At 51.3% G+C, this 115343-nt stretch carries 97 protein-coding genes and 1 pseudogene (1 of these 98 only partly in view); 61 read left to right on the top strand and 37 right to left on the bottom strand.

Translation table 11 applies throughout. The annotated features are described in order from the left end of the window. Positions 1–255 precede the first annotated feature (255 nt). Positions 256–507, top strand: coding sequence for a HigA family addiction module antitoxin (locus ACSTTO_RS12125; RefSeq protein ID WP_035268079.1), 252 nt, complete (start codon positions 256–258; stop codon positions 505–507). Between the two features lie 220 nt (positions 508–727). Here the strand turns inward: ACSTTO_RS12125 and ACSTTO_RS12120 are convergent, their stop codons facing one another. The 8 genes and pseudogenes from ACSTTO_RS12120 to mads1 all read right to left on the bottom strand — a co-directional run bounded on the left by ACSTTO_RS12120 (position 728) and on the right by mads1 (position 13321). Next, complete coding sequence (locus tag ACSTTO_RS12120) at positions 728–3790, bottom strand: type III restriction-modification system endonuclease (RefSeq protein ID WP_439273464.1); 3063 nt, start codon at positions 3788–3790, stop codon at positions 728–730. Next, a complete protein-coding gene (locus tag ACSTTO_RS12115; RefSeq protein ID WP_439273814.1) occupies positions 3787–4386 on the bottom strand; it encodes a PDDEXK nuclease domain-containing protein in 600 nt (199 codons plus the stop codon). The genes ACSTTO_RS12120 and ACSTTO_RS12115 overlap by 4 nt, the downstream gene beginning before the upstream one ends. A 30-nt stretch (positions 4387–4416) precedes the next feature. Next, positions 4417–4787, bottom strand: a pseudogene (locus ACSTTO_RS12110) (DUF1016 N-terminal domain-containing protein); the annotation flags it as partial. Between the two features lie 95 nt (positions 4788–4882). Beyond that, positions 4883–6859: a site-specific DNA-methyltransferase gene (locus ACSTTO_RS12105; protein WP_439273463.1), complete on the bottom strand. Its 1977-nt coding sequence runs from the start codon at positions 6857–6859 to the stop codon at positions 4883–4885. 32 nt (positions 6860–6891) lie between these two features. Further along, positions 6892–9093, bottom strand: coding sequence for an AAA family ATPase (locus ACSTTO_RS12100; protein ID WP_439273462.1), 2202 nt, complete (start codon positions 9091–9093; stop codon positions 6892–6894). 42 nt (positions 9094–9135) lie between these two features. Continuing rightward, positions 9136–9822, bottom strand: a complete 687-nt coding sequence (locus tag ACSTTO_RS12095) for a DUF4391 domain-containing protein (RefSeq protein ID WP_439273461.1) — start codon at positions 9820–9822, stop codon at positions 9136–9138. Then, on the bottom strand, positions 9819–13115 hold the full coding sequence (locus tag ACSTTO_RS12090) for a helicase-related protein (protein WP_439273460.1): 3297 nt from the start codon (positions 13113–13115) through the stop codon (positions 9819–9821). The genes ACSTTO_RS12095 and ACSTTO_RS12090 overlap by 4 nt, the downstream gene beginning before the upstream one ends. After that, entirely contained in the window at positions 13115–13321 is a 207-nt protein-coding gene (gene mads1 / locus ACSTTO_RS12085) for a methylation-associated defense system helix-turn-helix domain-containing protein MAD1 (RefSeq protein ID WP_321266027.1), read from the bottom strand. The genes ACSTTO_RS12090 and mads1 overlap by 1 nt, the downstream gene beginning before the upstream one ends. Before the next feature lie 87 nt (positions 13322–13408). Here mads1 and ACSTTO_RS12080 point away from each other — a divergent pair, with 87 nt between their 5' ends. After that, entirely contained in the window at positions 13409–13630 is a 222-nt protein-coding gene (locus tag ACSTTO_RS12080; protein WP_439273459.1) for a hypothetical protein, read from the top strand. 222 nt (positions 13631–13852) lie between these two features. Here the strand turns inward: ACSTTO_RS12080 and ACSTTO_RS12075 are convergent, their stop codons facing one another. Next, positions 13853–14761, bottom strand: coding sequence for a LysR family transcriptional regulator (locus tag ACSTTO_RS12075; protein WP_439273458.1), 909 nt, complete (start codon positions 14759–14761; stop codon positions 13853–13855). A 120-nt stretch (positions 14762–14881) separates the two neighbouring features. On the opposite strand from ACSTTO_RS12075, the gene ACSTTO_RS12070 reads away from it, so the two are divergent. The 5 genes from ACSTTO_RS12070 (at position 14882) to ACSTTO_RS12050 (ending at position 20591) form a co-directional block, all read left to right on the top strand. After that, positions 14882–16084: a M20 aminoacylase family protein gene (locus tag ACSTTO_RS12070; RefSeq protein ID WP_439273457.1), complete on the top strand. Its 1203-nt coding sequence runs from the start codon at positions 14882–14884 to the stop codon at positions 16082–16084. A 228-nt stretch (positions 16085–16312) separates the two neighbouring features. Continuing rightward, positions 16313–17623 carry an MFS transporter gene (locus ACSTTO_RS12065; protein WP_439273456.1) on the top strand — a complete coding sequence of 437 codons (1311 nt, stop codon included), beginning with the start codon at positions 16313–16315 and terminating at the stop codon, positions 17621–17623. 216 nt (positions 17624–17839) lie between these two features. Next, entirely contained in the window at positions 17840–18802 is a 963-nt protein-coding gene (locus tag ACSTTO_RS12060; protein WP_439273455.1) for a glutaminase, read from the top strand. A gap of 211 nt (positions 18803–19013) precedes the next feature. Further along, positions 19014–19769 (top strand): hypothetical protein, encoded by a 756-nt coding sequence (locus tag ACSTTO_RS12055; protein ID WP_439273454.1) that lies wholly within the window; start codon positions 19014–19016, stop codon positions 19767–19769. Between the two features lie 24 nt (positions 19770–19793). Then, positions 19794–20591, top strand: a complete 798-nt coding sequence (locus ACSTTO_RS12050; protein WP_439273453.1) for a glycosyltransferase family 25 protein — start codon at positions 19794–19796, stop codon at positions 20589–20591. A 44-nt stretch (positions 20592–20635) separates the two neighbouring features. On the opposite strand, the gene hutC is transcribed toward ACSTTO_RS12050, so the two are convergent. The 5 genes from hutC to ACSTTO_RS12025 all read right to left on the bottom strand — a co-directional run bounded on the left by hutC (position 20636) and on the right by ACSTTO_RS12025 (position 26243). After that, positions 20636–21376 (bottom strand): histidine utilization transcriptional repressor HutC, encoded by a 741-nt coding sequence (hutC, locus tag ACSTTO_RS12045; RefSeq protein ID WP_439273452.1) that lies wholly within the window; start codon positions 21374–21376, stop codon positions 20636–20638. A gap of 158 nt (positions 21377–21534) precedes the next feature. Further along, positions 21535–23070 (bottom strand): TolC family protein, encoded by a 1536-nt coding sequence (locus tag ACSTTO_RS12040; RefSeq protein WP_439273451.1) that lies wholly within the window; start codon positions 23068–23070, stop codon positions 21535–21537. Next, on the bottom strand, positions 23067–24995 hold the full coding sequence (locus ACSTTO_RS12035) for an FUSC family protein (protein WP_439273450.1): 1929 nt from the start codon (positions 24993–24995) through the stop codon (positions 23067–23069). Before ACSTTO_RS12035 ends, ACSTTO_RS12040 begins: the two co-directional genes overlap by 4 nt. Further along, positions 24979–26031: a multidrug transporter subunit MdtN gene (gene mdtN / locus ACSTTO_RS12030; protein ID WP_439273449.1), complete on the bottom strand. Its 1053-nt coding sequence runs from the start codon at positions 26029–26031 to the stop codon at positions 24979–24981. The genes ACSTTO_RS12035 and mdtN overlap by 17 nt, the downstream gene beginning before the upstream one ends. A gap of 2 nt (positions 26032–26033) precedes the next feature. Next, complete coding sequence (locus ACSTTO_RS12025; RefSeq protein WP_439273448.1) at positions 26034–26243, bottom strand: YtcA family lipoprotein; 210 nt, start codon at positions 26241–26243, stop codon at positions 26034–26036. Positions 26244–26703: 460 nt separating this feature from the next. Here ACSTTO_RS12025 and gad point away from each other — a divergent pair, with 460 nt between their 5' ends. The 3 genes from gad (at position 26704) to ACSTTO_RS12010 (ending at position 31376) form a co-directional block, all read left to right on the top strand. Beyond that, positions 26704–28104, top strand: a complete 1401-nt coding sequence (gad, locus tag ACSTTO_RS12020; protein WP_439273447.1) for a glutamate decarboxylase — start codon at positions 26704–26706, stop codon at positions 28102–28104. A 371-nt stretch (positions 28105–28475) separates the two neighbouring features. Further along, positions 28476–30023, top strand: a complete 1548-nt coding sequence (gadC, locus tag ACSTTO_RS12015; RefSeq protein ID WP_439273446.1) for a glutamate/gamma-aminobutyrate antiporter — start codon at positions 28476–28478, stop codon at positions 30021–30023. A 207-nt stretch (positions 30024–30230) separates the two neighbouring features. Beyond that, complete coding sequence (locus tag ACSTTO_RS12010) at positions 30231–31376, top strand: linear amide C-N hydrolase (RefSeq protein ID WP_439273445.1); 1146 nt, start codon at positions 30231–30233, stop codon at positions 31374–31376. A gap of 129 nt (positions 31377–31505) precedes the next feature. On the opposite strand, the gene ACSTTO_RS12005 is transcribed toward ACSTTO_RS12010, so the two are convergent. Next, the gene (locus ACSTTO_RS12005; RefSeq protein WP_439273444.1) at positions 31506–32963 is read right to left on the bottom strand and encodes a metal-dependent hydrolase family protein; all 1458 of its coding nucleotides are present in this window, start codon (positions 32961–32963) and stop codon (positions 31506–31508) included. A 427-nt stretch (positions 32964–33390) separates the two neighbouring features. On the opposite strand from ACSTTO_RS12005, the gene ACSTTO_RS12000 reads away from it, so the two are divergent. The 3 genes from ACSTTO_RS12000 (at position 33391) to ACSTTO_RS11990 (ending at position 37305) form a co-directional block, all read left to right on the top strand. Beyond that, positions 33391–34680: an NCS2 family permease gene (locus ACSTTO_RS12000; protein ID WP_439273443.1), complete on the top strand. Its 1290-nt coding sequence runs from the start codon at positions 33391–33393 to the stop codon at positions 34678–34680. A 295-nt stretch (positions 34681–34975) separates the two neighbouring features. Next, a complete protein-coding gene (locus ACSTTO_RS11995) occupies positions 34976–36367 on the top strand; it encodes an MATE family efflux transporter (RefSeq protein ID WP_439273442.1) in 1392 nt (463 codons plus the stop codon). A gap of 14 nt (positions 36368–36381) precedes the next feature. After that, a complete protein-coding gene (locus tag ACSTTO_RS11990; RefSeq protein WP_439273441.1) occupies positions 36382–37305 on the top strand; it encodes a LysR substrate-binding domain-containing protein in 924 nt (307 codons plus the stop codon). 59 nt (positions 37306–37364) lie between these two features. On the opposite strand, the gene ACSTTO_RS11985 is transcribed toward ACSTTO_RS11990, so the two are convergent. Next, positions 37365–39638: a heavy metal translocating P-type ATPase gene (locus ACSTTO_RS11985; RefSeq protein ID WP_439273440.1), complete on the bottom strand. Its 2274-nt coding sequence runs from the start codon at positions 39636–39638 to the stop codon at positions 37365–37367. Between the two features lie 75 nt (positions 39639–39713). On the opposite strand from ACSTTO_RS11985, the gene ACSTTO_RS11980 reads away from it, so the two are divergent. Beyond that, positions 39714–40163 carry a MerR family transcriptional regulator gene (locus ACSTTO_RS11980; RefSeq protein ID WP_439273439.1) on the top strand — a complete coding sequence of 150 codons (450 nt, stop codon included), beginning with the start codon at positions 39714–39716 and terminating at the stop codon, positions 40161–40163. A gap of 22 nt (positions 40164–40185) precedes the next feature. Beyond that, the gene (locus ACSTTO_RS11975; protein WP_439273438.1) at positions 40186–40533 is read left to right on the top strand and encodes an arsenate reductase; all 348 of its coding nucleotides are present in this window, start codon (positions 40186–40188) and stop codon (positions 40531–40533) included. A gap of 25 nt (positions 40534–40558) precedes the next feature. Here ACSTTO_RS11975 and ACSTTO_RS11970 read toward each other — a convergent pair whose 3' ends face one another. Next, positions 40559–41671: a polysaccharide deacetylase family protein gene (locus ACSTTO_RS11970; protein ID WP_439273437.1), complete on the bottom strand. Its 1113-nt coding sequence runs from the start codon at positions 41669–41671 to the stop codon at positions 40559–40561. Between the two features lie 262 nt (positions 41672–41933). Between ACSTTO_RS11970 and ACSTTO_RS11965 the strand changes: the two genes are divergently transcribed. The 6 genes from ACSTTO_RS11965 (at position 41934) to ACSTTO_RS11940 (ending at position 48555) form a co-directional block, all read left to right on the top strand. Continuing rightward, positions 41934–42605 (top strand): tetratricopeptide repeat protein, encoded by a 672-nt coding sequence (locus ACSTTO_RS11965; protein ID WP_439273436.1) that lies wholly within the window; start codon positions 41934–41936, stop codon positions 42603–42605. 76 nt (positions 42606–42681) lie between these two features. Then, the gene (gene der / locus ACSTTO_RS11960; protein WP_439273435.1) at positions 42682–44127 is read left to right on the top strand and encodes a ribosome biogenesis GTPase Der; all 1446 of its coding nucleotides are present in this window, start codon (positions 42682–42684) and stop codon (positions 44125–44127) included. Between the two features lie 67 nt (positions 44128–44194). Then, the gene (locus ACSTTO_RS11955) at positions 44195–44788 is read left to right on the top strand and encodes a histidine phosphatase family protein (protein WP_439273434.1); all 594 of its coding nucleotides are present in this window, start codon (positions 44195–44197) and stop codon (positions 44786–44788) included. A gap of 109 nt (positions 44789–44897) precedes the next feature. Then, entirely contained in the window at positions 44898–45860 is a 963-nt protein-coding gene (locus tag ACSTTO_RS11950; RefSeq protein WP_439273433.1) for an L-threonylcarbamoyladenylate synthase, read from the top strand. A 132-nt stretch (positions 45861–45992) separates the two neighbouring features. Then, the gene (locus ACSTTO_RS11945; RefSeq protein WP_439273813.1) at positions 45993–47402 is read left to right on the top strand and encodes an FAD-binding oxidoreductase; all 1410 of its coding nucleotides are present in this window, start codon (positions 45993–45995) and stop codon (positions 47400–47402) included. A gap of 586 nt (positions 47403–47988) precedes the next feature. Further along, entirely contained in the window at positions 47989–48555 is a 567-nt protein-coding gene (locus ACSTTO_RS11940) for a DUF6101 family protein (RefSeq protein WP_439273812.1), read from the top strand. A gap of 162 nt (positions 48556–48717) precedes the next feature. On the opposite strand, the gene ACSTTO_RS11935 is transcribed toward ACSTTO_RS11940, so the two are convergent. From ACSTTO_RS11935 to purD, 3 genes are all read right to left on the bottom strand, one after another. Then, positions 48718–49470: a crotonase/enoyl-CoA hydratase family protein gene (locus ACSTTO_RS11935; RefSeq protein WP_439273432.1), complete on the bottom strand. Its 753-nt coding sequence runs from the start codon at positions 49468–49470 to the stop codon at positions 48718–48720. Between the two features lie 2 nt (positions 49471–49472). After that, positions 49473–51239 carry an acyl-CoA dehydrogenase family protein gene (locus ACSTTO_RS11930; protein WP_439273431.1) on the bottom strand — a complete coding sequence of 589 codons (1767 nt, stop codon included), beginning with the start codon at positions 51237–51239 and terminating at the stop codon, positions 49473–49475. A gap of 148 nt (positions 51240–51387) precedes the next feature. Further along, positions 51388–52695 (bottom strand): phosphoribosylamine--glycine ligase, encoded by a 1308-nt coding sequence (purD, locus tag ACSTTO_RS11925; protein ID WP_439273430.1) that lies wholly within the window; start codon positions 52693–52695, stop codon positions 51388–51390. Between the two features lie 107 nt (positions 52696–52802). Here purD and ubiA point away from each other — a divergent pair, with 107 nt between their 5' ends. Continuing rightward, positions 52803–53798, top strand: coding sequence for a 4-hydroxybenzoate octaprenyltransferase (gene ubiA, locus ACSTTO_RS11920; protein ID WP_439273429.1), 996 nt, complete (start codon positions 52803–52805; stop codon positions 53796–53798). Between the two features lie 67 nt (positions 53799–53865). Here ubiA and pdxH read toward each other — a convergent pair whose 3' ends face one another. Then, on the bottom strand, positions 53866–54477 hold the full coding sequence (pdxH, locus tag ACSTTO_RS11915) for a pyridoxamine 5'-phosphate oxidase (RefSeq protein ID WP_439273428.1): 612 nt from the start codon (positions 54475–54477) through the stop codon (positions 53866–53868). A 639-nt stretch (positions 54478–55116) separates the two neighbouring features. On the opposite strand from pdxH, the gene ACSTTO_RS11910 reads away from it, so the two are divergent. The 4 genes from ACSTTO_RS11910 to ACSTTO_RS11895 all read left to right on the top strand — a co-directional run bounded on the left by ACSTTO_RS11910 (position 55117) and on the right by ACSTTO_RS11895 (position 58314). Continuing rightward, entirely contained in the window at positions 55117–55476 is a 360-nt protein-coding gene (locus ACSTTO_RS11910) for an RT0821/Lpp0805 family surface protein (RefSeq protein WP_439273427.1), read from the top strand. A gap of 245 nt (positions 55477–55721) precedes the next feature. Beyond that, positions 55722–56636, top strand: coding sequence for a DnaJ C-terminal domain-containing protein (locus tag ACSTTO_RS11905; RefSeq protein ID WP_439273426.1), 915 nt, complete (start codon positions 55722–55724; stop codon positions 56634–56636). A gap of 248 nt (positions 56637–56884) precedes the next feature. After that, complete coding sequence (fabI, locus tag ACSTTO_RS11900; protein ID WP_439273425.1) at positions 56885–57703, top strand: enoyl-ACP reductase FabI; 819 nt, start codon at positions 56885–56887, stop codon at positions 57701–57703. A gap of 11 nt (positions 57704–57714) precedes the next feature. After that, positions 57715–58314: a histidine phosphatase family protein gene (locus ACSTTO_RS11895; protein WP_439273424.1), complete on the top strand. Its 600-nt coding sequence runs from the start codon at positions 57715–57717 to the stop codon at positions 58312–58314. A gap of 112 nt (positions 58315–58426) precedes the next feature. On the opposite strand, the gene ACSTTO_RS11890 is transcribed toward ACSTTO_RS11895, so the two are convergent. Then, the gene (locus ACSTTO_RS11890) at positions 58427–58684 is read right to left on the bottom strand and encodes a DUF1344 domain-containing protein (protein WP_439273423.1); all 258 of its coding nucleotides are present in this window, start codon (positions 58682–58684) and stop codon (positions 58427–58429) included. Between the two features lie 262 nt (positions 58685–58946). Here ACSTTO_RS11890 and aroC point away from each other — a divergent pair, with 262 nt between their 5' ends. From aroC to ACSTTO_RS11870, 4 genes are all read left to right on the top strand, one after another. Beyond that, positions 58947–60038, top strand: a complete 1092-nt coding sequence (gene aroC / locus ACSTTO_RS11885) for a chorismate synthase (protein WP_439273422.1) — start codon at positions 58947–58949, stop codon at positions 60036–60038. Between the two features lie 114 nt (positions 60039–60152). Further along, positions 60153–61259, top strand: a complete 1107-nt coding sequence (gene ribB, locus ACSTTO_RS11880) for a 3,4-dihydroxy-2-butanone-4-phosphate synthase (RefSeq protein WP_439273421.1) — start codon at positions 60153–60155, stop codon at positions 61257–61259. 41 nt (positions 61260–61300) lie between these two features. Next, positions 61301–62263 (top strand): histone deacetylase family protein, encoded by a 963-nt coding sequence (locus ACSTTO_RS11875; RefSeq protein ID WP_439273420.1) that lies wholly within the window; start codon positions 61301–61303, stop codon positions 62261–62263. A gap of 3 nt (positions 62264–62266) precedes the next feature. Next, entirely contained in the window at positions 62267–62536 is a 270-nt protein-coding gene (locus tag ACSTTO_RS11870; protein ID WP_439273419.1) for an exodeoxyribonuclease VII small subunit, read from the top strand. A gap of 72 nt (positions 62537–62608) precedes the next feature. On the opposite strand, the gene ACSTTO_RS11865 is transcribed toward ACSTTO_RS11870, so the two are convergent. Together ACSTTO_RS11865 and ACSTTO_RS11860 are read right to left on the bottom strand one after the other, a co-directional pair. After that, entirely contained in the window at positions 62609–63106 is a 498-nt protein-coding gene (locus ACSTTO_RS11865; RefSeq protein ID WP_439273418.1) for a DedA family protein, read from the bottom strand. A 25-nt stretch (positions 63107–63131) separates the two neighbouring features. After that, the gene (locus ACSTTO_RS11860; RefSeq protein ID WP_439273417.1) at positions 63132–63392 is read right to left on the bottom strand and encodes a GlsB/YeaQ/YmgE family stress response membrane protein; all 261 of its coding nucleotides are present in this window, start codon (positions 63390–63392) and stop codon (positions 63132–63134) included. 271 nt (positions 63393–63663) lie between these two features. On the opposite strand from ACSTTO_RS11860, the gene ACSTTO_RS11855 reads away from it, so the two are divergent. The 5 genes from ACSTTO_RS11855 to ACSTTO_RS11835 all read left to right on the top strand — a co-directional run bounded on the left by ACSTTO_RS11855 (position 63664) and on the right by ACSTTO_RS11835 (position 72606). Further along, positions 63664–64293 (top strand): YidB family protein, encoded by a 630-nt coding sequence (locus ACSTTO_RS11855; protein WP_439273416.1) that lies wholly within the window; start codon positions 63664–63666, stop codon positions 64291–64293. 344 nt (positions 64294–64637) lie between these two features. Beyond that, on the top strand, positions 64638–66575 hold the full coding sequence (gene dxs / locus ACSTTO_RS11850; protein ID WP_439273415.1) for a 1-deoxy-D-xylulose-5-phosphate synthase: 1938 nt from the start codon (positions 64638–64640) through the stop codon (positions 66573–66575). An 81-nt stretch (positions 66576–66656) separates the two neighbouring features. Next, on the top strand, positions 66657–67436 hold the full coding sequence (locus ACSTTO_RS11845; protein WP_439273414.1) for a TlyA family RNA methyltransferase: 780 nt from the start codon (positions 66657–66659) through the stop codon (positions 67434–67436). Continuing rightward, complete coding sequence (locus ACSTTO_RS11840; protein WP_439273413.1) at positions 67436–68665, top strand: class I SAM-dependent RNA methyltransferase; 1230 nt, start codon at positions 67436–67438, stop codon at positions 68663–68665. The genes ACSTTO_RS11845 and ACSTTO_RS11840 overlap by 1 nt, the downstream gene beginning before the upstream one ends. Positions 68666–69822: 1157 nt before the next feature. Then, complete coding sequence (locus tag ACSTTO_RS11835; protein WP_439273412.1) at positions 69823–72606, top strand: type 2 lanthipeptide synthetase LanM family protein; 2784 nt, start codon at positions 69823–69825, stop codon at positions 72604–72606. An 88-nt stretch (positions 72607–72694) separates the two neighbouring features. Here ACSTTO_RS11835 and tldD read toward each other — a convergent pair whose 3' ends face one another. Together tldD and ACSTTO_RS11825 are read right to left on the bottom strand one after the other, a co-directional pair. Next, the gene (gene tldD, locus ACSTTO_RS11830) at positions 72695–74122 is read right to left on the bottom strand and encodes a metalloprotease TldD (protein ID WP_439273411.1); all 1428 of its coding nucleotides are present in this window, start codon (positions 74120–74122) and stop codon (positions 72695–72697) included. Between the two features lie 150 nt (positions 74123–74272). Beyond that, positions 74273–74869: an invasion associated locus B family protein gene (locus ACSTTO_RS11825; RefSeq protein WP_439273811.1), complete on the bottom strand. Its 597-nt coding sequence runs from the start codon at positions 74867–74869 to the stop codon at positions 74273–74275. Between the two features lie 725 nt (positions 74870–75594). On the opposite strand from ACSTTO_RS11825, the gene coxB reads away from it, so the two are divergent. Together coxB and ctaD are read left to right on the top strand one after the other, a co-directional pair. Continuing rightward, entirely contained in the window at positions 75595–76476 is an 882-nt protein-coding gene (gene coxB / locus ACSTTO_RS11820) for a cytochrome c oxidase subunit II (RefSeq protein WP_439273810.1), read from the top strand. A 192-nt stretch (positions 76477–76668) separates the two neighbouring features. After that, positions 76669–78354, top strand: coding sequence for a cytochrome c oxidase subunit I (gene ctaD, locus ACSTTO_RS11815; protein WP_439273410.1), 1686 nt, complete (start codon positions 76669–76671; stop codon positions 78352–78354). Here ctaD and ACSTTO_RS11810 read toward each other — a convergent pair. Further along, on the bottom strand, positions 78304–78663 hold the full coding sequence (locus ACSTTO_RS11810) for a hypothetical protein (RefSeq protein ID WP_439273409.1): 360 nt from the start codon (positions 78661–78663) through the stop codon (positions 78304–78306). The two genes, ctaD and ACSTTO_RS11810, sit on opposite strands and share 51 nt — an antisense overlap. A 107-nt stretch (positions 78664–78770) precedes the next feature. Here ACSTTO_RS11810 and ACSTTO_RS11805 point away from each other — a divergent pair, with 107 nt between their 5' ends. From ACSTTO_RS11805 to rnhA, 9 genes are all read left to right on the top strand, one after another. Then, complete coding sequence (locus tag ACSTTO_RS11805; RefSeq protein ID WP_439273408.1) at positions 78771–79724, top strand: heme o synthase; 954 nt, start codon at positions 78771–78773, stop codon at positions 79722–79724. A 2-nt stretch (positions 79725–79726) separates the two neighbouring features. Further along, on the top strand, positions 79727–79903 hold the full coding sequence (locus ACSTTO_RS11800) for a cytochrome c oxidase system small membrane protein (protein WP_439273407.1): 177 nt from the start codon (positions 79727–79729) through the stop codon (positions 79901–79903). 37 nt (positions 79904–79940) lie between these two features. After that, the gene (locus ACSTTO_RS11795) at positions 79941–80621 is read left to right on the top strand and encodes a cytochrome c oxidase assembly protein (RefSeq protein WP_439273406.1); all 681 of its coding nucleotides are present in this window, start codon (positions 79941–79943) and stop codon (positions 80619–80621) included. Positions 80622–80806: 185 nt separating this feature from the next. After that, a complete protein-coding gene (locus tag ACSTTO_RS11790) occupies positions 80807–81685 on the top strand; it encodes a cytochrome c oxidase subunit 3 (protein ID WP_439273405.1) in 879 nt (292 codons plus the stop codon). Positions 81686–81838: 153 nt separating this feature from the next. Continuing rightward, the gene (locus ACSTTO_RS11785; protein ID WP_439273404.1) at positions 81839–82231 is read left to right on the top strand and encodes a DUF983 domain-containing protein; all 393 of its coding nucleotides are present in this window, start codon (positions 81839–81841) and stop codon (positions 82229–82231) included. Beyond that, positions 82228–83004: an SURF1 family protein gene (locus ACSTTO_RS11780; protein WP_439273403.1), complete on the top strand. Its 777-nt coding sequence runs from the start codon at positions 82228–82230 to the stop codon at positions 83002–83004. The genes ACSTTO_RS11785 and ACSTTO_RS11780 overlap by 4 nt, the downstream gene beginning before the upstream one ends. 221 nt (positions 83005–83225) lie before the next feature. Continuing rightward, positions 83226–84227: a 4-hydroxy-3-methylbut-2-enyl diphosphate reductase gene (ispH, locus tag ACSTTO_RS11775; RefSeq protein WP_439273402.1), complete on the top strand. Its 1002-nt coding sequence runs from the start codon at positions 83226–83228 to the stop codon at positions 84225–84227. A 35-nt stretch (positions 84228–84262) separates the two neighbouring features. Continuing rightward, a complete protein-coding gene (locus ACSTTO_RS11770) occupies positions 84263–85222 on the top strand; it encodes a homoserine kinase (protein WP_439273401.1) in 960 nt (319 codons plus the stop codon). 67 nt (positions 85223–85289) lie between these two features. Then, positions 85290–85730, top strand: a complete 441-nt coding sequence (gene rnhA / locus ACSTTO_RS11765) for a ribonuclease HI (RefSeq protein ID WP_439273400.1) — start codon at positions 85290–85292, stop codon at positions 85728–85730. Between the two features lie 109 nt (positions 85731–85839). On the opposite strand, the gene ACSTTO_RS11760 is transcribed toward rnhA, so the two are convergent. Continuing rightward, positions 85840–86325: a peroxiredoxin gene (locus ACSTTO_RS11760; protein ID WP_439273399.1), complete on the bottom strand. Its 486-nt coding sequence runs from the start codon at positions 86323–86325 to the stop codon at positions 85840–85842. 506 nt (positions 86326–86831) lie between these two features. Here ACSTTO_RS11760 and ACSTTO_RS11755 point away from each other — a divergent pair. Further along, positions 86832–87413, top strand: coding sequence for a YqgE/AlgH family protein (locus tag ACSTTO_RS11755; protein ID WP_439273398.1), 582 nt, complete (start codon positions 86832–86834; stop codon positions 87411–87413). Positions 87414–87426: 13 nt separating this feature from the next. Here the strand turns inward: ACSTTO_RS11755 and ACSTTO_RS11750 are convergent, their stop codons facing one another. The 4 genes from ACSTTO_RS11750 to thrC all read right to left on the bottom strand — a co-directional run bounded on the left by ACSTTO_RS11750 (position 87427) and on the right by thrC (position 94021). Then, entirely contained in the window at positions 87427–90348 is a 2922-nt protein-coding gene (locus ACSTTO_RS11750; RefSeq protein WP_439273397.1) for an EAL domain-containing protein, read from the bottom strand. Next, a complete protein-coding gene (locus tag ACSTTO_RS11745) occupies positions 90349–90981 on the bottom strand; it encodes a GNAT family N-acetyltransferase (protein ID WP_439273396.1) in 633 nt (210 codons plus the stop codon). 86 nt (positions 90982–91067) lie between these two features. Beyond that, the gene (locus ACSTTO_RS11740) at positions 91068–92366 is read right to left on the bottom strand and encodes a M16 family metallopeptidase (protein WP_439273395.1); all 1299 of its coding nucleotides are present in this window, start codon (positions 92364–92366) and stop codon (positions 91068–91070) included. A 257-nt stretch (positions 92367–92623) separates the two neighbouring features. After that, positions 92624–94021: a threonine synthase gene (gene thrC / locus ACSTTO_RS11735; RefSeq protein ID WP_439273394.1), complete on the bottom strand. Its 1398-nt coding sequence runs from the start codon at positions 94019–94021 to the stop codon at positions 92624–92626. 355 nt (positions 94022–94376) lie between these two features. On the opposite strand from thrC, the gene ACSTTO_RS11730 reads away from it, so the two are divergent. Then, positions 94377–94880 carry a hypothetical protein gene (locus tag ACSTTO_RS11730; protein WP_439273809.1) on the top strand — a complete coding sequence of 168 codons (504 nt, stop codon included), beginning with the start codon at positions 94377–94379 and terminating at the stop codon, positions 94878–94880. Between the two features lie 377 nt (positions 94881–95257). Next, positions 95258–95458, top strand: coding sequence for a hypothetical protein (locus ACSTTO_RS11725; protein ID WP_439273393.1), 201 nt, complete (start codon positions 95258–95260; stop codon positions 95456–95458). Positions 95459–95574: 116 nt separating this feature from the next. Here ACSTTO_RS11725 and ACSTTO_RS11720 read toward each other — a convergent pair whose 3' ends face one another. Further along, positions 95575–96264 (bottom strand): HAD family hydrolase, encoded by a 690-nt coding sequence (locus ACSTTO_RS11720; protein WP_439273392.1) that lies wholly within the window; start codon positions 96262–96264, stop codon positions 95575–95577. A 472-nt stretch (positions 96265–96736) separates the two neighbouring features. Here ACSTTO_RS11720 and ACSTTO_RS11715 point away from each other — a divergent pair, with 472 nt between their 5' ends. After that, complete coding sequence (locus tag ACSTTO_RS11715; protein WP_439273391.1) at positions 96737–97870, top strand: site-specific DNA-methyltransferase; 1134 nt, start codon at positions 96737–96739, stop codon at positions 97868–97870. Positions 97871–97986: 116 nt separating this feature from the next. Here the strand turns inward: ACSTTO_RS11715 and mutY are convergent, their stop codons facing one another. Continuing rightward, entirely contained in the window at positions 97987–99114 is a 1128-nt protein-coding gene (gene mutY, locus ACSTTO_RS11710) for an A/G-specific adenine glycosylase (protein WP_439273390.1), read from the bottom strand. A 173-nt stretch (positions 99115–99287) separates the two neighbouring features. On the opposite strand from mutY, the gene ACSTTO_RS11705 reads away from it, so the two are divergent. The 5 genes from ACSTTO_RS11705 to smc all read left to right on the top strand — a co-directional run bounded on the left by ACSTTO_RS11705 (position 99288) and on the right by smc (position 106386). After that, on the top strand, positions 99288–100061 hold the full coding sequence (locus tag ACSTTO_RS11705) for a glycosyltransferase family 25 protein (RefSeq protein WP_439273389.1): 774 nt from the start codon (positions 99288–99290) through the stop codon (positions 100059–100061). 1 nt (position 100062) lies between these two features. Further along, a complete protein-coding gene (locus tag ACSTTO_RS11700) occupies positions 100063–101358 on the top strand; it encodes an O-antigen ligase family protein (RefSeq protein WP_439273388.1) in 1296 nt (431 codons plus the stop codon). A 4-nt stretch (positions 101359–101362) separates the two neighbouring features. Then, positions 101363–101869: a DUF721 domain-containing protein gene (locus ACSTTO_RS11695; RefSeq protein ID WP_439273387.1), complete on the top strand. Its 507-nt coding sequence runs from the start codon at positions 101363–101365 to the stop codon at positions 101867–101869. A gap of 257 nt (positions 101870–102126) precedes the next feature. Beyond that, complete coding sequence (locus ACSTTO_RS11690) at positions 102127–102786, top strand: DsbA family protein (protein WP_439273386.1); 660 nt, start codon at positions 102127–102129, stop codon at positions 102784–102786. 135 nt (positions 102787–102921) lie between these two features. Continuing rightward, the gene (gene smc / locus ACSTTO_RS11685; RefSeq protein ID WP_439273385.1) at positions 102922–106386 is read left to right on the top strand and encodes a chromosome segregation protein SMC; all 3465 of its coding nucleotides are present in this window, start codon (positions 102922–102924) and stop codon (positions 106384–106386) included. A 151-nt stretch (positions 106387–106537) separates the two neighbouring features. On the opposite strand, the gene ACSTTO_RS11680 is transcribed toward smc, so the two are convergent. Continuing rightward, positions 106538–106882 (bottom strand): VOC family protein, encoded by a 345-nt coding sequence (locus ACSTTO_RS11680; protein ID WP_439273384.1) that lies wholly within the window; start codon positions 106880–106882, stop codon positions 106538–106540. A 378-nt stretch (positions 106883–107260) separates the two neighbouring features. On the opposite strand from ACSTTO_RS11680, the gene ppdK reads away from it, so the two are divergent. Both ppdK and ACSTTO_RS11670 read left to right on the top strand, forming a co-directional pair. After that, on the top strand, positions 107261–109927 hold the full coding sequence (gene ppdK / locus ACSTTO_RS11675; RefSeq protein WP_439273383.1) for a pyruvate, phosphate dikinase: 2667 nt from the start codon (positions 107261–107263) through the stop codon (positions 109925–109927). A gap of 207 nt (positions 109928–110134) precedes the next feature. Next, a complete protein-coding gene (locus ACSTTO_RS11670) occupies positions 110135–110950 on the top strand; it encodes a polysaccharide deacetylase family protein (RefSeq protein ID WP_439273382.1) in 816 nt (271 codons plus the stop codon). A gap of 8 nt (positions 110951–110958) precedes the next feature. Here ACSTTO_RS11670 and ACSTTO_RS11665 read toward each other — a convergent pair whose 3' ends face one another. Further along, complete coding sequence (locus ACSTTO_RS11665; protein WP_439273381.1) at positions 110959–111339, bottom strand: hypothetical protein; 381 nt, start codon at positions 111337–111339, stop codon at positions 110959–110961. Between the two features lie 298 nt (positions 111340–111637). On the opposite strand from ACSTTO_RS11665, the gene ACSTTO_RS11660 reads away from it, so the two are divergent. Beyond that, positions 111638–112516 carry a DUF1499 domain-containing protein gene (locus ACSTTO_RS11660; protein ID WP_439273380.1) on the top strand — a complete coding sequence of 293 codons (879 nt, stop codon included), beginning with the start codon at positions 111638–111640 and terminating at the stop codon, positions 112514–112516. 32 nt (positions 112517–112548) lie between these two features. Here ACSTTO_RS11660 and ACSTTO_RS11655 read toward each other — a convergent pair whose 3' ends face one another. Then, on the bottom strand, positions 112549–113454 hold the full coding sequence (locus ACSTTO_RS11655; RefSeq protein WP_439273379.1) for an MBL fold metallo-hydrolase: 906 nt from the start codon (positions 113452–113454) through the stop codon (positions 112549–112551). Positions 113455–113634: 180 nt separating this feature from the next. Between ACSTTO_RS11655 and puuE the strand changes: the two genes are divergently transcribed. The 3 genes from puuE to xdhA all read left to right on the top strand — a co-directional run. Continuing rightward, positions 113635–114552 carry an allantoinase PuuE gene (gene puuE, locus ACSTTO_RS11650; RefSeq protein ID WP_439273378.1) on the top strand — a complete coding sequence of 306 codons (918 nt, stop codon included), beginning with the start codon at positions 113635–113637 and terminating at the stop codon, positions 114550–114552. 1 nt (position 114553) lies between these two features. Then, on the top strand, positions 114554–115060 hold the full coding sequence (locus tag ACSTTO_RS11645; RefSeq protein WP_439273377.1) for an ureidoglycolate lyase: 507 nt from the start codon (positions 114554–114556) through the stop codon (positions 115058–115060). A gap of 147 nt (positions 115061–115207) precedes the next feature. Further along, on the top strand, positions 115208–115343 hold the 5' end (the start) of the coding sequence (gene xdhA, locus ACSTTO_RS11640) for a xanthine dehydrogenase small subunit (RefSeq protein ID WP_439273376.1). 1346 nt of this gene lie beyond the right edge of the window; 136 of the gene's 1482 nt are visible here — the first part of the coding sequence; the start codon lies at positions 115208–115210; its stop codon lies beyond the right edge, outside the window.

Genomic DNA, 115343 nt, shown 5'->3' with positions numbered 1-115343 from the left:
TGTGAGATTCCGCGTTTCAACAGCCGTGATCGCAAATAATCGCGTTCAAGCAAACGGCAAGATGTGTGTTGTAGGCCTACAAGCGTAGCTTGTTGACCTACAACACAGGTCTTACTCGCCAGTGGCTCGACATCAATCTTGCTCTGCGAGGCAGGTATTCGCTGCCGCGACTCAAGGGTTTTCCTGTCATCACGAGTGCTGTGATGAGCATGTGCCCCGAGTCTGTTGGTGGCATTCAGAATAGAGGACGAAAGTATGACGATGCATAACCCGCCCCATCCGGGGCAACTGATCAAATACGATGTGATGGCCCCACTAGGCCTCTCGTTGCCAGAAGCGGCCAGCAGATTTCACGTCGAGGCACAGTATCTTGATGATGTGCTATCTCAACGTGCAGGGTTGAACACAGCACTGGCAGAAGGGCTGGAAGGTGCTGGGTTCAGCACTGCGCGTGCTTGGCTAGCAATGCAGGTTGCGTTTGACCGCTCCAGGAGTGGTCTGGCATGAATGTGTACAGAAAACGGTGGTTTTCTGAACAGTTCAAAGTGGCACGCTTTACCGCCGCCAAGGCCGTCATCTGGTGTCAATATTGGCGTCAATGTTTCAATGTCCCGGGTGCGTCCATGAATCAAACGCATAGGATACGTCCGCGTTTTAACGGATGAGAGATGCCTTGATTAGCCAAGCAGCGGGCAAGTCAAATGACCAGCCCCGCTGCGTTGGTGAACTACTTCACCACCTCCATTAGCTTGCCGAAGCTGTCCACCACATCATACTTGACGTTTTCCGGGGCAAAGCGGCGATTCATTTCATCGAAGAATTTTCGGGCGCATTTGATCTTGGTTTTCTCGATCTCGCGCAGATCCATCGACGACATCGAGCCTTTGGTTTCCGCTACGAAATAGATGTGCTTGACCGCTCCTTCCTTGAAGCTGATGGCCCAGTCGGGGTTGTAGTCGCCAACTGGAGTGGGAATCAGGAAGCCGCGTGGCAACTTGGCGTAGACCACGACTTCATTGGCCGTATCCAGCTCTTTGACGAACTCCCGCTCGACCTTGGAATCGGTCACTACATAGTCGTAGATATGCCGCTGGAGCTTGTCACCGGCATTACTGAAATCCTGCTTGGATTGTCCAGCGGTGAAAATATCCAGATCAAACTTGTCCTCGACCGCATCGTAGGCCAGATGCTCGATGATGACGGTGGCTTTTTGTTCGTTGATCAGGCGTACCGCCTCGGCAATGAAGCTCTCGGGGTTGGTCTTGAACTGCGCAAAAATCGCAACATTAATCCCTTTGAGGATTTCCGTCACCGTCCGGCGCGTCAATTGCGTGCCCTCGGCCAACTTGCCGATCAGGTCGTATTTGACAGCTGAATGGATCGATTGCTTGTTGTACTCGGTCTCTGTTTCGGCAATCTTGAAACTGTCTCCACGCTTGAGCGCCTCACTAGTCACCTGATCAATCTGCTCGCCTGTCTGAATGGTGTACTGCAGCGGCGTGACGCGCAGGGCAGCGTCCAGCTCCTTGACCGCCTTTTGCACCAATTCATCCGAGTCAAAATCAACGCTATAGGCAGCCTTGCGGTTGATGCGACTCCACAGGGCCTTGAACTCCTGCTTATCGAAGTTGGCGTTGAGCGGATTTTGCTTCGGCTTGCGGTCGTCGCCGATGTCTGGCAGTTGGTCCTCGCTGAATACGCTGTCGATCAGCTTGAAGACCTGTTCTGTATACGGCGCCAATTCAGGTGGCAACTCAGCCAGGCCACCGTCCTTTTTGGCCTCGTGGTATGTGCTGGTGATGTGATCAGCGTCGTCGGTGTAGTCGTGTTTGAGCAGATATTTATAGATCTGCTTGGCGAGCTGCGGTGTGATCGCGACATCGCCAGATTCCGTCTTTAGCACCTTGCCGCTGAAGTAGGCCTCGTCCGCGACTCGTGGACGTGCCGACAGCGATTTACTGATGTCATCCTGCAGTGCCGCCACAAAGTTCTTATAGCTCTCACTGGCCACCACCGTCAGCACGTTTACATCATGCACCGTGGCCGGGTGATCCATCCGGTCACCATTCTGATTGACCGACAGACGCAGACCCCGGCCTACTTCCTGGCGGCGCGTGACTTCGTTGTTGTAATCCGGCTGCTTGAGGAAGCAAATCACAAACACGTTGGGGTTGTCCCAGCCTTCCCGCAGGGCCGAATGCGAAAAGATAAAACGCACCGGCTCGCCCATCGACAGCAGCCGTTCTTTATCCTTCAGGATCAGATCGTAGGCGTCCACATCGTCGGAGAGTCCAGCATTCTCACCGCGTTTGGCAACCGTGGGATCGGCAAGTCGCTTGGTCTTTTTGTCGATAGAAAAGTAGCCGCTGTGGGTCTTATCGGCCGCAATATCCTTCAGGTATTTGATGTAGGGCGTCTCATCCAGATCAAGCATCTCGTTGAGATACAGCTTGTACTCCTCTTCGAAGACACGGGCGTACTCGCCTTTCTCGTCGGAAGCGGAATAGTCCCGGTACTTGGCCACCTCATCAATGAAGAACAGAGTCAGCACCTTGATGCCTTGCTGGAACAGCACCTGTTCCTTGTCGAAGTGCGCCTTGATCGCTTCTCGAATCTGGATGCGACGCAATGCCCCTTCGGTCACGTCGCCGGTGGCGTCACCGACGGATAGCTCCACGCCATTGGTAAAGCTCAGCGTATCGGTATTGGCATTGATATCAGAGACGACGAAGCCATCGCGATACTGATCCAGCCCGTTGGAAAGCTCAAACAGGTTGTCGCCTTTGCCCAGCTTACGAACGACACGCTTGATATTGCCGCCCGTCAGCTTCTGCTCGAACTCCACCCGCGCCTCGGGCGGCTTCTTGCTCGAAATCTCGATGGATTGCAGGTAAAGGTAGCCCGCTGTCCCCGCCAGTCCCTTCACCGCGATACCGCGCACGGTGATCTTCTTCACCAGCTTCTGGTTGTAGGCGTCCAGCGCATCGAGCCGGTGAACCTTGTTGTGGGTGGTCTTGTGGGTGGCCGAGTAACGCAGCACCATCAGTGGCTTGAAGTTGACCAGAGAATCCAGAGTCTTGCCGCCTTCCATCTTCTGCGGCTCGTCCAGGATCAGGATCGGACGGTTGGCACTGATCACGTCGATGGGTCTGCGCGACTGGAAGTCGTCCAGTTCCTCGTAAATGCGCCGGTTGTCCTTGCCAGTAGCATTGAACGCCTGCACGTTGATTACCATCACGTTGATGCCCGCATCCGACGAAAAGCTCTCCAGGTGGTGCAACTGCTTGGAGTTGTAGATGAAAAAGCGCGCCTTCTTCTGATAGTTCTCCAGGAAGTGTTCAGCGGTAATCGCCAGCGACTTGGCCACGCCCTCGCGGATGGCAATGCTGGGCACCACGATGATGAACTTGCTCCAGCCATACAGCTTGTTCAGCTCGAAAATGGTCTTGATATAGCAGTAGGTCTTACCCGTGCCGGTTTCCATCTCCACGTCCAGATTCACGCGGGCGATCTTGGTTTTGGCCGGCGCGTCGGAAACGGGCAGGTTCTGCTGACGCTGTACCTGCTGGATATTGTCGAGCAGGGCTGCGTCTGACAGCACCAGATCGGCGTTCTTAAAACCTGCATCTTCGCCCAAAGTGCTGCCAATGGTTTTCCCTTTAGAAGCCTTACCGGGGTCGATACGGTAACTGATGGCCTCAGAGGAAGCGGGCGGCTGCCCCTTGAAGCAGTCCACCACCGCCTGCACGGCGGCAGTCTGGTAGGCCTGGGTCTTGAATTTGAGTTTCATGCCTCACCGCCTTTTAGTTCTTCTTCAATTTCTTCAATACTGGGCAAGCTGCTTTGCAGGGTTTGCGGCAATGCGCGGGTCAGCTCAAAACCAGATACCCCGATGGGCTTGGTCATATCACGCAACGCATATTCGGCCAGCACACGGTCGGGCTGCTGGCACAGGATCAAGCCAATGGTCTGACCATCGGTTTCGTGGCGCAGCAGATCATCGACCACGCTGCAATAGAAATTCACCTTCCCCGCATATTCCGGTTTGAAGTCGCCACGCTTGAGCTCGATCACCACATAGCGACGCAGCTTCAAGTGATAGAAGAGCAAATCGATATAAAAATCCTTACCGGCCACTTCCAGATGGTATTGACGGCCCACAAAGGCAAAGCCCTGACCCAGCTCCAGCAGGAATTTTTCCAGATGTGCGATCAGCCCGGTTTCCAGCTCCCGCTCATGGAAACCGGCTTGCAGCGTGAGAAAGTCAAACAGGTAAGGGTCTTTCAGCGTTTGCTGCGCCAAATCCGAGTCAGGCGATGGCAACAGCTGGGTGAAGTTGGTCACCGCGTTGCCAGAGCGCTCATGGGCAATCGACTCAATCTGCATCAACAAGATATTGCGGCTCCAACCGTGCTCGATGGCCGCCTGCATATACCAGCGCCGCGTGGGCAAATCCTTGACCTTGGCCATCAGCTCGGCCTGGTGCCCCCAGGGCAAGGCGCACAGCAGCTCAGCAGGGAGAAGTGCCACGGGCTGTGGCACTTCTCGATTCGCCGCCATTTGTGCCACAGGCTGTGGCACAAATTCCAGATGGGGATATTCCCGATAAAACGCCAGCATTCGCTTGATATTACGCTCGGAAAAACCCTTTTCCTCGGGCAATTCGTTGTGCAGGTCGCGGGCCAGTGTGGGGATCACGCCCGTCCCCAGCCTTCCTGTTGCTGCCGAGCGTCGATCAGTGCCCCAATCTCCCAGTAAAGGCGGATCAGCTCGGCATTGACGGCCATCACCGCCCGCGTCTGGGCATGGCGAATCCGCTGCTTGATGTCGGTCAGCACCTGCCGGTAGGAGGCATCGTGAGTAAGCTTTGTCATAGACAGCCTCAGATGCTCTTCACTTCAGTGCCGGGCGACAACAGCTTGAAGATCTGCTCCACATTGATCTTGACGGTGCTGTCCTTGAACCCCGCATCGCGGAACACCACGCGCAGGGGCTTGTGCGTGGCCAGTTCCTTGACAAAGGTTTCGTCGATGCCGCCATGCGCGTCAAAGCAGGCGGCCAGCGCGTTGCCATCAATGAAGTACACGTCCTTGCCCAGGATGGTCTTCTTCTGAATGGGCAGGGCAAGATCGACACCCCAGTCCAGCATCACCTGGAACAGCAGGTCTTCCGCCGTCCGGCCGGGTTTGATGTTGTCCACGAACAAGTCGAGGTTGGATTTGTCCAGTGCGTCGGGCGCGTAGTAGACGTCGGCCATGTTGGATGTGTCGATCTTGAGGCTCCGAAATCCGACGTCTTTGTTCCAGCCTTCGTGACAAGTTCCGCTAATGACGCTCTTGCCCGCCCGGCGAATGCGCTCACGACTGACTTCCGGAATGGACTTGAAGCCCGCCTTATATGCGGCTGAGTCTTCATTTGCCTTTTCGTCAAGCTGGGCCATCACGAAACGACGATTGCCGCCGTCGGTAGCATTTTGCAGCATGACCGAATGCGCCGTTGTTGAAGAGCCGGCGAAGAAATCGATCACGATGTCGTCGCCCTCGGTTAGCATTTCGACGATTTCCTGAAGCACAAGCTCGTCTTTCGGGAAATCAAATAGGTCGCCATCCATCAACGCGCGCAGCCGTTTCGAGGCTGCGCGTCCATCTTGATAGAACACGCTGTAGGGCGTTTGCTGCTCTTTGTCTTTCAAGTAGGACTTGATGCAGGGAACAGCGTTTTCATCGTCACCAAAATGCACACGGTTATCGTCGATCCATTCCTGCATACGCTTGGGATCGCTGGTCATCCAACCCCTGGAAGGAACCTTGACGGGCTTCTTGGTTACTGGATGAAGCACTTCGTATTTCGGCCCACCACCTCCGGGCCATGAAATATCCGCAGCGAAGTAGACACCGCGCTCATCTATGTTGTTGTAATGCTTGTGATCCTTCGATGGATTTCCATCGGCAAGAGAGCGATACCATTGCCTCAAACCTTCGGTCATTGCCTTGTAGTCTTTGCCGTACTGACGCTTCAGTCGTTCGTATTGCGCGTAGATTTCGTCGAGTCCCTTCTTGCGCTGCCGCCACGTGATTTGTTTCGTGCGAAGGTACTCGACATCGCGGGCATAGCAAACGATGTACTCGTGAGAGACCGACACCAGCCGGGAGTCATTCTTGCGCCCAGCGGCCCAAACCATATCGGCGACGAAGTTCGACTGACCAAAAACCTCATCCATCAGCAAGCGTAAACGGGGATGCTCCCCTTCATCGCAGGAGACAAAGATAGCTCCATCCTGTGCCAGCATGTTTTTGGCAAGACGAATGCGAGGTGCGATCATCGTCAGCCAATTGGAATGAAAACGCCCATTTCCTTCTGGATTGGCTACGAGACGCGTACCTTCTTCGTCGCGCTCGCCTGACGCGATCTGGTGAGCGGTTTCCCCTGAAGAAAAACTGTCTTTATAGATGAAATCCTTGCCCGTGTTATACGGCGGATCGATGTAGATCATCTTCACCTCGCCCAGATAGGTCTCCTGCAGCAGCTTCAACGCATCCAGGTTATCGCCCTCGATGAACAGGTTCTTCGTGGTATCGAAGTCCACGCTTTCCTCGCGCACCGGGCGCAGGGTTTTGGCAATCGGCGCATTGGCCGTCAGCAGTGCCTCGCGCTTGCCGGGCCAGTTGAGGTGATAGCGTTCCTGTGGGCCTTCCACGATAACGTCGGACAGCTCCTGCCGAAGCTGGTCGAAATCCACCGCCAGTTTCACACTGCCGTCTTCGCCCTTGGCTTCCGTCACGCAGCCGGGAAACATCTCGCGGATGCGGGCGATATTGTCTTCGGTCAGGTTGGGGGAGTGCATTTTCAATTTACCCATCGTATTTTCCACGTGTAATTCTTAATACTGTTTCAAGCAACACCCATACGGTTCTCGTAATGCTGCTGGAAGCCCGCTTCGTCGAACACGGCTTTAAATTTTTCCAAATAATACGCAAGATCATAATCTGCGTAGTCCATGATGCTGAAGTTGATGCCGTCCTTATGCGACCCTCTATCCAGGAATCGCGCCAACGCCACGAATCGGTTATCTTGCTGCTCCAGCTTTCCTAAAGCAGCTTTGAATTCTTCGTCCTTGTTGTTGAACGAGAAGAAGTGCTCAAGAATACAGCGCATGGTGTTTGGCACAACATGGGCTGGCAATTGCTGATCTCTCGCCTCACGGAGGATGAACCAAAGGGCATCATAATCATTCATCAGTTCACTCGACTTCATAGAACTGACTTGGGTGTGCGAATTCTTGGTCACTCTGAATAGCTGGCACTTCTTGTTCTTATCGGTCGCACCAAGCTGCTTCATCAGCTCGTGCAAGAAGAATAGGTTATGCGTCAGCACAATGACTTGGCGAACCTTTTGGCCGCCAGCCGGCGCGATCAATTCCTTGCAAATGACGGCTGCGATGTCAAAAACGTAGTTGACCGAAAGACTAGAAATTGGATCGTCTATAACAACAATGGTCTTGTCCAGTTGGAACGTCTCGTCTTCGTTCACTGACCCTTTCAGCAGCTCTATGTAATAGAGAAAGGAAATCAGCGTCTTCTCTCCCTCGCTTAATGACTTCAATTCGCCACCGTTTTGCCCTTGCCGCTTTAGGCAATACAGACTTTCTTGCTCTGACTTTCTGGCGATAGAAAAAGCTGAAATCCCCATACTGGATAGGCGCTGATTGATAGCAACCATCGCCGCATCCACACCTGTCTGCTTTTGGCGGAGCTCGGTCAGAGTTACGCTAAGCGGCCCTAACTTTGACTCTAGCTTACGGTCTTCTTTGTCGTATTCAGCCTTTTGGTCGAGAAGCGGCGCAGTCATGGCGTCGTATGTAGAAAATGCTGCAGCTCTGTCTCGGCGGAGAATTTTCCAAAATTCGGCCTTAATACGGCGTTTTTCCGCATCACGGTCAGAGATGCGCTGATTGAATCCGGAAATTCGCTGGTTGATGACGGCGAGCTTATCCAGTAAGTCTCCCAGACTGGATTCAGCAATACTGGCAAGCTCGCTTGGTTTTTCAATTTTCGCTTTCATTGCGACCAGATTGGTCTGCAAGACCAACTTGAGCGCAGACCATGCGCTTGCCAGCCCAGCATCTTCCTTGGCAAACGGGTCTTGTAGTGCTTGATTGACCGATGCCTCTAATTCAGAAATTGCGGCTTCATACCTCTGGGCGAGGCTTTGTATATGATCAATTTTTGTTTGCCTGCCACCATCCAGTAACTGGGAGAGCTCGGCGAGCAAATCATGCGGCATTGTCTGCTGGCAAAAAGGACACTCCGAGTCATGTGCAAACTCCCGTCCTTTGTTGATCCAGTCGCTATTTCCCCACTTTTCGATGAGCGGAGCCAACCTACTTTGCCCCGATACAACGATATGTTCCTGCCAGATTGCATCAAGCTCGATCGCTTGGAATCCCGGTTGGCTCAAACTTAGCTTGGACTTCTGGGGTTCAGTCCCTGATGCCTCTGCCAATCGTTTCTTTAAGTTTTCAATCGTATCCAGCTCTTCATCTTCGGCAACCTGGATAGCCTTCAGTGCGTCAAAAAATTTCTGTCGATTATTCCCATAGCCTTGTATCAACGGCTGCAGCTCTCCGTCGCTATAGGCGGAATGAGCTTTCCAAACCTCGGCCAAGGCCGTATTTTTCGCAGCAGTCAACGAACTCGCCGTTGATGCCGTTAGATCCTTTAACTCTTCGCGTCGCGCTTCAATAGCGGCAATCTCTGGTGTTATTTCTTCAATTTTCTTTTGCGACTGCGTATCCAGTTCGCCCAAGGTGAAGATGCCCGGTATTCCAGCCACACCACCAATCACACGATCAACGAAGTCACGGTTATAGACCACGGGGCGATATGCTCCCTGACCGGCAGTCTCAATAGCACAATGAGCGAAATCTGGATTTTTCTCGCCCCAACCATGGATTACCTCACCGATGGACGACTTGCCAGCACCGTTCAGACCGTAGAAGAACACGGGCTTCTGGGTGCTCGTATCGAGTTCGATTTCAACCGTTTCGGTAGGGTGAAAGCTCTTGTAGTTAGAAATCGCAATTTTCTTTAGCATCGTCGCCCCCAATATGAGTCAAATCATATAGCTCTAATTTTTTCAGCGTTTTAATATTTCAAGCTCGTTCTTCAACTGCCGCAATTGAGCATTGATCTCCACCTTGCGGTTGAATTGTTTTTCCTTGGCCAGCCGAGCTGAGGTTTTGTCCACCTCACGTTGTTTGGCCTGCGCTTGTTCAACGCGCGCGATCAGTTCGGCCAGCGTTTCTTGCGGCCGCGCTGGCAAAGGGATTAGCCGATGAAGCAGTTGTTCGTACAGGCCGCCCAGGTGCAGAGCGATAGGCATAGTGGTGCGCTCGCAGCCAGCCGGAAACCACTTCGATGCAAAGTAATCCGAGAGCACCCGGCGGCTAGCATCGGCTTCGTTCGGGCGCTTGTAGGCGGCGACCACCTGCGCTCTGCCATCGAAGTTCAGCTCGAACACAATGGGGAACGGGATGGCCCCGTCGATGCTGCGCAATACGTCCCTATGTAGTTCCGGTCCTTTGAGTTGGATACTGAATATCTGAATCTCTGGCACACCGGGCCGCTCGGGCAGATGGAGCGTTTCCGGCGCCAGCTTAAATGCCCAGACGATCTGTTCCACCTGCTCGACGAACAGTTCTTTCAGCCGGGTGTTGGCCCCGCCATGCTCGTATACCTTGCTTTTGGGCAGAACGCGGTCAACGGCGGCCTGCTTTGGGTAAGCGATCAGCGCGGACTGTTGTGTAGTTGCTGCCTGACTCATTCAGCCTCCTGAATCACGATAAAGCTGATGAGTTCGAAGTCGTCCAGCCCCGAGATGGTGTTGGTCAGCGCCGTGGTTTTGCCTCCGCTGAACAGGCTGTCCAGATCCTTTTCTTCCTTCACGTCGATCATTGACCGGATGGATTGGCTCAGAAGGTCGGAATAGGTCTGCATCTGGCGACCTTCGACCGTTTCCTGATTGAAGCGCTGGCAGGCTTCGACGATGGGTTTGTCCTGGCCCTTGCAGCAGCTACGCACCAGGTCGAGCAGGCGCTTGACCTCGGTGTGATCGTGAACGACCTCGCCCTCACGACTGATATAGACGAGGTAGTATGGGTGCAGGTGGTTGTGCTGGTTGAGATTGATGTCGCCTGTTTTGGAAGAAAGAGCGCGGTTACGCAAGGTGAAGATCGCCCCTGGCGGCAAGCCTATCTCGGGCCTGGCAGGAACCACGGCGTGCATACCATTGGGCGCATTGCTTAGTTCGCCGTGTGCCTTGACGTAGTTGAGCAGGTCCATGCGGAAGTCATTCAGCCCTAAGTCGGTGATGGAAACACCGGTTTTCAAATCTTCCAACTCGATGACTTCCTCCTGCAGGCGGCGCAGTTGCTCCTTGCGGTACGACACGTCGTTGGCCTGCGCGGACAGCACATTGTCGTCACCGGTGGCGGTAACGTCGGCGATCATCATCCGGCTTTCGACGCGCTCCTTGAGGTTGATGTATTCGTCAAGCGAAATGTCGGGCCAGTAGTTAACCAGCTGGATGCTGCTGTTGGGCGAGCCGATACGATCCACGCGGCCGAAGCGCTGAATGATGCGCACCGGGTTCCAGTGGATGTCGTAGTTGATCAGGTAATCGCAATCTTGCAGGTTCTGGCCTTCGGAAATGCAGTCGGTGCCGATCAGCAGGTCAATCTCGTGAGGCTCGTCTGGCAGCACTACTGCCTTCTCTTTCGAGCGCGGCGAAAACAGGGTGAGCAGTTCCTGAAAGACATAGCTGCGCTTGTGTGTGCCGCTCTTGATGGTGGACTGCGGCGCGCCCTTGCCGGTGACCTTAGCAGTGTGGATGGCGTGCCTGGCCAGCAGCTCCGGCGCAAGATTGGCGTACAGGTAATCGGCGGTATCGGCAAAGGCAGTGAAGATCAGTACCTTCCTATTACCGGGGTTGATGGGGTTGTCGATCTTGCCGAGCAGTTGCGCCTTGAGGTGCTGCAACTTAGCGTCGTCCTGCGGGGTGATCTTGTTCATTGAGGCCAGCAGGCCGCCGATAACCTGCAAGTCCGCGTTGAGTTCGTGCTCCCAGGATGGCAAGTCCATGTCAGCGAGGCTGATCTTGATCTTGCCGCCGATCTCGTCGCTGGGCATTGGCAGGTCGTCGTCCTCGGCATCCAGCCCCTCCAGCATTTCCGTAAGGTCACCCACTGTCGCCGCGCCACCGGATTTTTTGAACACGGCAATTTTGGCCAGCGTCGCTTCGTTGTTGGCGCGCAGCGATTGCAGCGTGAGCCGGAACGACTGCACCGAGCTTTCAAGCCGTTTGAGCAGGTTGGTCGTCATCAGGGCCTGCAGGCTCTTTTCCCGGTCAGCCTGACGCAGCGTGCCCTTGCTGCCGACCTTGGTGTCGTAGATTTCCTCGTACTTCTTCAGACGACTGGGCAGGATGTAGCTGATGGGCGCGTATACGGCCAGTTTGAGCAGGGAAAGCTGCTCGAAAATTTCGTTGAAGTCGAGCACATCCGGCTGCTCGGTCAATGGGCAGCGGAACGACAGCGGCTTGCGGCGCTCGGGAAACTGGCCGATGTCCTTGGTGTCGTAGAAGGTTTGGATGTGCTTGCGTGAGCGTGCAATAGTGACGCTGTCGAGCAGCTCGAAGAAGTCAAAATCCAGCGAATCAAGAATTGCTCGCGCGGTGCGTTCTTCCGGGGGCAGCTTTGACCACGTGTTGAAGGCTGCCTGGGCACTGCGAAAGACCTCTTCCACCGACTTGCTGGTGCGCAACTTCTTGCTAAGGTTCTCAGAGTCACCCTCGTAGGCCAGCGCAAGCTGATTGCGCAGGTCGTTGAAACGGTTGTTGACTGGTGTGGCCGACAGCATCAGCACCTTGGTCTTCACCCCTTCCTGAACGACCTTACGCATCAGCTTCTGGTAGCGCGTTTCCTTGTCCTTGTAGGCGTCGTTGTTACGGAAGTTGTGCGACTCGTCGATGACGACCAGATCGTAGTTGCCCCAGTTGATGCGGTTGAGCGGTGTGCCGAAGGATTCTCCGCTGGTGCGCGAAAGATCCGTATGGCACAGCACGTCGTAGCTGAACCGGTCGCGGGCGAAGATGTTGATCTTCAGGTTGCGGTTGTAGTTGAGCCAGTTGTCGGCCAGCTTCTTGGGGCAAAGTACCAACACGGATTTGTTCCGCAACTCGTAGTACTTGACCACGGCCAGCGCAGTGAAGGTCTTGCCGAGGCCGACGCTGTCGGCCAGGATGCAACCGCTGTAGGTTTCCAGCTTGTTGATGATGCCGGTAGCCGCATCCTTCTGGTAGTTGAAGAGCTTGTTCCAGATCAGCGTGTCCTGGTAGCCCGTGCGATCGTTGGGCAACACGTCTTCGTCGATGTCGTCGAGGAACTCGTTGAAGATGTTGTAGAGCATCAGGAAGTAGATGCTCTCGGGCGAGTTCTCCTGATAGACCGAGGCGATGTGCTCGCAGATCTGCGCAGTCACGTCCTCCAGTTTGTCGGAGTCGTTCCAGATCTGGTCGAACAGACTGAGGTAGGTAGCCGCAAATGGTGTCTCGTCCATCTTGTTGACGAGATTGGACACCGCATTTCCTTGTTGGTAGCCGAGATCGACAGCGGTGAAGCCGTGCAGGGGCATGTACGCCGTGTCGGTACCGCCAGCCTGCACGCAGGCGAACTGCTGCATGGGCGCTTTGGTGCGATTGCTTTTGAACGTAGCCTTGCGCCGTATCCAGTCAGCACACTCCTTGGCCACCGCCCGCTGGGTGAGCTTGTTTCGTAACTGAATTTCAAATTCGCTGCCGTACAGGCTGCGCTCCCGGTCGAGCTTAGGGATGTGGAACTCCTTGCGTTCCTTGCGAATTTTGTCGGTGACCTCGTTGGCCACAAAGGTAGGCGAGGTGAAGATGAAGTTCAGTTCGTCAATCTTTTCCAGCTCGGCTTTCAACGCCTCGAAGGCGTACATCGAGAAGCACGAAGCGGCGATCTTGAGCCGCGCGCCGGGCCTAAGGGTCTGCTTAAGATCGTCGCCCAGCAGGCGGCTGATGTTGTCGATCAGTTCCATCAGTCGCCAGCCCCGGAGTCTTTGTTAGTCAGGTTGGCGGCAATCCACTCGTCCAGATCGCTGCGCCGAAAGCGCCACGTGCCGCCCAGCTTGAAACCAGGAATTTTCTTGGCTGCCGCGAGCCGATAGATCGTTCGCTCTGTAACCTTCAGATATTCGGCAACTTCCTTGATTGTCAGAATTCCGCTTTCGCTATTGCTGGGCATAAGTTGGCCAACCAGTGGTAAAGGAAGTCATAATAGTGCAGAATTTTCATACTTGCGACTGAAAGAGAACCCCAAGAAGGAATTGACATGGCGAAATCACATCAGGACGAGCCGTTTTTCATCACAGAGAAGGCTGAAGCTGGGATGATCGCCGCCGGTTACGAGTTCGAGCCGCCACCCATTGCCTGCACGGGGCGTTTGCGCGACGTGCTGGAGCGTATGAACGATGACGAGCTGGCATTGCAGCCGGGCGAGATTGCTGCCCAGGAGCGCAAGCACCGGCACAACAAGCGATTTTCAGTCGGCTAAGCTGGACATGGTATTTTTCGTGGCACTGCTTAGGTATGTGTTTTTATATCGTTGTAAATAAAGAGAATTTTAGTGTTATTTACAATAGAGTGGGAATGATCCCGCGTCCGGCATCGACCGGCATCAAAGAGCATTAAAACACCTATAAGCCCGCGTAATTGCGGGCTTTTTTTAAGGTGAAATTGCTCCGGAAGTCCCTGTAAAACAAGTGGTGGTTTTTTGTTAAATTGAGCTCCATTCTGCCATTTTGTCGCGCATCAGGTTACTTAACAGTGAGAAAATTGGTGGTTGTGTGCGCCCTGCCAGACGTATAATCGCAAATTGTGATGGGTCTGATACGGGGCGTACCGGAACTTCCACCAACTGGCCGCTTGTTATCAAATCATGGGCAGGGGCAATAACACCGTAATAAATCGTCTGGCTGTTCAGCGCGGTTTGTAAAAGTCCGTCAATTGCATCGGAATGAAATGTAACACTTTTATCAGGATGAGCCTGTGCTCCATAAATCGTAATCATATTGCGAATTTGTTCTGGCGCAAGAATCGTTGTTGCCAATGGCCAGGGGCGCAAATCGGCAAAGCTGACCTTATCACGCTGCAAAAGCGGATGATTGCGATTGACAAGAAAACCTGTGCGTAAAACAGGAAGCATTTCAATCTGCAAATCGGCAGTTACACTCACACCGCGTATTTCCACCACCAGCATATCCAGCGTTCTGTCACGCAGTGCCTGCACCTGTAAAGGAATGGCGCCGCGCATGAGAAGAATATGCAGTGATGGATTGGTGGCGGAAAACTGGCTGAGAAGCGGCGCGGTGAGAAGGGCGCTTGGTGTGGAGCCAAGGCCGATTTTGATGCGCCCTGCAATGCCCTCATGCTGCTGTTTGACAACACGATAGAGCTCTTCCGTTTCAAACAGAACACGCTGTGCATGATCAAGAATCACATTGCCAAAAGCCGTGACCTCGCAGCGTTTGCCAATTCTGTCCACCAGTTTCATGCCCAATTCCGCCTCCAGCTGGGCAATGCTGCGGGACAGGGCGGGCTGCGTCAAATGCACATATTCTGCGGCCTTGGTAAAAGAGCCTTTCTCCGCCAACGCAATAAAGTGTCGTAATTGCTGAATATTCACGAAATTTCTCTAAATTATTATGCGCGTTATGCATGGTAATTAAAGTTACTATGCATTGGACAAATAGTAAATCAACTCTTAGCACATATTGATACGCATTAAAGAATACGGGTTGCCGTCATGAAAGATATCAGAACACTGATTGAACGTGATGCTGAGGAATTTATTGCGCTGCGGCGTGATCTGCATCAGCACCCTGAGCTGGCATTTAATGAAAGCAGAACCGGTGATATTGTTGCCTCCCTGCTGGAAAAATGGGGTTACCATGTTGAACGCAATATTGGCACGACAGGCATTATTGGCCAGTTGCGCAATGGCGAAGGCTCCGCAGCAATAGGGCTGCGTGCGGATATGGATGCCTTACCGATTTTGGAAGAAACCGGCCTGCCATATGCAAGTGTTAATAGCGGCATCATGCATGCCTGTGGCCATGATGGCCACACAACAATGTTACTTGCTGCGGCCAAGGCTCTTGCCGGACGGCGTAATTTTAACGGTACTGTTAATCTGATCTTTCAGCCGGCTGAAGAATATGGTCGTCCCGACAGCGGCGCCGCACGCATGGTTGCAGACGGGGTGTTTGAGAAATATCCGTGCGATGCGATTTTTGGCATTCACAATATGCCGGGTGTGCCGCAGGGGCAGCTGCATTTTTATGACGGCTCCATGATGGCATCTTCCGACAGTGTCACAATTACCATTGAAGGGCGCGGCGGTCACGGGGCACAGCCTCATACGACTGCAGATCCGATACTGGCTACCGCAGCTATTGTTGTGGCTTTGCAATCTGTTGTCTCCCGCAATATCAATCCGCTTGATGCGGCTGTGGTTACGGTTGGCGTGATGCAGGCCGGTGCTGCGAATAATATTATTCCGGAAACGGCGCGGATTGAGCTGACAGTGCGTTGTTTTAAGCCTGATATTCGCGATCTTCTGGAGCAGCGTATCCGTGATCTGGTTGCAGCGCAGGCGCAAAGTTTTGGCGTGAAGGCGCATATAGATTATTGCCGCGGTTACCCTGCCTTGCAAAACTCTGCCGCAGAAACGGAATTTGCCCGCCATGTTGCAGAACAATTTGCAGGTAAAGAAAATTTTGTTGCGCAAACCACACCTATGACCGGCAGTGAGGATTTTGCTTTCATGCTGGAGAAGTGCCCCGGCTCTTATATTTTTCTGGGCAACGGGAATGAGCAGGGCGCGCAAAGCTGTGCGCTGCATAATCCTGGCTATGATTTTAATGATGCGAATATTGTTGAGGGTGCCGCTTATTGGGTGGCGCTGACGGAGGCGTTCCTGAACGGCGAAACACGCCGCAAGGGCTGATTTTTCAAAGCATGCCGCATGGAGTTGCAGCTTTGCGGGCTTTGAAATTTTTGAGTATCGCATGTTTGCAAATGCTGGATGAAATATTCAGTTGCGCCATGCAGGGAGCATTTTGAGCCGAAATTCCCAAACGAATTTATGCGCCAATAATGTAAAAAAAAACAATGAATTAGAGCATTTGACGCTTTTATTGAAACTCAAATGCTCTAAACTTACTGGAGGATAATTATGAGCGCTTCTGTTATGCATGCGCCGCATCCGGCCACGGGGGATATGTCGGGGCAGGCCGGCAAGCCGCCGGTCAAGGCTATTGCGGCAGCTGTTGCCGGTAATGCACTCGAATTTTACGATTTTATCGTTTATTCGTTTTTTGCCGTTTATATCGGGCAAACTTTCTTTCCGCTTGGCAGCGAAACCGCAAGCCTGCTGGCCTCAGTGGCGGTGTTTGGCGTGGGGTTTTTTACCCGTCCGCTTGGCGGGGTGCTGATCGGCGCTTTTGCCGATAAGGCAGGCCGCCGCGCTGCCATGATCTTGACTGTATCACTGATCACAATTGGCACATTGGGGCTTGCCGCAACACCAAGCTATGAAACAATCGGGATTGCCGCACCGATTATTGTGCTGGTTTGCCGTTTGTTACAGGGGCTTGCACTTGGTGGTGAGGTGGGGCCTGCATCATCCATGCTGATTGAAGCTGCACCAAGCGACAAGCGCGGCCTTTATGCCAGCTGGCAGATTGCCAGCCAGGGGCTTGCCGTTGTGGCCGGTGGTTTGATGGGGGTATTGGTTTCCTGGTATCTCCCTCATGAGGATTTGGTATCCTGGGGATGGCGTATTCCTTTTATCGTTTCTCTGGCGCTTATTCCGCTGGCGGTTTATATTCGCCGTGCATTGCCTGAAACACTGGAAAACCCAAGTGATAAAACGGGTGCGCAGATTGTATCTTCCGTTTTCTCTAATCACACCCGCTATTTGGTGCTTGGCATTCTGGTTATGCTCTCCACCACGGTTTCCACACAGGTTGGTAATTATATGACCACCTATGCCATTCAGACATTGAAACTGCCGGCAACCCTTGCACAGGCAGGTACAGTGCTTGGCGGCACCATGACTTTTCTTTTTGCGCTTGTTGCCGGTTATCTTGCAGATAAATATGGGCGCAAGGGTGTGATGATCTGGCCGCGTATTGTACTGATGCTGGCCATCATCCCGTTGTTTTTCTGGCTTTCTGCTTCCAAGGATGCAACGGTCTTGCTGATTGTGACAGCTTCTGTCACGCTGCTTACCTCAATGAGCGGCGCGGCAACACTGATTGCCATACCTGAAATGATGCCGATCGCATTGCGTGCCACAGGCGTGTCGCTTATTTATGCAATCGGTGCAACGCTCTTTGGCGGAACAACGCAGTTTATCATTACATGGCTGATCGGCATTTTCGGCTCTGTGGCGCCGGCTTATTATGTGGTGGCAACCAGCGTGATTTCGCTTGTTGCCATGTTTATGATGCCGGAAACCCGCGATTATGATGTGAAACGCTGATAGAACAACATTCCCTGAAAAGCAAAATGTGTATTTTCAGGGCATCGTGCTGTTTTCCGGTTAAATATGCGTTGATGCAGATTTGAGAATGGACAGAATGGCTGCTCTGGTTTAGCCATGCTGTTTTATAATAAGGCGGCGACGGGCTATAAATCTGTCGCCGCTATTTTCAGATAATGCCGCAAGGGCCGGAGCATTGTATCATTTTGGCTGAAAATGAAATGTTCTGAGACGATTAAAGGGAATAAGGTGAAGCAGCGTTTGCGCGAAGTGCTTGATGAGATAGGCACTGAACTTCAAAAAGAGCGTTTGCGTGGCAAGGTCGCCGATTATATTCCGCCTCTTGCACAGGTTGATCCGGCAAAATTTGGCATGGCCGTTATGCTGCATGACGGCACTTTGATTTCTGCCGGCGATGCAGCTGAAAAATTCTCCGTACAAAGCATTTCTAAAGTCTTTGCTCTTACTCTTGCGCTTGGCAAAAGAGGGGATGCGATCTGGCATCGCGTGGGGCGTGAGCCATCGGGTGATCCGTTCAATTCAAGCATTTTACTGGAGCTGGAAAAAGGTATACCGCGCAACCCGTTTATCAATGCCGGAGCAATTGTTATTGCCGATATTTTGCTCAGTTCCCATCAGCCACGGGAAACGATTGGTGAAATTGTGCGCTTTGTGCAATCCGTATCGGAAGATGACGATATTTTTATTGATGAATTTGTGGCACGAGCAGAAGATCATACCGGCTTTAACAATGCTGCGCTTGCCAATCTTTTAAAGGCGCATAAAAATCTGGATAATGCCCCGCCGCATGTTTTGGGGGTCTATCACCATCAATGTGCGCTGGCTATGTCTTGTGAGCAGCTGGCGCGTGCGGGTTTGTTTTTATCAGCATCCGGCTGCAATCCGCTTAGTGGTCACCGCATTATCAGTGTGGAGCGTGCGCGGCGCATTAATGCGCTGATGATGACCTGCGGCCATTATGATGGGTCGGGTGATTTTGCCTTCCGGGTCGGCGTTCCGGCCAAAAGCGGGGTGGGCGGCGGCATATTGGCGGTTGTGCCCGGTATTGCCTCTGTTGCCGTGTGGTCGCCGGGGCTTAATCAGCATGGCAATTCAATGCTGGGCACCCGCGCTCTGGAGATGTTGTGCCGGCAAATGAACTGGTCGGTTTTCGGATAAAATGCGATATTTCCATATTATTGTGAGAAAAGCCGAAACGCATCTGTAATGCTGTGATTATGACCGCCCGTTACAAAACAGGCAATATGCCCTTATTCGTCTGATCGAAAATGCCCGGTTTAAAATTAAGTGAAATATTGCTTTTGCTGGGCAGGCTCTGTATCGGTCGGTTGAAAAACACAAAAGACGCATATGAGGATCTCATATTTTTATGGCTATGGTTGTGAATACGGTCTGGATCGGCAATGAGTTGGGAACCGTGCATGCAGCCTGTCTGCGCTCTTTTGTGCGGCATGGCCATGATGTTGTATTGCACGCCTACGGCCGCCCGCATGATACACCGGAAGGTGTTCGTCTTTTTGATGCGAGCAAGCTGATGAAAGAGGATGAGATTGTTCTGCATAAAAAGACCAATAGTCTTACTTTGGCTTCAGACCGCTATCGTTACCGTATTTTGCGGGAGGGGATGGGGCTCTATGTGGATTGCGATATTTATTGCGTGCGCCCGTTTATAGAAAGTGACTATGCTTTTGGCTGGCATAGTGATGATACAATTAATAATGCCGTGCTCAATGCGCCGCAGGGCAGTGCATTCCTGCAACAGGTGCTGAGTGCTTCGGAGGATTTGTATTTTATTCCGCCCTGGTTCAAAAAGCACAAGGCTGCCTATGCGCGTCTTCGCAAGGCGCTGGGCATCCCCATGCATATTTCCAGACATAAATGGGGAACAATCGGCCCGAGCCTGATTACCCATTGCGCAAGGCAATGTAACCTGCTGGATAAGGTAAGCGCGATTGATGTTTTTTATCCGCTGCATTGGGATCAGCTGGATCTGCTTTATGAACGCGGCCTCAGTGTTGCGGATCTGACCACATCGCGCACGCTTGGCGTGCATCTTTATAACTCGGCGCTTAAAAATCGCCCTGTTATTAAGGATACGCCTTTATATGAGATAATTTCATCCTGAAATATGAATGCCCGGCAGGTTTCTATGAAATGCTATCTCATTAATCTTGATCGCTCACCCCGGCGGCTTGCAACAATGCAGGCACAATTTGAGCGTTATAATATAGTCTTTTCGCGGGTTGCGGCTGTGGATGGCAAAAATTTGAGCCGGCAGACGCTGGAACAGCTGACAGATCCTGCAAGCCGCTGGGAAATTCCTCTGCCTGCAAGTGAAATAGGCTGTTTTCTGAGCCATAAAAAATGCCTGCAGCTTGTTGCGGAGGGGGCGGAGCCATTCGCAGCAATTTTTGAAGATGATGTCACCCTGTCACAGGATATTGGCCACTTCCTTGCCGGTAGCAGCTGGATACCGGATGATGCGGATATTGTTAAAATTGATACGAATGAAACAATTGTCTTGCTGGATGATTTAAAATCAATTGATCAGACACAGCGGATGATAGCGCGCCTGTGCAACAAGCATTTGTGTTGCGGTGGTTATATTGTCTCCCGCAAGGCTGCCCGTCTGATTTTGCAGCATATGGATCTTATATCTGTGCCGGTTGACAATTTAATCTATGATCCGGCCTGCGGGTTGTTTTCACAATTAACCAGCTATCAGCTTGTTCCGGCGCTGTGCAAGCAGATTAATGCAGATAGTCTTATTGAGGCAGACCGCAGAGAGCTGCGCAAACACTATAAAAAGCGCCCGTCTTTGCCTGTTTTGATCTGGCGGGAAATGATGCGCCCCTATAAGCGCAATGCGCATATTATAGGGCCGAAAAATATCTGGAGGCGCCTTACCAGCTCCAAACGCTGGCTCAAAGTTCCGTTCCGGTTCTGATTGCTTCCCGCAAGGGAAGAGGCGCATTTTGATATGCTGTTTTATCAAGGCGATGGGGATGGCTTGAAACGCACCACAAAACGGTGCCTGTCTCCCGGATAAATCAGATTTACAAAAGTAATAAGCATATTATCCTGCCATGTGCGGCGGGTGATGGAAATACAGGCTGTGCGCTCAACCACCTGCAATTTCCGGGCTAATATTGCATCGGCTGATATTGCGCGCAATGAGTGTTCGCCATCGGTAAAGGGAATATTGCTTAACAGCCAGCTTCCCGGCGGGTCATCTTTAAAATCAAAATTCTCCAGTTGCGGCATGGCATCCAGATTGATCTGGCGGTTCTCTATGGTAAAGGGCAGATTATCCGCATAATGCATCACATCAAGCGTCAGAATACGCGTGCCCAATGGCACACCGACATGGCGGGCATCAAGAAGATCAGTTATTTTGCGCACACTGCGGGCAGTGATTTCAAAAGAATAAGCACGGTCAATGGACAAAACCTCGGCACGAATATCCTGAATACGCAGCAAAGGCTCTTCAATACGCGGCTGGGCTACAAAAGAACCGGAGCGGCGCTTGCGCGTAATAATGCCGGAGGCTGCAAGGCTTGAGAGCGCCTTATTTACTGTCATTCTTGAGCATTGATAGGTCTCAACCAGTTCCCGCTCTGTCGGAATGCGTGTGCCGGGCGCCCATTCGCCGGTGGTTATTTTATGCTCAATATCCCGCTGGATCTCGGCATAAAGTGCCGGATTTTGTTTTTCCGCTGTTTCATTATCCATGGCAGAAAGCGCCTTTTAAAAAATTGAGCATTTGCGGGCTGGGCATATAAAGCATAAGACAAAGTGAGAGCATTTTAGTGCTTTTATTAAAAATAAAAATGCTCCGGAATTCGCTTTCATGTATGCATAGCAGCGCAGTCTTTGTTAATTGTAAATACTCACTTGTAATTACCGGCGCCCGGCAGGCTTTGGGCCGATGTAAGCGAGCCGGCAAAAAAGGCCATATTGGCAGCGGCAATCAGGGCTGCGGCTTGCGCATCTGTCTGTGCCAGTCTGGCATCAAGCAGTGCATTATTGGCTTCATTCACCACGGTGATGGTGCCAAGGCCGTTTTTATAGGATTCAAGCGCAGCATCAAAGGCTACAGATGAGGTTTGCACCAGTATTGTTGCCGCTTTATTGGCGGCAAGGGCGGTTTTGAGCGTGTTGGAGGCCACCACAATCTGGGTTACGGCATCAAGCTGCACACGGCGGAAAGTTTCTGCGGCGGCATCGGCGGCGGATTGGGCATTTTTTAATTGTGCTGCCCGCAAGCCGCCGTCATAGAGCGGCATGGTTGCCCCGATAAGCACGCTGCGCCGCGATGACTGATTGCCGATATCCGGCAGGTTGCCGGCATTAAAACTGCCGGAATTGGAAGACAGCGCCGCAGCAACAAAAACTTTGGGCATAAAACTTGCCTGCGCAGCCTTGATGCCGGACTGGCTTGCCTGCATGGCGGCATAGCTGGCCAGAACATCAGGGCGGCGTGCCAGCGCGCTTTCAAGGGCGGATTGGGTTATCCCGTTAAAACCGGCAGGCAGCTTTCGGTTCAGCGCCGTATCAATCCTGATATCCAGCGTGGCATTAACCCCCATTGCAGCCAAAAGCAGCTGATAGGCATTTTGTTGCTGCCCCTGAGCGCGCACCAAGCGCAATTCAGACTGGGCAACCTGCTGGCGCGCCAGTGCCAGTTCCACCGTTGTTGCCCGCCCTTCATTGAGCTTTGCCTGCACTGCTGCAAGAACTGCCTTGCTATTGGCAAGGGTGCGGGCGGCAATGCGCTGGCCGGAAACGGCTGCGCCATATTCATAATAGGTGCGGGTAACATCAAAAATCACCTTTTGATGCATGGCATTATAGGTGACATTGGCTGCAAAAGAGAGATGGCGTGCAGCTTCCGTGAGGGCAGCACGCTGGCCAAAATCAAACACAAGCCATTGCAATGCAACGGATGGTGCAACGCCTTTCAGCGTTGTATCCACATTGCGCTCACCAATAAGCGGAATATCCACCGGTGTGGTTGTTTTTTGCACGCCTCCAATGACATTGGCGGTAATTACCGGCAGAGAGGCTGCTTCTGTCATGCCGACAGCAAGGGCGGCCTGTTTTGTCTTTTCCCATGCAGTGCGCGTTGCCGGATTGCTGAGCTGTGCCAGATCAATCAGTTGGGCAAGGTTATAGCTGTGGCTCGTATCCACTGTTACCGGACTGGCAATGAGTGCGAGCGCCGGATTTGCCGGCACGCTGAAATCGGCCGCGCCGGTGTTCTGTTCCGCTTTGCCGACTTTGTCCTTGCTTGGCACAAAGGGCTTATCCGGTGCAGGCGGTGCAAGCTCCAGCGCATCGGTTGCGCAGCCGCTTAAACCTGTACCGAGAGCAAATGCAGCAAGCACCATCCAGGCGGGCGCGTGTTTTTTCTGGCTGGTGGTCATAGTTTGCTATCCGCTATCATTGTTTCAAGCTCGGTGATTTGTTCTGCAATTATCTGTGGTGTCAGGTTATCCGGTTGGCTGCTGGCTGGCTGGTTATTGTCAGAATGCGGGTTTGTGCCCGCAATGGGTTGTTTGTTGAGGATTCTCTGAGACAGTATATGCAAGCGCTCAGAAAAGTCAGACATGTTTTCAGCCGAGAAGCAAATCTCCCTGTTCAGTGTGGCAAGAACATCCGTATATTTACGATATGCCTGTTGCTGATCTGTTGTTGGCCGTAATGAGGCAGGTTCAAAGGGGAGCAGATAAAAACAATAGCGCACTTCGCCAAGTGCCTGTTCAATTTCTGATATTGTTGCGATTTTTTCCATCCGCTGTTCAGGCGGGGTGGCAGCCAGTGCCGCAATCTTGCTGAGTGCTTTGGAGAGGTTGCTGCGGATTGTCTCGCTGACGGGGGTCGGCCATACCAAAGTGGAAATCAGATAAACCGCAAAATTGCCAACGAGAATGCCGATAATACGGTCACGCGCGGTGTCCATATCTGTGGTCGGGCCAAACCCCTGCAATACGGTGAGTGTAAAAGCAAGGCCGATCTGCACACCGGCATAGGAAATTTTATTGGATCCCGCTGCAACCCATGCAGCAAGCAAGACTGTAAAAAATACCAGTACCATCAGTGCGCTGACTGTTTCCATATGCGGCAGCAGATAAAGAATGGAAACGGCACCAATAGCCGCACCGATAAGGCAGCCGCTGATGCGCAGCAGCAATTTATGAATTGTATCGCCTGCCGTGCCGAGTGAGGCAACATAGCAGGTGACCATAGCCGTATGAATGCCCTGCCAGTTGATTGCGGCATAAAACATATAGCACAAAATTGCGGCCAGCGTGGTCTTTAAGGCAAAACGCTGATAAGCCGGATTGGTAAAGGCATCGGCTGCAAAAAAACTGTCATTCTCGCCTTTTGCATAGGCGGTTTGCTCTGCACCTGCAATATTGCGCAGGGCCTGCAAAATACTATTGAATACAGTATTGTTTTGGTGCGGTACAGCACAGGCGGCAGGTTGCGGCAGCGGGGTGCCGTTATCCAGAGCCTGCACCATGGCATCAATCTGCTCTTGATAATGTTGACAGGAATTTTCCGGTGCTGTTTGCGGCAGGGCAGAAGCGGCAAATATCAGCTGATAGGAGGCGGCAATATCGGCTTTGATTTTTGCAGTTTTTTCCTTTGATGTCTGATGCAGAATTTTGATGAGCATAAAGCGTTTGTGACTGTCATCATTACCGGCCTCCAGCCTGTCCTGCAGCGCCTGGTTCTGTGATGGACGGGGGATTTGCAGGGCATTGCGCGCAATCATCAGTCTTTCGCGCAGTTCTTCACGCTGCAGGCTCAGGCTCCAGCGCCCGAAAAACAGGCTGAATCCTGCAATCATGAACATTGGCAATATGGCCATTTCCCACGCATAGCGCAGGGCAAGCGAAATGACACCGTTAAGCGGCACGTCATTCACAAGCGTCAGAATAAAAACAATAATTAGCGCAATAATACTGCCGCCTTCACCAAGTTTGCTGGCCGCGCCGATAAAAATAAAGATGAAGGAGACAATGATCATAACCACAATGCGAACAAGCGCAGATTCAACGCTTGATTGTATAACGGGGATCATTAATGCAACCATCAGGCTAATGGCGATGATGGCAATTGTGGCAACAAGGGTATTTTCTGCCCCGTCAGCCTTCATGAGAAAAATAACCAGATAACAGCTGATTGCCGCTTCAGGAATGTGAAACATCATGGCAAAGCCTGTTACCAGGGCGCAAACGGCAGCAACACGCCATGCAGTTGCCGCACGCCCCGGAAACGGAGCCAGATCCGCTAATGTTTCGCGCAGGGCAGAGCGCAGAGTGGTATCAGCACTTGTTGCCATTATGCACAGTCACCACGGCTGAGGCGCCGACACGAGTCAGCTCTGCAGGAGGGTCAATCAGTTTGACCCGCACCGGAAAACGCTGGGCAATGCGCACCCAGTTGAGAGATTTTGGCACATAAGGCAGATTGCGGGGAATATTGATCAGCTCTTCCGAGCTGACACCCCAGCCGATCCCTTCAATACGGCCTTTGATTTTTACCGAATTGTCAGCCAGAATGCGAATAGTTGCGCAGTCGCCAATCCTGATACTATCCAGTTCTGTTTCAGGAAATGTTGCCGAAGCATACCAGCTTGAGGCATCAATAAGTGTGAAAACCGATTGCCCGGGGGCAATAATCTGCCCGGCGCTGTTAATGACACCAACAATATAGCCGTCATGGGGGGCATAGACCTTGCTGTTGTCGAGATTGTGTTGCGCCAATGCAAGAGCTGCCTGTCTGGCGCGCACAAGCGCCTGAGAACTGTCAAGCGTGCCGACAAGTGCATTGGCCGCTTCTGCCTGTTTGACTGCCTGTGTCAGGCTGATCCGCGCATCATTGCGCAATGTGCGGGCATCATCAACCTGTTGTTTGGTGACATAGCCTTTGGGGCTTAGCGCCTCAAGGCGCTTGAGGGAGGCTTCCGCAAGATTAAGATTGGTGCGTGCACGCGTTACCTGCTGGTCGGCAATCAGTGCGTTTTGTGTTTCTGCCTGCAATGTGCGGCGCTGGGCTTCCAGAGTTGCCTGCGCAATTTCCAGATCAGCCGTGGTTTGCTCAACAATCAGCTCAAGTGGTTTCGGGTCAATCGTAAAAAGCAGCTCACCTTTTTTAACATATTGGTTCTCTCTCACGTTGAGCGTGAGAATGCGCCCCGGGACAGTTGCGGCAATATTGACAAGGCTTGCGCCGATGACGGCATCTTCTGAGAGCGGATTATTATGTGCCTGCCGCAGATAGAGCCAGCCGGCAATCAATGCGGCTATAACGGCAATAGCAGTCAGCGCCGTTCCGTAGATATTGTAACCTTTTTTGCTATAGGCGTTCGTTTCCATAATTACCGGCCATATACTACAAGCGCCAGCCCGCAGGCTATGGCGATTACCATTGCCGTATAAGCAGTCAGACGAAAATTAAGAATATCATCTATTCCCGTGCGGATGAAAACTGCGCGCAACAATAGCACAATGATCAGCGCAATAAACAAACATGACATCCAGGAAGGGAAATATGCCCCGAATAATGAAAATGAAGGGCCTGACAGCACTTTAAACGCCCCCGTTATAAACCATTCTATTCAAAACATGCCTTTTCCGGCCACGCAATGCCAATACTGGAGAAATACACAATAAGGATACTGGCTGAAAGGTCTTTCAGATCCAGTTTTATCAGAGCACTTGATTGCTTCAGCAAAAAAACTGAAATGCTCCGGGAATCGTCTCTTGGCTTATACCAATATCCTCATGGATTATGAAGCATGTATTTTTCTTGCAAAGAAATGACCATGAGAAAAATAGAGCAAAAAATATGGATATTAATGTGTATTTCCTTTGGTTTAATTAACTTTGTATTAGTAATTAATACTTAATTTTACGACTATTGATATCAATACATATATTTTTTTTCAATAAAAATCTTAAGAATTCAAGGATATTAATTTATTAATATTCTTTTATTATAAAACTTTTGGCTTTTTATAGGCTTGTTTATTTCAAAGGGAATTCGGCATGAAGAGCAAAACTGCGCAGTCGCAATTCAGTGGTCTGGATGATGTTTACGCATCGCTTGAACTGTCCTCATCGTTACCCAGGTTTAAATTTCCTGCACATGAGCGCGACCCGCGCAATGTATTTGCGGCGGTGCGTGATGAGTTGATGCTTGACGGCAATTCCCGCCAAAATCTTGCAACATTTTGCCAGACATGGGTTGATGAGGAAATTCGTGACCTGATGAATCTGTCGATCGACAAAAATATGATCGACAAGGATGAATATCCTCAGACTGCAGAGATTGAAGCGCGCTGCGTGCATATGATTGCCGATTTGTGGAACGCGCCGGACGCTGCTAGTACAATGGGTTGCTCTACCATAGGTTCATCGGAAGCTGCGATGCTTGGCGGGCTTGCGATGAAATGGCGCTGGCGCAAAAAACGTGAGGCACAGGGAAAATCCGCCGATAAGCCAAATATGATTTGCGGCCCCGTTCAGATTTGCTGGCATAAATTTGCCCGTTATTTTGATGTTGAATTGCGTGAAATACCGCTGGAGGGTGACCGCCTGATTATGAGCCCTGAAGAAGTGCTCAAGCGCGTTGATGAAAACACGATCGGCGTTGTTCCCACTATGGGTGTTACATTCACATGTCAGTATGAACCGGTCAAGGCGGTTCATGAGGCGCTTGACAAGCTGCAGCAGAAAACCGGGCTTGATATTCCCATCCATGTGGATGGGGCAAGCGGTGGTTTTCTTGCGCCGTTCTGCGCGCCGGATATTGAATGGGATTTTCGTCTGCCGCGTGTAAAATCCATCAATACATCCGGTCATAAATTCGGTCTGGCTCCGTTAGGCGCGGGCTGGGTTGTCTGGCGTGAAGCCTCCGATCTTCCGGAGGAGCTGGTGTTTAATGTGAATTATCTTGGCGGCAATATGCCGACTTTCGCGCTGAACTTTTCGCGCCCGGGCGGGCAGATTATTGCGCAATATTATAATTTTCTGCGTCTTGGCCGTGATGGTTATGCAAAAATTCACAATGCCTGCTATGAGACAGCGCAATATCTCGCGGCAGAAATTGCACGGCTTGGGCCGTTTGAAATTATCTTCAACGGCGATAGCCTGAAGGGAATTCCGGCATTGGCATGGAAATTGCGCAAACAGGCAAATATTGGCGGCTATACATTATATGATTTTGCGGATCGTTTGCGCAGCCGTGGCTGGCAAGTGCCCGCTTATTCTATGCCGGCCCATCGTGAAGATCTGGTGGTGCAGCGTATTCTGGTGCGCCACGGCGTCAGCCGCGATCTGGCCGGCCTGTTGATTGATGATATGAAGCGGGCGCTGGATTATTTCGAGAAACATCCGGTTACCAAACCGCTTTCTGCCGCAGAGGCCAGCGGTTTTAATCACGGATAGGCTGCATCACGGCCTGCTGCCGGTATATCCTGAGCATTTCTGATCGTTTCCATGATGTGACGTTACAACTTGCAGCGTCACATCTGGTGAGGTCTGAAAAATATATCCGGTTTTTTCCGGCATCTGCGTAATAAGCGCTCCTGTTATTCTGAGACCGATTTTTTTTAAATATATTTTTGTCTGGTTAATATTATCCGCAACCGGTGCGGCCCGCTGATATCTTTTTCAGAGCATTGACGCGTTAAAATGACGAAACGATTTGTGTGAAGATAATACAATAAAACAAATGCTTAGCGCGGTTCCGGCATTTTATAGAAACTATTTTAAAAAAAGCGAAGCTGTCTCCGGTTCCTGTTTATAGGAGAATTGCATTGGTTAATCCCCCAAAGGCCAAACCGGCCAAACAATTGTCTCTCTTAGGCTTTTTCGCAATTACTGCCTCTATGGTCATGGCAGTCTATGAATATCCGACATTTGCAACTTCTGGTTTCAGTCTGGTTTTCTTTTTACTTCTCGGCGGTTTGCTCTGGTTTATTCCGGTGGGCTTATGCGCAGCGGAAATGGCGACGGTTGAAGGCTGGGAGGAGGGCGGTGTTTTTACCTGGGTTTCGAATACGCTGGGCGAAAAATGGGGCTTTGCGGCGATTTCTTTTGGCTATTTGCAGATTGCTATCGGCTTTATCCCGATGCTTTATTCTGTACTCGGCGCATTATCCTATATTCTTGACTGGCCTGCGCTTAATGAAGATCCGCTGACAAAAACCATCGCGGCGCTGGTCATCCTCTGGGGGCTGGCTTTTACCCAGTTTGGTGGCACCAAATATACGGCGCAAATTGCCAAGATCGGCTTTTTCGGCGGTATTCTTCTGCCTGCCGCTTTTCTTGTGCTCCTGGCAATCGGTTATCTTGCCAGCGGTGCGCCTTTGGCCATTGAAATGTCGGCTGCAACCTTCTTTCCTGATTTCACCAGAATTGGCACGCTGGTGGTTTTTGTCGCCTTTATTCTTAGCTATATGGGCGTTGAGGCCTCTGCTACACATGTCAATGAAATGAAAAATCCGGGCCGTGATTATCCGCTGGCCATGTTATTGCTGATGATCGTTGCAATCTGTCTCAGTTCCATTGGCGGCCTGTCTGTTGCCTCGGTCATTCCCCATGCGGAGATTAACCTTTCCGCAGGTGTTGTACAGACATTCAAGGTGCTGATTACACATTATGGCGCAGGCTTTGAATGGCTCCTGCGCATTGTGGCCGTTCTGTTGGTGCTTGGTGTTCTGGCAGAAATTGCTTCATGGATTGTAGGGCCGTCCCGCGGTATGTATGTAACCGCGCAAAAGGGTATTCTGCCGGCCTCATTTGCCAGGGTAAACCGGAATGGCGTGCCCGTCACTCTGGTAATTTTTCAATTATTGCTGACCTCTGTGGCACTGATCGTCCTCACCAATACCGGCGGCGGCAATAATATGTCATTCCTGATTGCATTGGCGCTGACTGTGGTAATTTATTTGTGCAGCTATTTCCTGTTATTTTTGGGCTATATTCATCTGATACGCAAACAACAGGAGAAGAAGCGTTCGTTTAATATTCCGGGCGGCAATGGTTTCAAAATTCTGGTGGCCGCGGTTGGTTTTGTCATTTCTGCTCTGGCTTTTGTTGTGTCTTTCTTTCCGCCAAGCTCGTTGCCGGGTGCTGCAGCGGATGAAACCTATGTGATCCTGCTGATGGTCAGTTTTGCAATCGTTTTTGCCCTGCCATTCATCATCTATGCAATCCACGACAAACGCGATCGAAAGACCAATGTCACAATGGTGCCGATCAATACACAAAACGCACCTGCAGGTCATTTCTTTCTCAATCCGCGCGCCCGCTCATCGCATCATCTTGTGGTGAATGATAAGAAAATACCGGCCGGCAAGTAAAGCCCAGGTGTTCCAAAACATTCCAAATCGTGACGCACCGGCTCTTGTAAGGCAGCCGGTGCGAAATTGTCTGGCCTGAAAATCAAAACAATCTGTTGGAATTTATTGTAAATAAGCATTGTTTGTTGAATATAGATTTTAAAAAGATAATTCTTTTATCATAAAAACTATGTTCACCAGTCTGGATAACCCTGAAGGGAAGCGTGTATGTCTCTTATTTCATCACTTATGCCGTTGATTACAGATATACCGTCCTGGCAGGTGCCGAGCGATTTATGGCTGGCCTGTACGGCATTATTATTCCGCGATAATAGCGGCGGCGCCTATGCGGGGCGCACAATGGAATTATCGATGGAGCTGCCTTATGTGGTGGCAAGCATTCCGGCCGGGCATCAGTTCTCATCTCTGGTGGAAGGTCATGAGCCGCTCAGCTTTCAGGCGAAATATAATATTTTTGCCATCACTGTTCCCAATGGCAGCCTTGCAGATCTCAAGATTGTAGAGGGGGTGAATGAACAGGGGCTGACATTCAGCGTTTTGGCTTATGCCGGCGCTTCCGGCCCTGCGGCCAATGCGGTCAAAACCAAGGCGCTGCTGGCTGCGGTTGATCTGGGGGCATGGGTGCTTGGTCAATTTGCCGATACTGCCGAAGTGAAGGCTGCCCTTTCTGAAAACACGGTTATATTGACAGCCCTTGCACCGCTCCGTGGTGCGAAGACACCATTCCATTTTGTGGTGCATGATCGTTGCGGAAAATCGATAGTTATTGAGTTTTCCGATCATAAGCAGAATGTTTATGATAATCCGGTGGGGGTGATGACCAACGGGCCGGAATTCACCTGGCATCTTACCAATCTTAATAATTATACTTTCCTGAATAACATGGATCAGTCATCCGGAAAATTCGGTGATCTTTGTGTGATGCAGCCGGATTCCGGCATTGCCACAGCCGGTCTGCCATCTTCCAACACGTCTGTGGGCCGTTTTGTCCGTGCTGTTTATTATGCCCATTTTGCCGAGAAAACAGCGCCGGAAAAAACAATCCGCGCTCTTGCGCATGTGATGAATAATTTTGACAGGCCGCGTGGTATTACGATTGACCCCAAAAATTCCGGCGGGCTGGAAGTGGAGGACATGAGTGATGACGATCTTGATTATAAGACCGAATATACATCATGGACGACACTTGCAGACCTCACAAGAAATCAGTTTTATATTCGCACTTATGATAATATCAATTACATCCGGTTTGATCTGAACCGCCTGTTTGCGCAGCCGCAGCTTAAAGCAGCACCGCTTGAAAAAATTGCGCAGGCAGAGCAATTGGATGTGACAGATATTTTGTTGAAATAATTACATAAACAGCAAATACAGAGCCGGTATATTCATCCGTACCGGCTCTGTATTTTAAATCCTATCTGTTGTGAAAATCTGCTGACAGGAAAAGCGCGAAAATCATATAATATTGGATATGATTTTCATTCAGCCGGCCAGCGTGTTCTTGTAAATTTTCCCGTTTTTTATAATGAGTTTCATATTCTGATCAGGATCAGAAATAAGCGAAATATCTTCCAGCGGATTGCCGTTAATCAGCAATATATCGGCCAGTGCGCCGGTCTCAATCACACCAAGAGGGGCTGAATAAGGATTGCGCCTACCGGAAAGCGCAAGCAATTGCGCATTGGTGCCGGTTGCCATTTTCAGCACATCTGCATTGTCAAACCAACGGGCAATTTTGGCAAGTTGCCTGCCCTGTGTTGCTGTGCCTTTAGGGTTAAATAAAATATCCGTTCCCCAAGCCATATTCACATTGTATTTTTGGCCAAGGTCAAAGGCACGGATGGTGCCCTCAGCAATCATTTTTTGCTGATCGCGCTGGATTTGCGATGCGTAGACATTGGCATCTTCATCGGCCAGAAATGGTTGAATACTCCACCATGCACCGGCATCAGCCATGCGCCTGACGGTTTCTTCATCGGCCAGCTGGCCATGCTCAATTGATCTGACACCACAGGCCAACGCCCGCTGAATGCCGGGCGAAGTATAGACATGGGCGCAGACATAAGTTCCCCAATCGGATGCTGCATCCACAGCTGCACGAATTTCCTTTTCTGTAAACTGAACGGAATCCAGCGGGTCATAGGCAGAGGCAACACCGCCGCCGACCATGATTTTTATCTGGCTTGCGCCCAGCATAAGCTGTTCACGTACGCGGCGCAGCACCTCAGCCTCGCCATCGGCAATGGCTGAAATGCCGGAAGCCTCTGCAAGGCTGAGATCATTGGCGCTGTGGCGCGGCAAATCTGTGCGCAGACGAAAATCGCCATGGCCGGAGGTTTGTGAAACCATTGCACCGGAAGGATAAATACGCGGTCCTTCAATATGCCCTTCATCAATGGCGCGTTTGAGGGCAAAGGCCGGGCCGCCTGCGTCGCGTATTGTGGTGAAACCGCGCAGCAGGGTGCGGCGTGCTTCTTCTGCGGCGATCAGATGAATATAGGCGCTGTCTGCTGTCATGGCGACCATTTGCGGAATGGCAGCAATGATGCTGTGCCAATGGGCATCAATCAGTCCCGGCATCAGCACATGGTTGCCGCCATCAATAATTTGCGCATCTGCGACAGTTTCACCGGCCCTGAGAATGCCGCCAATGGTTTTTCCCTTGATGAGCAGGCTGCAATTTTCCTGAAGTTTGGCGGATTTTCCATCAAAAATACGAATATTATCGATCAGAAGAAGGCGTTGCGAATCTTGGGCAAAGGCCGGAAAGGCGCCGGCTGTTGCAGCGGCTGTCATTGTTGCGGTCAGGCCGCGCAAGACAGAACGCCGCGAAAGGCCTGCGCCAATGCGCTCATTCAGGCCCGTTATAAGGCTGCTATGGCACAAACAGCCGAAGCCGTGAGCAAATTGCGCGTAGCGGGAGCCCAGATCAGCTTTCATCGGATCGTCCTTTAAATTGATAGTTTCAATATCGTGTCATTATTATCTGTCTGTATCTTCTTGAATATCTGACAGGATAAGGCGGCAGTCTGTCAAATTTTATATTTTAGATATTAATAATATTATTCATTGTAATAAATTACAGAAATGTCACAGGCAGACTAAATATGCTTTTTTCTGATGCCGGTTATCATCAAAATCCGGTGAATAAATATCGCTGATCTTATGCATGATTTTTGCATGCAGATTTACCTGAGCGCCTATTCATGATAATGGCAAAAATGTGGCGCTGTTGTATCGTCTTTATAAAACACTCCACCACAGCATCATTTGCCGCAATCTGCCACAGTAATTACGGGGGATTTGCGGAGAGCATCATCAGCAAGTGTCAGGGCGTTTTATCTGCATAGTCTGACAGGGAGCAACCATGCTGGAAAAATTATTCAGTCTGAAGGAGCATAAGACCAATATACGCACAGAAGTGCTGGCCGGTCTGACCACCTTCCTCACAATGTCTTATATTATCTTTGTTAATCCGGATATCCTTTCCACAACCGGCATGGACCGCAACGCGGTTTTTGTTGCAACCTGCCTTGCCGCGGCACTTGGTTCGGTGGTGATGGCATTTGTTGCCAACTGGCCGATCGGTATGGCGCCGGGCATGGGGCTGAATGCGTTTTTCGCCTTCACTGTTGTTGGTATTATGGGCTTTTCCTGGCAGCAGGCGCTGGGTGCGGTTTTTATCTCCGGTTTGATTTTCTTTATCCTTACTATATCGGGTATCCGCAGCTGGCTGGTTGATGGCATTCCCAAATCATTGCGCAGTGCAATTGCCGCGGGTATCGGCCTGTTTCTGGCCTTGGTAGGGTTGAAAAGCTCTGGGGTGATTGTCGGTAGTGAGGCCACCTTTATCACCCTTGGCGATCTGACCAAGCCTGCGCCTTTGCTGGCGATTTTGGGCTTTTTCATTATGGCTGTGCTGGATGCGCTCAAAGTGCGCGGCTCAATTCTTATCGGTATTCTGGCAATAACAATCCTGTCTATTTTGCTGGGCTATAGTGAGTTTCAGGGTGTTTTCTCCGTGCCGCCAAGTTTGATGCCAACCTTCCTGCAGCTTGATATTATGGGCGCGCTGCATGTGGGCTTTTTGCAGGTTATCCTGGTATTTGTGCTGGTAGAGGTGTTTGATGCCACGGGCACGCTGATTGGTGTGAGCAAGCGCGCCGGTCTTATTCCTGAAGGCAAGCCAAACCGGCTCAATCGTGCATTATTTGCAGATAGTACGGCCATTATCGGCGGCTCACTGATAGGAACCAGCTCCACCACCGCCTATGTGGAAAGCGCATCGGGTGTGCAGGCCGGCGGCCGCACGGGGCTCACTGCATTTGTTGTGGCGCTGTTGTTTCTTGCGGCCTTGTTCATTTCACCGCTGGCGGGCTCTGTACCGGCTTATGCAACCGCACCGGCGCTGATTTATGTCGCTTGTCTGATGATGCGCGAATTGTCTGAGATTGAATGGGATGAGGTAACAGAAGCCGCACCGGCAGCACTCACTGCACTGGGTATTCCGTTTACTTATTCGATTGCCAATGGTCTGGCTTTTGGCTTTATCAGTTATGTGGTGCTTAAAGCCTTTTCCGGCAAATGGCGGGCTATTCATCCGGCAACATGGATTGTTGCGGCACTCTTTATAATCCGCTTTGCCTATGTGCATTAACGGGCAGATTTGCTCATCTTGAAAAGATTATCAGGCTGCCGGATCATTTGTCGGCAGCCTGATTTTTTTATCTTTTGGCAGCAGGCTGTAAGGCGTGCGGAAAAAGATTACGCTCGATCTTCATGAAATGGCATGATAGGGCTTGAGGCGCTGATGGCTGTGTCAGGCTGTGCCGGGCGCGGCAAAAATATTTTCTGAGACTTGAACCAAATAACAGGCATTTCCGTTTTCGATCGGGGCGGCTTTGCCTGACATGCCGGCTTTGCCGGATACAGGCTGTCGGGAGGCGGCAACCATGACTGCAATCGCGCAGATACCGGCGGGCAATCGCTGGGGCAGAGAAATTATTGCTTCTCTCAAACTGGGCTGGCCGCTGATTTTTACCAATCTGTCTCAGGCTGCGCTGACAGCAACTGATGTGATTTTGATCGGTCGCCTTGGCGCTGATACGCTGGCGGCTGCGGTGCTTTCCACCAGTTTTTATCATTCAATGATGATTTTCTGCATGGGGCTCATCTCGGCCACATTGCCGATGATGGCCATGGCACTGGGGCGTAACCGTCATTCTGTGCGCGATGTGCGCCGCACTGTGCGTCAGGGCTTCTGGACAGCCATTATTATCTGTATTCCGTTCTGGATCTTGCTGTGGCACGCGGAAAGTGTCTTTCTTCTTATGGGGCAGCGCCCTGATATTGCAGCACATTCCGTGCAATTGATGCATACGCTGCAATGGGCAATGCTGCCTTATCTTGGTTATATTGGTCTGCGGTCATTTCTGGCGGCGATGGAGCGCCCTTTATGGACATTGCTGATTGCGCTTTTGGCCATCCTGTTCAATGCGATCACGGCCTATAGTCTTATTTTTGGCAAGTTTGGCATGCCGGCGCTGGGGTTGCGCGGCGCCGGCATTGCAACCACAACATCAAGCTGGATGATGTTTCTGGGGCTGGTTGTTGTTGTTTCCACGCATAAAAAATTTCGCCGTTACCGTCTTTTTGGCCGTTTCTGGCGTCCGGACTGGCCGCGTTTTCTGGAATTATGGCGCATCGGCCTGCCTATGGCGCTGACTTTTGCCTTTGAAACCACAATTTTTTATGCGGCAGTACTGATGATGGGGAAAATCGGCCCCACATCGCTGGCGGCTCATGCGGTGGCCATGCAGATAGCATCGTTGAGTTTTATGGTGCCGCTGGGCTTTGGACAGGTGGCAACAGTGCGGGTGGGGCGTGCTTATGGCGCGGGCAATCGTGAATCTGTGGCCTATGCCGGATGGAGCGCCTATACATTGGGAGTGGGTTTCATGGCCTTTATGGGGCTTTTGATGATCCTGATTCCTGAAGTATTTATCAGTGCGTTTATCAATATTCATGATCCGGCCAATGCAGAGGTTATCCGGCTTTGTGTTGCCTTCCTTGTTTTCGCGGCCTTGTTTCAGATTGTTGACGGGGCGCAGGCTGCCGGGGCGGGGATGCTGCGCGGTCTTGGAGATACGCGTATTCCTATGTATCTGGCCTTGTTTGGCTATTGGGGTGTGGGGCTGCCGCTTGGTGCGCTTTTGGCCTTTACCTTCAATTTTGAAGGGATCGGCGTGTGGATCGGGCTGGCCAGCGGCCTTGCAATTGTTGCGGTGCTGATGACGCAGCGCTGGATATACCGCGATCGTTTGAGCAATGTGATCTATGTTTGAATGGGGGAGGCCGGATGCGGGATCTGAATGATCTGAGGTTTTTTGTTGTGGTTGTGGAGCAGGGCGGTTTTGCTGCCGCTGCCCGCAAACTCAATATGCCGCGCTCCCGCCTCAGCCGCCGCATTGGTATTCTGGAAGAGAGTCTCGGTGTGCGCCTTATTCAGCGCACAACACGGCATTTTGCGGTGACCGATATCGGGCGGGAATATTATCGCCATTGCGTGGCCATGCTGGTGGAGGCCGATGCCGCGCAGGAAGTGATTGACAGAATGCGCTCGGAGCCGCAGGGCGTGATCCGTATCAGCTGCCCGCCCACCATGGTGCATTTTCAGATCGGGGATATGTTAACCCGCTTTATGAAGCAAAATCCCAAGGTGGAAATTTTGCTTGATAGCACCAGCCGCCGTGTGGATGTGGTGCGCGAGGGCTATGATCTGGCTTTGCGGGTGCGGTTTCCCCCGCTGGATGACAGTGATCTGATTATCCGCAAATTTGCTGAAAGCCCGCAGCGTCTGGTGGCGCATCCGGCACTGATTGCCGGCTGCAAACACCCCCCTCAACCCGATGAGCTGGCACAATTGCCAAGTCTGGCATGGGATATACAGAAGACAGCTCATGAGTGGTATCTGGAGAACAGGGATGGCGCAAATATGGTGATCCGCCATCAGCCGCGCCTGCTGACTGAAGATATGGTGACATTGCGGCTGGCGGCCTTGCAGGGGCTTGGCATCTGCCAGTTGCCTGCCATGGTGGTGCGTGATGATCTGCGTGCGGGCAGGCTGGTGGATGTGCTTCCGGGCTGGGCGCCACGCAGCGGCATTACTCATGCTGCTTTTCCTTCACGGCGGGGGCTGCTGCCTTCTGTGCGCTCACTTTTGGATTTTCTGGCAGAGGAATATGCCAGGCTGGCACGCGAAAATACGGATCACAGCGGTTAAAAAAAGGGTGCCTGTCAGCACCCTTTTTGTTGTGACTGAATGATTGCTTATGCTGATATTTATGGCTTCCAGCGCAGCAGGCGCATGGCATTGGCTGTCACCAGCACTGTGGCGCCCGTATCGGCCAGAATGGCAGGCCACAAGCCGGTAATGCCGGCAATGGTGGTTATCAGAAATACCAGCTTCAGGCCGATGGCGAGCGTAATATTCTGTTTGATATTGGCCATTGTGGCCCTGGATAGCGCAATCATATTGGCCACATCTGTCACGCGGCCATGCATGATAGCGGCATCTGCGGTTTCCAGCGCCACATCGGTGCCGCCGCCTATGGCAATGCCAAGATCAGCCGCAGCAAGCGCCGGTGCATCATTGATACCATCGCCGATCTTGGCAATGATCTGTTTTTGCGTTTTCAGCTTATCCACTATGCGGCGTTTGTCCTCCGGCATCATTTCCGCATGCACTTCCATGCCAAGATCACGGCCGATTGCCTCGGCAGTGCGGCGGTTGTCACCGGTCAGCATAATGGTGCGGATACCTTGTGTTTGCAGGGTTTTGATACCCTGACGGGCATCTTCCCGCGGTTCATCGCGCATGGCTATGCCGCCGGCAAGTTCATCGCCGATCATCAGAAGGGAAACAGTCTTGCCCTGATCATTGAGGGCGGCAATGCGCTGTTTTTCGCTATTGGTAAGGGTGGTTTTAGCTGCAACAGCTTTAGGCGAGGCAAGCAGCACGGCCTTGCCTTCTACCGTGCCGGTTACGCCTTTGCCGCCCAATGCCGCGCCGTCATGCACTTGGGGCAAGGCAATATTGCGGGTCTGCGCAGCTTTGAGAATGGCAAGTGCCAGCGGGTGGCTTGAGCCCTGTTCAACCGCAGCGGCAAAGCGCAATATATCGGCCTCTGAATGGGTGAAGGCGATAATATCGGTCACCACCGGCTTGCCTTCGGTCAATGTGCCGGTCTTGTCAAAGGCTGCGGCTGTAACATGGCCTGCGCTCTCCAGTACCGCGCCGCCTTTCATCAACAGGCCGCGCCGCGCTCCGGAAGAAAGACCGGCAGCAATGGCGGCAGGGGTGGAGATCACCAGAGCGCACGGGCAGCCGATCAGCAAAATGGCAAGACCTTTATAAATCCACTCATCCCAGCTGCTCCCTGCAACAAGTGGCGGTATGATTGCCACCAGTGCAGCCAGAATCATAACGGCAGGCGTATACCAAACCGAAAACCGGTCGATAAAGCGTTCTGTCGGCGCCTTGGATTCCTGCGCCTCCTCAACCTGGGCAATGATACGGGCAATGGTGTTATTCTGCGCGGTGGCGGTCACTCTCACCCGCAAAACCGCATCGGAATTAATAGTGCCTGCAAATACCTTGTCGCCGGCCTCTTTGTTTTTTGGCGTGCTCTCACCGGTTACAGGAGCTTCATTCACCGCACTGTTGCCGCTGAGCACTTCCCCGTCAGCCGCAATTCTGTCCCCCGGGCGCACCTGTATGATCGTACCAATGGCAAGGTCTGCCGCATCGCGTTCAACAATCCGGCCGTTTTCTTCCGCACGCGCGGTTTTGGGCACCAAATCGGCAAGGCCGCGTATGGAATTGCGCGCACGTCTTGCAGCCACACCTTCCAGCATTTCCCCGATAAGAAACAGAAAGACCACCATGGCGGCTTCTTCAACCGCGCCGATAATCAACGCACCGATTGCGGCAATGGTCATCAGCGTTTCGATGGAAAATGGTGTGCCAAAGCGCGCGCCGGCAAGAGCGCGCCGTGCTATCGGAACCAGCCCCACCAGCATGGCGGCAGAAAAAATATAAAGCGCATATTGCGGCAGAAAATGCCCGGCAATATAGGCAGCCATCAGCGCCGCACCGGCAGCCATGGTCAGCCTTGCCTTGCCTTGCTGCCACCATGGCCTGCCGTCTTCAGCCTCGCCGTGATCATGCATATGCAGCACGGGAGCTTCTTTTATCTTTCCTGTTGCGTGAACATGAAGGCCATGTTGCTGAGCGCCGTGATCATGCCCCTCATGGCTGTGCTCGTGATCATGGGCTCCGGAGCATCTGTGGGGTTCTGTTTCAGGCTCAGGCCTTGCCGGCGTCTGATTTTCTCCCATATAGCGTGATTGATAACCGAGCTTTTTCAGCTGTTCCATAATGGCATCGGCTTCAATACCTTTATGGGTAACCGTCATGGTGCCTTTGGTAACAGAAACAGTCACATCGCTGATTTTATTCCCTAAACGGCGCACCGCAGTATCAATTTTTTGGGCGCAGGAGGCGCAATCCATGCCCTCAATGCGGAATTTATCCTGACGAACGGGAGCGGACATTTCCACTTTCCTTTTCTCTTGCAACTTTTAAAAAGCACCCTAAATGCTCTAGTGGCTATAGGAGCAAGCGGAAAAATGGATAAAAAAGCCTATACAATCGGCAAGGCCGCGCAGCGCAGCGGTGTTAAGGTGCCGACAATCCGTTTTTATGAGAAGATTGGCCTGATACGTAAGCCGGATCGCACTGAAAGCCAGCGGCGTGAATATGGCGCGGAGGATATCAAGCGCCTGTCATTCATCCGTCATGCGCGTGAACTTGGCTTTGATATCAATGATATACGTGAATTGCTGGCCATGACTGAAACGCCCAATGCCTCTTGCCATGAGGCAGATTCCATTGCCCGCCGCCATTTGCAGGATATTGAAGACCGGATTGAGCGCCTTTGCGCCTTGCGTGATGAGTTGCGGCGCATGGTGCATGAGTGCGACCATGGCCGGATTTGTGAATGCCGCGTCTTACAGATTCTGGAAGATCACAGCCAGTGCGGCCATGAGCATGATCATCCGGTGCAAACGCTTAAATAACCAATGAGAAAAGGACAAAACCGTGCCTGTTACCATTTACGGGATAAAAAACTGCGATACGATGCGCAAGGCGCAGGACTGGCTGCATGCGCAGAATATTGCCTTTGATTTTCATGATTATAAAAAGGCAGGCCTTGATCGCGCCAGACTTGAGAACTGGTGCAGGGAGCTTGGTTGGGAAACCGTGCTTAACCGCGCCGGCCAGACATTTCGCAAGCTTGATGAGGCGCTTAAAAAAGATCTGGATGAAACCAGAGCTATTGAGCTGATGCTTGGAAACCTGTCCATGATCAAACGGCCGGTTCTGGAAAAGGACGGCAAATTGCTGGCTGGCTTTAAGCCCGAAATCTATGCGCGGTTTTTTGCGTGAACTCTGAAGGCTGTTCTTTGTATCGTCAAAGAACAGCCTGTTTTTTGTTCTGTTCCGGCTGTGATAAATATTCCTGATAGCTGATACAGCGCACATCCTCACGGCCGCAGACATTGCGGGCAAAGCGTTCCAGCGCATTCCAGTAGGCGCCATTATTCATCAGCACAAAATGAAAGCCCATTTGCAGCGGAATACGGCTGCCATTATACTGCTTGTTAAAGGCAGCCATAAAAGCATTATAGCTGCGCTGTTCAAACTCTGCCGCGCGTTCCGGCTTTTCCTTGCCGCCGGAATGGCGTATATAGAGATTATAATCCATGGCGATAACCGGTTTTTGTGCCGGTCCTTCCGGTATCAGCGGCAGCCCAAAGCTTCTTAATCCGGCAAGGTTTTTCGGCAGCTCAGGCCCTGAGGTCACACCGCTTGCCTGATAGGCAAAGCCATGTTCACGCAAGGCTGCCTGCACCGGCTTGTCGTCAGAAAGATAAGGCGCACGAAAACCGGTGATCTTGTTGAGGATCAGCTCTTTCCAGCCTTGCGGCTCCCCGTCGATCTTATTGGCCTGCCACGCATTGGCAACAATGGTGCGAAATGCCTCAATTTCCTGAGCCCAGTCTTTGGTTGACCAGTTTTTTCCGTCAAAATGCCCGCAGCCATGGCTGGCAATCTCATGGCCTTCCAGATGAGCTTTCCACACCTGATCAAGCCGTGTGGCAATTTCCTGCCTGTTTTGCGCAAAGCCGACATTGGAACGCCCCGCTTTCATGCGCGGCGGCTGGTATGTGTTGCGCTCTGCCCGCACAAGATAAAAGACGCAGGAGAGAAAATAGGTAAAATGCGCACCGGTTTCTTGGCCTAACTCACGGCTGCGCTGCCATAGCTTGTTATCATGCGCACCGTCAAAAGAGATAATAACCACTTGTTCGGGGCGGGTGTCTGCCTTTGTCGGCGGCGTTTTTGGTTGGGGTGTGGTCTCTGATGCTGCAAGAGTGGGCGTTGCCAGAGAGGGCGCTGCAAGAGAGGGCGCTGCAAGAGTGGGCGCTGCAAGAGTGGGCGCTGCCAGAGAGGGCGTTATTAGGGCTGCCGGTATTGCAAGGGCTGCGGGGCAGAAAACAAAAGCGGCAGGACGGCGGATCATTATAACACTGGCTCGCAATAAATTGTGACAATCAAATCGGGCAGGGCTATATAAGATGAGAATGTGGCAAAGCACGGGCATTTCTGCCTGTTAACAGGCCATAAAGCTGCAAAATAAAGGAAATATGCAGGAATTCACAATCAGGGCTACCATCCGGCGCTGATTCCGACTAAAAGCCGGAGAGGTGGTTTACATAACCGGTAACAATTATAGACCGGTTATCGTGCGTATAGTCGATAATCTCAAGTTTTACAGGGTATCCATGACAGACGACAGCTTTATCCGCGAAGTCAATGAAGAGCTCCGCTCTGAACAGATGCGTGCTGTATGGCGGCGTTTCGGGCCGGTTCTTATCGGCGGTGCTGTGGCCGTGGTTCTCGGTACGGCAGGTTTCGTTGGTTATGAATATTGGCGTGAGAACAAGGCCGCTGCATCGGGTGATAAGTTTCTGGCGGCATTGGAACTTGCCGGACAGGGCAAGAATGATGAGGCGCTGGCTGCTCTGAAGGCTCTTGAGACAGAAGGTGCAGGCTCTTACCCTGTTTTGGCGCAATTGCGCACTGCCACATTGCTGGAGCAGAAAAATGATCCGGCCGGTGCTGTCCGCGCTTTTGATGCTGTGGCGGCAGATAGCAAAGCCCCGGCGGCATTGCGCGATATTGCGCAATTGCGCGCTGCCTATATTCTGGTTGATACCGGCTCTTATGATGATGTTGCCAAACGTGCGGAAACGTTGAGCGCGGATGGCAATCCGATGCGCGGTTCCGCGCGTGAAGTGTTGGGACTTGCTGCTTATAAAGCAGGGCGCACAGAAGATGCGATAAAGCTATTTCAGCAAAATGCAGATGATGCGGCAATTCCTGCCGATCTGCGCCAGCGCGCATCCATGATGCTTGATCTTATGCGCAGCACCCAGACAGATGCAAAAAGCTGAAGAGCCCTGAACGGCACCAAATAATAATTAGGGCGGTTTGGATAAAAACCGCTCTTTAGACGGAAAAACAAGCTGAATGAGCTTTACACTCGCAATTATCGGACGGCCTAATGTTGGCAAGTCCACCCTGTTTAACCGCATTGTCGGGCGCAAGCTGGCGCTGGTCGATGATACGCCGGGTGTGACCCGTGACCGCCGTATTCACGATGGCAAACTCTATGATTTGCACTTCAGGGTTATTGATACGGCAGGGCTTGAGATTGCCGAGGCCGGCACGCTGGAAGGCCGCATGCGTGCGCAGACAGAGGCCGCAATTGATGAAGCTGATGCGGTTTTGTTTGTGATTGACGCCAAAACCGGTCTGACGCCGACAGATATTGAATTTGCGCAGCTGGTGCGCAAATTCAACAAGCCAATTGTGCTGGTTGCCAATAAAGCTGAAGCCCGCGGTGCCGATGCCGGGCTTTATGATGCATTTCGCTTAGGGCTTGGCGAGCCTTGCCCGATCTCTGCCGAGCATGGTCAGGGTTTGCCTGATCTGCGCGATGCGATTGTTGAGGCAATTGGCAGGGAAAAAGCCTTTGCCGCAGATGAAGAGGAAACGGCAGATGCTTTTGCGCCGGAAAAGGTCGGCGCATTGGTGGGCGATGATGTGAGCGATGAGGATGAGGAAATCATCCCTGAATATGATGCGACCAAGCCGCTGCGGATTGCGATTGTCGGCCGCCCCAATGCCGGTAAATCCACATTGATCAATACAATGCTGGGGCAGGATCGCCTGCTGACAGGGCCTGAAGCCGGTATTACGCGCGATTCAATCTCCGTTGAGTGGGAATGGCGCGGCCGGGCGGTCAAGCTGTTTGATACGGCGGGGCTGCGGCGCAAGGCGCGGGTGCAGGAAAAGCTGGAAAAGCTTTCTGTTGCCGATGGCTTGCGCGCCATTCGCTTTGCGGAAGTAGTGATTATCGTTCTTGATGCAACAATTCCGTTTGAAAAACAGGATCTGCAGATTATTGATCTGATTATCCGTGAAGGCCGCGCGCCAATTATCGCCTTTAACAAATGGGATCTGATTGAAGATCGTCAGATGCTGCTGGCTGATCTGCGTGAAAAAACCGAGCGTCTTCTGCCGCAGGTGCGGGGTATCCGTGCTGTGCCTATTTCCGGTGAGACTGGCTATGGCATTGATAAATTGATGGAAAATGTTGAGATGACGCATCGTGTCTGGAATACGCGCATCTCCACAGGCCGTCTTAACCGCTGGTTGGAAAATGTGGTAACCCATCATCCGCCGCCAGCAGTTGCCGGCCGCCGCCTTAAGGTAAAATATATGACACAGGTCAAGACCCGTCCGCCGGGCTTCATGGTGTCGTGTTCGCGCCCGGATGTGATGCCGCAATCCTATGTGCGTTATCTTATCAATGGTCTGCGTGATACATTCAATATGCCGGGCGTGCCGATCCGTTTATCACTGCGCACCTCTGATAACCCTTATGCAGGCCGCGCCAAGAAAAAACGCTGATCTTGTTGCGCTATTTCTGGTGAGATTGAATATGACCCTGCCGGCAAAGCGTCCGGCAGGTTTTTTTATGACTGAGAGGAATGAGGGCATGCAGTTGATTTTTCTGAGCCATCCGCAAGTGGTGGTTGAGCCGGCAGTGCCGGTTACTCAATGGCATTTGGCACCGCAGGGCAGGGCGGCATTGCAGAAATTTCTCTCACGCAATCTCTTGCCGGTTCCTGATATTATTTTTTGCAGTGAAGAAACCAAGGCACAGCAAACTGCGGCGCTTGCCGGTAAATATTTTAAACGAGGGGTTCACACCCATTGCGGCCTGGGTGAGAATGACCGCTCGGCCACCGGTTTTCTGCCGCCCGCAGAGTTTGAACAGGTGGCCGATCAATTTTTTGCAAAGCCGCATCAATCTGTGCGCGGCTGGGAGACGGCAGCGGCTGCACAGAAAAGAATCTGCAACGCGCTGGCTGATATCATGGCGCTTGCAGTTGATGCGCAATATCAGGTGGTGATGATTGCCGGTCATGGTGCAACGGGTACGCTGCTTTATTGTGCGCTGGCGGGCTTGCCTGTCTCGCGTGATTATGATCAGCCGGAGCAGGGGCATTATTGGTGCTATGATTATAAAACAAGGAAAATGCTGCATCACTGGTATGCAATCTGCTGAAGGGGGATGATGATTCCGGTCTTGCAACAGCCTGTCTGGTTTTGTAGTCAGGCAAATGCAGGTCCTGACAATGCTGCCCGGCTTGCAGAAACGTGCAGGAGAGTGCACCATGGCACAAATCATTTCCACAGATGCTTCATCATTACAACAAGCCGCAAATGCGCTGAGCCAAGGCAAACTTGTTGCCCTGCCAACCGAGACCGTTTACGGGCTGGCGGCCGATGCGACCAATGGCCGTGCGGTGGCCGGTATTTTTTCAGCCAAGGGCCGGCCGCATTTCAACCCGTTGATTGCGCATGTGGCAAATATTGATATGGCTGCACGCTATGTGCAGTTTGATGAGGTTTCCCGCAGGCTTGCGGAAAAATTCTGGCCGGGGCCGCTGACGCTTGTGCTGCCATTGCGCGAGGGGGCGGAAATTCATCCGTTGGTGACAGCCGGCCTGACAACACTTGCAGTGCGCATGCCGCGCGGGCCTGTGGCCGGGATTATCGCCGCTCTTGACCGCCCGCTGGCCGCACCAAGCGCCAATAGTTCAGGGCGTATCAGCGCCACATCAGCCCAGGCCGTGCAGGATGATCTGGGAGGGAAGCTTGATCTTATTGTTGATGGCGGCGCCTGTGTGGTGGGGCTGGAATCGACCATTGTTAAAATTGATAATGGTCAGGCCTTGCTGCTGCGTCCGGGTGGTTTGGCGGCAGAAGAGATTGAGGCTTTTATCGGCCAGCCCTTGCATCGTCTTGATCAGCGCGCGGCTATTCAGGCACCAGGTATGATGGCATCGCATTATGCGCCGGATGCAGCAATGCGGCTGAATGTGTCTGAAGTGCATGAAGGCGAGGCATTGCTTGCCTTTGGCGGGCAGCGTGTGGCCGGAGCTGACAAGGCTGTGGCGGTGCTGAATTTAAGCCCTTCTGGTGATTTGCAGGAGGCGGCGGTGCATTTGTTTGATTATATGAAAAGGCTGGATGCGGTTGGCGCGACAACCATTGCGGTGGAGAGCGTGCCGCATCAGGGGCTTGGTGAGGCGATTAATGACCGGCTGGCCCGCGCGGCTGCGCCGCGCGAATAACCAGAAAATGGGTGGCTGCTGCCTGTGCGAATAACCGGAAAACGGGCGGTTGTTCTTTCTGCTTTGATAAATAGCAAATTTTTGACTGTGATGGATGGGATCTGGGAGAGAGGCGTGAGTGATAAGCCGGTTATGTCTGATGAATTGATCGCACGGTTTACGGCGATTGTCGGTGAGAAAAACGCATTGCGTGATCCTGCTGATCAGGCATCTTATTTAAGCGAACCGCGTGAATTGTTTCATGGCCGTGCAGCCTTGGTCCTGCGCCCTGCAACGGTTGATGAAGTATCAGCTATTATGAAACTGGCTTTTGAAACGGCAACGCCTGTTGTGCCGCAGGGCGGTAATACCGGCCTTGTTGGTGCGCAGCAGCCGGATCAAAGCGGGCAAGCGGTTATTCTCTCGCTTTCAAGGCTCAATAGAATCCGCAATATTGATATAACAGGCAATCTCGTGACTGTTGAAGCCGGTGTGGTGCTGCAAAACTTGCAGGAAGCGGTGCATGAGGCAGGGCGGTTGTTTCCGCTGTCTCTGGGGGCGGAAGGCTCTTGCCAGATTGGCGGCAATCTTTCATCCAATGCTGGCGGCACGGCTGTGCTGGCCTATGGCAATATGCGCGAATTATGCCTTGGGCTTGAAGTGGTGCTGCCGGACGGGCAGGTGCTCAATGATCTGCGCTGTGTAAAAAAAGATAATACCGGCTATGATCTGCGTGATTTATTCATTGGCGCGGAAGGAACGCTCGGGGTTATCACTGCGGCAGTTTTGAAAATCTATCCGCAGCCAAAGGGCAAGGCCGTGGCCTATGCCGGATTGCATAAGCCGGAAGATGTGGTGCAGCTTTTCCGTTTAGCAACCGATCAGGCAGGGCAGGCGCTGACCGGTTTTGAACTGATGCCGCGCATTGGCATTGAATTTACGTTAAAACATATCGAAGCTGTGCGCGATCCGCTGGAAAATGCCTATCCTTGGTATGCCTTGATTGAGCTTTCCTCTGTCCGTTCTGAAACAGATGCACAGCAAATGATGGAAGCCATACTTGAACAGGGTTTTGAGAGCGGTCTGGTGCAGGATGCGGCCATTGCGCAAAACGGGGCGCAGGCGGATATGTTCTGGAAAATGCGTGAGGAAATGTCTCCGGCACAGAAGCCGGAGGGCGGTTCGATCAAACATGATATTTCTGTGCCGGTTGCCTCTATCCCTGCTTTTATTGCAGAAGCTGCCGTGGCGGTGGAGGAGATGATCCCTGGCGCGCGTGTGGTGTGCTTTGGCCATATTGGTGATGGCAATCTGCATTATAATGTGTCACAGCCGTTGGGCGCGGAAAAAGCGGCTTTTCTGGCGCGCTGGCATGAGCTGAACCATCGCATCCACACTATTGTTATGCGGTATAATGGTTCGATTTCGGCAGAACATGGTATTGGTGCGCTGAAGCGTGAGGAATTGCGCGCTTTCAAACAGCCTTTGGCGCTGGATTTGATGCGTCGTATCAAACAGGCTTTTGATCCGAAAAATATTATGAACCCGGATAAGTTGCTTTGAGACAGGGCTGTTAAAATTTAAAGTTTGAGCCGCTGTTTCATTAAGAGATGGCGGCTTAATTATTAAAAAACGGCCGTTTTACCCACATGCTATTATAAATAAGCGGTAAATATTCACATTTTTAGCCATGAAAATGCGGTTAGCAAATGCTTTATTCAGCAAAAACTGTGCTTAATGCCGGTTTAACTGTTGGAAAGCCAGCCTTAACAAACAGTATCCGGCTTTTTATGATTTTTAGATAATTTTCAGATTTTCAAGCCGTGAATTGAGCAAAATATACGTAAAACAGCAAAATGGGCTTCTATTGTTCAGCTCTTGTTAAAAATCATAAATAATCTCTGATTTTCATGGTTTAAGTGCTGTTTACAGATGTTGTTAAAGTCTTACCGGTCTTTGAAATCCGGTTGGAAACTGTAAACCATTCCGGCAAAGACTGAAGCATTAACCCTGTGATTTAAGCAGTTTGGTGAGGTGGCTGCGCTATTCTTGCATCTAACGAAGCCAAAAGGCTCGAAGGAAAAAAGTACCGCAAATAAAAACAATATAGCGGTTCTTGAATATAACAGGGCGCGAAAACATGAACCAGATGTTACAAAAACAGGATAAGCCGGTTTGGGCCAGCAGGGAAATCCGGCTTGATCCTTTTCAGTTTCCGCAGAGTGTATCCTATGCCTCAGAGGGTGAGCATGAGGATGTGACTTTTACCATTAATGAGCGCGGAGCCGTGCTGCGCCGCGTGCTGCCTTCAAGCGGCCTGCCTATGTCTGTGGCGCTGCCTGCCCATGTTTTTCTTGGTGTGGCCGCCCGTGCTGTTGAGGATGAAAACGGCCTGATCACCGTGACACTGGAATTGATGCATGAGGATCCGCAAATGTCTGTGCCGCTTTTGGTGGCACATGATCTGGATGATGTGGCGGCTGACTGGCATGCATGGGCCAATGCTTATAAATTGCCGATGTTGCTTGTGGAGGCTGATGGGGTTGCACGGCCGCTTTATGATAATATTGGCGGGGTTACGGCATCAGCCAGTACTGAGCGCCGTCAGGGGCAGGAGCCGCGCCGCCGCCGTCCGCGTTTTCTGGCGCGCCGCAAAACCGGCTCGCTGGGGGTGAGCTTGAAGATTTCCGGCCGCGAGATTATCTCGCGTTTATAAAGAACCGGAGATTATCTCGCGTGAATGTGAATGGCTCTCATGCTGAAATAAATATAAAGTTTAACAATATTACAGAAAATTGCGAACTGAATATGTGATCTCCAGTCACAGAATGCACAAAGACCGTATATCCGGCAAAGATATACGGTCTTTTTTTTAAGTTTATTTTTTGCGCGAGAGAAAAGCGCCCACGGCTTGTGCTGTCTCGGCGGATTTCAGGCGTTCGGCAAAAATCTGCGCTTCACGGTCAATCCGGTCGGTGAGTGGTTCGGGGCTGCTGCGGAGCAGGTCACGGGTGAGCTGCAGGGCAACCGGCGGGCGGGCAGCCAGTTTTTGTGCCATTTTCAGCACTTCCGCTTCCAGCTGATCTTCAGCAACAACGCGCCAGACAATACCGGCTGCCAGAGCCTGTTCAGCCGTCATGGCCTCACCCATGGCCAAAAGCCCGAAAGCCCGCTGATAGCCCATGATTTTAGGCCCCAGCAGGCTGGAGCCTGCTTCCGGTATCAGCCCCAGATCAACAAAAGGCGTGTGGAATATTGAGCGCGGTGTGGCAAAGGTCAGGTCGCAATGCAGGTTCAATGTGGTGCCAACACCAATTGCCAGCCCGTCAACGCCGGAGATCAGCGGCTTGCGGGTTTGCGCTAATATATGCAGAAAATCAATAATTTCGCCGCCGAGGCTGCCTTGCGATAAAGCGGCATTCATGAAGTCCTGCATATCATTGCCGGAAGAAAAGGCGTCGGGCTGGCCAAAAATCACACTGACGCGGATCGCCTCATTGCTGTCGGCATTTTTGAGAGCCTGCGCAATGCCTTGATACATATCGCGGGTAATGGCATTTTTTTTCTCAGGCCGGTTGAGGCGGATAATCTGCACGCCATCCTGATGTTCAATCTGAAGAAAATCGCTCATAATCAAATATCCTGCAAAAGCTGTGCGGCGTGGCTTAGGCTTGCGGCACCATTGAGAATGCTCTGTTTTAAACCTGCTGTTTCCTGCAGGGTGTTTTCTGCAAAAAATGTGGCAAGTGCAGCGGCATTGCTGTCCTGCAGGCCTGCTTTTGCCAGATAAATTGCGCCGGCAGTGAGTGAGAGCAGGCGCTGATAAGGCGTTGCCCCGCATAGTGCTGACTGGTTGTCGCCTTTGGCGGTGCAATCCTGCAGGAAGCGGGTGGTTTCTTCTGCCGCATTCAGTGCTGTTTCAAGCTGCGGGGCAATGGATTGCAATGTGTCTGAGGTTTTTGCCTGTTCTGCAATCAGGCGCAGTTCCTGCAGGAAGCCATGAAGATGGCCGCCATTTTCCAGCGGCAATTTACGCATCACCAGATCAATGGCCTGAATGCCGTTGGTGCCTTCATAAATCGGCAGGATGCGGGCATCGCGAAGCAATTGGGCAGCGCCGGTTTCTTCAATAAAGCCCATGCCGCCATGAACCTGAATGCCAAGTGAGGCCACATCCACACCGCTATCTGTGGAGAAAGCCTTGGCAAGCGGCGTTAAAAGGCTGGCACGATTTGCCCAGAAAGCGGCATTGGCACTGTCTGCCTTAGCCATATCCAGCGCCTGTGCGCAAGAATAGCAGATTGCGCGGGAGGCTTGAGTGAGCCCCTTCATAGTCAGCAGCATGCGTGCCACATCAGGATGCTCGATGATCGGGCTCATCTCAGCGCCTTTGGCGGCATTTAAGGCGCGCCCCTGACGGCGCTCCTGCGCATAGGCACGGGCTTTCTGATAGGCAGCCTCGGCCACCGCAACCCCCTGAATACCAACGAGCAGGCGGGCATTGTTCATCATGGTGAACATACAGGCAAGGCCTTTATGTTCCTCGCCGATAAGGTAGCCAACGGCGCCTTTTTCACCGGTATCGCCAAAACCGTCACCATAGATCATGGTACAGGTTGGCGAGGCATGAAGCCCCAGTTTTTCTTCCAGACCGGCGCAGAACACATCATTACGCGCACCAAGCGAACCGTCGGCATTAACCAGATATTTGGGCACCAGAAACAGAGAAATACCTTTGGTGCCGGCCGGGGCATCAGGCAGGCGTGCAAGAACCAGATGCACAATATTATCGGTCAGATCATGCTCACCATAGGTGATGAAAATTTTTTGACCGAAAATCCGGTATGTACCATCATCTGCCCGTTCTGCACGGCTGCGCAGGGCTCCAAGGTCAGAACCGGCCTGCGGCTCTGTGAGGTTCATGGTACCTGCCCATTCACCGGAGATCAGCTTTTCAAGATAGATTTTTTTCAGCTCATCACTGGCATGGTGCTCCAGTGCTTCAACCGCGCCCATTGTCAGGGTGGAGGCAATGGCAAAACCGAGTGAGCCGGAATTCCACATTTCTGCAACCGCAACGGAGAGCAGGCTTGGCAAGCCCTGGCCGCCATAGGCCGGATCACCGGTCAGCGCGTTCCAGCCGCCGTCTGTCCAGTCTTTATACAGGGCTTTCCAGCCATCTGTCGTGGTAACTTGCGCATCTTTCAATGTTGCGCCCTGCCGGTCGCCTCTGGTGCGCAAGGGGGTAATGCGGGTTTCGCTGAATTTGGCCGCCTCCTGCAAAACAGCCTCGATAATATCCGGCGACAGCTCTGAAAACAGCTCTGTTTTCAAGAGTTCCGGCAGGCCTGCAACCTGATTGAGCGTCTGATTGATTTCAGCAAGTGGCGCGCGATACATATAGTTCCTCCGTATGGCGCATTCTGATGTGAGAATGCAGCCGCAAGTCTCCTTGCTGTTACTGGTATCGGCTTATTACGTAAACGTCAATAAAATCTCTGCCTGAAAGAATAAGAAAACCCGCCATAAGGCGGGTTCGGGGTTGAATTTATTGTGCGGCTTTTTCGCGCTCAACGGCGCGCCAGCCAATATCTTTACGGCAGAAGCCGCCGGGCCAGCTGATTTTGCTCACAGCCTCATAGGCACGCTTTTGTGCTTCACGCACTGTTTTTCCCGTGGCGGTAATATTGAGAACGCGCCCGCCATTGGCCAGAAGATCGCCATCCTTGTGAATGGTGCCTGCATGGAACACTTTGACATGGGGCAGAGTCTCGGCCTCTTCAACGCCTTTAATAACTGTGCCCTTGCGCGGGGATGCAGGGTAACCTTCCGCCGCCATAACAACGGTGAGGGCGGCCTCATCACTCCAGCGGACGGAAAGCTGATCCAGCATATTATTGGCAGCGGCAAGCATAATGACCAACAGGTCATCCTTGAGGCGGGTCATCAGGACCTGACATTCAGGATCGCCAAAACGCGTATTATATTCAATGAGTTTAGGCCCGTCTTTGGTGATCATCAATCCGGCAAATAATATGCCGCTGAAAGGTGCGCCGATTTCAGCCATGCCGCGTATTGTCGGCCTGATCAGTTCCTTCATCACGCGTTCGGTCATGGCTTCATCCATAACAGGCGCGGGGGAATAGGCGCCCATGCCGCCGGTATTGGCGCCGGTATCGCCATCGCCGACACGTTTATGATCCTGCGCACTGCCAAAAGGCAAAGCCGTGGTGCCGTCACAAATGCAGAAGAAGCTTGCCTCCTCACCTTCAAGATATTCCTCAATCACCACTTCCGCGCCGGCATCGCCGAACTGGCCTTCAAAACAGGCATCCACGGCATCCAGAGCCTCTTCCTGTGTCATGGCGACAACCACGCCCTTGCCTGCGGCCAGACCATCGGCCTTGACCACAATCGGCGCGCCTTGTGCACGAATATAGGCCTTGGCCTTAGGTGCATTGTTGAAGCGGCCATAGCTGCCGGTTGGAATGTTAAAACGCGCGCAGAGATCTTTGGTGAAGCCTTTGGAACCTTCCAGCTGCGCTGCAGCCTGTGAAGGGCCGAAAACCTTGATGCCGGCCTGCAAAAGCGGATCGGTTAGGCCTGCAACCAACGGCGCTTCAGGCCCCACAACCACCAGATCAATTTCAAAACTTTGGCAAAAGGCAATCACGGCCTCATGATCGTCAATATCAAGATCAACCAGTGTTGCATGATCGGCAATACCCGGATTGCCCGGTGTGCAGTAAAGGGTGCCGAGCAGCGGAGAGGCTGCCAGTTTCCAGCTCAGCGCATGTTCACGGCCGCCGGAGCCGATCAGCAGGACTTTAAGAGCATCAGAAGCGAATGAGGACACGGGCATTTCTCCATAGGGTACAGGCTTGAGACTTGCTCCTTCTTTACGAAATCGCTAGAGATTTTGAAAGCGTTTATGAGGATGCAGCTGCGAAAGGTTTGCATAACATGGTTCAGGTTCAGGCACGCGGTCAAATGGGCAAGGTTATGGATGCACCGTCCGGCCATTGGGTTTATCGTTTGCTGCCGCCAAACCTTTGGCCCTATGCGCAGCTTGCCCGCTGGGACAGGCCGATCGGCTGGCAGCTTCTGCTCTGGCCGTGCCTGTGGTCTGCGGCACTGGTTGCCAGCGCAGGAACAAGTGCAGGAATAAGAGCGGGGGATGATATCTGGCATGTTTTGCCATCATTCTGGCATATGGCGCTGTTTTTGATCGGGGCTGTTGCCATGCGTGGGGCTGGTTGCACCCTTAATGATCTGGTGGATCAGGATATTGACGATCAGGTGGCGCGTACCCGTTCCCGCCCGCTGCCATCCGGTCAGGTAAGCCGCAAACAGGCATGGTTGTTTTTAGGTCTGCAATGTCTGGTCGGGCTTGGGGTTGTGCTGCAATTTAACTGGTTCACGATTGGGTTGAGTTTTGCCTCATTGGTGATTGTGGCCGCCTATCCTTTTATGAAGCGCATTACCGATTGGCCGCAGCTGGTGCTGGGCATGGCTTTTTCATGGGGGGCGCTGGTGGCCTGGTCGGCGCAGACCGGTTCTCTCGCGCTTGCGCCGGTGCTGCTCTATATCGGCGCGATCATGTGGACAATCGGCTATGATACAATCTATGCCCATCAGGATAAGGAGGATGATGCGCTGGTTGGTGTGCGCTCGACCGCGCGTTTATTTGGTGCAAAAACCAAACTGGCGCTGATAGTGCTCTATGGCGGTGCATTAATATGTTTTGGCTGGGCTTTTGCCATGGCTCAGGTGCCCATGCCGGCGCTGGCCGGTTTGCTTGCTGCCGGTGTGCATCTCTATCGCCAGATTATTGTGCTGGATATTGATAATCCTGATCAGTGTCTGCAGCTTTTTCGCTCTAATAACAATGTCGGCTGGCTTATTTTTGCCGGTCTGGTGCTTGGTTCCTTGTGGGTGGTGATCAAGCCGGTAATCTGATCAGGGTCGGTACTGTGATCGGGCAGGTAATGAAAAAAGCCGCTGGAAATTCCGGCGGCTTTTCTTGTTACGGATAAAATTTCTGTATTGTCCAGGGGCTTTCAGGTGTTGCGCGCTGGAAGATCAGGCGGTCATGCAGGCGGAATGGCCGGTCATGCCAGAACTCAATATATGTTGGCCGGATGCGAAAGCCGGACCAGTAATCAGGCCGGGGAATTTCTCCGATGGCAAAACGCGCCGTATATTCTGCAACGGCTTTTTCCAGCGCAAAGCGGCTTTCCAGCGGGCGGGATTGTTTGGATGCCCATGCGCCGATGCGGCTGCCGCGCGGGCGCGACCGGTAATAGGCATCAGCTTCTTCATCGGAGACTTTTTCAACTATACCGCGTATACGGATCTGGCGGCGCAGGGATTTCCAGTGAAAGCACATGGCGGCTTTGTGTGACGACAGAATTTCGCGCCCTTTCTGGCTTTCATAATTTGTATAGAAAACAAAGCCGGTTTCATCGAAGCCTTTCAGCAGCACCATGCGCACATTCGGCATACCACTTTCATCAACCGTGGCCAGAGCCAGGGCATTGGGGTCATTCAGCTCGGATTGTGTTGCATCCTGCAACCAGTCCGCAAACAGACGAAACGGTTCGGTTGCTGCGGTAAAGTCGTCGTTGTTTTCGCTCATTCTTTTATCATTTCAGTGGTTTGTAATCATCATATCATTATATGATTGCAGTTTATACTCTGTTGGATGCGGGTGCCGTGCCATTTTCGGCTGCAGGAATATAGTGCGCCAGCCTGTGCAATAAACCTTATTTTGTCCAGTGGGGTTTATTGATAAAGAGCCGGTTTGATGATTAACCGGCAGGTTGCATATTCCGGCAAAAAAAGACTGAAGCATAATATCCGCGCTTCAGTATATGGGGATTGTGCTTTTTTGGGGTTTCTCAGCCCGCCTATTGCAGATAGGTTTCATAAAATTAAATGGTGATTTTAATCTTTTTCCCTGTTCAGCCCCATAATTGCGGACTGTAGCCATAATTGCAGGTGGCAGGCTGAATTTTTCCTGCAAATGATGGCAGTCATGAGTGAGGGAGCTGTTATTCATTTATTTACTTTGTCAGCTCATCGCTTGTTAACCTGCAACGGCTCATAATAAATATCTGTTGTTATATCTATTTCCGGATGGCTGCATGGCTGCAGTCTGATAAGTCAGGATCAATATTTGCCAGTGACAGTAAACAGGTTTGTACAGCAAAGCCGATATTTTTTCAGCCGCTTGTTAGGAGTGGCCGGTTGTGTCTGTCTCTTATCGGGCTGTGCAATGTCCGGTTTTGATCTTGAAAATGCAATGCCTGACAGGGAAACTGTAACCGGTTCAATTGCGCGGCAGGATGTGCCGGCGAATGATGACAGCAGTAAAATCTCCGATCAGAATACAATCCGCAATGTGGTCTCAGCACTTAATTTTGCACAATGGGGCAAAACGCCGATTCCCTGGGCTAATCCTGATACGGGCAGTCAGGGCACAATCACAACGGTTGCCGAGAAAAAGACAGAAGCAGGGCTGTGCCGTGAGTTTGAAACCTCGCGGGAAGCCTTTGACGGCGCTGCGCTTTATCGCGGGCAGGCCTGCATGGCGCAGGGCGGCAACTGGGCGCTTACATCCTTTGCGCCGCTTTGAGCCATCTTTTGCAAAGCCGTAGCTATATTTGCGTGTCGCGTCTGGAAAAGCCGCATCATCATGCGCATATTGCATGGTAAAAGCATATCTGTGCAGCATATTTTTCTTGAGAGACGGTTGCCGTGCCTATTGCTAGGCGGCGCAAAGTTTGAACTTAAAGAGAAAGTGATGCCTGATAGGCTGTGACAGCTGGTTCAATTGCAGGTGATTCTTATTCAGAAACACCTAGTTTATAAAGGAATACTATGCGCGATCCCTATAGCGTATTGGGCGTCGCTAAAACGGCGAAGCCTGAAGAAATAAAATCGGCTTTTCGTAAGCTGGCCAAGAAATACCATCCTGATCAGAATCAGGGGGATCCGAAGGCGCAGGAAAAATTTGCCGAGATCAATCAGGCTTATGAAATTATCGGCGATAAGGATAAGCGCGGCCAGTTTGACCGCGGTGAAATTGATGCTGAAGGAAAGCCTGTATTTCAGGGTTTTAGCGGCCAAGGATTTGGTGATCGGGGCGGCTTTCAGGGGGATCCTTTTGCAGGGTTCCGCCGTGGTGCTCAGGGTGCGGGCGGTTTTCAGCAGGGCGGCTTTGAAGGCGCGGAAGATATTCTCAGCAGTATTTTTGGCGGCGGCTTTGGCGGCGGCCGCTCACGCGGGCGTGCGCCGGTAAAAGCGCCGGATCTGAAGGCTTCTATCGCTGTATCGCTGGAGCAGGCTGCGGGCGCGGAAAAAGTGGAGGCTGTTTTTCCTAACGGCAAGAAATTGTCGATCAAATTGCCGAAATATGTGGAAGACGGCCAGACAATCCGCCTTAAAGGGCAGGGGGAAACCATGCCCGGCGCCGTTGACGGCGATGCGCTGGTAACCATCAGTTTTAAAAAACACCCGCGCTTCCGCCTTGACGGGCGTGATCTCCATCTTGATTTGCCGGTGCCGCTTGGCGATGCGGTGCTTGGCGCCCGCGCAGAGGTTGAGACATTGAGCGGGCGTGTGGCGGTGCGTATTCCCGCCTGGTCAAGCTCGGACAAGATATTGCGGTTGAAAGGCAAGGGGCTGCCAAATAAAACCGGCAATGCGGCAGATCTTTTCGTGCATATCCGGATTATGCTGCCTGAAAATGGTGATGAGGCGCTCGAATCATTATTTCGTTCCCGCTCGGGCTGAGGCGGCAGAAAGTAAAATATGTGGCATAAAGATTAAGCGGGGCTGAAACCGGAGCGGTTTTCAGCCCGCAAGGCGGGCTTTACTCTAACGGTTGAAATCGTTACATAATAGAAACAATAGAATGATATTTGCATCAAAATATCTGCTTGCAAGGGGAAGGATGACAATTTTTGTCGTCCTTGCTTGAAGCTGTAGTGTTGCTGTGCGATAGGCAGCTATTCAGATTATATTTTTAAGAGGTATGGTGAATGACCGCCAAATCCGGTTTATTGCAGGGAAAACGCGGGCTGATCTTAGGTTTGGCCAATAACCGCTCTATTGCCTGGGGCATTGCCAAGGCAGCACGGGATGCCGGTGCGGAGATTGCTTTAACCTATCAGGGCGATGCGATGAAAAAGCGCGTTGAGCCACTGGCGGCAGAACTGGGCGCATTGGTATGCGGCCATTGTGATGTGACTGATGATGCGTCTATGGATGTGGTTTTTGCTCTGATTGAAGAAAAATGGGGCAAGCTCGATTTTCTTGTTCACGCAATTGGCTTTTCCGATAAGGATGAGTTAACCGGCCGTTATATTGATACAACGGCAGCTAATTTTTCCAATACAATGCTGATATCGGTTTATTCTTTCACGGCGCTTGCCAAACGTGCAGAAAAGCTGATGACCGATGGCGGCTCCATGCTGACGCTGACCTATTACGGCGCAGAAAAAGTAATGCCGAACTATAATGTTATGGGTGTTGCCAAGGCTGCCCTTGAGGCGAGCGTGAAATATCTGGCTGTTGATCTGGGGCCGCAGAATATCCGTGTGAATGCAATTTCCGCCGGCCCGATCAAAACACTGGCTGCCTCCGGCATTGGTGATTTCCGCTATATTCTTAAATGGAATGAATATAATGCACCGTTGCGCCGCACGGTTAGCATTGAGGAAGTGGGTGATTCCGGCCTGTATTTCCTTTCTGATTTGTCGCGTTCGGTTACCGGTGAGGTTCATCACGTTGATAGCGGCTATCATACAATCGGTATGAAGGCTGTAGATGCGCCGGATATTTCCGTCATCAAGGATTGAGGATTTTACCAATGACACGGGAAATCATCTACTTCTCGCGTCATGGCGAGACAGATTGGAACGTCTCGCAGCGTGTGCAGGGGCAGATGGATATTGATATCAATGACCATGGCCGCACACAGGCAGATCGCAATGGCGATATGCTGAAATCTTTGATCGGCAAGGCTGAAGGGTTTGACTTCGTGGCAAGCCCTTTGCGCCGCACCCGTGAAACGATGGAGCGGATTCGCACCCGCTTGGGGCTTGTGCCTTCTGAATACCGCACGGATCCGCTCTTGATGGAAGTGCATTTTGGTGATTGGCAAGGCCATATGATGGAAGAATTTGCCGCTGCCGGTGTTGGCGGGGCAGGGCTTCTGGCCGAGCGCGAGCGTGATAAATGGAATTTTGTTCCCCCGGGTGAGCATGCCGAGAGTTATATGATTCTCTCGCAGCGTATTGCCCGCTGGCTGGAGAGCGTGCAGAGCAAGACTGTTTGCGTAACCCATGGCGGCTGCATCCGCACTTTATTCTACCTTATTGAAGGTATGAGCGGGCAGGATGCCGCACATCTGAGTGTGCCGCAGGATAAATTGTTGAAGCTTGAAAATAACAGCCTGGAGTGGATTTAAAAAGATTGCGCAGATTTGGAATATCCCGTTTGGGCTGCTGCAAAACCACGCGTCAAAATAACAAAAGCGCCTGAAACGGCGCTTTTTTCATGCTTTAATTATTGAAAAATGATCAGCTGTCATCAGCCTCATCAATATTGCTGATATAACGGACTTTATCAACAACATCAAAAGTGACAATCACTTTCATGCCGGTTTCAATGGTGCTGTAATCAAACTCTCCGGGCAGGCGATATTCCTTGCCATCATCAAGGGTTAGCGTTTCTGCATCTTCATTAATGGCGGTAATTTTACCCTCAGCATCATCTGCCAGAGCTGTGCCGGCAAAAAATGGCGTCAGTAACAGCATGAGCAGAGCCAGAATACGCATATCAAATCCTTTGCGGGTAGAATTCTTTGCGGAAAGAGTGTCGGGTTGAAAACATGCCGTTCAATTATGGCATTTGAACGGCTGTGGCAGACAAAATACCGGTGATCATAGATTGTTATGCTTTATCTTTGCAAAAGTGAACCGGCTTTTTTCAGCCGGCGCTCTTCAGTGGTTTGACCGCAGGCTAAAAGCTGAATAAAAACACATTACCAGATTGAAATTAAAATGAGCCGCACAGAACCGGTTCAACTTGGGGTTTTTTATGTCGCATAACAGCTTTGGCCATCTTTTCCGCGTGACCACCTGGGGCGAAAGCCATGGTCCGGCTCTGGGTTGCGTAATTGATGGCTGCCCGCCGGGCATTCAATTTACCGAAGCTGAAATTCAGGCCTATCTTGATAAGCGCAAACCCGGCCAGTCCAAATATACCACGCAGCGCCGCGAGCCGGATCAGGTGCGGGTCTTGTCGGGGGTGCTGAGCGATGAAAACGGGGTGATGACCACAACCGGCACGCCGATTTCGATGATGATCGAAAATGTTGATCAGCGTTCCAGAGATTATGGGGAGATTGCCCGCCAATACCGGCCTGGGCATGCGGATTATGCCTATGATGTAAAATATGGCCTGCGCGATTATCGTGGCGGCGGCCGTTCTTCCGCGCGTGAAACCGCAGCCCGTGTGGCGGCAGGCGCCATTGCGCGTAAAATTGTGCCGGGGCTAAAAATCCGCGGTGCTTTGGTGGCAATGGGAATACATAAAATTGACCGCACGCGCTGGGATTGGGATGTGGTGGATACCAATCCTTTTTTTACACCGGATGCGGGCTCTGTTGAGCTGTTTGGGCAATATCTGGATGGTATTCGTAAAAGCGGCTCATCAATAGGCGCGGTAATTGAAGTGGTGGCTGAAGGGGTGCCTGCCGGCATTGGCGCGCCGCTTTATGGCAAGCTGGATCAGGATATTGCATCCGGTTTGATGTCTATTCCTGCCGTTAAAGGTGTGGAAATCGGTAATGGTTTTGAAGCGGCAATGCTTACCGGTGAGCAGAATGCTGATGAAATGCGCATAGATGCAGATGGTAATCCGGTATTCTTGTCAAATAATGCGGGTGGTATTCTTGGAGGCATTGCAACCGGCGCGCCGGTGGTTGCCCGTTTTGCAGTAAAGCCAACTTCATCTATTTTGACACCGCGCAGATCCATCGACAAGGATGGCAAAGAAGTGGATGTGATGACCAGGGGGCGCCATGATCCTTGTGTTGGCATTCGCGCGGTGCCGATTGGTGAGGCAATGCTCGCCTGTATAATTGCGGATCATTATTTGCGCCACCGCGGCCAGACTGGCCGCGTCTGAGTTAACAGGGCCAGACTGGCCGCGTCTGAATTAACAGGGGCAACCGGCCGCGTCTGAAGAAAATATGGTCAGCTTACTTAATGTGAAGATAATCCGGCGATAACGGAGAGAACCATGAGCTATAATCAGAAGCAGGTTGTTGATGCGCTGCGTGCCTTTGAGCGCGGTGAAATCGTTGTTGTGATGGATGATGACGGGCGTGAGAACGAAGGTGATCTGATTGTGGCGGCGGTGCATTGCACAGCGGAGAAAATGGCATTTATTGTGCGCCACACATCCGGCATTGTTTGCACGCCAATGCCGAGGCAGGAGGCAAAGCGCCTTAATCTGACAGCAATGGTTGCGGAAAATGACGCACCGCATTCAACGGCCTTTACCGTTACCGTTGATTACAAACATGGCACCACCACCGGTATTTCTGCCGATGACCGCACATTGACTGTGCGCAATCTTGCCAATCCCAATGCAGGGCCTGCGGATTTTGTGCGTCCGGGGCATATTTTCCCGCTGGTCGCCCGTGAAGGCGGGGTGCTGATGCGCTCCGGTCATACGGAGGCGGCGGTTGATTTGTGCAAACTGGCCAATCTGCCGCCGGTTGGTGTGATCTGTGAATTGGTCAATGATGACGGCACGGTTATGCGCGGGCCGCAGGTTACGGAATTTGCTGAAAAACACGGCCTGCATCGTATTACGGTTGCCGATCTTATCGCCTATCGCCAGCGCAAGGAGACGCTGATTGTGCGCATGGGCGAAACCGTGGCGGAGACGAGAGCCGGCGCGGCGCGTGCTTTTACCTATCAGTTGCCATGGGAGCCGATGCAGCATGTGGCGCTGGTTTTTGGCGATATTCGCGATGGTGAAGATGTGCCGGTGCGCCTGCATCGTGAAGATGTGCTGGCAGATACATTTGGTGCGTCACCGGCACTGGATGCTGTGTTGCAACGCATGGCGGCAGAGAAGCGCGGCGTGCTGGTTTATCTGCGGGAGGGGTCTGTGGGTGTGCGCTCACATGATGTTTCACGCCGCCGCGCTGAAAATTCGGAACGGGAAGACCATAAGGAAGCCAGAGCCCGTGAGGAAGAGTGGCGCCAGATCGGGCTGGGGGCGCAGATACTTAAGGATCTCGGCATCAGTTCCATCCGTCTTCTGGCTTCCAGAGAGCGTCATTATGTGGGGCTTGAAGGTTTCGGCATTACTATTCTTGAAACGGAAATCTTGTAATTTTTTCTGTCTTTAGATAAGGCAGGCAGCAACAGGGCATTATGGCAACGCGGCTTTATTCACATCCGGTTTTTCTGGAGCATCTTACGCCCGCCGGCCATCCTGAGCGGCCGGACAGGCTGCGCGCCTTGTTCAGTGTGCTTGAGGGGTATGATTATTATGCGCTGGATCAGGCGGAGGCGCCTGTTGCTGATGAACAGGTGCTGGAACTGGTGCATGATAAAGCCTATCTGCAGCGCATTAAAGCGCAAATTCCGCCCCCGCTCGGCGAGGCGCAGATAGCTTCCGGCATGGCGCAGCCGATTGTTAAAATCGGGCAGGATACTTATGCAAGCCCGCAAAGCTGGCAGGCTGTGCTCATTGCAGCGGGGGCAGCACTTGCCGCAACGGATGGTCTTTTTAACGCGCAGATTGATAATGCCTTTATCGCGGCCCGCCCGCCAGGCCACCATGCCGGCACCGATATGGCAATGGGGTTTTGCATGGCCAATACGGTAGCCATTGCCGCCCGTTATGCGCAAAGCCGCTATGGTGCGCAGCGCGTGGCGATTATTGATTGGGATGTGCATCATGGCAATGGCACGCAGGATATTTTCGAGGCTGATAAAAATATCCTGTTTTGCTCAACCCATCAGGCGCAGCTTTATCCCGGTACCGGCCTTGTGAAAGAGACCGGCATTGGCAATATTGTGAATGCACCTTTGGCCGCAGGCAGTGGCGGTGATGCGTTTCGGGAGGCGTTTTTAACGCGTATTCTGCCGGCGCTGGATAATTTCTGCCCCGATTTAATCTTGATTTCAGCGGGCTTTGACGGCCATTATCTTGATCCGCTTGCTCAGCTTAATTTAACCGAATCTGATTTTGACTGGGCAACAGGGCAGGTGATGGAACGTGCAGATCGTTTTTGTAATCACAGGCTGATCAGTTTTCTTGAAGGCGGATATGATTTGCAGGGCTTGTCCTTTTCCGCCGCAGCGCATATGACGCGTTTAATGAAAGGATAAATCATGACCGAGCCGAACACCACCAGACCAGCTTCCAATGATGATATTGCTGCGTTAAGCTTTGAAGAGGCGCTTAAACAGCTTGAGGAAATTGTTGATAATCTGGAGCGCGGTGATGTGGCTTTGGAAAAATCGATTCTGATTTATGAACGTGGCGAAGCGTTGAAAAATCATTGCGAGAAGCTGCTGCAATCGGCAGAAGATAAGGTGGAAAAAATCAAGCTCAACCGTGAGGGTTCACCTGTGGGTACTGAGCCGCTGGATCCGGAATAAGGCTGCGGGAATAAAACTTAATGATCCTGTGATCAGGAATGGCAGTCAGGCAAGGGTCGGCTGCTTTTTTATTCAGAACATTTTTTTAAAAAATGCTCCGAAATAATAAGGGCCTGCCCCCCAGACCAGCGTCCATAAGGCCGCGCCAATAATATTGGCAGTAAAAAATTTCAGCCAATGCATTTTTAAGGTTCCGGCCATAATGCCGTTGAGCTGGCGCAAAACGGCAAAAAAGCGTGCAACAATCACAATACCGCTGCCATATGTTTCAAATTGTGCCTCAAGCTTTTCCAGCCTCTGCGGTGTCAGCCTGATATAGGGCGCTATGCGTTCCAGCACTTTGCGCCCGCCAAAATGACCGATAAGATAGCCGGTGCTGTCGCCCAGAATTGCAGCCATAAATACCGCCGCCAGCATAGCCGGCAGCGATAAAGTGCCCTGCTGCGCCAATAGGGAGGAGGCGATAAGTATCGACTCTCCGGGCAGCGGCGCGCCGAAGCTTTCAAAATAAATAATAATGAATAATGCAACCGAGCCATAAACAGCAATATATGATTCAGCCCAGTGCATTATATCTGCCGCGCTATGGATGATATTACCGCAGCCGTTTCTGGCCGCTGATCATGTGATAGATGAGCAGAACCACAACCGCGCCGATAATTGATACGATCAGGCTGTAAATATTAAGGCCGGTAACACCCGCCGCGCCAAAAAAGTTGAAAATAATACCACCAATCACGGCGCCGACAATGCCAAGGACGATATCCATCAGCATGCCCTGACCGCTTTTATTGACAATTTTACTGCCGATAAAACCGGCAATGAGACCGAGAATAATCCAGCTGATAACAGACATTTGCTTTTCTCCGTGTCACTTTTCTTTTCTGTATGTTACCGGATATATCATTAAGAACACAGCCTTTTTATGTATATCCGGCGGTATCGTGCAGCTAAACTGCCAAAACCGGAGCATAAATTCTGTTGCGATTTATATAATCATGCTCTGGTAACTGTGTAAAACGCTCCCATATGATTGCAATCTTGGCAAGTGACAAACTTGCCAAGAGAATATTTTTGCGCAATGCTGTTTAATAATCTGCATGTGGCGGACAAGGAGGAAGTATCCTATGGGTCTTTTCGGTAATGACTCTTCGAATGAACCGGTACCGGGTGGCAATCTGACCAAACCGGTTTTGATTGCATTGGGTGCCTTGCTTGTCGGGCGCATGTTCAGCGGCAAATCCGAGGATAAGCAACAGCCTCAGCAAGGCGCTGCTGATGAGAATACTGCCGGCGGCGGTCTTGGTGATTTGCTGGGCAGTGTTCTGGGCGGCAATTCCGGCAATATGCAGGCAAATTCACAAGCGGGCGGCCTTGGTGGCCTGGGCGGGGTGCTTGGCGGCCTGCTTGGTGGTGTTTTGGGTGGCTCTTCCGCCACGCAGGCAGCACCTTCCGGTAATGCCTGCGGTTCCGCGGGCGGTTTGGGCGGCCTTCTGGAGCAGCTCACACAGGCCGGCCATGCCGATAAGGTTGAAAGCTGGGTTGGCAGTGGCAGCAATGCACCGATTGCGCCGGAGCAGCTTGGCGATGCGCTTGGCAGAAACAAGATTTCTGATCTTGCGCGGCAGGTCGGCGTTAATGAGCAGGATTTGCTGGCTGAGCTCTCGGCAGCATTGCCTGGTATTGTGGACAAGCTGACCGCAAATGGCCAGGTGCCGGATATGCAGCAATTGCTTAAAATGCTTGGCCAGAAATAGACAATTTCGAAAATTAAACCTGCCATAACCTGTTTAAAAAAACAGGTCATGCGGATGAATATTGCTCTGTTATGTGCTAACCAATTTGTGATTGAGTGTCCGGATGTCATATTCCGGACATTTCTTGTTTTATGATATATATAGGGCAATAAAAAATATCACGGGCTGTCAGAGCATATGAGATTTGACACAAGGTATATGACAGATTGTGATTAAATAATGATGATTGCAAAATACGGGCATATTGCGCACAAACGGTTAGCGGATGCAGCATCTGCGCTGCCCTGTTTTGTTTTATCACAGTCTCTTGTTTTGTTTGCAGCAGTCAAGGTAAGGTTTTTTGCATGACCGGTTTTAAAAATAAACTGCACACGCCATTGCTGGATCAGGTGCATGTGCCGGAAGATTTGCGGAAGCTTGATCCCTCACAATTGCCGCAGCTTGCGGATGAATTGCGAGCCGATCTTATCAATGTTGTGTCGCGTACCGGCGGGCATCTTGGTTCCAGCCTTGGCGTGGTTGAACTGACTGTGGCGCTGCACTATTTGTTCGACACCCCCAATGACAGGCTGATCTGGGATGTCGGCCATCAAACCTATCCGCATAAAATTCTCACCGGCCGCCGTGAACTTATGCCGACCATCCGGCAGGAGGGGGGCTTGTCCGGTTTTACCAAACGTGCGGAAAGCGAATATGATGATTTCGGCACCGGCCATGCGTCCACTTCAATTTCCGCAGGGCTTGGCATGTCGGTTGCAAGCGGCCTCAAGGGCGAAAAACGCAATGTGATTGCCGTGATCGGTGATGGCTCAATGTCTGCCGGCATGGCCTATGAGGCGATGAATAATGCCGGTGCGCTGGATGCGCGCCTGATCGTTATTCTCAACGATAATGATATGTCGATTGCCCCGCCAACGGGTGCCATGAGTGCTTATTTGGCGCGGCTTGTTTCTGGTGCCACCTATCGTAATCTGCGTGAAATCGCCAAGCAGGTCAGCAAAAAACTGCCTAAATTCTTTCAGGATAAAGCCCGGAAAACCGAGGAATTTGCCCGCGGTTTCTGGGCTGGCGGCACCATGTTTGAAGAATTGGGCATGTATTATGTAGGCCCTGTGGATGGCCATAATCTTGAACATTTGCTGCCGGTTTTAAGCAATATCCGCGATAATGTAGACGGGCCTGTGCTGGTGCATGTGGTAACGCAAAAGGGCAAGGGCTACCCGCCTGCAGAGGCGGCAGCCGATAAATATCACGGTGTTAACAAATTTGATGTTATCACCGGCAAGCAGGCCAGACCCTCTGCAAACGCGCCGAGTTATACAAAGGTTTTTGCCAATGCGCTGATTGAGGAAGCGCGCCATGATGAAAAGATTGTGGCGGTAACCGCGGCCATGCCGGACGGAACCGGCCTTAATCTTTTCGGGCAGGCATTTCCAAAGCGAACTTTTGATGTTGGCATGGCAGAGCAACATGCGGTGACTTTTGCCGCGGGGCTTGCTGCTGAGGGGCTGAAGCCCTTTGCGGCGATTTATTCCACCTTCCTGCAACGCGCCTATGATCAGGTGGTGCATGATGTGGCAATTCAGCATTTGCCGGTGCGCTTTGCCATTGATCGTGCGGGGGTTGTTGGTGCGGATGGCCCCACACATGCAGGCAGTTTTGATACTGCTTTTTTAAGTAATCTTCCGGGTTTTGTGGTTATGGCGGCATCGGATGAGGCGGAGCTGGTGCACATGGTGCGCACCGCCGCAGAATATGAGGAAGGGCCGATCGCATTTCGCTATCCGCGCGGTGATGGTGTGGGTGTTGATTTGCCTGAGCGTGGCACTGTGCTGGAAATCGGCAAGGGGCGCATTCTGCGTGGGGGCAGCAAAATTGCCATTTTGAATTTTGGCGCACGTTTGCAGGAATGTCTGGCAGCGGCTGATGAGCTGGATGCGGCAGGGCTTTCCGCAACGGTTGCCGACGCGCGTTTTGCCAAGCCGCTTGATCATGATCTGATCCGCCGCCTTGCTAAGGAACATCAGGTATTACTGACGATTGAAGAAGGCGCAGCCGGTGGCTTTGGTGCACATGTTTTGCATTTTCTGAGCCATGAGGGGGCGCTTGATCATGGTTTGCGTATCCGCACGCTTACCTTGCCGGATGCGTTTCTCAATCATGCCAAGCCAGAGGCCATGTATGCGCGCGCAGGGCTTGACCGTGCGGGTATTGTGCAGGCAGCCTTTGCAGCACTTGGCCGCGATATGCTGTCGGGTGAAGCCGGCGGCCTGCGTGCCTGATTACCGGATAAAATGAGCCTTTTGTTAAAGGTTTGGATAAAACATCTTGCACTGCGCTGCAGTCTCATTCATTGAGGCGGCATGAGTGAAAATACCGATAAAATACGCCTCGATCAGGCGCTGGTGGAGCGCGGGCTGTTTGCCACGCGCTCGCGTGCGCGCGATGCGGTGGCACGTGGCACGGTGCGTGTGAATGGTCTGGTGGCTGCCAAGGCCGGCCAGCTTGTAACTGCGCAGGCTGAACTTGCCGTTGAAGATCCGGCCAGTCGTTTTGTCTCGCGTGCAGCATTGAAATTGACTGCCGCGCTGGATCATTTCGGTTTTGAGGCAACGGGCAGAACGGCGCTGGATATTGGTGCTTCTACCGGTGGTTTTACGCAAGTTTTGCTGGAGCGCGGTGCAGATCATGTGATTTGTGTTGATGTCGGCCATGATCAGCTGCATCCATCCTTGCGCGGGGATCAACGCATTACCAATCTCGAAGGGGTGAATGCGCGCGTGCTGGATGCAGGCCATTTGCAGGAAAAAACGGTTGAGATCCTTGTGTCTGATGTCAGTTTTATCTCGTTGAAACTGGCTTTGCCCAAGGCACTTGCGCTTTGCGCTGATGGTAGCTGGTGCCTGGCATTGGTGAAGCCGCAATTTGAGGCCGGACGCGAGGCAATCGGCAAGGGCGGGATTCTCAAAGACCCGTCTTTGGGTGAAAAAACTGCACAGGATTTGCAGAATTGGCTTAACAGCCAGCCCGGCTGGCAGGCTTTAGGATATTGTGCTGCACCAATTACCGGTGGTGATGGTAATCAGGAATATATTTTGGCAGGCAAAAAGAACGGGAATGCCGCCGCAAAGGATGATGTCTGATGAGTTTGCGGGTCACAATCAATGCAATGGGAGCTGGCGGTGATGGCGTGGCGCAATTGCCGGAAGGGCAGGTTTTTGTGCCTTTTACTCTGCCGGGAGAGGTTGCCAATATTGCGCGGGATAAAAAACGCGCCAGCCTGATAGCATTGCTGGAGCCGTCGCAACAGCGGGTTGAACCGGCTTGCCGTCATTTTGAAGAATGTGGCGGCTGTGCCTTGCAACATTGGGAAATATCGGCTTATCAGGCATGGAAACGCTCGCTGGTCGCAAGCAGCCTTGACGGGCGCGGCCTGAAATATGAGCTTGCGCCATTGGTGCCCTGTGCTCCGCAAAGCCGCCGCCGTGCAACATTTGCCATTCGTAAAACCGAAGCAGGGCTTCTGCTCGGCTTTAACCGGCACCAGAGCCATGAGCTGATCAATATTTCTGAATGTGCGGTTACTGTTCCGGCCATTATTTCCCGGCTTGATGATCTGCGCAAAATTGCCACGCATCTGGCTGACGGCGCCAAACCATTCAGGCTGACGGTAACCGATACAGAATCCGGCCTTGATCTGGCTGCAAGCGGTTGTCCGTCACCCGATGATGCGGCGCGGCGCATTCTCACGCCTTTGATGATGGAACTGGGTTTTGCGCGCCTTAGTGTTGATGGCGAGATTATACTGGAGCCGAAAAAACCATTGATCACATTTGGCAAAGTGCCGGTTAATATTCCATCAGGCAGCTTCTTGCAGGCAACCATTGATGCAGAAAAAACCATGGTCACATTGGTGCTGGAGCATTTTAAAAAAGTAAAAAAAGCAGCAGATTTGTTTTGCGGTGTCGGTACTTTTGCCTTGCGCATGGCTGAAACCATGGCTGTTCACGCAGTGGAAAACGATGCGCAGGCTTTGGCGGCGCTTGATCGCGGTATTCGCCATGTGCAGGGTTTGAAGCCGGTCACTCATGAGCGCCGAGATCTTTTTCGCAGGCCGATCCTTTATAAAGACCTCAATACCTATCAGGCTGTGGTTTTTGATCCGCCGCGTGCAGGGGCAGAAGAACAGGCGCTGCAGATAGCCCGGTCTTCTGTGCCCAAAGTGGCTGCTGTTTCCTGTAATCCGGTAACGTTGGCGCGCGATCTCGCTGTTTTGGTCAAAGGGGGCTATAAAATTGAAAAAATTATCCCTGTTGATCAGTTTTTATGGTCATCTCATGTGGAAACTGTGGCATTGCTCTCAAAAAAATAAAGGCATTTAGAACATAATTGGATTTTTCTATATATTATAACAGGTGGTTTTTTGCTGTTAAATTTATGTTTTTAATGTAAAAATAATTTTTGTTTTTTTTCTATATTAATTTATGTTTTATTTGTGGTGTTTTGAAGGATAAATTTTGTATTTATTTTGTCTTTTACATTTATAATGTTGTGATTGCTGGTAATTTATTGGTGTTGTGAAATAATTTTAAATGTTTTTAATTTGGCCTGTGAGTTCGGAGCCTTTACGGCTCGGTTTCACAAAACTTCATATTAATGGGCTCCGGTCTTATATAAGGTAGTTTTATAAGATGATGAGCATAATGATATTGGCATTATGCGGAGCTTGAATACAGTTGAAAGGCTATTATGATGATTTCCGAAAATTTTGATTCAAAATTAGTTTGCAAAATTGTTGGAGATAAACTTTCCGTTTCAAATAGTAATGGGAAAACACTGACGCTTGGGTGTTCAGTTTATTATTCACCTGTCTGCGGTTAATTTAAATATAATTGAATGAGAGAAGATTTTACCGGACTTGCTCTTATATGGTCTGGTAAAATCTTTGAGGCTGACAGTGGATAGCTGAGAATGGTTATTTTTTTTGTCGGGCGATGAGGGCAAAGCGTTGAGGTAAGCCCTAAAAAAGCTATTTAACTTGAGCTTTTGCATTATTTTTGCGTCATTTTAACGGCAGTTATGTTGTCTGTTAAATCTATGTAATATTATTTTATATAGTTAAATTTATGTTTTATTTGTGGCGATTTTAAGAGCAAATTTTGCATTTTATATTTATAATATTATGATTGCTGGTAATTTATTGGTGTTGTGGAATAATATAAATTGTTTTTAACTTGCTCTGTGAGCTTGGGTTATTTACGGCCAGGTTTCACAAAACTTCATATTAACGGGATCCGGTCTTATGCCAAGCCCTTCTTATTCCAAGTCAAAGCTATAAGATAATGAGCGTAAAATACTGGCATAATGCGGAGCTTTAATACAATTGAAAGGCTATTACGATGATTTCCAAGAACTTTGATTCAAAACTGGTTTGTAAAATTGTTGGCGATAAACTTTCCGTCACAAATAATAGTGGAAAGACAGTTACACTTTTTATCACCTGTGTACGTGTTATTTAAATATAATTGAATGAGAGAAGATTTTACCGGACTTGCTCTTATATGGTCTGGTAAAATCTTTTTTGTTTTTGTCAGGTTTTATTCCATGAAAAAGAATGATGCGGATGATATATTCATAGATTTTTACAGATATTTACCTACAGAATACTATGATGGATTTTTGAATATACCGGATATTCCGGTTGAAGAAGGTAAATTTAAATCAATTATAGATCATTGTTATCTCCCGATTTTAAAGAAACTATGGGAAAAATTACTGATACTGGAGATGAATTTTTCCGATAAGGAAGGATTGCTGCAGGGAGAGACAGCGGATGAGCGGTTTTCTTTTTTTGTGAGGGAAATATGCAAAAAAGAAAACCTGAATGCGCTCTATAAAAAATATCCCGCATTGCAGGAAATCTGGCTGCAGGACAGCACAATATTTTCAAGTTCCCTGCATATTTTCTTTAAACATATTGCAACGGATATAGCAGAAGTTGTCAGGTGTTTTTATGGTTGCGATAAAGATATTTTGATCAGTGATATCAATATGTTAGGTGATCCTCACAGGTCAATGCGGCAAACAGCAAGAATTAAATGTACTGATGGGGATGGTTTTGAATATATAATTTACTATAAACCGCGCAATATGGAGATAGATGAAGGTTTTTATAGTTTTATTGATTGGTTTAATAAAAACTCTTCAATTACACATATTGCCCCGCGGGTTTTGCTTAAAGACGGTTATGGCTGGGCAGAGGCGATTGATCATAAAGATTGCGAAACGGTTGAACAGGTACAGAATTATTATCGCCGCTATGGATCGCTGATCGCGCTGACATATCTTTTTGCTGCCACAGATCTTCATATGGAAAATATTGTAGCGCATGGCCAATATCCGGTTATTGTGGATCTGGAGACACTGTTCTCCTGCACTTTGGCAACAGAAAAGCATTTGCCGGCTAAGGATCATCTTTATACATCGCTCTTATTGCCCACAGAAGTTATGTATGATGATCTGGAAATAAGCCCGCTGAGTGCACGCTCTCATACTGTGACCAATATTGATATATTGGTTAATCCGCAGAGAAAATCCTCCTCTTTGCGCATGGAAAAGCAGAAATTCACAACAGGTGACTATGCAAGCCAGCTCATGCTGAATGGTGAGGCGATTGATTTTCTTGATTATGAGGCGGATATTTTAAATGGTATGCGCGAGACGCTGGGTTTTCTGTATCGCAACCGGCAGCCTGTTATAATGAAAATCAATGATATTATGCGCCATGCTCCGGTGCGTATTGTCCGGCAGGCCACAGAGGAATATTCAAAAATTCTCTATAACTGCCGCCACCCTAATTCTCTGATAAAAAATAATTCGGATCAGGAATTATATCTGCTGAGCGATCCTTCACGTGACATTGCGATTATTAAATCGGAGATTGCAGAGTTACGGCAGGGTGATATTCCTTATTTTTATATGCCTTTTAATGGTTCTGATCTCTGTAACGGCACAGGGCAAAGACTTGATGTTGAAATATATCAATCGCCAGCTGAAAAATGCGAAGGTCGTTTTGCAAAACTCACGCCTGGCTATGTTGAGCAGATTATTGAGGATGCGAGATTTGCCTTTCTCGTATATCGGGCAAAAAAGGGCAGGGCCTGTTTAAAAACAGGGCAGAATTTTGCAGCATTTGCAAACCTGTCTGATCATCACTTTTGGGATGCATTGGCAAAATCAACACTCACAACAATTATGGAGCGTGCGCTCCATAGCGGGGAAAAAGTTTATTGGCGCAATATTCATGTGACCGGTAAGAATATGCGCGCTGATGTGAGCGGCACGGATCTCTATCAGGGTGCATCGGGAATTGCTCTGGCTTTTCATCTTGCCGGGCAGCGTTTGTCCTGCCGGCCATTTACAGATTTTGCAGAAAGGCTGGCGCTGCAGATTACAGAGCAGCTAAGAGAGGCGCCTGCTGCTGAGTTGGGTGCCTTCAGCGGCACGGCCGGCACATTATGGAGCCTGAGCGTTATAAAAAATGCATGCCTGCCGGATATGCTCCCTGTTATGGATCGGGAACTGGCAAAAATTGCATATAAATTACTGAATGAGAATATAAATCAATATAGCCGGATTGATTTTATCGGCGGAATTGCCGGAACGCTGGTAATGCTTTTGAGATTGCACAGGCTTTATTATGATTATCCGCTTGCACAGCAAATCAGCAAGCTTGCCGGAGCGGCATTTTTACTTTTAAAGATCAATGCAAAAGCGCTTTTAGATGAGGAAAAAACTTTATTAGGCTTTGCCCATGGCACGGCAGGCGTTTCAGCAGCGCTGGCACAATATATGACCTGTTTCAGAATTAAAGATGATGAGGCTGTGGAGATTATTCGTCATCATACCTGCCGCGAAGCCGCCTATCGCACGGCTAAAGGCTGGCCGCGTTTGGGAAGCGATGATCATTGCAGCACATCCTGGTGCCACGGAACCGCGGGTATCGGTTATTCCCGTTTATTCATTGAGCCTTATATTCCGGCACAAATCTATGCGGCGGATATGGCTGTTGTCAGGCAGAGGCTTGGAGAAATTCGCCAGTCACTTTGCCTGTGCCATGGTATGATGGCTGATTATTGTCTGGCGCCGGCATTTGGTGTGGATGCTGGTGCGATTGGCAACCAGATCCGTAAAACCATTGAGCAGGAGGGCGTAATAACCGATCTTGGCCTGAATGATTTTGAAATTGTCGGAGCCATGACCGGTGTTGCCGGCCTGTTTGCGGGGCAGGCACTATTGCTTGATAAATTCTGATCTGCAGGATTTGCCGCCTGCATAATTATGACATTGAAAAATTTAATGTTAAAAAGCGGGAGCTTCTCGCTTTTTAATTGTGTGATTTTCAGACGGCTGTGCCGCCGATTGTCATCTGATCCATACGCAGATGCGGTTGCCCCACACCCACAGGCACCCATTGCCCGCCCTTGCCGCAATTGCCTGAACCATTATCCAGCTTGCTGTCATTGCCGATCATGGTAATACGATGCATGGCATCAGGGCCGTTGCCGATCAGCATCGCGCCTTTTACCGGCGCGGTGATTTTACCATTCTCAATCATATAGGCTTCCGTGCAGCCAAACACGAATTTGCCGGAGGTGATATCCACCTGTCCGCCGCCAAAAGAGACGGCATAAATACCTTTTTTAACGGAAGATATAATCTCTTCCGGTGTCTTGTCGCCGGAGAGCATTATCGTATTGGTCATGCGCGGCATCGGCGCATGGGCATAGGACTGGCGCCTGCCATTGCCGGTTGGCTTCATGCCCATCAGGCGGGCATTTTGGCGATCCTGTATATAATTGACGAGTTTGCCATCCTCAATCAAAACCGTTTTATTGGTTGGCGTGCCCTCATCATCAATGGTCAGGGAGCCTCTGCGGCCGGCAATGGTGCCGTCATCAACAACGGTCACTCCCCTGGCAGCAACCTGCTGCCCCATGAGGCCGGCAAAGGCTGAAAGTTTTTTGCGGTTGAAATCCCCCTCAAGCCCGTGACCGACAGCTTCATGCAGCATTACACCGGGCCAGCCATTGGATAGAACAATATCAAATGTACCGGCCGGTGCGGGGATGGCTTCAAGATTGATCAGAGCCTGACGCAGCGCCTCATCGGCTGCATGTTGCCATGCGCCTGTGGTAATAAAATCATCGAACAGACAGCGGCCGCCGGCGGAATAGGAGCCGGATTCCTGTCTGTCGCCCTGTCCGGCAATGACAGAAATGGATAATCTGACCATGGGTCGCAAATCGCGGACAAAATGGCCGTCAGCGCGCAGGATCTCCACCTGTTGCCACGAGCCTGCAATAGCAATACTGACCTGCCGCACTTTGGGGTCTTTGGCGCGCAAATAGCCGTCAATTTGCTGAAGCAGAACAATTTTTTCATTAAATGTCGGTGCGATCAGCGGATTTTCATCGGTGTAAAGATGGCGGTTTGTGCCTGCCGGCGCAGCATTATAGCTGGATGAAGCCCTGCGGGAGATGGCAGAGGCGGCATCGGCTGCGCGTTTGAGGGCACCCTCGGTCATATCTCCTGAATGAGCATAGCCAACCCCTTCACCGGAGACACAGCGCAGGCCAAAGCCCTGTCCCTGGCTGTAACTGCCGTTTTTCAGGCGGCCATTATCAAAAACAAGCGCCTCGGATTCTGCATATTCCAGATAAAGCTCGCCGTCATCGCTGCCCAGAAGTGATTGGGAAACCAGTTTTTCAACCTGTTCGCGGCTGATATCAAATTCATCAATCAGGCTTCTTGGTGTGGCGGTGGTCATAAATACAGCTCCGGAACAATGACTCTGTCTTATGTTTACAGATTGGTTTTCTGTATATGGCGGCTTTTCCGGAGACGGGCAAGCAGAACAGGGAAAATTAAACGCCGCCGCCGGACTATGGCAGCGGCCGTTATTTCGCGATGCCTGAATTTACGGCAGCTTGTTAAATCCTTCACTGAAGCCCTGCAATTCCACAGGGATGCCCACGCCTTCTTCCGGTGTCTGGAAAACAATAAATGTTGCTGCCTTGCCTTTGCGCAGCGTGTCGATCAGCGCATCATCAAGAATAACTTCCGCATAGCAGCCATCTTCAAAACAGCGTACAAAATAGGCGCGGCCAATATCCTTGCCATCAACATTGAGGCCTAAGCCATTTGGCAGCAAGACGCCAAGCGGTGCCAGCACACGCAAAATGCGGGCTTTATTATCTGCGGTTTTAAGAACCACAACAGAAAGGCCAAGCTCAGGGCGGTCGGCAGCAATCACATTCTGGATCAGGGCGCATTGTTCAGTTTTTGCACCGGCCGGCTTGTCGCAAAGAATAGACCATGCACCATGCTGGGAGCGTAATGTGCCGTTTTTTTGTGCTGTGCCGGAATTCTGGCTGGCCGCTGCCTGCGGGGCGGCAGCCTTGGGATCAGCTTGCGGGGCAGGCTGGGTAAAAGCGGCAGAGGCGGATACAGCCATAAGGCCTGCACCGAGCAGAGCAGCGGCAAGTTTACGGCTGACAGAGGAGAAATGGCGCATATTCATGATACCCTTGGCGGCTCGGCAGACATTTCCGGCCGGAGCCGGTAAATGTTTTTTAAAAGCAGTTAAAAACGGCGGCTTTATGATTGTGGCAAATGCACAAGTCAAACAAGCCGTTTCCATATTGTGTGTACATTGATAATAGCGGAATTTGAACCTGATAAGGTAAAGTTTTGGTATAAATCAGATTTTAAACAACATTCTCATGAGAATTTGCCTTTGCGCCGCCGCTTGCTTTATCTGCAATCTCGCTTGATTTGAATCAATGTAAATATTTAATTTTTATGAGTTGATTCTCTCTGTTATGGCGTGCTGATCATGCAAAACCCCTTTTATGAGCTAGGGGCAGTATATGTTTCGGGAGGGGTTTTATCTGTGACTGAATGTGTATTTTTATAAAATACTATTTGAGATTTTTTAGCGATTAAATTTTTAACAAATTGATTTTAAAAGTTATTTCTTATCTTTTTAGCCGCGGTTTTTGCGCCGGCTAGCCGTTTGTATGCGTTTTTTCAAAAAATCATTACGCGCAAAAATGCCGCATAGGAAATCCTTCGCCTTCTTTGCTTGCTGTTATAATGTGTTGTTCAGTACGGTAGGGGAACCGGGCACCGGCTGGGGAAGGGCGGTGTCTGAAATAACCGGCAGGCTATAATCGGGAGAAGAAGTTCGTGAATAGGATTATTGCCACAAAAAAAGCTGTTGCAGGCATTCAATCTGCATTGAAGAGACAATTCATAGCCGGTGGCGCATTGGGCGCAACCACTTTTGCATTAATCGCGGGCGCATCAGTTTCCGCGCAGGCTGGCCAGCCGGTAGACTGGCAATTGAGCTGGCAGGCGGCAGCAACAAGAATTGCAGAGCAAATACACTGGTTTGAGCGCTATTCGCTCATGTTTATTATTCCGGTGACAGTTTTGGTTATGCTGTTGCTGCTCTGGTGTATTTTCCGGTTCAGCAAGAGGAATAATCCTGTCGCGTCAAAAACCAGCCATAACACAATGATCGAGGTGATCTGGACATTAGGACCGGTAATTATCCTGTTGTTTCTGGCCATCCCGTCTTTTCAGCTGCTCACGGCGCAATATTCTCCGGATGATCCCAAATTAACGGTTAAGGCAACGGGCTATCAGTGGTATTGGGGATATGAATATCAAACTGATGAGCCGCTGAGTTTTGATGCTGTATTGCTGAAGGATGAAGACAGGGCGGCGGCAGGCAAGCAGGATCTGGCTGTCTATCCGCGTCTTTTGGCTGTGGATAATGAAGTTGTGGTGCCTGTTAACACCACTGTGCGTCTTTTGGTTACCGCGGCAGATGTTATCCATTCATGGGCAATGCCTTCATTTGGTGTTAAAATGGACGGTATTCCGGGGCGCAACAATGAAACATGGTTCAAGGCAGAGCGTGAGGGGTTGTATTACGGCCAGTGTTCAGAGCTTTGCGGCAAGGATCATGCCTTTATGCCGATTGCTGTGCGTGTGGTGTCGCAGGAACAATATGATAAATGGCTGGCGGCCGCGCGCACCGATATTGACAGCGCCAATAAGGCGCTGATCGCCGAGATTGAAAATAGTAAAAGTGTGACTGTTGCCCGGAACTGACGGGCAGGGAACCGCCATATAATCTTGCCTATAAGGTGAATAACCTTTGACGGAGAGGTTCAGACACAGATCATACGCCGCCTGATATAAGAAATTGATGTTTCTTGAGATCAGGCTTATGCAGCAGATTACAATTCCGGAATAGTCCTGCCTGGATGATGCGGGATATTCTGCAGAGACGGGAGCAATCATATGGCTGGCACTTCAGCTCACGATACCCCAAAGGGCACCCTGCATTCAGGGCCGGATGCAAGCCACGATCACAAGCCGCATGGCTGGGTGCGCTGGGTATATTCAACCAATCATAAAGATATCGGCACGCTTTATCTGATTTTTGCGATTATCGCCGGCATTATCGGCGGCGCTTTGTCTATTGCAATGCGTGCTGAATTGCAGGAACCCGGTATTCAGATTTTCCATGGTCTGGCCACCATGGTTTATGGTGTTGAGGGGGATGCGGCGCTTGATGCGGGGAAACATATGTTCAATGTGTTTACCACCATGCATGCGCTGGTGATGATCTTCTTCATGGTTATGCCGGCGCTTATCGGTGGTTTTGCCAACTGGATGATCCCGCTGATGATCGGCGCGCCGGATATGGCATTCCCGCGTATGAACAATATTTCTTTCTGGTTATTGCCGCCAGCATTGCTGTTGTTGCTGATCTCCCTGTTTGTTCCGGGGCCTGCCGGTGGCTGGGGCGTTGGCGGCGGCTGGACTTTATATCCGCCATTTTCCACATCCGGGCAGCCGGGGCCTGCGGTGGATTTTGCAATATTGTCCATTCATATTGCCGGTATATCTTCCATTCTCGGTGCGATCAATTTCATCACCACAATTTTGAATATGCGCGCGCCGGGCATGACATTGCATAAAATGCCGCTTTTTGCATGGTCGGTGCTGGTAACGGCATTTTTGTTGCTGTTGTCTTTGCCGGTTCTGGCCGGTGGTATCACCATGCTTTTGACAGATCGCAATTTTGCAACGGCATTTTTTGCACCCGAAGGCGGCGGTGATCCAATCCTTTACCAGCATCTGTTCTGGTTCTTTGGTCATCCGGAAGTGTATATTCTTATCCTGCCGGGCTTTGGCATTGTCAGCCATATTATTTCCACCTTCGCCAAAAAGCCGATTTTTGGCTATCTCGGCATGGCCTATGCTATGGTTGCAATCGGTGTTGTCGGCTTTGTGGTCTGGGCGCACCATATGTATACGGTGGGGCTGTCGCTGGATACACAGCGTTATTTTGTCTTTGCAACAATGGTAATTGCGGTGCCGACCGGCATCAAGATTTTCTCATGGATTGCCACAATGTGGGGCGGCTCGATTGAGTTTCGCACGCCGATGGTCTGGGCAATCGGCTTTATCTTCATGTTCACCATTGGCGGTATGACAGGTGTGCAACTGGCCAATGCCGGCCTTGATCGTGCTTTGCATGATACATATTATGTGGTTGCGCATTTCCATTATGTCTTGTCCCTCGGGGCTGTTTTCGCAATCTTTGCCGGCTGGTATTACTGGTTCCCGAAAATGACCGGTTATATGTATAATGAGATGATCGGCAAGGTGCATTTCTGGGTCACCTTTATTGGTGTAAATCTGGTGTTTTTCCCGCAGCATTTCCTTGGTCTTGCCGGTATGCCGCGCCGCTATATTGATTATCCGGATGCTTATACCGGCTGGAATATGGTGTCGTCTTACGGCTCATATATTTCCGGTTTTGCGGTGCTTATTTTCCTCTATGGCGTATTTGAGGCTTTTGCCAAAAAGCGTGTGGCAGGTTCCAACCCTTGGGGAGAAGGCGCAACAACACTGGAATGGCAGCTGTCATCGCCGCCGCCATACCATCAGTGGGAGCAGCTCCCCTTTATCAAATAACAGGAGCGGGCGGCGGCGCAGCTGCTGCCCGTTTTCATATCTGCCCCAGGCGGTTCGCAGTTCATAATAACAGGCTTTTGAACAGGCATCGGCCTTTATTGCGGGGTTTCTGAAATATGGCAGATGTACAGCGGTTTTTTTGGGTGTATAGAGCACCTCCGCAGCCAAATTGCGAGGCAGCTTTGCATTTGAATAATCAGGCGGATAATCGGCCGGATTATGATCGGGATAATGGATGTAAGCAAAGAAGGAGAGCAAGATAGTTTTTCTGTTTTCTCTTCTCAATATTTGGTGAAAAGGCTTAAGCAATCATTCTGCCGGCTGTAATATTAAAACGGTGATCCATGGTGAAGATCGGCAACATTGCCTCTGATAACCTGCGCGCCGGAAAGCGAAGATAAGGGCACATATAACGAATGACTCTGGTTGAAAAAAATAACAGGGCTGGGGCGCAGGGGGCAGAATGTTATCTGTCAGAAGCCGGCGCGCGCGATTATATTGCGCTGTTGAAGCCTCGTGTTATGTCCCTTGTTGTGTTTACAGGGTTTGTTGGTTTGATCGTGGCGCCCGGGCATATGAATCCCGTGCTGGCGGCAATTGCTATTCTTTGTATTGCAATCGGCGGCGGTGCGTCAGGTGCACTGAATATGTGGTATGATGCGGATATTGACCGGATCATGAAGCGCACGAAAAAACGCCCTATACCGGCCGGTTTGGTGCGTGAAGAAACGGTTCTGGCCTATGGTATTGTGTTGTCGGTTTTCTCGGTGATGACACTTGGCCTGCTGGTTAACTGGCTGGCGGCTGCGCTTCTGGCCTTTACCATTTTCTTCTACAGCGTTGTCTATACAATGTGGCTGAAGCGCTCCACACCGCAAAATATTGTGATTGGCGGTGCGGCAGGCGCATTTCCGCCTATGATCGGATGGGCGGCGGCAACGGGCACAATCTCCCTTGAAAGCATTGTGCTGTTTCTTATTATCTTTTTGTGGACACCGCCGCATTTCTGGGCGCTGTCTCTGTTTACAAAAGGGGATTATGAAGCAGCAAAAGTGCCGATGATGCCGAATGTGAAGGGGGAAAAATCAACCCGTTTACAGATTGTTGTCTATAGTATGCTTGTGGCGCCTGTTGGGGTTCTGCCTTGGGTTTTGGGCTTTGGCGGCACTGTTTATGGTGTGCTGTCTGCTTTGCTTGGGGCGATTTTTGTGTTGCGTGCGTTGCAGCTCTGGATGGCACCGGAACATGAGGCGCAGATGCGGGCAGCACGTGCATTGTTCCGGTTTTCGCTGGTTTATTTATCGGCCTTGTTCATGGTGCTTCTGCTGGAGGTGCTGGTTGCCAAAATCTTGTCTGTGATCGGGGGATGATGATGGCAAAACAAACACAAAAGCCGGAGATTGAGCTGATCAGCCTGAGTGCAAAACAAAGAAAGGCGCAGCGCAGCCGTTCAATTGCGCTGGGTCTGGCTCTGGCGGCATTTGTGCTGATTGTCTATATTGGCACCTGGGTTAAACTGGGGCCTGACGTGTTGGTTCGTCCGATGTAAGGAGCGGGCGGGAAGCTGCGGGGAGGCGGCGCAAACAATGACACAACAACCGGAGAAAACCGGAGCTGGCGGTAATATAAATGCCGGGCGCAATGCAGGTGCTGAACAGGCAGAAAATTCTGTGCGGCATCAGCGCTCAAACCGTATTATCGCTTTATCATGCTTTAGTTTTTTTCTGGCGATGATCGGCATGGCCTATGCTGCGGTGCCTTTGTATCAAATGTTTTGCCGCGTAACAGGTTATGGCGGCACCACCCAGCGTGTGGAGCAAATGTCGGATATTGTGCTGGATAAGACTGTGAAAGTGCGGTTTGATGCCAATGTTTCCGGCGCTTTGCCATGGGAGTTCAGGCCCGTCCAGCGTGAAGTTACTGTACGTATTGGTGAAACCACGGTGATTTATTATGAGGCGCATAATATTTCTGACCGTCCCAGTTCCGGGCGCGCTACATTCAATGTATCTCCTGATCTGACCGGCTCTTATTTCAATAAAGTGCAGTGTTTCTGCTTTACCGATACCACATTGGCTGCCGGTGAGCGTATGGAAATGCCGGTTATGTTTTTTGTTGATCCGGATATTGTGAAGGAAAAAGACCTGAAAGATCTAAAGACCATAACACTGTCCTATACATTTTTTCCGCTGGATAAGGAGCCTTCCGGTTCAATTGTTATGCAGAATAATAATGCGGTAAAAACAGATGTTAAGCCGCAGGGCTAGAGCTTGTTTGTTTACACATATCCGCAACAGGATGCGATAATGTGTAAAACAGCAAACGGAGTAAAAAATAGCGCAAGAGGGCATCTTGCGGGTGAGAAAACAGGGTATCATCCGGATATTCCGGTGCCGGTATCCGGCAGATAAACAGAGGAGCCTTAAGGCCTGTAACCTTAAGGGGGAGACACATGGCAGATATTCATCAGAAGAACCATGACTATCATATTCTCGCGCCAAGCCCGTGGCCTTTTTTAAGTTCCATTGGCACATTTGTGCTGGCTCTGGGCGGCATTTCTTATATGCGCTATCTCAATTCAGGCGAGCTGAACCTGTTCGGTGTTAATTTTGTAACGCCGTGGGTCTTCTTTATTGGTATCGCCATTATCTTATACTGCATGTATGGCTGGTGGTCAGATACAATCCGCGAAGGGCGGGAGGGGCACCATACGCGCGTTGTTTCCATCCATTTGCGCTATGGCATGATTATGTTCATCGCCTCGGAAGTTATGTTTTTTGTGGCATGGTTCTGGGCGTTTTTTGATGCCAGCCTGTTCCCGAATGAAGCCCATCAGGTAATGCGTGCGGAATTTACCGGTGGCCAATGGCCGCCAAAGGGCATGGAAGTGCTCGATCCTATGCATCTTCCGCTTTACAATACGGTTATTTTGCTGCTTTCCGGTTCCACGCTGACATGGGCGCATCATGCGCTTTTGCATAATGATCGGAAAGGGCTGGTCTGGGGTCTGTCGCTGACTGTGGCGCTGGGTGTGCTCTTTTCCTGTGTGCAGGCTTATGAATATATTCACGCGCCCTTTGCATTCAAGGATTCCGTCTATGGGGCAACCTTCTTCATGGCCACCGGTTTTCACGGCTTCCATGTGTTGGTGGGCACAATCTTTCTCGCTGTTTGCTTGTTGCGCGCTATTGGCGGTGATTTTACACCAAAACACCATTTCGGCATGGAAGCTGCGGCCTGGTATTGGCATTTTGTGGATGTGGTCTGGCTGTTCCTGTTTTTCAGCATTTATGTATGGGGCTCATGGGGCGCGCAATTTGCCAGCCATTAGGGCATTGCTTCACGTCCTGTGAAGAGTGAAAGGTTAAAAACAGCGCCGTGTTCCGGAGGGGGACGGCGCTGTTTATATTCTGAACTGTGTATGGTCTGAAACGGCATTCCTATAATCGACGGGGCTGAAAAACAGGGGCGAGGAAAGAGCACTATGAGTAATGATAATAATCTTTATCCTCCGGTAGAGCCGGTTGCAGCAGGCATCAGGGGGCGCTGTCCGCGTTGTGGTCAGGGAGCCTTGTTTAATGGTTATCTGAAACTGGCAAAACAATGTGAGATCTGCGAACTGGACTACAGCTTCGCGGATTCCGGTGACGGGCCTGTGGTTTTTGTGCTGTTGTTGGATGGCTTTATTGTCACTGCTTTGGCCTTATGGGCAGAGGTTTCCTATCAGTTTCCACTGTGGTTGCATTTTATGATCTGGATACCGCTGGCAATTATCCTTGGTCTTATTATGACGCGTTGGATGAAAGGTATTTTGATTACACTGCAATATAAGCATAAGGCCTCTTCAGGGCAGCTGGATAAACGGGGCGATTTATGAGCGCGCCGCAGAGCGGGAACAAAAAAACACAACAAGGCCGGTTAAGGAGCCGCTCAGGGGCGCAGCCATGGGGATTGCTGATTTGCGCTGCAATATTATTTGCAGTGCTGGTTTGCCTTGGTATTTGGCAAACGCAGCGCCTGTTCTGGAAAGAGCAATTAATCGCGGGTATTGATCAGCGCATACATGCCGCGCCCAAAACGCTGGCGCAGGCTGAGGCTGGATTTATGCTGACAGGATCGGTTGATTATATGCCGGTTACGCTGCGCGGAACTTTTGCCCATGATCATGAGCAATATTTCTTTACAACCTTCAAAGGCGTTTCCGGCTATGCTGTTTATACACCGCTGCTTCTGGCTGACGGGCGGGCAGTTTTTATCAATCGCGGTTTTGTGCCCTATGAAAAGCAAAAGCCTGAAACACGCCTTGCAGGGCAGGTTACGGGCGAGGTTACCATTAACGGCCTTGCACGGGATCCGTTGATTGCCAAACCATCATTCTACCTGCCGGATAATGAGCCTGATAAAAAGCTCTATTACTGGAAAGACTGGGGCACGATGATGGAAAACAGCGGCTTGTCGCAGGCGCATGATTTTGTCGGTTTTTTTGTTGATGCAGATGCAAGCCCTAATCCGGGGGGGCTGCCCGCAGGGGGGATTACCATATTGGAATTACCCAATAATCATCTGCAATATGCTGTAACATGGTTTGGCCTTGCAGCGGTGCTGCTGGTGATAACCGTAATTTTTGTGTGGCGCCGGCGCAATATATAACCGTGCTGAAACAATACAGGAAATTGGCTCTATAAGGCTGGTTTTGGTGGCAGCGGCGCATTTTATCCTATATGAAGTGCACATTGCAGGGGCAGGCTTGTGTTGATTGCATAAGATAAATTCTGTCAATTGCCCCTGAATGCGTAAGTTGATATGCATTGGCCGCAATCTTATTTTGTACCGGTGCAATATCTTCATAAGACGGGATAGATCATAATCTGATGACTGATAAGCCTAAGCTGACCATTCGCCTGTGCGGGCCGCGCGGATTTTGTGCCGGTGTTGACCGCGCCATTCAGATTGTGGTTCTGGCGCTGAAAAAATATGGCGCACCGGTCTATGTCCGCCATGAGATTGTGCATAACCGCTATGTGGTTGAAGGCTTGCAAGCGCGCGGTGCCATTTTTGTGGAGGAACTGGATGAAATTCCGCCGCAGCATCGCAATCAGCCGGTGGTGTTCTCTGCCCACGGTGTGCCAAAATCAGTACCTGCGGATGCCGACGCCAAAAACCTGTTTTATCTTGATGCAACATGTCCGCTGGTCTCCAAGGTGCACAAACAGGCAATGCGTCATCAGCGCCTTGGCCGCCATGTTATTCTTATTGGTCATTCCGGTCATCCGGAGGTGATCGGCACTATGGGGCAATTGCCGGAAGGCACAGTCTCCCTGATTGAAACCGTTGAGGATGCCGAGAAATACCAGCCGGAAGATCCTGATAATCTGGGTTTTGTAACTCAGACAACTTTATCGGTGGATGATACGGCAGGAATTATTGCCAAGCTGAAGGAGCGTTTCCCGCAGCTTACCGCGCCGGCTGCTGAATCAATCTGCTATGCAACAACAAACCGCCAGGAAGCCGTGAAAGAGGCCGCTCCCGGATGTGATCTTTTTCTGATTGTGGGCGCACCGAATTCATCCAATTCCAAGCGTCTGGTTGAGGTGGCTGAACGCTCCGGTGCGCAGCGTTCCTTGCTGGTGCAGCGGGCAGCGGAGATTGATTGGGATACTCTCGGCGCGCTTTCGGTTCTCGGTATTTCCGCTGGCGCATCGGCACCGGAAATTATTGTTGATGAGATTATTGACGCCTTTTCAGAGCGTTTTAATGTGACCATTGATCTGGCAATTACCACTGTAGAAACAGAGAATTTTCTGGTCAACCGTGAAATCCGCGATGTGGAACTGACAGCGCAGGACATGGCTTTTGTAAATGGCAATCACTAGGCATTTCCGCATCAGGAGGGCAGGGGGAAGGTAGCATGGCTGTCTATACGGATATTAATGAAATTGAACTGGCAGCCTATCTGGAACAGTATGACATAGGAACGCTTTTGTCTTTCAAAGGCATTGCCGAGGGGGTTGAAAATTCAAATTTTTTGCTGCGCACCACCGCGGGAAATTTTATTCTTACCCTTTATGAAAAGCGGGTCGATCGCAATGATCTGCCGTTTTTTATCAGATTGATGCAGCATCTGGCGGCGCATGGCATTGAATGCCCGCAACCTGTTATGCAGAAAAATGGCGAGACGATTGGTGAACTGGCAGGGCGCCCTTCGGCTATTGTAACTTTTCTTGAAGGCATGTGGTTGCGCAAACCTGCCGCCGAACATTGCTATGCACTGGGTGCAGCTATGGCGCAGATGCATCTTGTAGGCCAGAGCTTTCCGATGCAGCGCGAAAACAGCCTGACGCTGAAAGACTGGCGCCCCTTGTGGGAAAAATGCATGGCTGATGCCGATGCGGTGGAAAGTGGCCTGCGTTTGCAAACCGAGGCTGATCTTGGTTATCTGGAACAGAACTGGCCGGCGGATCTGCCGCGCGGCATTATTCATGCAGATCTTTTTCCCGATAATGTGTTTTTTATCGGTCAGCGCCTGTCCGGCATTATAGATTTTTATTTCGCCTGCTCGGATATGCTGGCCTATGATTTGGCAATCTGTCTTAATGCCTGGTGTTTTGAACGTGATTTTTCTTATAATCTTACCAAAGGCACGGCGCTGTTGCGTGGCTATAATTCGGTGCGCCCGCTTGATGAGAAAGAGCGTGAGGCATTGCCGGTGCTGTGCCGCGGCGCAGCAATGCGCTTTATGCTGACACGGCTTTATGACTGGATCAATGTGCCCGCAGATAGTTTTGTGACCAAGAAAGATCCGATGGAATATTTGCGGCGTATGCGGTTTCACCGTGAGGTGCGCTCAGCCAGCGAATATGGCCAGTAAAACAGAGTGCGTGGACTGTATTGCAAATTGATTGCATGATGCGGTTTTAAAAATGTGAGTATTTTGTTTGAAGATAATTACTGCCTATACGGATGGTGCCTGTTCCGGAAATCCGGGCCCCGGAGGCTGGGGAGCCATTTTGCAATATAATGGCCACCGCAAGGAGCTGAACGGCGGTGAGGCGGAGACAACCAATAATCGTATGGAGCTGATGGCGGCTATTTCGGCGCTGGAGGCGCTGAAAGAGCCTTGTCAGGTGGAGCTTTATACGGATTCTGTCTATGTGCGTGATGGTATTTCCAAATGGATTGAAGGCTGGAAACGTAATGGCTGGAAAACAGCGGCCAAACAGCCGGTAAAAAATGCCGAGCTCTGGCAGCAGCTTGATAGCGCACGCATGCGCCACAAAGTGAGCTGGCATTGGGTGAAAGGCCATGCCGGACATCCGGAAAATGAGCGCGCGGATGAATTGGCACGCGAAGGTATGGCACCTTATAAAAAGCGTTGACGGGCGGCTTTAATAATTTTGCTGAAATTTACGTAATCAATAATGCGATAAAACAAAGATCAGAAGCGGTTCCGGCGGTTTGAATATAACCGGAACCGCTTCAGAAAAATCAAAGTTTTTCCAGCATGGCTTCCGCGGAAGAAACTGTGGCAATCCCCGGATTTTCTTCAATATTCAGGCTTTTTACAACACCGTCTTCCACCAAAGCGGAATAGCGCTTGGAACGGATGCCAAGACCGCCGCCTGACAGGTCAATATCAAGGCCTGCCGCTTTGGTAAAAGCGCCGATACCATCAGAAAGATAAAGGATTTTACCTTCACCTCCGGTGGCTTGGGCCCATGCGCCCATGACATGCACATCATTGACAGAAACAACCGCTACAGTATCCGCACCCTTGGCGATCAGCGCATCATAATTATCAAGATAGCCTGGCAGATGATTGATTGTGCAGGTTGGGGTAAAAGCGCCCGGTACCGCGAAAAGAACAACCTTTTTACCTTTAAAAATCTCATCGGTGGTAACGTCTTTTACGCCGTCAGCCGTTTTAACCTTGAAGCTGGCTTCAGGCAATTTATCGCCGATCTGGATAGCCATTTTCCGTTCTCCTTTGTGCAGATTCATAAATCCGTTTCCGATTATATGCATAGCCTCTCACAGATTTTTGCGAAAGCGCTATTTATCTTTACGGGGATAATGGAACGGATTTGTGAAGTTTAAAGGTCGTCTTGCCGGTTTATGATATGTCTTTTGTGAGGTGGCCGAAACAGAATGCTGAAATAAATTTAAAATGTTTTGCCCGTTTTGCAGGGTAAAGGTTTATGCGCAATTATAGCTTGGCACCTATCACGGCTGTGTTATGCTGAAAGAAAACAGCTCTTGCGCGGCAATAAACTCTATAATCTTTTCTGTAATGCTGCATAGCGGCAGAGACTATCCGGATAAATACGGTTTGTTTTATGGCCGAACTTGTACATCTCTCTTGAAGCGCAGTTTCAGTTAATGATGCAGTTGTCCTATGGAATAAACCAGAGTGAATAGTCATCTCCCGATACAGGATATTCTTCTTCTGCAGGCTGCATGGATAAAAGTGAAAGAGGCTTATGGTGAATGATGGTTTTCTCAACGGGCAGTTTCTGCTCGCCATGCCCGGCATGACAGATGAGCGTTTTAAACGCGCTGTCATTTATATTTGTGCGCATTCTGCACTGGGCACAATGGGATTTGTCATCAATCAGTTGCAGCCGTTTGAATTTCCCGAATTATTGATCCGTCTCGGGATTATTACAAAAAATGAAATAATTCTTCTGCCGGAAAAAACCCGCAGCATGATGGTGCGCCGCGGCGGGCCGGTGGAGGCCGGGCGCGGTTTTGTTCTTCACAGCGATGATTTTATGGTGGATAGCAGTATTCCGGTAAGTGATGATATCTGCATGACCGCTACGATGGATATTCTTCATGCGATATCCGAAGGAGCAGGCCCTGACAAAGCGCTGATGGCGCTTGGCTATGCCGGCTGGGATGCCGGTCAGATTGAAAGCGAAATTGCCAATAATGACTGGCTGATTTGCGCCTCCACGCCGGATTTATTGTTTGATGGGGATATTCTTGGAAAATATGACCGTGTGCTGGAAAAAATGGGGGTTGATCCGGCGCGGTTGGTGGTTCAGGCAGGTCATGCCTGAACCCCTCTGATAATCATTCCACGGCTTGCCCGCTGAGCAGGCGGGCGGCATTTTCTGCACTCATCGGCTGGCCAAACAGGAAGCTCTGCACATATTCACAGCCCATTTCACGCAATTGCATGGCATCCTGTTCATTTTCAACGCCTTCCGCCACGACTTTAAGTTCAAGATCCTGCGCCATGCGGATGATGGAGCGCAGCAATGTTGCTTTTTGCGGCTTGTCACCTTTGACAAAAGACCGGTCAATCTTGATCATATCAATCGGAAAACGGGTGAGATAGGCAAGCGATGAATAGCCGGTGCCAAAATCATCCAGTGATAGCCCGACGCCCATGGATTTAAGCTGGGCAAGCAAATGGGCAGATTGTTCCGGATTCTCCATCAGTACGGATTCTGTCAGTTCCAGTTTTAATGTGCCTTTGGTCACATGGGTGCGTGAGAGAATGGCGCGGACATCGCTCAGCAAATCCTGCCGGATCAGCTGTGTGCTGGAAAGATTGACGGAAACAAATAATTGCGGCCGCGCCAGATTTTCCTGCCAGTTGAACAGATCATTGGCCGATTGCTGCATGGCAAACAGGCCAAGCTGAACAATCAGGCCGGAATTCTCGGCAATCGGAATAAATTCTGCCGGTGAAATTGAGCCGCGGCGCGGATGCTCCCAGCGCATCAAGGCTTCAAAACCGGCAATTGTTCCATCCTGCAAGCTTACAATCGGCTGGTAGACAATAGCGATTTCCCCGCGCTCAATTGCACGGCGCAAATCCGATTCCAGTTGCAGTTTGTCACTGCCGATAGCGCGGAATGAAGGACGGAACGGCTCAATGCGGTCGCCGCCAAAGCGTTTGGCCTGATACATAGCCAATTCCGCATCCTTGATCATATCTTCTGCATTGGCGGCATTGGCCGTCCATGTCAAAAGGCCGATGGACGCTGTCAGTACAATTTCACGCTTGGCATAGGCAATAGGGGCACGGATGGCCTGGCGCAGCGCCTCGGCAAAAGCGGCAACCCTGGCCGGATCCGATTCAGAAGCCAATATCAGGCCAAACTGGTCAGAAGACAGGCGGGACAGCGTATCCTGCGGTTTCATCAGGCGGAAAAGCCGCCGTGAAATTGTGAGAAGAATTGTATCGCCGGCAGACATGCCAAGGCTGTCATTCACCTGTTTGAACCGGTCTATGTCGATCACAAATACGGTTGGCCGCAATTTGCTTTCGCTGTATGACATGCTCATAACACTGGCAAGGCGATCGAGGAATAATTCACGGTTCGGCAAGCCGGTGAGATTATCATGCACCGCATCATGCAGCAGGCGCTCTTCAGCTTTTTTCTGCTCTGTCACATTATGCAGGGTGCCGACACAGCGCACAATCTCACCATCTGAACCAATAACCGGACGGGCACGCAAGGCATACCAGTGATAATGCCCGTCATTGGCACGCAGGCGGAATGTCTGGTGAATGCGTCCGCGCCTGTTTTCCAGAATAGCATCCAGTGTCGTGCGGAAACGATCACGATCATCGCTGTGCATGACGGGCAGCCAGTTGCGCACCGGCCCAAGCAGGCTTGCTGCCGTGGAGCCGAGATAGGTGGCAATATCCGGCGTGGTAACCACACGGTCACGCGGCACATCCCAATCCCAGACAATATCGCCCGAGCCGATCACCGCCAATGCCTGCCGTTCCATATCGGAAAACAGCCCGACACGTAACACGCCGCCGGCAAAGGCGTGCTGCATGACGGTAAAACCGATCAGCAGCACAATCAGCACCAGCCCGCCGCCAAGGGCAGGCTGCACAATATCATTATCCAGACGGCCGGAGACTGCCGCCCATGCGCCCGCCATCCATATGGCGGTCAGCAACCATGTGGGGATCAGCATCACCGCGCGGTCATAGCTGCGCAATGACAAAAAACCGATAATGATAATGCCGCAAATGACTGTCAGGGCAAAGGAGATGCGGGCGATGCCGGCGGCAACCGGCGGATCAAAAATTGCCACGCCGCTTAAAAGCAAAAGGCCGAGCACCCATGCCACTGCACCATAGGAAAAATGATCGTGCCAGCGGTTGAGATTGAGATAGGTAAACAGGAAAATCAGAAAACTGGCCGCAAGAGCGACTTCCGTTCCCGCGCGCCACATTTGCTCATTGCCGGGTGTTATTGCAATCAGCTTGTTCCAGAAGCCGAAATCCACACAGATATAAGCCAGTACCGCCCATGCCAGTGCCGCCGCCGCAGGAAAAAGCGATGTTCCGCGCACCACAAACAGAATGGTCAGAAACAGCGCCAGCAGGCCGGAAATACCAAGCAGGATACCGCGATAAAGCGTGTAGGAATTAACCGTGTCCTTATAGGCATCCGGCTCCCACAGATAGAGCTGCGGCAGATTGGGCGAGGCCATTTCAGCAACAAGCGTTACAACCGAACCCGGATTGATGGTGATGAGAAACACATCAGCATCGGGGCTGACCTGCCGGTCAAGGGCAAAACCCTCGCTCGGCGTGATGGATGCAATACGTTGCGAGCCCAGATCCGGCCAGACAAAGCCCGATTTGACAAGCCGGTAATGTGGCGCAACAATCAGGCGGTCAATCTGCTCATCCGTCGGGTTGGCTATGGCAAAGGCTGCCCAGTTGCCGCCGGAGCGCTCATTGCCGGCCTGCACTTCAATACGGCGCACAATGCCATCAGCTCCAGGCGCAGTGGAAACCTGCACACTATCGCCCTGATTATGCATAATCTGCACCGCGCCGGTCAGATCAAGCGCGGTATCTTCCTTGGAGATTTTGATCGGTTCAACAGCCCATGCAGGCGCAGCAAAAATCAACGCCGTCAAAAAGGCAATAATACAGAAAAACGGTTTCAAGTGGCTCTGAAAGTTTTCTGTCACGGGCTTTACCTTTTTTGCATTTATATCGTTATGCAGCATTTAACGTCCGGAAAAAATAGGCCGGCCGCCGGCGGGTTTGGCTGCTTGTCTTTCGCAGCGCCTGTCATCCTCTATCAGGCTGTAGAGCAGATGATCCTGCCACAGGCCATTGATCTTGAGATAGGAGCGCAATGTGCCTTCCAGCATAAATCCGGCTTTTTCAAGAAGCCGGACAGAGCGCAGATTAGAGGGAATACAGGCTGCTTCAAGTCTGTGCAACCGCAGTTCATTGAATGCGAAGGGGATAATCAGCCTGAGAGCATCATACATATAGCCCTGACCGGCATAAGGCGCGCCGCACCAATAGCCGATCTGGCCGGATTGGGCGACACCACGGCGGATATTACCCAGAGTGATTCCCCCTAAAAGCGCATGATCCTGAAGGCGGAATAGAAAGAGTGACCAGGCATTGCCGCTGCGCGCCTCTTCCGCATAATGGCGCATCCGCATCCGGTAACTGGGCTTTTCCAGCTCATCCTCATGCCAGACCGGCTCCCAGGGGGTGAGAAAATTACGGCTTTTTTCACGCAAGTTTGCCCATTGGCGATAATCATTCCATCTTGGTTCACGCAAATAAAGCCGCTCGCCCTTCAGATACACAGATGGTGTTTTGCTGAAAGGAAAGCTGATCATGACAACCTGCCTCTGTTGGCTCTGTTTGGTTACATAAGTGGTGCATGTCTGAAAGGGCGGTTTGATCGCCGCCGCCCCGTTGAAGTTTAAACCGCCAATGCAGGCCTTTTATTTGCCGCATAACCGCTCAGGGTTGTGCGGATATCATTATAGGGCATCATTTGCCCGACCGGGCCTACCGCTGCAATGGTTGGCTTACTGTCAAGGAACATGCGCCCTGACAAATCGGTAAGCCGCTCCGGCGTGATCAGGCTCAGGCGCTCCAGAAGTTCTTCATTTGTCACAGGGCGGCCATAGAGCAGCATTTGCCGGGCGATCTGGCCGGCGCGGCTGGCCGCACTTTCCTGCGACATCAAAAGTCCGGCACGATATTGGGCGCGGGCGCGATCGACTTCCTGAATGCCGATATGATTGGAAGCCTCATAAAGCTCCTGCAAAATAACCGGCACCAGCTCATCCAGGTTTTCGCGCCCTGTCGCAGCATGAATGCCAAACAGGCCGGTATCGGAAAAGCCCCAGTGGAAGGCATAGACTGAATAGCAAAGCCCGCGTTTTTCCCGCACCTGCTGGAACAGGCGTGAGGACATACCGCCGCCAAGAACAGCAGCCAGCAATTGCGAGGCATAAAAATCACGCACATGATAGGCGCGGCCTTCAAAGCCGATCAGTACCTGTGCATCCATCAGGTCGCGTTCTTCCCGGTAATCCCCGCCAATATAGGCGGCTTTTACCGGCGCAGCGGCCTGAGTGCTTGCACGAAAACCTCCAAGGCGGCTTTCAACCTCGCGCACAAATGCAGCGTGATCCACCGCGCCGGCCGCCACAACCACCATGCGGTCGGCACTATATTGTTCGTTAATATAGGTGCGCAGATCATCCGGTGTAAAAGACTGCACGGTCTCCGGCATACCGAGAATGGAGCGGCCGATCTGTTGATTCATATAGGCTGTTTCAGAAAAGCGATCGAAAACAATATCATCCGGCGTGTCATGCGCGGCGCCGATTTCCTGCATAATCACATTTTTCTCGCGTTCCAGCTCATCTTCATCAAATTTGGAACTGGTGAGAATATCCGCCAGAATATCAATGGCCAGCGGCAGGTCATTGCGCAAAACACGGGCATAATAAGAGGTGGTCTCAACACTGGTGGCGGCGTTGATCTCGCCGCCTACATTTTCGATATCAGCGGCAATTTGCCAGGCGGTGCGGTTCTCCGTGCCCTTAAACGCCATATGTTCCAGAAAATGTGCAATACCATGGCGGTTATGCGCCTCATTGCGGGAGCCGGCCTTGACCCAGATACCAAGTGCCACGCTTTCAATCAGCGGCATGGTTTCCGTTGCAATTGTCAGTCCGTTGGATAGAACGCTTACTTCTACACCCATTATAGGTATGCTCCCCTTTGAGTCTTTTACCGCCAGAAAGTTTAAAGTCTGGCGGGCATGATAATGCGGCACTTCTATCATTCGCAATAATGCAGCTTTGTTTGACAGATACAGTGCGGCTCCGTTGTTTTCTCTGCCTTCGGAATTGTCCCATATATAAAGACAGGGTTCAGCCTGTGCAATTCAGGCAAATATATTACACCATACCGTATATTACATCATATCGGCCGTTATGGTGTAACGGGATGATTTCTGGTTTATTGCGCGGCTCTTGAATGGGTGCGAATATAATCCTGAACCGTTTTCAGCTCATTTTGAAGCGGGGTGAAATTCTCTTTTCGCTCCATGAGGTCACTCAGCCAATGCGGCAATTTTGGCGATACACCGCAGGCATCCTTAACCGCATCCGGGAACTTGGCAGGATGCGCGGTTGCCAGCGCCACCATGGGCGCGGCGTTGTTTTGATGTTCACGGGCAACCTTCACGCCAATGGCGGAATGCGGGTCGAGAAGATAGCCGTCAGCAGCCAGCACGCTGCGGATAATACCGGCTGTTTCCCGGACTGTGGCGCGCCCTGCATCAAACCGGCTGCGGATTGCCTTGAGCGGGGCTTCAGAAATTGTAAATTCGCCGGACTGGCCAAGGCTGCGCATCAACCCGCGAATGGCAGCGGCATCGCGGCCATAGGCCTCAAACAACAGACGCTCAAAATTGGATGAAATCTGGATATCCATGGACGGGGAGGATGTTTGCTCCACCCCGCGCATTGAATAGGCGCCTGTGGCAATTGTGCGCGCAAGAATATCATTATCATTGGTGGCAATGATCAGGCGATCAATCGGCAGCCCCATCTGCATGGCTACAAAGCCTGCAAAAATATCGCCGAAATTGCCGGTTGGCACGGTAAAGGATATTTCCCTGTCCGGCGCGCCGAGGCTGATGGCACTTGTGAAATAATAGACAATCTGGGGCATGATACGCGCCCAGTTGATCGAGTTTACGCCGGAAAGTGACAGCGTGTCACGAAACTCCAGATCATTGAACATGGCTTTGACAAGGTTCTGGCAATCATCAAAATTACCATCGATGGATAAGGCATGAACATTGGCCGCTGTGGAAGATGTCATCTGGCGCTGCTGCACCGGCGAGACACGGCCATGCGGGAACAGGATAAAGATGTCAGTATTATCGCGGCCGGCAAATGCCTCAATTGCTGCGCCGCCGGTATCGCCCGATGTGGCGCCCACAATAGTGGCGCGCTGCCCGCGCTGCGCTAAGGTGTAATCCATCATGCGGGAAAGCAGCTGCATGGCCACATCTTTAAAAGCCAGTGTCGGGCCGTGGAACAGCTCCAGCACATATTCATTCGCGCCGGTTTGCACCAGCGGGCACACGGCATCATGGCGGAAGGAGGCATAAGATTCGCGCACCATTTTTTCAAATTCGGCGGCCGGAATCTCTCCGTTCACAAAGGGGCTTAGCACGGCAAGTGCAATTTCCACATAGGATTTTCCGCGCAGGGCGCGAATCTCCTCAGCAGAAAATTGCGGGTAGGTTTCCGGCAGGTAAAGGCCGCCGTCTCGTGCTAAGCCGGCCAAAAGTGCATCAGAAAAGCCTAAAACCGGTGCTTCACCGCGGGTGCTGATATATTTCATAGGGTCTCAGGCCTCATTCATTCACTGCCGGTCTTGTTTGTTTCCTGGCAAAACTGTCTTGTCATCGTGTCAAATCTTTTGCTTGCACAGGCAGCATAAATGGTTAGAGCTTGCCCTGCGCCACAAAAAACGTGAAAATCTTATCACATAATGCATGTTAAACGCCTTGCGTCCATACGGATATGCTTATGGCACTACAGGAATCTGGTATAGAATAGCTTCATCATTGCAGGAAGACCGGTTTATGCAGAAAACAGCCCTCGGATATTTTAATTTCAGTTCACTCTCATCCGTCCGTCTTGCCGGCCGTGGCATATCCAGGATCAGCGGGGCTGTCCGGCTGGGGGCAGCGGCGATGCTTGGTTTGATTGTTGTGGCTTGTTCAACAAGCGGCAATCAGCAGTCTGCCGCTTCCGCCGGCGGTGAGCCGCGTGTGACACAAGCTGAATTGCAGGCATATTGCCCGCGCATCACGCTGCGGGAAGGTACGGCCTATTTCAGCACATATGAAAAAGGCGGCAATGGTGACAGCAGCCGTGTGATTTATCAGGCATCCATTTCCGATGTAACGCGTGATTGCCGGCGCGATGGCAGCAATCTGGTGATGACTGTGGCTGCCGCCGGCCGTGTTGTGCCGGGGCCAAAATTCCGTTCAGGCACCATTTCCATGCCCCTCCGTGTTGTGGTGATGGAGGGAGATAAGGTGATCTCCAGCAAACTCCATAAGCAATCTGTTGCCATGAATAATGCGCAGGCTGCAACGCAGTTTCTCTTTGCCGGCACACCTGTGGTTGTGCCTGAAGCATCTGCCCGTCAGATTCAGATTTTTATCGGCTTTGATGAAGGCCCGCAAAAGTAATGAACAGGCTTTTGCCGGTTTATTGATATTTGCATGATCAGGGAATAAAAATACCGTGCTTTATTGCAAGAGCGCGGTATTTGGCCAAGGGGTCTGGCATGTTTGGCTGTTGATGGCGGGTTTTTCAGCCTGTGTTTATTTGCATATATTCAAAATCTGTTGCATAAAAATTAACTATATCAGCAGCTTTCGGTGGATTGCGGCTGTCACATCTCTTTGGCTATGCAAACTATTCTATATAAAGTTCTTTGATATCAGGTGGTTGGTTTAAGTTTCCGTGCATGGGGCGGCTATTGCCGGAATTTAATTATCAATGTCTAATATTAGCTGTTATAGAGATGAAACAATTTGTAACCTTTGATGGTTAGAGTGCAGCCATGATGACAGATTATGAACTTTTGCAGGAGCCAACCGATAGCTGGGCTATTTTTGAAACAGCTTCCGGTGAACCGGTGATGATCGAGGGGCGGCCGATGATTGGCCTGAGCGAGGCAGAGGCGCAGCAGATTTATGCTGCCCTGATTGCGCCTGTAAAAGTGACTGCACCGACTAAAGAGCGCAAAAAATCCGCAGCCTGATCAAAATGTGAAAAAGGGCGTGCCAAAAAGTTTTTGAAAATTGAGCAACAATATTCAGCAAGTGCTGCTTATACGCCCTTTTGTTCTGTTCAGGAATTAAATTTGCGGGGATCAGGTCAGAAACCCTCATCCCATTCTGCCATAGCTTCAATCACGGCCGGCAAATCATAATGGCGGCTGATCACGGTTTCCGCACCGGCTTCGGTAAGCTTGTCTGCATGCCCCGGATAGCTGTGCGCACCACCGGTAAAGCCGATAACCCGCATGCCCGCAGCGCGTGCTGCATGGATGCCGTGGCTTGAATCTTCCAGCACAAAACAATGTTTTGGTTCAGCGTTAAATTGTTGCGCGGCATAGGTATAGACATTCGGAGCTGGTTTTGGCTCTTTATTGCCAACCTCACGCGCGGCATAGATATGCGGGGCAAAAGCATCATATAATGTGGAGCGTTTGAGCATCAATTCCAGCGCGCTGGTGCTGGAATTGGAGCAGATTGCCTTGGGATAGGCAAGATCACGCACCACATCTTCAATACCATCAACAGTCAATAATTCTTTATTGATCCGCTCGGTCATGAGTTTGCGGGATTTTTCAATCAGCGAGGCAGAAATCGGCATTGAGGCTTCGCGCTCAATTTCCATAAGAATATTCGGCCATGTAAGACCGGCAAAACGCTCGGCAATTTCTTCCGGTGAGATTGGATAACCGGCATCGGTAAGCAATTCGGATTCCACCTGTGCGGCAATAAACTCGGAATCGACAAGAACACCATCGCAGTCAAAGAGGATAAGCTGGGGTTTAGGCATGAAAAATCCGTCAGGTTTTATAGGCCGCATGGGAGGTTTGCGGATATGAAGCAGGACATGAAACAGTTGCAGGCAATGCAGCGGCGCTGATTATTCCCGTAACCATGTCAGAAAATGAAAGGGAGCGGCTCTCTGTGCTGGTGAATGAGAAAACCGCCCCGCCATTGTTTACACGGAAAAATGCAGAGCGTCAAAAGCATAAAAAACCCGGCGCAATGCATGGGGCAAAGGGGTGAAACGGGTATAAATTGCTTGTGCTGATTAAAACGGCATTTGCATCGCCTGATATGGCAACAGATTAAAAAACAAAATTTTTTCAGCAGCTTGATGCAATGAATTTAGCCGGTTTTTTTAATTTTTATGGCAATTCGTGTCATTTGCAGCGGTTTTTGGCAAGCCTCTTAACCCCATATTTACCCTGTTCGGTAACCATAAGACCAGTCAAAGCGTTCTTATGTTTAGCGAGTATCACATGTCCGTTGTTCGTCTTGTGAAAGATCTGCCAGTAGCTGCACCGCGCTCGGTCTGGCTCGATACAATTCTAAAGGGTGACTGCGTAGCTGCGCTCGATCGTTTGCCGGATCATTCGGTTGATGTGATCTTTGCTGATCCCCCTTACAATCTCCAGCTTGAAGGTGCTCTGCACCGTCCGGATCAGACCAGGGTCAATGCTGTCGATGATCATTGGGATCAGTTTGACAGTTTTCAGGCCTATGATGCCTTTACGCGTGCATGGCTTCTGGCCTGCCGCCGTGTGCTGAAGCCAAATGGCACCATCTGGGTTATTGGCTCCTATCACAATATTTTCCGTGTCGGGGCTGCTCTGCAGGATCTGGGCTTCTGGATGCTTAATGATATTATCTGGCGCAAAACCAATCCGATGCCGAATTTCCGCGGCCGTCGTTTTCAAAATGCCCATGAGACGCTGATCTGGGCATCACGCGATCAGAAGAGCAAAGGCTATACATTTAATTATGAAGCCATGAAAGCTGCCAATGATGATGTGCAGATGCGCTCTGACTGGCTGTTTCCTATCTGCACCGGCAATGAGCGCCTCAAGGATGAAAATGGTGATAAGGTGCATCCGACCCAGAAACCGGAGGCATTGCTTGCCCGTATTCTTATGTCTTCATCAAAGCCTGGAGATGTGATCCTTGATCCGTTTTTCGGCTCCGGCACCACTGGCGCTGTTGCCAGGCGCCTTGGCCGTCATTTTGTCGGCATTGAACGGGAGCAGGCTTATATTGATGCGGCAACGGCACGTATTGCCAATGTGGAACCACTTGGCAAAACCGAACTGAAAGTAATGACCGGAAAACGTGCAGAACCGCGGGTGGCTTTTGTCAGTGTTATTGAAGCCGGCCTGCTGCGCCCGGGCACTGTGCTGTGCGATGCCAAGCGCCGCTATGCGGCCATTATTCGTGCAGACGGCACATTGGCTGTCAATGGCGATGCCGGCTCCATCCACCGCATGGGCGCCAAAGTGCAGGGGTTTGATGCCTGCAATGGCTGGACATTCTGGCATTATGAAGAAGAGGGGGTGTTGACGCCGATTGATGCCCTGCGCACGCGCATACGAGAGACTATGGCGCAGGCTGGCGCTTGAATAAGCGGATTTATTTGTTCAAATCGGACCGACCTCCAGCGACGTCTGATCCTTAAAGCGCCGGCATCATGCCGGCGTTTTTTTATATTTTGGCCGATTATGCCGCGGCTGTGCATTTATTTAAAAATATCCGGCAGGGCTGCATTGATTGCTTTTTTCATCACGGTGGGCAAGGCTTCTTCATGCAGCCTGTCTGCATCCGCCCACCAGCCATTATTGCTTGGCGGCACTGTGGCGGTTACAGTTTTGTAGATGCTGAGCCGCAATTCAAAATGCGTGAAAATATGGGTAATGCTGCCGCAGGGCAGCCACTGCGCTGCAAAAGGGGCGCTTTCCGCATTGGTCAGCCGCGCAATGCTGGCTGGAGTTGCAGTGTCATCAACAGCCAGCCAATCGCTGTTTGGCACCTCGCTCATACCGCCGAGCAATCCTTGATCGGCACGTTTGCGCAAATAGACCTTATTATCAGGAGAAACAATGACAAACCCCGCGCCATAACGCACAGGGCGGGCTTTTTTCGGCGCTTTAACCGGATAAAATTCCGGCTCGCCTTCGGTGTAAGCCGCACAATGCGCATTCAGCGGGCAGAGGATGCAGGCCGGTTTCCTGGGCGTGCAGATTGTGGCGCCAAGATCCATCATCGCCTGTGCAAAATCGCCGGGGCGGTTTTGCGGTGTGATTTGCCGGCTCAGGCGGCGGATTTCGGATTTTGCCTGTGGCAATGCTGTTTTGATAGCAAATAAACGGCTGATAACCCGCTCCACATTACCGTCCACCACGGCTGCGGGAATGTTGAAGGCAATAGCGGCAATGGCTGCAGATGTATAATCACCAATGCCGGGCAATTGCCTGAGCATCTCTATATCGGCCGGAAATCTCCCCTGATATTTATCTGTAATTATACTTGCGCATTTTTTCAGGTTGCGCGCGCGGGAATAATAGCCAAGCCCCGCCCAGGCGCGCAGCACATCATCCTCCGTTGCCGCAGCCAGAGCCTGCACATCGGGCCAAAGGCGGATAAATTTCAAAAAATAGGCTTTTACCGCTTCAACTGTTGTTTGCTGCAGCATGACTTCCGATAGCCATACGCAGTAAGGATCAGGGCGCAGCCCCTGTGCATAATCGGCAGGGCTTATCCGCCAGGGCAATATACGGTGATGCCGGTCATACCATGCCAGTAATTTGCCGGCATGCGGGGTAGATGTGGATTTTTGTGTCAGAGCCTTGTACCGGATATGTGTCATATTACCGTGTTCGTAGCACCACTTGTCTGCGGATGAAATATCAGGCTGTTTTTATTAGGCAGTATATTTTATTAAAACTGCTGGCTTATATGATATATGATTATATAACAGTTACCTGCCGGATTTGGCCTCAATAGCGCAAAACTCCTGTTTTGATAAAGGTATTCAAAGCTTTGACAGAGTTCGAACTGCAAAATTTCCCTGTCTATGTTCTTAATCTTGATCGCTCTGAAGATCGCTGGAAAACGCTCTCCTCCCATGCGCGGGAACTGGGCATTGCCTTGCAGCGCGTGCCTGCAGTGGATGGCAAATTATTGCAGGCATCAGAAAGACAGTTTTTTGACGAGCCGCGCTTTCGCCGCGATCACGGCAAAACGGTATTACCGGCAGAGATCGGCTGCTATAAAAGCCATTTGCGCGCATTGGAGCTGATTGCCTCCGGCAAGGCTGCGGCAGGGGTTATCCTTGAAGATGATATACGTTTCTCAGAGAGTTTTGTGCCGGTGGTTGAGGCTGCCATGCAGGTGCAGGGCTGGGATGTCGTCAAACTGATCCATAACCGCCTTGTCGGGTTTCGTCCCTTTATGCAATTGACCGATGATATTGCCATTGGCCGCACGGCTCACGGGCCGCTTGGCAATGCCGGCGCTTATATTGTCAGCAAAACCGGTGCGGCAAAATTATTGCAAGCCCTTGGGAAGATGCATCTCCCTTTTGATGTGGCGCTGGAACGGGGCTGGGCAGGGCGGTATGAATTTTTCACGGTAAGCCGCGCCGTGGTCAGCAATGCCAATGAAATCCCATCGACAATTTCCAGTGGCGCAGATACATATTCGCGGGCTAAACTTCCGGCTTATCGGCGTTTGCCGACTCTATTATTCCGCATACAGGATTATCTCAATCGCGTAATATACAGTTTTAAAAAATCTCATCTTCAAAAAAGGTAATATGAGAGTTCTGCAAAAGCACTTCCTGTTACGCCGGCATATTGATTACCGGCTGTTATGTTTTGCTGCCCTGACACTGCCGCTGCGGCTGTTTCCGGGGCCGCTTATTCTGTTTATTTTCGGGTGTATCGGCGTTTATCTTGCCTGTTACAGGCACAGGTTACACCGGCTTTTCGGGGCGGCATTTTTTATCCTGATTTCTGCCTATATGCTTTGGAGCCTGGGGCTGATGGCAGTGCGCGGTGAGCTTGATATTGGCAATCGTCAGCTTGGTTATGTGCTGTTGCTGTGGGTTTTTTCCTTTGCCGGTCTTGGCATGGTGCTGATCCGCGAGCCTGTTCGTATGATGGCGCTTGGCGCACGGATTGGTACGGTACTCTGTGCCGTTCTGGTGGTGGCGGAAGAGCTGTGGTGGGGAAGCGGGCGCATAGGCATTGGCGGCAATCCGGCGGTTTTTGCCTATGCAGCAGCTATTTCAGCTCTTATTGCCACTTTGCCAATGCGCCATGCGCCGCGCTTTTTGCCTAACGGCCCGTGGTATCTTATTATCGGAACCGGCCTTGTTTTTGCCTCCCAGACCCGCGCTGTCATGTTAACCTTATCTGTCGTGGCGTTGCTGGAAATAGTGGTGCTGATCAGCCGTATAGCCAGCCGCAAGGTGAGGATCGGCGGTTCTCTTGTGCTGGTAGCCTGCCTGACAACATTGGTCACTATGGGGCCGGTGGCATCTGTGCTGACGCAGCGTTTTTCCGGTATGATGCATTATTATGAAACCGGAGACAGCAGCCGGTGGACAGATAAAATATCGGCTGATATTCGCGGGCAAATGTGGCGTGGTTCTGCTGAGGTTATTGCGCAGCACCCGCTGATTGGCGTGGGCGCAATGCAGAAAATGCCGGCGGTTAAGGCGGAGCTTGGTGATCAGGCGGCTTTGCTGCAGGGATTTATCCATGTGCATAATGCCGCGCTGGATGAAATGCTGGTTAACGGGGTGATCGGGCTTATTCTGCTTGCAGGCGCTGTGCTTGGCGGGTTGGTATTTTTGTGGCGCAACAATTCTGATCCGGCAATCAGGCGGGTGCTGATTTATTTTGTGCTGGTGTGGGGCAGTTATGCTATGCTGCATAATCCGCTGTTGCATGAGGCAAGTATTGCTGTGACCATGTTTTTCTTCAGTGGGCTTTATGCGGTAACAGCCAGGAATATGCTGCGCAAAACATGCGGCGCTCAAAATGCCATTCTTAATTATAATCCCTCACAAGGCGGCAGGGGCGGGGTTTCAGACAACCGGATTTGAAAAAATGCACAAACAGGAATCATCAGGTTTCAAACCGCTGGCAGATACTGCCGGGCATGTGCTTGATCCGGTCTTGCGCAAGCGAGCGGGCATTAACTTGTCACTGATACAGGCATGGGAAGATGTGGTGGGCACGCAGATTGGTTCAGTATCACGGCCGCTGCGTATTCTCTGGCCGCGTCGTGCCCATGAGGATGATCCGTTTCAGCCGGCAACGCTGGTTATTGGCTGTGAAGGCATGGCGGCTATGCGTATCCAGCATTCTACGGGCGAGATCATAGCCCGCATCAATGCCTTTTTGGGTTTTGCAGCCATAGCCCGTATCCGCATTGAACAAAAATCTGTCAGCCCGATAGCGCAGAAAAAGCAAAAGAAACTGATGCCGGTTGGTGCGCCGGCAGAGAAGAAACTGCTGCAGGCAACATCCGGGATTGAGGATGAGGCTTTGCGCCGGTCGCTGATGCGGCTTGGACGTAATATATTGGCGGAAAAAGCGGCTAAGAAATCATAAAATACTTGGTCATCCCTTATAGCGCACTGTTTATGAACAATCCTTAAGGTGACTGTCAGATTTAGGGCATTATAGTTTGCTATCCGGCAGTTATCTTCCGGTGAGTGTGCAGCATTTTCCGGAATAAGATATGCGGCAAAATAAGAGCAGCAAAATAATATATGCAGCAAAACAAGAATTTGGAGTATTTTCTGTGCCACAATCGCAGTCAGATTATACCCTGATTCTATAGCAACGTGATGAAACGGATGATTCGTATGGTATCTCAATTGAATCGCAGGCAAATTCTGGGCAGTGCAGCCCTTGCTACAGCGGCATTGTCCTTCTCTGCGGCAGGAAATGCCTTTGCCCAGTCTGCCCCAAAATCAGACGGCACTGTTGATATGAAAAAGCTGCTGGAAGCCGGCAAGCTTGAGGATAAGGTGCTTGGCAAGGCCGATGCACCTGTGACCATTGTGGAATATGCGTCCATGACCTGTTCGCATTGTGCTGATTTCACCATCAATACATTGCCTGCGATCAAGGAAAAATACATTGATACCGGCAAGGCCCGTCTGATTTTCCGGGAGTTTCCGTTTGATCCGCGTGCAACGGCTGCCTTTATGCTGGCACGCTGTGCGCCGGATGATCGTTATTTCCCGATGGTGGATGTGCTGTTTAAACAGCAAATGCAGTGGGCCGCGGCAGATGATGCGCAGGCTGCATTGCTGCAAATCTCTAAATTGGCAGGTTTTACACAAGAGTCCTTCAATGCCTGCTTGACGAACCAGCAGCTTCTCGATGATGTGAATGCTGTTCGTGATCGCGGCGCTGAATTCGGTGTGAATGCAACGCCTACATTCTTTATTAATGGCCAGAAATATTCCGGAGCTCTTTCGGTTGATCAGATGTCGGCAGTTATCGACTCTATGCTTTAAGGCTGATGCATCTGTATGCAGCAGGCGCATGATCGTGCCTGCTGCATTTTTATATTCAGAATATTCCGTGTCTGTTTTTTGCGATTTTATGATCGGTGCCTGTTTTTCCCGTAAAGATGCGCGGGGGGCATTGTGATGCGTTTTACCAGGTTGCGCCTGTTAGGCTTCAAATCTTTTGTTGAGCCGATGGAGTTTGTTATTGAAGGCGGGCTGACCGGTGTTGTCGGCCCCAATGGCTGCGGCAAATCCAATCTGGTGGAGGCGCTGCGCTGGGTTATGGGAGAAAACTCCTATAAAAATATGCGCGCTTCCGGCATGGATGATGTGATTTTTTCCGGTTCCGGCACCCGCCCTGCACGCAACAGTGCTGAAGTAACCCTGTTTCTTGATAATAGTGACCGCTCGGCACCGCCCAATTATAATGATGTTGATGAATTGCAGGTTTCGCGCCGGATTGAGCGTGAATCCGGCTCGGTCTATCGCATTAATGGCAAGGAGGTGCGCGCTAAGGATGTGCAATTGCTCTTTGCTGATCAGTCCACCGGTGCGCGTTCGCCATCCATGGTCGGGCAGGGGCGCATTGGTGAGCTTATTCAGGCCAAGCCGCAGGCACGCCGTGCACTTTTGGAAGAAGCAGCGGGTATTTCCGGTTTGCATTCGCGCCGCCATGAGGCGGAGTTGCGCCTGCGTGCAGCAGAGAGCAATCTGGAGCGTCTGGAAGACGTGATCGGTGAGCTTGGCACACAGATTGAGAGCCTCAAACGTCAATCGCGGCAGGCCAATCGTTTCCGTGCCTTGTCGGCAGATATTCGCGCGGCAGAAGCCATCTTGCTGCATCTGCGCTGGACACAGGCCAAAACCCATGAGGCAGAGGCGCAAAGCGCACTTAATCAGGCTACATCCCATGTTGGCGCCATGGCACAGGCGCAGATGATTGCCGCTAGGGAGCAGGCCGTTGGCGCGCAGCATTTGCCAAAATTGCGTGAGCAGCAGGCATCGGCCGCCGCTGCCCTGCAGCGGCTGACAATTGCGGTTTCGCAACTGGATGATGAAGCCGCGCGTCTGACGCAGCGCCGTTCAGAGCTTTTAAAGCGGCTTGAGCAGTTAAGCGCCGATATTGGCCGCGAGGAGCAGATGCTGCATGAACAGGCTGGTGTTGTGCAGCGGCTGGATGAGGAGGAGCAGGAGCTTCTGGCACAGAATGAGGCATCCGGTGATCGCGCTATTGAGGCGGAAGAGTTGCTGAATACGGCGCAGGAGCAGTTGCAGCATTATGAAGCTGAGCTGGCGCAGATCACCTCTGTCAGGGCAGAGGCGGCGGCAGAGCGCGCACAAAGTGAGCGTCTTGTACGGGAAACCGCGGAGCGCCGTGAAAAATTATGTGCGCAATTGCGCAATATTGAGCAGGATATTGCAGCACTTGAAAACCAGTTGAAAGTGCTGGCCGGACGGGAAGAAAAGGCAAAGGCCGTGGCGCAGGCTGAAGAGGCGGCGCAGGCAGCGGAAGAGCAGGCGCTGGCCTGCGAGGAACTGGTTGAACAGGCGCGGGAAGAAGAAAATAACTGCCGCCCGCCACTGGCGCAGGCGCGGGAGGAATTAAACCGTATTGAAACAGAAGCCAGCACATTAGCCGGTATTCTCAGTGCCGGCCAGTCTGCAACCTATATTGCGGTTGCCGAGCAGATACAGGTGCAAAAAGGTTTTGAGACAGCCTTGGGCGCCGCACTTGGCGATGATCTGGAAGCGCCGGTTAATCCGCAGGCGCCGGTGTTCTGGACAGATCTCGGCACGCGGGAAGTGGGCAGTCCTGCTTCGTTGCCGCAGGGCGTTGTGCCGCTTGGCACTGTGGTGGATGCTCCGCCGGCATTACAGGCAAGATTATCGCAAATCGGGCTGGTGGATGATAGCGAAGGCGCAAATCTGCAATTGCAATTGCGAAGCGGCCAGCGCCTGGTGAGCCGCGAGGGCAGCCTGTGGCGGTGGGATGGCTTTACCGCGCGTTCTGATGCGCCAACGGCAGCAGCACAGCGCCTTGCACAAAAAAACAGGCTGAAAGAACTGGAAAATGCAGCCGGAGCGGCCAGAAACCGTGTGATACAGGCTGAAAATGCCCTGCAACAGGCAGAAAGTGCCCTGCGTGAGGCGGTAGAGCGTGAGCGCAGTCTGCGCGACCATTGGCGCAGCGCCCAGCGCATCGTTGCACAGGCGCGTGATGAACTGGCTGAGGCCGAGCGCGTGGCCGGACAATTATCCAGTAAGCTTGCAGCATTGGAAGAAGCAAGGTTGCGGCTGACAGAGAGTCTGGAGGAAAACAGTATCCAGCTTGAAGAGGCACAGATAAGGCTGGAAGATTTGCCGGATCTGGCAGAACTTAACCTGAAGCTCACTTCGTTGACCACACAGGTTATGAATGGTCGCGCTGTTTTGGCAGACGCACGCGCCGCCCATGATAATTTGCGCCGTGATGCTGAAAACCGAATGCGCCGTCTGGAAATGATTGGCCTTGAGCGTAAAAGCTGGCAGGGGCGGGCGGAAAATGCCCGCCGCCAGATTGAGGCTTTGGGTGAGCGCCGCGCCGAGGCGGCAGATGAGGCTGAAAGTCTGGCAGAAGCGCCGGCAGATATTGAAGAGCGCCGCCGTGAATTGCAACATGCGGTGGCAGAGGCTGACAGCCGGCGCAAGGAGACCGCGGACCGGTTAAGCATTGCGGAGACCGAGCAGGCAAAGCTGGATAAACGCGCAACGCTGGCTATTCAGGAGCTGGCTGCCTCGCGTGAGGTGCGCGCACGTGCCGAGGAGCGTCTGGCAGCCGCGGAAGAACGCCGCAGGGATACGGAGGCGCGGATTGCGGAAGTGCTGAATTGTGCGCCATATGAGGCTTTCCGTCATACAGGGCTTGATGCGGGCGATCCGCTGCCGGATATGGAGCAGACGGATCGCAGGCTTGACCGGTTGAAGATTGAGCGTGAACGGCTTGGCGCGGTTAATCTGCGTGCGGAGGAAGAGCAACGTGAATTATCTGAACGTCAAGACGCAATTATCAATGAACGGGAAGATGTGCTGGAAGCGATTAAAAAATTGCGGCAGGCCATTCAGAGCCTGAATAAAGAGGGGCGTGAGCGGCTTCTTGCTGCTTTTGACGTGGTGAATGAGCAGTTTCAGCGCCTTTTCACCCATTTATTTGGCGGCGGCACAGCTGAATTGCAATTGATTGAATCGGAAGACCCGCTGGAAGCCGGGCTGGAAATTCTTGCCCGTCCGCCGGGTAAAAAGCCGCAAACCATGACCCTGCTTTCCGGTGGTGAGCAGGCACTGACAGCAATGGCGCTGATTTTTGCGGTATTTCTTACCAATCCGGCGCCAATCTGCGTGCTGGATGAGGTGGACGCGCCGCTTGATGACCATAATGTGGAGCGTTATTGCAATCTCATGGATGAAATGGCAGCCTCCACCCAGACCCGTTTTGTGATTATCACCCATAATCCTATCACCATGGCGCGCATGGACCGGCTCTTTGGGGTGACTATGGCCGAGCAGGGCGTGAGCCAGCTGGTTTCCGTTGATCTGCAAACAGCGGCTGCGATGCGTGAGGCAGGATAAGCCTCTGGTAAATAAATGCATGGAAATGAAAAACAAACACGAGGAAATATGAGGCGTAAATGTGTGAGCGCATGAAAATATTTCTGCGCTGCACGGCCGTTTTGAAGAGATGGCTTTATAAAATCAAGAAGAGCTATTTTGATATTAGGGTTTATTCGCTCCACACTGCCAGTTCATTGCCGGAAGGGTCGGTAAAGTGAAAACGGCGCCCGCCGGGAAAACTGAAAATCGGCTTGATGATTATGCCGCCGGCTTTTTCCACATCAAGCAAAGTCTGTTCCAGATTTTCAGAATACAGTACCGGCAATGGTTTGGCGTTTTTTGTTTCATCGCCCTGATAGAAACCGCCGTCCAGCCCTTCAGAATAGGCCGCATAATCAGGACCGTAATCAAAGAATTTCCAGCCAAAGGCATTGGTATAGAATTCTTTCACTCGGCTTAGGGAATTTTCACCGGCTGGCATTTCAATATAGTCGAGTTTTCCGGTCTGGCGCATGATAAACCTCTATGGGAAATACAGAAGAATTATACTGTCCCTCAACAGAGAATCAAAAGATTATTGATTCTGCCGGATACAAATAAACAGGCAATATCAGCCCGTATTTGCTGAAGTTAAGATATAGTGCGGGATGATAAAGAGAAAAGATTTTCCGCAAAATCGATTTAAACAAATATTACAGGCGGCAGGTTGCGTTTTGTTACCGGTTTTATGCATTTTTCAGTAGCCGGCAAGGGGGCTATCGCTTAAAGCAGGGGTGATGTATGCGGCACAGATTTATATGGGCCAGATACCGGCTCTGCAGATGCGCGTTTTCTTATGTGCCCGACACCAACAATGACCGGCTGACAGCCGGCCATGATCAGGAGGATGGTAATGGATAAGTGGGTCTATCACTTTGGTGATGGCAAGGCCGATGGCACTGCAAATGATCGTAATCTTCTGGGCGGCAAGGGTGCAAACCTTGCGGAAATGAGCAGCCTCGGGCTGCCGGTGCCTCCGGGCTTTACCATTACCACCGATGTCTGCACTTATTATTATGATCATGGTCACACTTATCCCGATGCGCTGAAAGATCAGGTTGCGGCTGCGCTGGAGCATATTACCGCGCTGACAGGCCGCCGGCTGGGTGATGCGGCGCGCCCGCTGCTGGTTTCGGTGCGTTCGGGCTCCCGTGCGTCCATGCCGGGTATGATGGACACGGTGCTCAATCTTGGCCTTAATGACAAAACGGTTGCGGCAATTGCGGCAGAGGCCAATGATGAGCGTTTCGCTTATGACAGTTACCGCCGCTTCATCCAGATGTATTCGGATGTGGTGCTGGGTGTGGACCATGCCTTTTTTGAAGAAATTCTTGATGATATCAAAGCAGGTCTTGGTGTTGATGTTGATACGGATCTGAGCGCCGATGACTGGAAAGATGTGATTGTTCGCTACAAGGCTAAAGTGGAAGAAGAGCTGGGTGAACCATTTCCGCAAAATCCGGAAGCGCAGCTCTGGGGGGCAATTTCCGCGGTATTTTCCTCATGGATGAATGCCCGCGCCATCACCTATCGCCGTTTGCACAATATTCCGGAAAACTGGGGCACTGCGGTTAATGTGCAGGCTATGGTATTTGGCAATATGGGCGATACATCGGCAACCGGTGTTGCCTTTACCCGCAACCCTTCCACCGGTGAGCGCAAGCTCTATGGTGAGTTTCTTGTCAATGCGCAGGGCGAAGATGTGGTGGCCGGTATCCGCACTCCGCAAAATATTACTGAAGAAGCACGGATTGAAGCAGGTTCAGAACGCCCTTCGCTTGAAAAAATCATGCCGGATGCTTTTGCCGAATTTTTGAAAATTGCGGATCGGCTGGAGAGCCATTACCGTGACATGCAGGATCTGGAATTTACTATCGAGCGCGGCAAACTCTGGATGTTGCAAACCCGCTCGGGCAAGCGTACCGCCAAGGCCGCGTTGAAAATGGCCGTGGAAATGGTGGGCGAAGGTTTGATCAGTAAGGAAGAGGCGGTTAATCGCATTGATCCTTCATCGCTCAATCAGCTTTTGCACCCAACCATTGATCCGAAAGCCGAGCGTCATGTGATCGGGATGGGGCTGCCTGCATCGCCGGGGGCTGCAACCGGTGAGATCGTATTTACCTCGGAAGATGCTGAACAGCTGAAGGCTGAAGGCCGCAAGGCTATTCTGGTGCGTATTGAAACCAGCCCTGAAGATATTCATGGCATGCATGCGGCAGAAGGTATTCTGACTTCGCGTGGCGGCATGACCAGCCATGCGGCAGTTGTTGCCCGCGGTATGGGCAAGCCTTGTGTATCAGGTGCCGGTTCGCTGCGTATTGATTATCGTAATGGTACAATGCTGACGGCGGGCGGCACTTTCAAAAAAGGCGATATCATCACAATCGACGGCGGCAGCGGGCAGGTGCTTAAAGGCAGCGTTGCTATGCAACAGCCCGAGCTTTCCGGTGATTTTGGCCAGCTTATGCAATGGGCTGATGAAGCCCGCCGGATGAAAGTGCGCACCAATGCGGAAACGCCGGCAGATGCACGCGCTGCCCGTTCATTCGGCGCGGAAGGGATCGGCCTGTGCCGCACTGAACATATGTTTTTTGAAGGGCCGCGCATTCTTGCCATGCGTGAGATGATTTTAGCTGCGGATGAAAAAGGCCGCCGCGTGGCGCTGGATAAACTTCTGCCAATGCAGCGTGCGGATTTTACCGAGCTGTTTGAAATCATGCAGGGGCTGCCGGTTACAATCCGCTTGCTGGATCCGCCATTGCATGAGTTTTTGCCGCATACGGCAGAGGAAATTGCCGAAGTCGCAAATGTGATGGGTGTTGATGCAGACAAGCTGCGTGAACGCGCAGAAAGCCTGCATGAGTTTAACCCGATGCTTGGCCATCGCGGTTGCCGTCTGGCGATTTCCTATCCGGAAATTGCAGAAATGCAGACCCGTGCGATTATTGAGGCAGCCATTGCCGCAGCTAAAAAAACCGGTGAGGCCGTGATTCCGGAAATTATGGTGCCGCTGGTTGGTATCAAGGCGGAGCTGGATTTTGTTAAAGCCCGTATTGATGAGGTTGCAGCAAAAATTATAGCTGAAAGCGGTGTGCAGGTTCATTATATGGTCGGCACCATGGTGGAACTGCCGCGGGCGGCCTTGCGTGCCGGGGAACTGGCCGAAACGGCTGAATTTTTCTCCTTTGGCACCAATGACCTGACGCAAACCACTTTCGGCGTTTCGCGCGATGATGCCTCATCCTTCCTCACACAATATCAGGCGCTTGGCATTATTGAGCAGGATCCGTTTGTGACGGTGGATTTTGATGGCGTGGGCGAGCTTGTTCAGCTTGCGGCAGAACGCGGACGCAAACAGCGGCCTGATATCAAGCTTGGTGTTTGCGGCGAGCATGGCGGCGATCCGGCATCAATCGGTTTTTATGAAAAAACGGGGCTGGATTATGTATCCTGCTCACCGTTCCGTGTGCCGATTGCGCGGTTGGCGGCAGCTCAGGCAGCGATTGCAGCCACCAAATAGTCATATTAAAATTTAACAAATAATGCGCCGGATTGAGGGAACCTCTCAGTCCGGCGCATTGTGACCTTGTCAGAGCGGTTCTGATTGAAATGAAAAGGCTGGAACCGCTTCAGCTGTTGGTTTTATGGCATTACTGATACGCAAAACCGTTTCACTTTTTGGGTGCAGAAATGCTCTAAATTATGTGCAAATTAGAGCCGGTGCTAAATGGCTGTTTTAAAACCCCTGTTTTGGGCCGGTTATCTTATTGCCGGCATATCCGCAGCAAATGCAGCCGATGAGGCTTTGCTCTCGTCCAAGGTTTCGCAGCGTCATTTGATTGTAGAGCCGCAGCTTAATCTGGCGCAGGAAAAATCCGGCAAGATACAGGTCGCTCTGACGCTTGATGCCTGTTCCGGTGATGTTGATCACCGGATTCTGGATGTGCTGGTGGAAGAGAAAATTCCTGCAACCTTGTTTGTAACGTCGCGCTGGCTGCGCCGTAATCCGGCGGCGATCGGAATTTTAAAGGCACATCCCGATCTGTTTGAAATTGAAAATCACGGCGCAGAACATGTGCCTGCGATCACAATTTTAAAAACCATGTACGGAATTCCCACTGCCGGCACTCCTGCTGCAATTGAAGCGGAAGTAAAAGGCGGTGCCGATAAGATTGTGGAGATTTTTGGCCGCAAACCGCAATGGTATCGTGATGCAACAGCGCGTTATTCGACAGATGCGGTGCGTCAGATTGAGGCTATGGGATACAGGATTGCCGGCTATTCGTTAAATGGTGACCGTGGCGCCTCACTGCCGGCCGCCACAGTGGCACGGCGCATTGCACAGGCACGTGATGGTGATGTGATCATTTCACATATCAACCAGCCAAAGCGCGCCTCAGGTGCCGGTGTGGCAGAGGGTATTCTGGCATTGAAGAAAAGAGGAGTGCAGTTTCGCCATTTGCGGGATATGCAAACCCGCGCTGCGCCCAATATTGTGGGGGAAGGTGCCCCGCCTTCTGAAATCGCGAGAAAAAACAGATAAGCCGGTGGTCAGTTTGTGCTTTTCAGCCTGTTCATAACGGCTGCATAATTACGGCCAAGACTTTCAAACAGCATATTATTACCCGAAAGCGGCTCGTGGGAAAGCGTGATGCCGTCATTGAGCAAAGTTACAAAAACAACCTGATCCTGCTGGGGGGAAGGCACAAGAATAGCGCCGATACGCTGTGCATGGGTTGTATCAAGGGCAGGCATGTTAAACAGCACCTCACCGCCGACAATTTCCGCCGCTTTGGCAAGGGAAAGGTCAAAACCATCTGTCAGAACATCCTGTGCGCCAAGTGCAAGTTCCACTTCCACAGCCTCTAATGATGTGCTCTCCTCAGCTGCGGGTTTGGGTGTCTCTGGAATGGAGGAGGGCGGTTGCCTCATGTGGGGCTTCTCCGGGGTATTCTGAACGTTTCAAATGCGCATTGTGTGCAGCCTCACAGGCTGATGCAATATCATTTTGGTGATTTGTTATAATATCATGATAAATAAAAATATTTATTTGTTATCTGTCGTTAATCACAGGTCTTTGCCGTTTTTGTGTTTCGCGGTTAAATTAGTGCAGAAAAAAGCTTGACGCTTTTGGCTTGCAAATGTTCCAAAACGCTTTGAGGCTTTCTTTCATTGGGCGACAGATCGGCAGATATCTTTTGCCTGACATTATTTAGCGATACGGTGCGTCATGCTTGATAATTATTACATCCGGCGTCCGGTCAGTCGTCGTTCATCACGCGCGGCAAAATATGCGCCAGCTCTTGCCTATATAGGCCTGGTGTTGCTGGTTGTTGCGCTGGCATGCCATCGTCTCGGTTTTATCGAGCAGCCGGATTTGGTCCTTATGACTGCATTATCTGTTTGTTTTGCCCTTGCAGCACTGCTTTTGGCAATAAGGGCATTCTATACTTTATGGCGCAGCGGCGATATTGGCGGGCGGCGCGCATTAAAGGCGGCCTTTCTTGCCTTGCTGACTGTGGCACCGCCAATTGTGCTGGCCGGTCAGCTTGCAGCCACGCCGCGCATTCATGATATCTCCACCGATCTTGAAACACCGGTATTGTTTAATACGGTGATGGGCAATGCGCAGGATAATTTTCGCGGTGCCTGGCCGGACTGGCGCATGCAATGGCTGAAAAGGTTTGGGCTTGATGATCTGGCCGCATATAACAGCCTTGGCAATGTTGAGGTGCCGGATATATTGCGGCAGATTTCTGCCTATCCGGAAGTGAGCGGCCGGCAATATGACAGTGCGCAGGATCATGTGCTCAAGGCCGTATTGAAGGTGCTGAAAGAACAGGGGTTGGCAGTTACCGGTATTTTTGGCACGGCTGGCGAAGATATGGATGTAAGCGTTGAGGCGGCAGCCAGAAGCCCTGTCCTTGGTTTGCGCAGTGATCTTGTGGTGCGCCTGCGTGACGAAGCAGAGCAAACCACGGTTGATATGCGCTCTGTATCACGTTACGGGCGTTATGATCTGGGGTTTAATGCCGGTTTGATTACAACATTTTTTGATGCGCTTGATCAGGAAATGCGCAATGCTGTGCCTGATGCACCGGAAGAATAATCCGCAAACAAAAAGAGTGAACTGGCCGGAAATCAGGCAGGGCGAAAGCGTCCGTCCGGCCTCGGGTCGCCATCGGTTGTCACCAGTCCTTGGGCTATAAGATCTTCCAGATGCGCAAAAACCGAGAGGCCGGCTGCACCAAACAGGCGCGGATCCGTATCGCGGTAAATGGCGGCAACCATTTGCGCAATGGTTTCATCGCCCTGTATAATCCGCTCCAGAACAGCACGCTCGCGCATTTTGCGATGGGCGCGCAAGGCGCGTAAAAAACGGTGCGGCTTGGTAATTGGCGCGCCATGCCCGGGCAGGTAAAGCACATCCTTGCGCTTGAGCAGTTTTTCCAGCGAGGCCATATAAGCACGCATAGAGCCATCCGGCGGGGCAATAATAGTGGTGGCCCATGCCATTACATGATCAGCGGAAAACACAATGCCGCGTTTGGCAAGCGCAAAACAGGCGTGATTGGCCATATGGCCTGGGGTATGGATGACTTCAACTGACCAATCGGCATTGCTGAAAACCTCACCATCTGCAGCGCAAATATCGGGCACAAAATCTGTATCCACACTGGCATCCAGTGCATTGCTCTCCCCTGCAAATAGCGGGCGGGCGGCATGATGGACGCCTTGCGCAACAATAATTGCGCCGGTTTCACGCTTTAATCTTGCGCTGAGCGGTGAATGATCGCGATGCGTGTGGCTGACAAAAATATGTGTGACCGGCCTGCCGGCAATAATGCGCAGCAATGTTGCAAAATGCGCCTCATCATCCGGTCCGGGGTCGATTATGCCAAGCTGATTTTTGCCAATAATATAGCTGTTGGTGCCGTAACCGGTAAAGGCATTGGCATTATTGACAGTTATACGAAAAATATCAGGCTCAATCTGTACGGCTCTCCCGTAGGCGGGGTCAAATTGCGTATTAAATTTCAGCGGCATTCTGCGGGGCTTTCAGGCAATCAAAATCATCTGTTTGCAATTCTATAGGGCTTTTCATGATTTTTGTCCTGCTTCTCAAAAAAATGTCAAAACAGTGCCTGATATGCGCCGGTAATGTGTGGTTGACAAAACAGATGTTGTTTTATCAAGTCAGGGAAAACAGATTTTGGGGAGCGGGTGATGCAAAAATGTGGTGATCGGGAATTTATTGGTTATGGCCGGCATACGCCGGATCCGCGCTGGCCGGGGGGCGCACAGATCGCAGTGCAATTTGTGATCAATTATGAAGAGGGCGGAGAGAGCTGCATTCTCGATGGTGATCCGGGGTCTGAATGTCTTTTATCTGAAATTGTTGGTGCGCAAAGCTGGCCGCAGCAGCGCAACCATAATATGGAATCGATTTATGAATATGGGGCGCGTGCCGGTTTCTGGCGGTTATGGCGCATGTTCACCAAGCGCAAGATGGATGTGACAGTCTATGGTGTGACCAAGGCTATGGAGCGTAATCTGCAAGCGGTTGCAGCCATGAAAGAAGCAGGCTGGGAAATTGCCAGCCATGGCTTGCGCTGGCTGGAATATAAGGATTTTTCTGAAGAGGAAGAGCGCCGCCATATCCATGAAGCAATACGCCTGCATACAGAGCTGACCGGTGAGCGCCCTTATGGTATCTATCAGGGCAAACCTTCTGATAATACGCTGCGTCTGGTGATGGAGGAGGGCGGTTTTCTCTATTCCGCCGATTCTTATGCGGATGAATTGCCCTACTGGATTGAAGGGCCAAAAGGGCCGCATCTCATTGTGCCCTATACACTTGATGCCAATGACATGCGCTTTGCCACAGTGCAGGGCTTTAATGCCGGTGACCAGTTTTTCAATTATCTGAAAGACACATTTGATGTGCTCTATCGCGAGGGCGGGGAAGGTGCGCCAAAGATGATGTCTGTTGGTTTGCATTGCCGCCTTGTCGGGCGTCCGGGGCGTGCGGCGGCGCTGGAGCGCTTTCTGGATTATGTGCTTTCCCATGATAGGGTATGGGTGGCAAAGCGCATTGATATTGCCCGTCACTGGCACATATATCACAAACCGGCAGGGCAGTAATATGGAAAAGATCACAATACCGGTGCAGGCTTTGACGCCGGAGAATTTTGCACCTTTTGGCGATATTATTGAAACAGGTCTCGGTGAGGTGAAATCCATCAACTGGGATATGACCGAGCGGCACCATGCATTGGCAAAAGCCGATATTATTGGTGAGGCTCCGCAGGTTTTGATCAATATTTTTCGCAGTAAACCATGGGAGTTCCCCCTGACTGTCAAAATGGTTGAGCGCCACCCGTTGGGATCGCAGGCCTTTATGCCGCTGAACGGGCGCGATTATCTGGTCGTGGTGGCTGAGGACAAACATGATGCTCCTCAGGTGCCGGTGGCATTTCTGGCGCGGGGTCATCAGGGGGTAAATTATCATCGCAATATCTGGCATCATCCGCTTTTGGCGCTGGATGAAATATCGGATTTTCTGGTTGTGGATCGCGGGGGGGCGGGCAATAATCTGGAAGAATATTATTTCCCGCAGCAAAGTTTTATTATTTCAGGCCGGAATATCTGATCCGGCGCTGTGAATTGCAAATATCTATTGTTTAAAAGCGGCATAAATCACTCTGAAATGTCGCTTTAAAGCGCATGAGAAGATTAATTTGCCGCATGTGCCACAGCCCTACTTGACGGCCATCCGGAGGCATAACAATCTGTTGCTATGACACAGATGATCCGTTTTTTTCTGAATGGTCACCGGCAGGATGTTCAGGTCCGGCCAGATACAACGGTTCTGGAATGGCTGCGCGGGGAGGCGCGGCTCAAGGGAACGAAGGAAGGCTGTGCAGAGGGGGATT

The organism is Pseudochrobactrum albidum (genome assembly GCF_051851455.1).
Lineage (GTDB): Bacteria > Pseudomonadota > Alphaproteobacteria > Rhizobiales > Rhizobiaceae > Pseudochrobactrum.
The sequence above is the reverse complement of the archived record's forward strand: the minus strand, read 5'-3'. Positions and strand labels throughout refer to the sequence as shown.

Bases quoted from the DNA above. Each gene is read 5' to 3' on its own strand.
- ACSTTO_RS11695 (WP_439273387.1), top strand. From the start codon at position 101,363: ATGCACAAACAGGAATCATCAGGTTTCAAACCGCTGGCAGATACTGCC.
- ACSTTO_RS11740 (WP_439273395.1), bottom strand. From the start codon at position 92,366: ATGGGTGTAGAAGTAAGCGTTCTATCCAACGGACTGACAATTGCAACG.
- ACSTTO_RS11860 (WP_439273417.1), bottom strand. From the start codon at position 63,392: ATGTCTGTTATCAGCTGGATTATTCTCGGTCTCATTGCCGGTTTTATC.
- ACSTTO_RS11945 (WP_439273813.1), top strand. From the start codon at position 45,993: ATGTCTGATGAATTGATCGCACGGTTTACGGCGATTGTCGGTGAGAAA.
- ACSTTO_RS11840 (WP_439273413.1), top strand. From the start codon at position 67,436: ATGAGTTTGCGGGTCACAATCAATGCAATGGGAGCTGGCGGTGATGGC.
- ACSTTO_RS11930 (WP_439273431.1), bottom strand. From the start codon at position 51,239: ATGTATCGCGCGCCACTTGCTGAAATCAATCAGACGCTCAATCAGGTT.
- ACSTTO_RS11935 (WP_439273432.1), bottom strand. From the start codon at position 49,470: ATGAGCGATTTTCTTCAGATTGAACATCAGGATGGCGTGCAGATTATC.
- ACSTTO_RS11955 (WP_439273434.1), top strand. From the start codon at position 44,195: ATGACTGAGAGGAATGAGGGCATGCAGTTGATTTTTCTGAGCCATCCG.
- tldD (WP_439273411.1), bottom strand. From the start codon at position 74,122: ATGACCACCGCCACACCAAGAAGCCTGATTGATGAATTTGATATCAGC.
- ACSTTO_RS11990 (WP_439273441.1), top strand. From the start codon at position 36,382: ATGCGGGATCTGAATGATCTGAGGTTTTTTGTTGTGGTTGTGGAGCAG.
- ACSTTO_RS11875 (WP_439273420.1), top strand. From the start codon at position 61,301: ATGGCAACGCGGCTTTATTCACATCCGGTTTTTCTGGAGCATCTTACG.
- pdxH (WP_439273428.1), bottom strand. From the start codon at position 54,477: ATGAGCGAAAACAACGACGACTTTACCGCAGCAACCGAACCGTTTCGT.
- ppdK (WP_439273383.1), top strand. From the start codon at position 107,261: ATGGATAAGTGGGTCTATCACTTTGGTGATGGCAAGGCCGATGGCACT.
- ACSTTO_RS11845 (WP_439273414.1), top strand. From the start codon at position 66,657: ATGAGTGAAAATACCGATAAAATACGCCTCGATCAGGCGCTGGTGGAG.
- ACSTTO_RS12000 (WP_439273443.1), top strand. From the start codon at position 33,391: ATGCTGGAAAAATTATTCAGTCTGAAGGAGCATAAGACCAATATACGC.
- ACSTTO_RS11770 (WP_439273401.1), top strand. From the start codon at position 84,263: ATGGCTGTCTATACGGATATTAATGAAATTGAACTGGCAGCCTATCTG.
- ACSTTO_RS11720 (WP_439273392.1), bottom strand. From the start codon at position 96,264: ATGCCTAAACCCCAGCTTATCCTCTTTGACTGCGATGGTGTTCTTGTC.
- ACSTTO_RS12100 (WP_439273462.1), bottom strand. From the start codon at position 9,093: ATGCTAAAGAAAATTGCGATTTCTAACTACAAGAGCTTTCACCCTACC.
- ACSTTO_RS11800 (WP_439273407.1), top strand. From the start codon at position 79,727: ATGGCAAAACAAACACAAAAGCCGGAGATTGAGCTGATCAGCCTGAGT.
- ribB (WP_439273421.1), top strand. From the start codon at position 60,153: ATGAGCTATAATCAGAAGCAGGTTGTTGATGCGCTGCGTGCCTTTGAG.
- ACSTTO_RS11665 (WP_439273381.1), bottom strand. From the start codon at position 111,339: ATGAGGCAACCGCCCTCCTCCATTCCAGAGACACCCAAACCCGCAGCT.
- smc (WP_439273385.1), top strand. From the start codon at position 102,922: ATGCGTTTTACCAGGTTGCGCCTGTTAGGCTTCAAATCTTTTGTTGAG.
- mads1 (WP_321266027.1), bottom strand. From the start codon at position 13,321: ATGCCCAGCAATAGCGAAAGCGGAATTCTGACAATCAAGGAAGTTGCC.
- ACSTTO_RS11855 (WP_439273416.1), top strand. From the start codon at position 63,664: ATGGGTCTTTTCGGTAATGACTCTTCGAATGAACCGGTACCGGGTGGC.
- ACSTTO_RS11870 (WP_439273419.1), top strand. From the start codon at position 62,267: ATGACCGAGCCGAACACCACCAGACCAGCTTCCAATGATGATATTGCT.
- ACSTTO_RS11805 (WP_439273408.1), top strand. From the start codon at position 78,771: ATGACTCTGGTTGAAAAAAATAACAGGGCTGGGGCGCAGGGGGCAGAA.
- puuE (WP_439273378.1), top strand. From the start codon at position 113,635: ATGCAAAAATGTGGTGATCGGGAATTTATTGGTTATGGCCGGCATACG.
- ACSTTO_RS11825 (WP_439273811.1), bottom strand. From the start codon at position 74,869: ATGCGCCATTTCTCCTCTGTCAGCCGTAAACTTGCCGCTGCTCTGCTC.
- ACSTTO_RS12070 (WP_439273457.1), top strand. From the start codon at position 14,882: ATGAAAGATATCAGAACACTGATTGAACGTGATGCTGAGGAATTTATT.
- ACSTTO_RS12115 (WP_439273814.1), bottom strand. From the start codon at position 4,386: ATGCAGATTGAGTCGATTGCCCATGAGCGCTCTGGCAACGCGGTGACC.
- ACSTTO_RS11910 (WP_439273427.1), top strand. From the start codon at position 55,117: ATGTCCGGTTTTGATCTTGAAAATGCAATGCCTGACAGGGAAACTGTA.
- ACSTTO_RS11895 (WP_439273424.1), top strand. From the start codon at position 57,715: ATGACACGGGAAATCATCTACTTCTCGCGTCATGGCGAGACAGATTGG.
- ACSTTO_RS11700 (WP_439273388.1), top strand. From the start codon at position 100,063: ATGAGAGTTCTGCAAAAGCACTTCCTGTTACGCCGGCATATTGATTAC.
- ACSTTO_RS12120 (WP_439273464.1), bottom strand. From the start codon at position 3,790: ATGAAACTCAAATTCAAGACCCAGGCCTACCAGACTGCCGCCGTGCAG.
- ACSTTO_RS11760 (WP_439273399.1), bottom strand. From the start codon at position 86,325: ATGGCTATCCAGATCGGCGATAAATTGCCTGAAGCCAGCTTCAAGGTT.
- ACSTTO_RS11715 (WP_439273391.1), top strand. From the start codon at position 96,737: ATGTCCGTTGTTCGTCTTGTGAAAGATCTGCCAGTAGCTGCACCGCGC.
- ACSTTO_RS12125 (WP_035268079.1), top strand. From the start codon at position 256: ATGACGATGCATAACCCGCCCCATCCGGGGCAACTGATCAAATACGAT.
- mutY (WP_439273390.1), bottom strand. From the start codon at position 99,114: ATGACACATATCCGGTACAAGGCTCTGACACAAAAATCCACATCTACC.
- ACSTTO_RS11940 (WP_439273812.1), top strand. From the start codon at position 47,989: ATGTTACAAAAACAGGATAAGCCGGTTTGGGCCAGCAGGGAAATCCGG.
- ACSTTO_RS11970 (WP_439273437.1), bottom strand. From the start codon at position 41,671: ATGATCCGCCGTCCTGCCGCTTTTGTTTTCTGCCCCGCAGCCCTTGCA.
- ACSTTO_RS11865 (WP_439273418.1), bottom strand. From the start codon at position 63,106: ATGCACTGGGCTGAATCATATATTGCTGTTTATGGCTCGGTTGCATTA.
- ACSTTO_RS11835 (WP_439273412.1), top strand. From the start codon at position 69,823: ATGAGAGAAGATTTTACCGGACTTGCTCTTATATGGTCTGGTAAAATC.
- ACSTTO_RS12095 (WP_439273461.1), bottom strand. From the start codon at position 9,822: ATGAGTCAGGCAGCAACTACACAACAGTCCGCGCTGATCGCTTACCCA.
- ctaD (WP_439273410.1), top strand. From the start codon at position 76,669: ATGGCTGGCACTTCAGCTCACGATACCCCAAAGGGCACCCTGCATTCA.
- hutC (WP_439273452.1), bottom strand. From the start codon at position 21,376: ATGGATAATGAAACAGCGGAAAAACAAAATCCGGCACTTTATGCCGAG.
- ACSTTO_RS11950 (WP_439273433.1), top strand. From the start codon at position 44,898: ATGGCACAAATCATTTCCACAGATGCTTCATCATTACAACAAGCCGCA.
- ACSTTO_RS11905 (WP_439273426.1), top strand. From the start codon at position 55,722: ATGCGCGATCCCTATAGCGTATTGGGCGTCGCTAAAACGGCGAAGCCT.
- ACSTTO_RS11745 (WP_439273396.1), bottom strand. From the start codon at position 90,981: ATGATCAGCTTTCCTTTCAGCAAAACACCATCTGTGTATCTGAAGGGC.
- thrC (WP_439273394.1), bottom strand. From the start codon at position 94,021: ATGAAATATATCAGCACCCGCGGTGAAGCACCGGTTTTAGGCTTTTCT.
- ACSTTO_RS11655 (WP_439273379.1), bottom strand. From the start codon at position 113,454: ATGCCGCTGAAATTTAATACGCAATTTGACCCCGCCTACGGGAGAGCC.
- ACSTTO_RS12005 (WP_439273444.1), bottom strand. From the start codon at position 32,963: ATGAAAGCTGATCTGGGCTCCCGCTACGCGCAATTTGCTCACGGCTTC.
- aroC (WP_439273422.1), top strand. From the start codon at position 58,947: ATGTCGCATAACAGCTTTGGCCATCTTTTCCGCGTGACCACCTGGGGC.
- ACSTTO_RS11985 (WP_439273440.1), bottom strand. From the start codon at position 39,638: ATGTCCGCTCCCGTTCGTCAGGATAAATTCCGCATTGAGGGCATGGAT.
- ACSTTO_RS12050 (WP_439273453.1), top strand. From the start codon at position 19,794: ATGAAATGCTATCTCATTAATCTTGATCGCTCACCCCGGCGGCTTGCA.
- ACSTTO_RS11730 (WP_439273809.1), top strand. From the start codon at position 94,377: ATGCTTGGTTTGATTGTTGTGGCTTGTTCAACAAGCGGCAATCAGCAG.
- ACSTTO_RS12080 (WP_439273459.1), top strand. From the start codon at position 13,409: ATGGCGAAATCACATCAGGACGAGCCGTTTTTCATCACAGAGAAGGCT.
- ACSTTO_RS11645 (WP_439273377.1), top strand. From the start codon at position 114,554: ATGGAAAAGATCACAATACCGGTGCAGGCTTTGACGCCGGAGAATTTT.
- ACSTTO_RS11790 (WP_439273405.1), top strand. From the start codon at position 80,807: ATGGCAGATATTCATCAGAAGAACCATGACTATCATATTCTCGCGCCA.
- mdtN (WP_439273449.1), bottom strand. From the start codon at position 26,031: ATGGAAACGAACGCCTATAGCAAAAAAGGTTACAATATCTACGGAACG.
- ACSTTO_RS12090 (WP_439273460.1), bottom strand. From the start codon at position 13,115: ATGGAACTGATCGACAACATCAGCCGCCTGCTGGGCGACGATCTTAAG.
- ACSTTO_RS12065 (WP_439273456.1), top strand. From the start codon at position 16,313: ATGAGCGCTTCTGTTATGCATGCGCCGCATCCGGCCACGGGGGATATG.
- ACSTTO_RS12060 (WP_439273455.1), top strand. From the start codon at position 17,840: ATGAAATGTTCTGAGACGATTAAAGGGAATAAGGTGAAGCAGCGTTTG.
- ACSTTO_RS12105 (WP_439273463.1), bottom strand. From the start codon at position 6,859: ATGGGTAAATTGAAAATGCACTCCCCCAACCTGACCGAAGACAATATC.
- ACSTTO_RS12040 (WP_439273451.1), bottom strand. From the start codon at position 23,070: ATGACCACCAGCCAGAAAAAACACGCGCCCGCCTGGATGGTGCTTGCT.
- ACSTTO_RS12035 (WP_439273450.1), bottom strand. From the start codon at position 24,995: ATGGCAACAAGTGCTGATACCACTCTGCGCTCTGCCCTGCGCGAAACA.
- ACSTTO_RS11680 (WP_439273384.1), bottom strand. From the start codon at position 106,882: ATGCGCCAGACCGGAAAACTCGACTATATTGAAATGCCAGCCGGTGAA.
- ACSTTO_RS12055 (WP_439273454.1), top strand. From the start codon at position 19,014: ATGGCTATGGTTGTGAATACGGTCTGGATCGGCAATGAGTTGGGAACC.
- ACSTTO_RS11965 (WP_439273436.1), top strand. From the start codon at position 41,934: ATGACAGACGACAGCTTTATCCGCGAAGTCAATGAAGAGCTCCGCTCT.
- ACSTTO_RS11755 (WP_439273398.1), top strand. From the start codon at position 86,832: ATGGTGAATGATGGTTTTCTCAACGGGCAGTTTCTGCTCGCCATGCCC.
- ACSTTO_RS11690 (WP_439273386.1), top strand. From the start codon at position 102,127: ATGGTATCTCAATTGAATCGCAGGCAAATTCTGGGCAGTGCAGCCCTT.
- ACSTTO_RS12010 (WP_439273445.1), top strand. From the start codon at position 30,231: ATGTCTCTTATTTCATCACTTATGCCGTTGATTACAGATATACCGTCC.
- fabI (WP_439273425.1), top strand. From the start codon at position 56,885: ATGACCGCCAAATCCGGTTTATTGCAGGGAAAACGCGGGCTGATCTTA.
- ACSTTO_RS11785 (WP_439273404.1), top strand. From the start codon at position 81,839: ATGAGTAATGATAATAATCTTTATCCTCCGGTAGAGCCGGTTGCAGCA.
- ubiA (WP_439273429.1), top strand. From the start codon at position 52,803: ATGGTTCAGGTTCAGGCACGCGGTCAAATGGGCAAGGTTATGGATGCA.
- gad (WP_439273447.1), top strand. From the start codon at position 26,704: ATGAAGAGCAAAACTGCGCAGTCGCAATTCAGTGGTCTGGATGATGTT.
- dxs (WP_439273415.1), top strand. From the start codon at position 64,638: ATGACCGGTTTTAAAAATAAACTGCACACGCCATTGCTGGATCAGGTG.
- ACSTTO_RS11670 (WP_439273382.1), top strand. From the start codon at position 110,135: ATGGCTGTTTTAAAACCCCTGTTTTGGGCCGGTTATCTTATTGCCGGC.
- ACSTTO_RS11890 (WP_439273423.1), bottom strand. From the start codon at position 58,684: ATGCGTATTCTGGCTCTGCTCATGCTGTTACTGACGCCATTTTTTGCC.
- ispH (WP_439273402.1), top strand. From the start codon at position 83,226: ATGACTGATAAGCCTAAGCTGACCATTCGCCTGTGCGGGCCGCGCGGA.
- ACSTTO_RS11980 (WP_439273439.1), top strand. From the start codon at position 39,714: ATGGATAAAAAAGCCTATACAATCGGCAAGGCCGCGCAGCGCAGCGGT.
- ACSTTO_RS11750 (WP_439273397.1), bottom strand. From the start codon at position 90,348: ATGCTGCATAACGATATAAATGCAAAAAAGGTAAAGCCCGTGACAGAA.
- ACSTTO_RS11995 (WP_439273442.1), top strand. From the start codon at position 34,976: ATGACTGCAATCGCGCAGATACCGGCGGGCAATCGCTGGGGCAGAGAA.
- ACSTTO_RS11780 (WP_439273403.1), top strand. From the start codon at position 82,228: ATGAGCGCGCCGCAGAGCGGGAACAAAAAAACACAACAAGGCCGGTTA.
- der (WP_439273435.1), top strand. From the start codon at position 42,682: ATGAGCTTTACACTCGCAATTATCGGACGGCCTAATGTTGGCAAGTCC.
- ACSTTO_RS11795 (WP_439273406.1), top strand. From the start codon at position 79,941: ATGACACAACAACCGGAGAAAACCGGAGCTGGCGGTAATATAAATGCC.
- ACSTTO_RS11725 (WP_439273393.1), top strand. From the start codon at position 95,258: ATGATGACAGATTATGAACTTTTGCAGGAGCCAACCGATAGCTGGGCT.
- ACSTTO_RS11660 (WP_439273380.1), top strand. From the start codon at position 111,638: ATGCTTGATAATTATTACATCCGGCGTCCGGTCAGTCGTCGTTCATCA.